The following is a 115,343-nucleotide window of genomic DNA, read 5'->3' as shown; positions in this document are numbered from 1 at the left end:
TTTTTGTACGACCTCGCGCCGTTTGAGCAAGCGCTGAGCGAGTACCGGCAGGAAGGGAACGAGGAGCTGTTTCGGGCGCTGGATGCGGTGCTGGCCGAATTGAACTCCCAGGGATAAGCAGGAACAGGTACTCGGGGCGCCGCCTCACTGGAACGATGGAGCAGAAGAAATTCCTCCATGGCAAAAGAATCTGGGCATTTCGCTGGGGGTACTGCTGTTTGGCGCGGTGCTCACCACTGCGGCGCTGACGCCGGCCGGCGGGTTTTGTTGGCGCCTTACGTGCTGCTGGCGAGCGTGGGAATATTCGGCTTGAGGGCGCTGATGATAGCGGTGAGCCGCGTGCTCCGGCGGCCGGTGAGCTACATTCTGATCTAAGGGGCGCCGGCCCGCGCGGCGCTACGGGGCTGGTTGTGGGGCGTTGGCATCGGTTATTTCGCGTGCGGCCGTATTCCGTGGTACACACGCACGGTACTGCCCAAACTGCGCCTGGGCGGTGGAGCTGATCTACCGTTTGCGGCACTAATGGGGCTGCCCGCGGCCGCTGTGCTTTATCTGTTAAATCGGTGGTAGGCGTCCTGTCGCAAATAGGGCTGCGGCACGCGAACAGGCGGAAGCCATTAGGATGAATGAGCGTGCCTATCCCGTGCCGTTTGCCTAATTTCCGGCTTGATGACGCCTCGCTCCGCCACCGCCCTTGCGGCCCTCGGCCTGCTGCTTGCGGCCTGCTCCACCGGCCGCACCCCGCAAGCTGCCGCCCCGCTCAACCAATTCGCCGCCGACAGCACCTTGCGCCGCATTGCTACGGCCCAGGACCAGCGCCAGACCCAGGCGCTGCGCCCCTTCCTGCACCACCCCAAAGCCCGCTACCGGCAGGCCGCGGCCCTGGCCTTTGCCTCGGTGCAAGACCGCGCCGCCCTGCCCGACCTGCTCGGCGCCCTGTCCGACGCCAACCTGGAGGTGCGCCAAGCCGCGGCCTTCGCCCTCGGCCAGACGGCCGACAGCGCCGCCGCCGCGCCCCTGGCCAGCCAACTCAGCACCGAAACCGACGCCCGCGCCCGCCGCTACGAGTTGGAAGCCCTGGGCCGCTGCGCGGGCCGGGGCGGGCTGCCGCTGCTGCTTCAGCTGCCTCGCACCGCCGCGCCTACCGATACGCTGCTCGCCATCGGACAAGCGTGGGGGCTGTATCGCGCCGGCCTGCGCGGCCTGACTTCGGAAGCGGCCGTACGTCGCACCGTGAGCTTGCTCAGCCGCCAGCAGCCGTTTTCGGCCCGGCTAGCCGCCGCGCACACCCTGGCCCGCACCCCGCGCCTCGATTTGACGGCCTACCAGGAACCCATTACCGCCGCGGCCCTAAACGACCCGAGCTACGCCGTACGCTCGGCTGCCACCAGCGCCTTGGGCAAGGTGAAGTCGCCGACGCTGGCGCCGGTGCTGGCCGGCATCCTGCGCCGCGACGCCGACTACCGCGTGCGCGTAGCCGCCCTGCGCGCCATGAACGCCCCGATGTACGCCCCGGTGAAAGAAGCCGCTTGGGCCGCCCTCGACGACCCGCAAAACCAAGTGGCCGTGACGGCCGCCGAGTTCTTCCTCACCCACGCCACCGGCGAAACCGGCCGACTCTTCCTCGACAAAGCTGGCCGCATGACGGCCTGGCGGCCCCGCGCCGTGGTACTGGCCGCCGCGCTGCACCACGCTTCGGCGGCTGAGAAGGAGGCCATCCGGCAGGCCGTTCAGCAGCGCTACGCCACGGCCACCGACGCCTACGAGCGGGCGTTTCTGCTCAAAGCCTTGGGCGAAGACCCGGCCGCGTTTGCCTTCGTCGAGCAGGCCACGTTTGCCCCGAACCAGCCCCCTGTGGTCAGCACCTACGGCATCGAGGCGCTGGTGGCCCTGCGCAGCCGCCCCGACTTTCCCGAGGGCCAGCAGCCGCTGTTTGTGCAGACGCTGGAGCGCGCCATCAGCAGCGACGACGTGGCGCTGATTGGCACGGCGGCAGGGGCGCTCAAGGAGGAAAAGCTGAACCTGCGCCGCGACTTCCGCAACCTGGCCCTGCTGCGCACCGCCCAGCAGCGCATCCGTCTGCCCCGCGACGTGGAAGCCTGGCAGGCCCTGCAGCAGGCGCTGGATTACCTCGAACAGAAGTCGACCCCGACGCCCACGCCCAGCGCCGCCGCCCAGCACCCCATCGACTGGACGCTGGTCGAGACGATTCCGGCCGGGCAGCGCGTGCGGGTGAGCACCGGCCGCGGCCCGGTGGTGCTGCGCCTGCTGGTGGAAGAGGCCCCCGGCTCGGTGGCCAGCTTCGTGCAGCTGATTCGCCAGGGCTTCTACGACGGCAAGAACTTCCACCGCGTGGTGCCCAACTTCGTGGCCCAGGGCGGCTGCCCCCGCGGCGACGGATGGGGCGGCACCGACTACACCCTGCGCTCCGAATTTGCCGACCGCGGCTACCTGCAGGGCGCCGTGGGCTTGGCATCGGCCGGCAAAGACACCGAGAGCTGCCAGTGGTTTATCACCCACAGCCCCACGCCCCACCTCGACGGCCGCTACACCATCTTCGCCGTTGTGGAAAGCGGCATGGACGTGGTGCACCGCCTCGATATCGGGGACCGGATCGAGAAGGTGGAACTGCTGCCTGCGGGCGGCGCCCGATAACGCAAGCCGCTGTAAACACGCAACGGCCCGCCGGATCTGCTCCGGCGGGCCGTTAGTTTAAGGGAAGAAACCAAGCTACTCGACTTGCAGCTGGCGGGCACTGGTCGGCAGGCCCTTGCCGCTCACGCGGACCACGTACAGGCCGGGCTTTACGTGGCCGGCCAGCTGCAGCTCCAGGCGCTGGCCCGTTACGGGGGCGGTAGTCGTCCACACCGTGCGGCCCACGGCGTCGAGCACCTGCACGGTGGCCTGGGTGGCCCCGGCTGCCGGCAGCTGAATGGTCAGCTCGTTGCGCGCCGGGTTCGGGTACAGGGCCAGCTGCCCCGCCTTGCCGGTCAACTGCACGGCCACCACCGACGAGTATTTCGCCTGCCCGTCGAAGTCGATCTGGCGCAGACGGTAGTACACCACTTCGCTCAGGCCCGAGGCGTCGAGGAAGCTGTACTGCTGGGTGCTGGTGCTGGTGCCGTGGCCGGCCACGAAGCCCACTCTCTGCCACTCGCGGCCGTTGAGGGCGCGCTCCACATCGAAGCCGCGGTTGTCCTTTTCCTGGGCCGTGGTCCAGTACAAACGGGCGCGGCCTTCGCCGGCGGCTTCCGCCCGGAAGGCGGTCAACTCCACCGGCAGCGGGTTGATGGGGGAGGTAGAGCCGAAGGTGAACGGCCCAAAGCCGCCCACTGCCGCGGCCGAGGCCACGGAGCCTGCGCCGGCGCTGCCGCTGGTGCCGCCGTTGCCCTCGCTAAGCCACTGGCTGCCGTCGAAGCGGGCTACGCGCAGCTCGGGCAGGGAGGTGATGCCGCTGCGGCCGCCGTCTTCCCAGAACAAGCGCACCGCCACCGCGCCGCTGCCGGCAGGGCGCTCCAGGTTCCAGTATTCCACCCGGCTGATGGTGGCCAGGCCCGGCTCGGCCGTCTGCGTTGCGTACGCCTGCGCGAAGTACTCGGCCGTAAAGGTGCTGCTGGCCGTGGGCGCCGAAATGCCCAAACGGGCCCACACGCCGTTGCGGCCCAGCGGAAATACGAAGGCGGTACCGCCTACTTTGCTCACTGGGCCCTGCACGTAGCTGCTGGCGTTGCCTTCGGTGCTGCTACTGCCGTCGGCCAGGGTCAGCAGGTTGGTGGCCGAGCTGTTGACGAAGCCCACCGTGAGCGTGAGGCTGCCGCTGAGCGTCAGCGGGGCGCCGAGCGTGAGGGCCTTGCCGCTGCCGTTCAGCGTCAGGTCGCGCAGGATGATGGAGGGGTTGGTTTGCAGCAGCGTCACGTTTTTGGTCACGGTCACCGACTCGTTGTAGGTGCCGCCTTCGGCTTCGATGGTACCGCCGTCGAGAATGGCCACGGCCGCTTCCTGCATGTTGCCGGCGGGCAGCGCGTCGGGCACGTTGGCGGCCACGCGCAGGTAGCTCAGGTCGGGCTGGAAGCCGAATTCGACGGAGACGTCCGTGGGGCTGTTGAGGAAGGGGCTGAACTGCAGCCGGCCCGTCGGGGCCGAGGACGACACTTCCGGGAAGCCAAACCCGGGGGTGAGCGTGCGCACCAGCCCGCCGGTGCCGCTGGCCCCGCGGATGTCGCTGATGACGTTGCTGCCGAGCCAGTTCAGGGCCACGTTGGCCGGGTTCGTCAGGTTGACGGCCCGGATGCTGGCCACGTCGCAGGTGTCCACCAGATTTTCCTGCACCATCACCCCACTCGACACCAGCAGTTGGTTGCGCGGAATGTCGAAGTAGGCCGTGGACTGCTCCTCGGTAGTGGCGGGGCGGTCCTGCACCTGGATGCCGAGCTGGCAGCGCGTCACCACGTTGTGGCGCACCTGGTGGTTGCTGCCCTCCAGCACGATGCCGAAGCCGTTGCGGTTGAAAAGGGCAAAAGCCGTGGAGCGGTAGCCGCGAATCACGTTGCCCTCAATCCAGAGGCCGCTGGTGGTCAAATCGTCGTTGAAGCTGGGGCGTCCGGCCACCAGCCGGTCCCGGTCGACCACGGCAATAGCCGCGTTGTCGGCCACCAGGTTGGTGGGCTGGGCGAGGCCGCGCGCAATGCGGTTGCGCCGCACCACGAAGCTGCCCGGGCCGCTTTCCAGGCCGTTGCCGGTGCACGACTTGAGTTCGAAGCCGTTGTCGGCATTGTCCTGGATGACGTTGTCCTCAATCAGGGCGCCGATGCTGGTGTAGGTGCCGCCGGCGTCGCGCTGCCCGGCCACCTTCAGCAGGGCCAGGGCCGGGCCCAGGTTGCCGTAGAAACGGTTGCGGCGCACCACCAGGTTGGAGGTGGCCCGCTCGTTCACGTCGATGCCGGCGCGGCGGTTTTGCTCGAAGGCCGAATCCTCAATGAGCAGGTTGCGCTTGTCGGCCCCGGCGTCGGCGCCGTTGAAGAAGAGGCCCCGGCCGTAGTTGTTGCCGCTCACGGAAGGCGCCCCGCCGCCGGCCGTAGCGCTCTGGATGCGCGTAAACCGGATGCTTACCCGGCGGAAGGTCAGGTCGCTCACGTTGCCGCCCAGTTCGATGCCCTGGCGGTAGCACTTGAACACGTCCAGGTCTTCGAACACCACGTAGCTGATCGAGCTGCCCGTCAGGTTGCCGTAAATGCCGTAGTCGTAGCGACGCAGGCTCATGCGGCTGATGCGCATGGGCTGGGCGGCGCTACCGCTGGCCGCCACCGTCAGGGCGGGCACGCCGGTATACACGTTGTCGGCTGTGCGCGGCCCGTCGCTGAAGATGGTAGCGCTGGCGGGGCTGCTGAGCGAGTCGCCCGCGCCCTGCAAGCTCACCGGCTTGTCGAGGAGGATGGCCTGCTGGTAGCGGCCCGCGTCGACGAAGATGGTAGCGCCGGGCGCCGCCGCGGCCACGGCCCGGCTGACGCTGGCAAACGGGGCCGCCGCCGAGCCGGTGCCCGTGGCGTCGCTGCCAGGAGCGGAGGTATAGATGTCGCCGGCGGTGGCCGCGTCGTTGACGTAGATGGACGTTTGGGCCACGGCGCTGGTCGAAGTCAGGCCCGCCAGCAGCGCCGTTCCCAGGGCAAGTAAGGTTGGTTTCATAGCGGGAAACATTCAGGTTTTGCCCTCCCAAAACGTAACTGCCTATTACCGGGTTGGTGCCCGGGCGGACCGCCGCCGCGGTCGGCGCGCCGATGTGGCCTCTGCGCGTAGCAGGAGGCGTTTTTACGCGGCCGAGCTTCAAAAATTTATTTCTAATAAATTGATATTAATATAGTTACAGATTTAAATAAACAAAGAAAAAGCTGCCTGTTTTTCGACAGGCAGCTTCTCGGTTTGGGGAGCAGGGCGGATTACTCGTCGCGCTGGTGGGCGTGGGCCGGGGGCGTGGTGGCTTCCACCGCGGTAAAGGCCTCGAGCACCCGGTAGCTGTGGCGGGCGCCCTTGGGCACCACCCAGGAGTTGCCGGGTTCCAGCAGCACCATCTGGCCTTCCAAGTGCAGCTCGGCCCGGCCGCTGATGACGAAGCCCACCGTCTCGTAGTCGCGGCTGACGGCTTCTTTCTGGTCGCTGGGTTGCTCGTTTTCCCAGAGGCGCATGGCCACGTGGGTGCCGGAGGCAAGGTATTTCTGCCCTTCCGGGCCGTGGGGCGAAAAGCGCGAGTCTACTTTGGTGATGGTCGTGTCGGCCATGGAGCGGGTGTTTTGGGATGTGAATGATGCGGACGTACCTTGCCCTAACGCAGCCGCCCCCGCGGCGGTTGTGCCCCGGACTGGCCAACATTTCGGCCCCGCCGCCGGTTGAATCCCGCTGACCGGGCGCCCCCGCCCCCTGCCGCCCGCCATGACCGACGCGTTTTTCCGTTCCCTGGCCAGTGCCCACCGCACGGCCCCGCCGCCCTTGCCCGGCCCCGCGCTCTGCCAGCTGGCCGAAGACCTGCTCGATTTGCTCTTCCCCGAGCGCACCGGGCAGCGCCTGCCCGAGCCCGCGGCCGTGGCCGCCCGCCTGCACGCCCAGCAGCAGCAGCTCGAGGCCCTGCTGACGGCCGTGGCGGGCCTGCCCGTACCGCCCGCGGCCCTGGCCGCCGACCTGTTTGAGCGTCTGCCCGTGCTCCACGAGCTGCTCTTGCTCGACGCCCGCGCCATCATGGCCGCCGACCCCGCCGCCCAGGACCTGGCCGAAGTCATCTGCAGCTACCCGGGCTTCTACGCCTTGGGGCTGCACCGCCTCGCCCATGCCCTCTACCAGCGCCAGGTGCCGCTGCTGCCGCGCCTGCTCAGCGAATACGCCCACCAGCGCACCGGCATCGACATTCACCCCGGCGCCCGCATCGGCCGCAGCTGCAGCATCGACCACGGCACGGGCATCGTCATTGGCGAAACGGCCGTGCTTGGCGACCATGTGCGCCTGTTCCAGGGCGTTACCCTCGGGGCGCTGAGCGTGGCCAAGGAGCTGGCCCACCAAAAGCGCCACCCCACCATCGAAGACCACGTCGTCATCTACGCCGGCGCTACTATCTTGGGCGGCAGCACCGTGGTGGGGCGCCACAGCATCATCGGCGGCAACGTGTGGCTCACCGAGAGCGTGCCCTCGCATTCCCGCGTGTACCACCGCGCCCAGATTCACGTCACGCGCGTGGAAGACCCCACCGCCGACCTCACGTTTTCCATTTAGTGAGCTGGTGAAATAGTGAATTGGCGGGTATCGTTCGAGCGGCCCGCACCAAAACAGCAACGCACTATTTCGCCACCTCCCCATTTCACCTGTTCCATGAAAGCCAATTCCATCCTCGACACCATCGGCAACACCCCGCTGGTGCGCATCAACCGCCTGTTTCAGTCCATCCGCCCCGACGTGGAGGTGTGGATGAAGCTGGAGCGCGCCAACCCCGGCGGCAGCATCAAAGACCGCATTGCCCTTTCGATGATTGAGCAGGCCGAGCAAGACGGACTGCTCTCGGCCGACAGCCTCATCGTGGAGCCGACTTCCGGCAACACCGGCGTGGGCCTGGCCATGGTGGCCGCTGTGAAGGGCTACAAGCTCACGCTGGTGATGCCCGAGTCCATGTCCATCGAGCGGCGGCGGCTCATGGCCGCGTACGGCGCCAACCTGGAGCTGACCCCGCGCGAGAAGGGCATGAAGGGCGCCATCGAGAAGGCCCACGAAATCGTGCAGAGCACGCCCGGCGCCTGGATGCCCATGCAGTTCGACAACCCGGCCAACATCCGCGTGCACGCCGAAACCACCGCCCGCGAAATTCTGCAGGACGTGCCCGAGGGCTTCGACTTCCTGATTACGGGCGTGGGCACCGGCGGCCACATCACCGGCGTGGCCGAGGTCATCAAGCCGCAGTTTCCGAAGCTGAAGGTCTTCGCCGTGGAGCCCGAACTCTCGCCGGTCATCAGCGGTGGGGCGCCCGGTCCGCACCCCATCCAGGGCATTGGCGCCGGCTTCATTCCCTCCAACCTGCACCAAGACGTGCTCGACGGCGTCGTTCAGGTCGGCCAGGCCGAAGCCTTCGACTACGCCCGCCGCGCTGCCAAGGAAGAAGGCATTTTCATCGGCGTGTCGTCGGGCGCCTCGCTGGCGGCCGTGGCCAAGAAGCTGGCCGAAGTGCCCCAAGGCGGCCGCGTGCTCACTTTCTGCTACGACACGGGCGAGCGGTACCTCTCCGTCGACGGCCTGTTCGTGTAAGGGCAGCCTAATTCGGTCCAACGGCCACAAAAAAGCCCGCGCTGTTGTAGCGCGGGCTTTTTTGTGGCCGTTGGACCACCGCTGGCTCAGATAAACTGGCTAATGCTGCAGTAATGCACCAAAAACAAAAAACCCGACCTTATGGGTCGGGCTTCTTGGGGCTAATCTAACTAAACAGGAGTGGAGAATATCGGAGTCGAACCGATGACCTCTTGCATGCCATGCAAGCGCTCTAGCCAGCTGAGCTAATCCCCCGTTTCGGTAGAACCATTCGCCGGTTGCGTTTGGTGATGCAAAAGTACAGCGCGTTTTTGATTCTGCAAGTACTCGGCGAAAAAAACTTGCGAAAAAAAGTAAAAAAAAGTGGGCTGGCAGCACGCCAGCCCACTTTTTAAGCAGCTAAGCCCTTGGCTTAGTTGAAGATGTAACGCAGGCCGAACTGCATGTAGTAGGTCGACGTGAGCGTGTTGTTGTTGCGGAACGTCGAGGTGATGGGGTTGCCACGGTCGGCGGCCAGACGGAAGGTCGGGCGCGTCGTGCCGCCCGGGGTCAGCGACGATACGTTCTGCGGCACCAGGATGGCCGAGTTGTTAATCGTCTTGAACACGCCCCAGTCGCTGTTCAGCAGGTTGCCCACGTTGAAGATGTCGAGCGTGAACTGCAGCGTGTTGCGCTTGTCACCCAGGTTGGTGAACAGGTCCTGCGCCAGCTTCACGTCGAACTGGTGACGCCAGGGGTACTTGGCGCCGTTACGCTCGGCGTACTTGCCGCGGCGGGTCTTCAGGTAGTCGTCCTGCTCGATGTACTGGAAGAACAGACGCTTCTGCTCTTCGGCGCTAACCGAAGCACCGCCGGTGGCCAGCGGGCCCGACACGAAGTCGATTTCGCTTTCGTTAGCCGGTACGTAGATCAGGTCGTTGGTTTGACCGTCGCGGTTGAAGTCGTTGCTGTAAGTGTACGAGAAACGACCCTGGGTCGAGCCTTCGTAGAACACCGACACCTGCGTGCCCAAGTGGCCGAAGTACTCCTTGCGGTAGGAGAGCGAACCAACCACGCGGTCCGGCACCACGAAGCTGGAGTAGCTCAGCTCGGGGTTGTTCGGGTCGTTCACGATTTGCGTGCCCGACCAGGTGTTGATCAGCTGGTCACCGCTGCCGTCGTACAGCACTTTCTGCTGGCTCTTCACGTAGGCAACCGAGGCGAACAGGCCGTTGGAGAAGCGCTTGTCCAGCTTAGCCGTTACCGACCAGTAGTAGCCTTTGTGGCCGTTGCTGAGGACGATGGGGTTGAAGGCGCTGTTGAACGGACCAGTGGCGGGCGTGCCGTTGGCGTTGGTGTTGCCGTTCGCCAGACCCGACGTGTTCAGCGGGTTCAGGAACTTGGCGCTGTTGGCTGCCGGGTAGATCGGACGGTTGTCGGGGTACACCACACCGTTGGTGGTGGTGTTCAGGGCCGCCGAGGGAGCCAGGTTGTAGTTCTTGCCGTAGGCCGTGATGAGGTCTTTGTTGTAGATACCTTCCAGGGTACCTACGATGCCCCAGGGCAGCTGCGCGTCAACGGCCAAGCTGCTCTTCCACGTCTGCGGGTTTTTGAAGTTCGGATCCGTGGCGCTGAGGGTCGACGGAATCACGGCACCCGGAGTCGGCTGCGTGGCCGGACGGTAGGCGTTCGGGTCGTCGCTGAAGGGCATGTTGGCGTAGGGCAGCGAACCACCGTTCAGGGTCGACCAGGTCTGCGTTACCTGCAGCAGGCCGGCGTCGCCCGACTGGGCCACGATCCACACGGTGGGTACTTTGCCGGCGAAGATGCCCGAGCCGCCGCGAATCTGCAGGGTACGGTCACCCTTCACGTCGTAGTTGAAGCCCAGACGCGGCGAGAGCAGCACGCGGTTCTTCGGCAGGATGCCCGTGTCGATTTTGCGGCCGCCTTCGAAGGTCAGCTCCGCTGCTTTCTGCAGGGTCTGAATTTCCTTCACGTCGCGGTAGGCGTTCAGTTCGGCGCGCAGACCCAGGGTCAGGCGGAACTTCTCGCTCAGGGTCAGCTCATCCTGGCCGTAGGCCGAGTACTGGGCGAACTTGAAGCGCGGGAAGGCTTGCTCGTAGCCCGGCAGCAGCGAGTAGGTGAGGGCGAAGTCGCGCGGGTTGCGGCCGTTCACGAAGTCGCTGTACGAGTTGAACGTGTAGTAGCTGGTGGCGAAGCGCTGGAAGCCGTTCTTGGTTTCCTGCAGGTCCACCTGGCCGCCGAGGGTAAAGTTGTGAATACCCGTGGTGTAGTTCACAAAGTCCACGATCGAGTAGGACTTCACGTCGCGCAGGTTGCCGAAGGTGAAGGGCTCGTAGCCGAACGAGGTAATCGGGGTGTTGCCGCCGGTGGTGCCGTCGAGGATGTCGACGAAGGGGAACACCTTCGAGTCGGAGCTGCGGGGGTCGTTCTGGTGCGTGAACGTGCCGCGCAGGGTGTTGAAGAACTTGCCGCCGAAGGTCGAGTTCAATTCTACGGCCAGGGAGTAGAAGTTAGCTTCCTGGTAGTAGTTCGAGTTCTTGAAGGGCAGGGCGAAGTTGCTGGTACGCGTCTGGGCGAAGTTGCCCAGCGGGCTGCGCGAGGTGCTCACGAAGCTCGGCGACTTGCTCTCCACTTGGCTGTAGCGCACGGCCAGGTGGTGGTTGTTGCTGATGTTCCAGTCGATGCGGCCCAGGATGTTGGTCCGGTCGCTCTTGAACGCGTAGTTCTGGTAGGGGCCGGTCTCGTAGCCGTAGCGGCTCTGCAGGTAGTTGCTTACCGAGTCGAGGAACGTCGCGCGCGGACGCACCACGTTCGAGGGCGTGCCCTGGGCGCCGTAGCGGGCCTCCGGCGTCGACGCCAGGTTCTGCTGGCCGGGGCGCTCGGTCTGCTGACGCTCGGCGTTCAGGAAGAAGAACAGCTTGTTCTTAATCACCGGACCGCCGATGCGGAAGCCGTACTGCTTGTCGTCGAGCTTCTGCTTGGTGAAGGTCTCGTTGCCAACCTCGTTGCCCTGCTGGTTTTGGTTGCGCCAGTAGGTGTATACCGAGCCCGAGAAGTCGTTGGTGCCCGAGCGGGTTACGGCGTTAACGGCGCTGCCGATGAAGCCCGACTGGCGCACGTCGTACGGGGTCAGGTTCACGCTGATTTCCTGCACGGCGTCCAGCGAGATGGGGTTGCCGTTGGCCGGCAGGTTGCCGCCGATACCGAAGTTGTTGTTGAAGTCAGCGCCGTCGATGGTGACGTTGTTCTGGCGGTAGTTACCGCCGCCGATGGCGCCCTGGTTGGTCGAGGAAGCCTGCGGGGTCAGACGGGTGAAGTCGTTCAGGTTGCGCGTGATGGTGGGCAGGCGCTGAATTTCCTCCGTGCTGATGTTGGTGGTGGCACCCGAACGCTCGGCGTTCAGCACCGAGCGCGAATCGCGGCCGGTTACCACTACGTCGGCCAGGGTCTGGGTTTGCTCGCTCAGGTTCACGTCCAGGCGCAGGGTCTGGCCCAGCGTCAGGTAGATGCCCTCACGGGTTACATCTTGGTAGCCCACAAAGGTGATACGCACCGTGTAGGGACCACCCACGCGCATGTTCTGCAGGTTGAAGCGACCTTCCGAGTTGGTCGGAGCTACGTACTGCGTACCGGTGGGCGTGTGCACGGCAATAACCGTGGCGCCCGGCAGGCCCGAGCCCGCCTTGTCGGTAATCACCCCGCTGATGGCGGAGGTGGTGATGCCTTGGCTCCAGCCCGGCGTTGCGGCAGCTACCAGCAGCGTCGGGGCTAGGAAATGGTGAATAAACTTGTGTTTCATGAGTGAGTGTGAGAAACGGTGAGCAAGCTATTTTTTCGTTCCAAGAGAGCAGGTATCCGGGCAAAGCCAGCGAGCGGGCCAGGCCACAAACGGCAACTGCGGGGGCAGGACCTCAGAAAGGAGGGCAATTCCGGCGGTGCTCAGCATTCAGCCAGCAACATCTTCAAGAGCACGACGGACGGAAGGAGTAAGCGGCAAAAAACGCGGCAAAATTACGGCTTCGGGGCGGCAAGTCGGTGTTACAGAATTATTACATTTTAGGAGAGAAGTTAATCCACCAGAAAGGGGGGATGCTTCCAACCAAAAACACCGCAAAGCTACGAGGGGATTTCACAACTTCGGCCGCACTGCCTTAATAAATCGGCTTAAGTAGTAATCACTTTCCAAAGCGTTTTCCACCACGCCCAGCGAGGTCGAGGAGTGAATGAATTGAACGCCTTCGGAACTCACGTCGGTGACGAGGCCGACGTGGGTGATGGTGCTACTGCCAGGCGAAGCTCCGAAAAATACCAAATCCCCGGTTTGCAGATCTTGCGGACGCACCGGGTCGCCCCAGGCTGCCTGCTCGTTCGAAGATCTTGGAATCTGAATGCCGGCGGCCCCAAACGACACGCTGAGCAGTCCCGAACAATCCATGCCCAGCCGCGAGGTGCCACCGAATTTGTAGGGGGTGCCCTGGTACGAGCGGGCTTCCTCGATGACAGTGGCAATCTGCCGGTTGGCCGTGGCCGGGCTGCTGGTGCGCTTGGGCCCACGCGCCACGATTTTGCGGCCGCCGGGGCTCATGCCGGCCGTTTTGGTCTTCACTTTGGTTTTGCTCGACCCCGCGCCGCGCCGCTCGGCGGCTTTCATGCGCGCTATTTCCGAGGCCGAGTAGTAGCGCCCGTTGCGGTAGTTCAGCTTTTTGGTGCCGCCACAACTGGCCAACAAGAGCAACCCGGCAAACAGCGAGGGCGCCCACCAGCGGGTGGGCCACATCGAATGCCGTACCTTTGGGAACGTTTTCCGCATCGGCTACAAAGATACGTGAATGAGTCATTTACTGGAAGAAACCCGTTTCGGGCAGCTTACCCCGGAGTTGATTGCTGCCTTTGAGGGCATTGTCGGCCCCGAGCACGTGCTTACGCCCGGCCGCCTCGACGACGACGAGTACGCCCGCTACGGGCAGGACCACACCGAGGACTTCGTGTTTCGGCCCGACGTGGTGCTGCGCCCCGCTAACGCCGAGCAGATCAGTGCTATTATGCGCCTCTGCCACGAGCACCGCCTGCCCGTCACGCCCCGCGGCGCGGGCACCGGCCTGAGCGGCGGCGCGCTGCCCATTCACCGCGGCGTGGTGCTGAGCACCGAGCGGCTGAATAAAATCCTGCACATCGATGAGCGCAACCTGCAGGCCACCGTCGAGCCGGGCGTGGTCAACGAGGTGTTTCAGAACGCGGTGAAGGAAGTGGGGCTGTTCTACCCGCCCGACCCGGCCAGCAAGGGCTCCTGCACGCTGGGCGGCAACCTGGCCCACAGCAGCGGCGGCCCCAAAGCCGTGAAATACGGCACCACCAAGGACTACGTGCTGAATCTGGAAGTGGTGCTGCCCAACGGCGACCTTATCTGGACGGCGGCCAACACGCTGAAGAATTCCACCGGCTACAACCTCACCCAGCTTATGGTGGGCTCGGAGGGCACGCTGGGCATAATTACCAAGGTGGTATTCCGCCTCTTGCCTTTTCCGCAGCACAATATTTTGATGCTGGTGCCCTTCCGGCAGGAGGAGCAGGCCGCCGAAGCCGTGTCGGCCGTGTTTCGGGCCGGGATTATTCCCTCGGGCATGGAGTTTATGGAGCGCGAGGCCATTGCCTGGTCCTCGGACTACCTGCAGATTCCGCTGACCTTGCCCGAGGACATCAAGGCTCACTTGCTGATCGAGCTGGACGGGCAGGACCTCGACCAGCTCTATAAGGAAGCTGAACAGGTGTACGGTGTGCTGGAAAGCTACGACGTGGGCGACATCCTGCTGGCCGACAACGCCACGCAGAAAGACGAGCTGTGGAAGATTCGGCGCAACATCGGCAATTCGGTGCGCTACAACTCCGTGTACAAAGAAGAAGATACCGTGGTGCCCCGCGCCGAACTGCCCACCCTGCTCAAAGGCGTCAAGGAAATCGGGGCCCGCTACGGCTTCAAGAGCGTGTGCTACGGCCACGCCGGCGACGGAAACCTGCACGTAAACATCATCCGCGGCGAGCTGTCGGACGAGCAGTGGAACGTGGGCCTGCGCCAGCCGATTACCGAAATCTTCGAACTGTGCGTGAAGCTCGGCGGCACCATCTCCGGGGAGCACGGCATCGGCCTGGTGCAGAAAGGCTACATCGGCATTGCGCTGAAAGAAGCCAACCTGCAGCTCATGCGCGGCATCAAGCAGGTGTTCGACCCGCACGGCATCCTTAACCCGGATAAAATCTTCTAGCCGCCGCGCCGCTACCGCGCCGAAGCATACGGGACTAACCCTAGCCGTCATTGCGAGCGAAGCGAATCGGAGGTCGACGTAGTCAAGCAATCCTTCCGCTCGCGGCACGACGGCCCGACTAGCAGAAACCCGAAAACAGCCCCGCCCGAAACCAGCGTCTGAGGTTTCGGGCGGGGCTGTTTTCGGTCTGTAGGTATTGCGGCGGAGCTACTGGAGTATTGCGTCAGCTACGCCTCGCAATGACTACTGGTGCTACCGTTGCTCGGTGCGGCCGGCTACTGCTGCGTTTTCAGCTGGTCCTCGCCGCCGTAGGGGGCGCCGGCGTTGATGTCGCCGCGCAGGCCGCCCATGGACTGGCCGCCTTCGTTTTCGTAGGGTGCTTTGGCCGTGCCGGGCGCGGGGGCTTCGTTGCCGGGCACTTGGCCGCCGCTGCCCACCTGCGAGCCGGTGGCAGGCTGCCCGATGCCGGTAATGGCCGTGGCGGCTTCGCCCACCGGGCCCGCCAGCTCGTTGACTTTTTCGATGTACTGGCGCTTGGCGTCGTCTTGGCTCACGCCCTTGAACTTGCTCCACGAGTCCCACTGCGCCTGCGACATGCCCTTGGGGCCGTTGGGGTTGTCGGGGGTGTCGTCGCCCACTTCGTCGCGCTTGGTGTCATGGTCGCCCTCGGTGGCTTGCTTGTAGAGGCCGTACAAGTCGTTCATGTGGGCGGCGGCTTTGTCGCCGGGCAGGCCGTCGACGCGCGACACGGCCGCTTCAAACTGTTGTTGCAGGCTGAGTTGATCTTGAAGGCTCATCGGAAGGGTAGGGGTTAGGAGGGAATCAGCCGCTTTGGTGGGGCCGGTAGGAACTCTACTGCTGCCGCCCGGCTTTGGTTGCGCGGGCTGCCCCGGCCACCGCGGTACTATTTTGTCGCCCGCAAGTCCTCAACCTTCGTACCTTTGCCCACCAATTATGTGTGGAATCACCGGACTCTTCGCCTTTTCTGATCCAGGACGTTCCTCGCTTGCGGGGCTGCAAGCGTCCACCGACGCCATTGTGAGCCGGGGACCCGACTCGCAGGGGCATTTCGTGTACGATTGCGTGGGCCTGGGCTTCCGCCGCCTCGCCATCCTCGACCTTTCGGCCGACGGCAACCAGCCGATGACCGACGAGTCGGGGCGTTACACCATCGTCTTCAACGGCGAAATCTTCAACTTCCGCGAGTTGCGCGCCAAGCTGCAGAAGAAGGGCTACACCTTTAAGTCGCACACCGACACGGAGGTTATCCTGAAGCTGTACATCACCGAAGGCCGCGGATTTCTGAAAAAGCTCAACGGCTTTTTTGGCCTGGCCATCTACGACAAGGAGGAAAACACCCTCTTCATTGCCCGCGACCGGATGGGCGTGAAGCCCCTGCTGGTGTACCGCGACGAGGACAAACTCATGTTTGCCTCCGAAATGAAGTCGCTGCTGGTTTTGGGCGTACCGCGCAAGCTCGACTACGCCGCGCTCAGCCATTACCTGCAGCTGAACTACATTCCGGGCCCGGCCACCATCTTCAAGGGCGTGAAGAAATTGCTGCCCGGCCATTACCTTTTCATTAAGGCCGACGGCAAGGTGGTGCGCAAGCGCTGGTACAAGATTCCGTACGACCCGAAGAAAGTTGCCAAGAACAAGCTCAGCTACGAGCAGCAGCAGGCCAAACTGGTGGAGCTGATGGACGGCGCCGTGGCGCGCCGTCTCGTGGCCGACGTACCGCTGGGGGCTTTCCTGAGCGGGGGCATCGACTCGTCGGTGGTGACGGCCCTGGCCGCCAAGCATACCCCGCACCTGAACACATTCAGCATCGGCTTCAAGGACGAGCCCTTCTTCGACGAGACGAAGTACGCCAACTTGGTGGCCAAGATGCACAAGACCAACCACACGGTCTTCTCGCTCACCAACAACGATATGTACCAGCACCTCTTCGACGTGCTGGACTACTTCGACGAGCCTTTTGCCGACTCGTCGGCGCTGGCCGTGTACATCCTCAGTAAGCACACCCGCGAGAAAGTCACCGTGGCCCTTTCGGGCGACGGGGCCGACGAAATGTTTGCGGGCTACAACAAGCACATGGGCGAGTGGCAGGTGCGCCACCCCGACTGGAAAGCCGAGGCCGTCACCGGCCTGAACCTGCTCTGGGACGCCTTGCCGAAGTCGCGCAATTCCTTCCTGGGCAACAAAGTGCGGCAGTTTCAGCGCTTCTCGCGCGGCATGCTCGCCGGCCCGAAAGACCGGTACTGGGACTGGGCCACGTTCGTCAACGAAAAGGACGCGCGCAACCTGCTCAGCCCCGACGCCCGGCGCAAGGTCAACAAGAAACTGGCCGACAAGCGCCGCAAGGACATCTTGGAGGACATCCACGCCGACGGCGACCTGAACGAGGTGCTGCTCACGGACATGCACTTGGTGCTGCCCTACGACATGAACGCCAAGGTGGACCTGATGAGCATGGCCAACTCCTTGGAGGTGCGCAGCCCGTTCCTGGATTACAACGTGGTGAATTTCGCCTTCTCGCTGCCGGAGGAGAGCAAAATCAACGGGCAGATCAAGAAACGCATCGTGCAGGATGCCTTCCGGCCCATGCTGCCCGAAGAACTGTACAAGCGCCCCAAGCACGGCTTTGAAGTGCCGTTGCTGAAGTGGTTCCGCAACGAGTTGCGCCCGCTCATCGAGGACGACCTGCTCTCCGACGGCTTCGTGGAAGCCCAGGGCATCTTCTCCGTCGACGCCGTGCGCGCGCTCAAGCAGCAGTTGTTCTCGCGCAACCCCGGCGACGTGCACGCCCGCATCTGGGCCCTCATCGTGTTCCAACACTGGTGGAAGCGCTATATGATGCCCGTCAAATCGACTCTTCACACATCTTCAGCGCAACATTCTTTTCCCCAATGACCGTAACCCCTACCGCCGACCTTCAGGCCGCTCCGGTACAATTTCCGCCGCGTAAGCTCAGCATCGTTATCCCGGCCTACAACGAAGGGCGGACCATTCACCTCATTCTGGACCAGGTGAAAGCCGTGCAATTGCTCGGCGAGATGGAAAAGGAAGTAATCATCGTGAATGACTGCTCGAAGGACAACACCGAGGAGGCCATTCAGCGCTATATATCCCAGAATCCGGAGCTGCCGATTCGCTACCTGAAGCACGAAGTCAACCAAGGGAAAGGGGCCGCTTTGCACACGGGCATCCGGCACGCCACCGGGGATTACGTCATCATCCAGGATGCTGACCTGGAGTACGACCCGGAAGAATACAATGTATTGCTGCGCCCGATTCTGCGCGGCATGGCCGATGTGGTGTATGGGTCGCGCTTTATGGGCGGCCGCCCGCACCGCATCCTGTTCTTCTGGCACAGCATCGGCAACAAGTGGCTGACCATGGCCTCGAACGCGTTTACCAATCTGAACCTGACGGATATGGAAACGTGCTACAAGCTGTTCCGCCGGGACATTATTCAAGGGCTGAAACTGGAGGAAAACCGGTTTGGCTTTGAGCCCGAGGTAACCGCCAAGGTGGCCAAAGTGCGGGATGTGCGCATTTACGAAGTGGGCATCAGCTACTACGGCCGCACCTACGCCGAGGGTAAGAAAATCGGCTGGCGCGACGGATTCCGCGCTATCTACTGCATTCTGAAATACGGTCTGTTCGCGTAAGGGAGCAACGGCTTTCATCCGCTTTGCGGGGTGAAAGCCGTTGCTTTTGTGCGTTCATAGCATTCTTCCGCTGTTCATGCCAACAATTATTGAAAATAGCCGGGGCCAAGGCTATTATGCGCGTCTGCTTGTCGTGGGCGTAATCGTGATAGTGCTGGCTCGTTTGTTCTTCGTGGGCAAAGGCACCATGGCTTTTCCTGACGAGACGCGTTACCAAAGCTCCCTGATGGCAACCAAAAGCTTGCTGGAAGGGGACTGGCAAACCTTCTCGGCTAAGGTTGCCAGCACCTCCGGGCGCCCCGGCGACGCTATTGTTCGGTTGGTTCCGGCTTTGCTGCAAAACGTAGCTTATTCCGTTTCTGGCCTGAATCTGCAAAGCCCCAAGTCCTTGCTGATTCCGGTAATTGTGAACTGGCTGGTGTTGGCCGCGTCTACTTTCCTGTTTTATAAAGTAGCCCGCCTCCTGCTGCGCGACGACATGCTGGGCCTGTTAGCCACGCTGATTTATGCCGGCCTGATTAATACCAACGTGTACATGCGGCACGTACTCCCGTACGATTTTGCCATGTGCTTAATGCTTTATGTACTGTACACGGTGCTCCGGCAAAAGCAGCAGGGCAAGAATTGGACGTATGGTTTCTTTGCCAAGGTTGGGTTTCTATCGGTATTTCTAATTACCGTTTACCCGGGCTTTTATATGGCACCGTTTATCGTGCTAGCAGTGCTGCTGGACAACCGAAATCCTTTTGTTCTACTCAAAAAGTATTTCGCCGGCATCGTGGTATACGGCCTGGCGGGGGCTAGCGTCCTGCTGCTATTTGAACTGATAGCGCGGCTTGGCGGCGCCTCGTATCTGATTTCCAGCTTTCATCTCGCGCATACCATCGACCAAGGCAGCTACGAGGAAGGCTTTAGCTTCATTTTCAAATACTTGTATCAAGTAGAAGGTGTCATTGGCGTTGCGCTTATTGCCTTGTTTGCGCTATACGTCGTGTACTTAATTCGCAATTTACTTAAGTCCTACAAGGACCACTCCGAATTAGCTGATTTGGATAAGCTAGTTCTTGTCGTGGCGGCTTTTTACTGCCTACATGGTTTTTGCACGTATTTCGTGCATAAAATGGTGTTTTACGGGCGGTTGATGCACCCGTTTATTCCCTTCGTGGTTATCGGGGCCGTGTCGGTAATTCCGCGTTTGGCCGCGCCTGTATTGCGCCGGACGCTGACGTACGCCTTGCCCATCATGGCAGTGGTATCATTCGGCCTCTTCTTCAAGGAGTACGTAGCGCTGAATTATCCTTTCGACATCCTGAGCGCCTACCACATCAACACCAACAGTGCCGACAAGGTCCGGTACGTGAACGAAATCGGCCAGTCGCCGGGGTTCAAGTATGACCTGCCGCAACCCGTTGACCGCAACGACGTGAGCCCCGTGCCGGCAACCGATTCTCTCACGTTGATTAACTTCGCCTTCCTATTTCCCATGAAGCACCTGGGGCCGGCCCCCGATGTGGCCAAGCTAGGTTCGCAGGTGCTCTTCGACGGCCTGCATTTTCTCAACTTCCGAGCTTACCAGTTCGAAGGCTTCACCATTGCCGAGCGAGAACTGCTTCGTACGTCGAAATTTCATTTTCAAATTCGCACCCGCGGACTCCCCGGCTCGACCCCGACTGGCGGTGAAACGCCTCTAAACTAACCACAGAAACGCACATGAAAATTGCAGTTGTAGGGACCGGCTACGTGGGCTTGGTTACCGGCACATGCTTCGCCGAGGTTGGCATCGACGTGACGTGCATCGACATCGACCAGCGCAAGATTGACAACCTCAAGCAGGGCATCCTGCCCATCTACGAGCCGGGCCTGGAAGAAATGGTGACGCGCAACGTGGAAGCGGGGCGTCTGCATTTCTCCACTTCGCTGGCCGATGGCATCAAAGGCGCCGACGTGGCGTTCATCGCCGTGGGTACGCCTCCCGGTGAAGATGGCTCGGCCGACCTGAAGTACGTGCTAGCCGTGGCCCGGGGCATCGGCGAGCATATGAACAGCTACGGCGTCATCGTGACGAAGAGCACGGTGCCGGTGGGCACGGCCGCCAAGGTGCGCAAGGAGCTGGCCGACGCGCTGGCCAAGCGCGGGGCCGACATCGAGTTCGACGTGGCTTCCAACCCCGAGTTCCTGAAGGAAGGCGCCGCCATCGACGACTTCCTGAAGCCCGACCGCATCGTGGTGGGCGTGGCTTCGGAGCGCGCAGAAGAGGTGATGCGCCGCCTCTACAAGCCCTTCTTGATGAACGGCCACCCGATCATCTTCATGGACATTCCGTCGGCTGAAATGACGAAATACGCCGCTAACTCCATGCTGGCGACCAAGATTTCGTTCATGAACGACATTGCCAACCTGTGCGAAATCATGGGTGCCGATGTGAACAAGGTGCGCCTGGGTATCGGCTCCGACGCCCGCATCGGCAACAAGTTCATCTACCCCGGCATCGGCTACGGCGGCTCCTGCTTCCCCAAGGACGTGAAGGCGCTCATCAAAACCGCGCAGGAAAACGGCTACGACATGCAGGTGCTCAAGGCCGTGGAAAGCGTGAACGAGGACCAGAAGTCGGTGCTCTTCAACAAGGTGCAACAGCACTTCGGCAGCGAGCTGAAAGGCAAGAAATTCGCCGTTTGGGGCCTGTCCTTCAAGCCCAAGACCGACGATATGCGCGAGGCGCCCTCGCTGGTGATTATCGACAAGCTGCTCGACGCGGGCTGCTCGGTGACGGCCTACGACCCGGTGGCCATGACCGAAGCCAAGCACACGCTCGGGGACCGGATTACCTACGCCAAGGACCAGTTCGAAGCCCTCATCGACGCCGACGCCCTGCTGATCGTGACCGAGTGGCCGCAGTTCCGCGCCCCCAACTTCGAAGTGGTAGCCCGCCTGCTCAAGCAGCGCGTGGTGTTCGACGGCCGCAACATCTACGACGCCAAGGAAATGGAAGCCGCCGGCTTCGCCTACCACTGCATCGGCATCCGCACGCGTCACCCCGAGCCGGCGGTGCAGTAGCGCCCGGTTCGTCCCTCACTCTACACTTTGCTGACCGTCAATGACCACCAGCTCCGATAAGAAACGCATCCTGATTACCGGCGGCGCCGGTTTCCTCGGCTCGCACTTGTGCGACCGGTTCCTGGCCGAAGGCTACCACGTCATTGCCATGGACAACCTGGTGACGGGCAACCTGGCCAACATCGAGCACCTGTTCGGCAAGAAGGACTTCGAGTTCTACCACCACGACGTGTCGAAGTTCGTGCACGTGCCCGGTGAGCTGGATTACATCCTGCACTTCGCCTCGCCCGCCTCGCCCATCGACTACCTCAAGATTCCGATTCAGACCCTGAAGGTGGGCGCCCTGGGCACCCACAACCTGCTGGGTTTGGCCCGGGTGAAGAAGGCCCGCGTGCTGATTGCCAGCACCTCGGAAGTGTACGGCGACCCGGACATTCACCCGCAGGTGGAGGAGTACCACGGCAACGTGAATCCCGTGGGCCCGCGCGGCTGCTACGACGAAGCCAAACGTTTCCAGGAAGCCATGACCATGGCTTACCACAACGTGCACGGCGTGGAGACGCGCATCATCCGCATCTTCAACACCTACGGCCCGCGCATGCGCCTCGACGACGGCCGCGTGCTGCCGGCGTTCCTGAGCCAAGCCCTGAAAGGCGAGTCGCTGACGGTATTCGGCGACGGGTCGCAGACGCGCTCGTTCTGCTACGTCGACGACCTGGTGGAAGGCATTTACCGCCTGCTGCTGTCGGACTACCACTTGCCGGTGAACATTGGCAACCCGGCGGAAATTACCATCCGCGAATTCGGGGAGGAAATTGCCCGCCTCACCGGCGTGGAGTTTAAGCCCTCGTACCACCCGCTGCCGGAAAACGACCCGATGAAGCGCCGCCCGGACATCACCAAGGCCCGCGAAATCCTGGGCTGGGAGCCCAAGGTAGACCGCGCCGAAGGTCTGCGCCGCACGCTGGAGTACTTCAAAGAGCACGTCGGCCGCAACGCGTAAGCATACGGCTGCCTGCCCCCGAGCCCGGCCCCGACACGCGCAGGCGTGCTGGAGCCGGGCTCTTGTACGTCGGCGCAGGGCCGTCTTGCCGGCCCTTGGGCCCGCTCCGAAGGCCGGCTCTGGCTGCGGCTTACTGCCCAAAAAGCCATAGATTTGCCCCGCCCCGTCCCGCGGTGGCCTGGTCCGGAGCCGCTCGCGGCAGCTTGAGTTGTTTGCGCTGGCTCGTCCTTCGTTTTTGCCTCTGGAATACGTAGTCGCCCGTGACGAATCCTTTTCTAATTGAATTTCCCAAGCTCGGTGCCCCGGGCATCGGTTACATTTCCGTATCGGAGCAGCAGAAGCTGGTGCCTTTCGAGGTGCAGCGCGTGTTCTGGACGTACTACACGCCGGAAAGCATCGTGCGCGGCCGCCATGCCCACCACCGCACCGAGCAAGTACTCATTGCCGCGGCCGGCCGTATCATCGTTACCACCGAGCTGGCCGACGGCACCATTCAGACGTTCCGCTTGGAAGACCCGCACCTGGGACTGTACGTGCCGCCCCACGCCTGGCACACCATGCAGTACTCGCACTCCGCCGTGCAACTGGTGCTGGCTTCGGCGCCCTACGACGAGCAGGATTACATCCGCGACTACGAGCAGTTTCGGCAGATATGGCAGGCCAAACCGTGAACGGCGCGGCTAACCCGGTCGATGCAGCGCTGGTAGCGGCCCGGGCCGAGGCGCTGGCGTGGCACTCGCCCTACCAGTTTCTGCGCGAGCTGCCGCAGGCGGCTCAGCAGGCGCAGTTCGGAACCGGGGCGGCCCTGCGTTTCGGCAGCGGGCCCCACGACGAGGTAGTGCCCATGGCCGGAGGCGTCGGGCAGTGGCTGTTGCAGCGCCTGTCCTGGGATTCGGACTACTTTGGCACCCCCACCTATCGGCTGTTTAGCGGCCTGTTTGGGGCCGAGGCCAGCCCGGCCAGCTTGCAGGCGGCGGCTACCGAATTGCGTGCCCAGTTGCACGCCCGCGGCCAGTATTATGCCTTCAGCGTGGTGCCGGCCGAGGACACGGCCCTGCTGCAGGCCCTGACGGGTGGCGGCTGGCAGCTCGTGGAAACGCGCCTGAACTTTTATTGCCCCGTGGCCGAGGCCCGCTTGCCGGAACCCGCGCCCGTACGCCTAGCCCGGCCCGACGAGGCCCAGCACATCGGGCGCATTTCGGCGGCGGCCCGCAACGTGTACGACCGGTTTCACGCCGACCCGTGGTTCGGTGACGCCAAAGCCGATGCTTTTCTGGCCCGTTATGCCGAAGCGGCCACGGCTGGCACCTACGCCGACGCCGTGCTGGTGCCCGACGCGCCCGAGTTGCCCGTCGACTCGTTCCTGGCCATCGGCGACACGGTGGCTACCGAGGCCCTGCCCGGGAGCGGCCACTCGCGGGTGCTGCTAACGGCTGTGGGGCCGGCCAACCGCGGCTGGCACCTGAAGCTGGTGGCCGAGACGGTGCGCCGCGCCGCGGGCTTATCTTTGCCTTATGTGCTAATGACTACCCAAGCTACCAACCGGGCCGTGTTTCGCACCTGCGAAAAGCTCGGGTTCCGCTTGGGCAGCACCACGCACGTGCTGGCGTGCCACAACCGGTGGTAGGCCGCAGGTCATATCTTCTTTCTTTCGCTTCAAGTATCTGAGTCCGCTCATGAGCAACCTCGTCGTTCCCTTCCTCTCGTTCCAACCCCAGCACGCGCCCATCCGCGAAGAAGTTCTGGGCGCCGTGGCCCGCGTGTACGATTCCTATTGGTACGTGCTGGGCGAGGAGGTAAAGCAGTTCGAGCAAGAGTACGCTGCCTTCAACCAAGTAGCGCACGTGGTGGGCGTGGCCAACGGGCTCGACGCCTTGGTGCTGGCCCTGCGCGCCCTGGGTATCGGCCCCGGCGACGAAGTCATCGTGCCCTCCAACACCTACATTGCCACCTGGCTGGCCGTCACGCAGGTGGGCGCCACGCCGGTGCCCGTGGAGCCCGACCCGGCTACCAGCAACATCGACCCGGCGCTGATTCCGGCGGCGCTGACGCCGCGCACCAAGGCCATCATGCCCGTGCACCTCTACGGGCAGGCCTGCCGCATGACGGAAATTATGGCCCTGGCCAAGCAGCACAACCTGTTCGTGGTGGAGGACAACGCCCAGTCGCAGGGCGCTACCTTCGACGGGCAGCAGACCGGCACCTTCGGCGACATTAACGGCACGAGCTTTTACCCCGGCAAAAACGTGGGGGCCCTCGGCGACGCCGGCGCGGTGACGACCAACAACGAGCCGCTGGCCCACAAGGTGCGCGTGCTGCGCAACTACGGCTCGCAGCAGAAATACTACAACGAAGTGGTGGGCTACAACTCCCGCCTCGACGAGTTGCAGGCCGCCGTGCTGCGCGCCAAACTGCCCTACCTGGCGCAGTGGACCCAGCAGCGCCAGCAGGTGGCCGCGTGGTACGACCAGCACCTAGCCGGCATTCCGGAGCTGCGCTTGCCGCACACCGCGCCCGGCGCTACTCACGTGTACCACCTCTACGTGGTGCAGCACCCGCGCCGCGACGCCCTGCAGCAGCACCTCACCGCCCAGGGCATCGGCACGCTAATTCACTACCCGGTGCCGCCGCACCGCCAGCAGGCCTACGCCGACCTGCAAATGCCGGTAGGCTCGTTCCCCATTGCCGAAGAACTGGCCACGACCTGCCTGAGCTTGCCCATGTGGCCCGGCATGACCGAAGAGCACGTGGCCACCGTGGCCGCCGCCATTCGGCGCTTCTAACCAGCGGCCCGGTCCGGGTCCCGGCCCGGTGCTCCGCGTATGTATTTTCTGGCTCTGCCCTAGTCGATGCCCAAGCTTTCCATCGTCATTCCCTGCTACTACAACGAGGACAACATCCCCGTTACGGTTCGTGAGCTGGTAGCCAACGAAGTGAACTTCCCACCGGAGGTCAGCTTCGAGTACGTGTTTGTCAACGACGGTTCCGGCGACGACACGCTCGGGGCCCTGCTGCGCGCCCAAGCTGCTTACCCCGACCGCGTGCGCGTGGTCGACCTGGCCGCCAACGTGGGTTCCTACAACGCCATCGTGGCGGGCATGGCCCACGCCACCGGCGAGTGTCTGTCCATCATCACGGCCGACATGCAGGACCCGCCGGAGCTGATGGTGAAAATGTACGAGTACTGGAAACAGGGCTTCAAGCTGGTCATCGGCAACCGCCAGGACCGCGAGGAAAAAGGCCTCTCGCAGGTATTCGCCAAGACCTTTCACTGGCTGATGAAGCACTTGGCGCTGAAAAACATCCCGGACGGAGGCTTCGACTTCGTGTTTTTCGACCGGCAGGTGAGCGAGCAAGTGGTGAGCATGGAAGAGCGCAACTCCAATGTGTTCTATCTGATGGTGTGGCTGGGCTTCCCGTACGTAAACATTCCTTACGTGCGCCGCAAGCGTGAAATCGGCACCTCGCGCTGGACACTGTCGAAGAAAATCAAGCTGCTGATCGACTCGCTGCTCTCGTTTTCTTACTTCCCGGTGCGCGCCATTTCGGCTGTGGGCCTGGGCTTGGGCATGATTGCGCTGCTCTATGGCCTCTACATCATTGCCCTGCGCCTGGTCAGCCCCGATGAGCCGCAGGGCTGGACGACCCTGATGGTGGTGCTGCTGTTTGTCTCGGCCTTTCAGATGGTGGCCCTCGGCGTCATCGGCGAGTACGTGTGGCGCGGGCTGGACGCGGCGCGGCAACGGCCGCTCTACGTCGTCCGGCAGGTATACGAATAAGGCGCCCCGGGCCGGCAGCGCGCAAGGGCCCATCCGTTTTTCCCGTCACTCCCCCACATGGCTTCGACTAGCACACGTACTGGCTCCCCGTCAGGTTCTTACTTTGAGTTGGTATACCGCAATCCGTTGTGGGTGTTCCTGGGCTTGTCCGTTACCCTCTCGCTGTGGTATATGGTCTTTCCCGACGTGGTGCCGCTGCACAACGGGTTTGCCTGGGAGGGCGACACGTATTATAAGCCGGTAGCTATTGATCTGCCGCGGCAGCTGCTGGTTACGCACATCAACAGCTACACCATTCAGCGGGTGCTGCCCTTTGCGCTGCTGCACGGGTTCTTCCGCCTGTTCAACATCCCGTTCCAGGACGACTACCTGATTCTGTGGATGCAGGTATTCAACCTGGGCCTGGGCGTGCTCATGATTGTGCTCTGGCACAAAATTGCCACGCTCATGCGCCTTTCCCTGGAAGCGGCCTGGGTAGGCTTCTTGGCCTTTTTTATCAATTTTTCCTTTCTCAAATACGACCTCTACATCCCGTTTACCACCGACCGCCTGGCCGCGGCCGCGGGCTTGACGAGCTTGTATTTTTACCTGCGCCGCAGCACGCTGGGGCTCTGGCTGACAGCTCTCGTGTCATTGGGCATCTGGCCGACAGCGCTGGCCTACAACCTGCTGCTGCTGCTGATTCCGGCCGACGAGCCGCTGCCCCAGACCAAGAACCGGCCGCTGAGCCTGCTGTGGGCCGCCGGCATTAGCTTGGTGGTGATGCTGCTGTTTGTCGGCGTGCTCTACGTGCGCGACGTGCCCTTGCCCCCGCGCATGGCCCCCGAAGTCCGGTCCCTGCTGCCGCTGGGCATTGTGCTGACCGGCGCGTACCTGTTTTACACCCAGTGGATGCTGGGGCAGCGGGTTATTCCGGGTTGGGCCGAGATGTGGTCGTTGGTGCTGCGCACCCTGCGCCCGAGCCTGAAGTGGCTGTACCTGCTGGGGCTGCTGGTGGCGTATTTCCTGCTGACCCGCTACGTGGGCGACCCGTCGCGGTCGTATCTGCCCTTCAAAACGTTTCTGATCAACACCACCTACGCCGTGCTGCAGCGTCCGCTGCAGTTCATCGTCGCGCACGGCGTATACTACGGCCTTGCGGCACTGGTGCCGCTGCTGTTCTGGCGCCGCGTGTTGAGCGTGCTCGACCGCCTGGGGCTGGGGCTGAGCCTGATGCTGATGGTGGTGCTGCTGCAGGCCATCAACAGCGAAACCCGGCAACTCGCCAACGTGCTGCCGCTGCTGGCCCTGGTCGCCGCCGCCGTGGCCGACACGCTGCCGCTCAACCGCACGGCCGTGTGGACAACGGCTGCGCTGCTGCTGCTCGTGTCCAAAATGTGGCTGCCCTTCAACTGGTTTGACCCTACGTTCGGGCAACCCGACGACCGTTTTCCGTCGTTTTCGTTCGTGCACACGGGTATCATGCTGGAGTGGCCGTTCCAGGTGTATTTCATGAACCAGGGCCCGTGGATCAGCACGACCTATCTGCTGTTGCAAGGTGCTATCCTCGCAGTGGTCGGCTTCGTCGTCTATAAGGCGTTTACGGCCCCCAAGGCCGCGGTGAGCCCGGCTGCTAACCGCGAAACGGAATAGTTTTCCGCATCCCTATCGGTTTGCGTAAGAAAAACCGGCCCCAAATACAGCGGCGCCCGCGTTGGCAGTTTAAACAAACTGGCCAGCGCGGGCGCCGCTGATTTATGATAGGAACGACGCCCCGGTAATTGTTTCGGGAACCCGCCGTGAGGCAGTTAGCCGCGTTGCGTCAGGCCGCGCTTGGTGTGGTAAAGCACGTCTTTGAGAAACTTGCGGTCAGCGGGTACTTTCAGCAAATAGGCCAAGGCCGCGCGGTAGGCGGGCCCGAAGCGGTTGGCGTTGAAGAAGGTAATGGCGTCCTGCTTCAAGCCGATTTCGGCATGTTCGCTCAGGTAAGTGGCAATGGCCTTCGGCAGCCGCTCGACCAGCTGCCGCACCACGGCCAGCTTGTCGGCGTAGGGCAGCGCCGCAAACCGGCCGTCAATGGCTTCGGTCAGCAGCGCATCGGCGGCCACTTTCTTGTCGCCTTCCCAGTAGTGGTACACGTAGTCGATAGCCGGCAGAATCTGGTCACGCGTCTGAAGCACCAGCGAGAAGGCAATCTGCTCGATGATGTGCCAGTGCGAGTTGGCGTACAGGTGGTCGATGAGCTGGTATACGTCGGGCAGGTAGGCCGCCACCGAGGGCGCTAGGCCCAGCACACCCGAGTTCCAGCACTGCTGAGTGCCCGAAAACCGTTCGGCGCCGCGCGTGGTCTGAAACGGCTCCTGCTCCATCATCCGCACAAAGTCGGCCACGGTTTTGTCGTGGGGCAGGGGCTGCGTGGCAATATCGTTGAAGGTAAACTCCACGGTGTGCATCACGTCGACACCGGGGCGGATGCTGGCCAGCAGCGGGCCGGGGTGCTTGACGAAGAACGTGTCGGAATCGAAGAACAGCAGGTTGTCCGCGGGGTGTTGCACCAGGGTGTCGCCCACCACCACGGCCTTGATGCGGTGGCGGTAACCCACGGTGCCCATCATGGCCGTCTGCTGCTCGGGCGTGAGAATGACGTACTGCACCGGCACGTCGCCCAGAAACTGCTCGAAGTAGTCGGAGCGGTCGGTGTAGATAATAACGTTGACCTCGGGCAACGGTGACTGGGCGTCGTAGAAGCTGAAGAAGCTGAGCACGGCCAGCACTGCGCGCCGGTACTCTTTCTGGCTGCCGTAGGAAAGCACTACGAGGTTCGTCATGGCAAGGCAAAGGCGCCGCCGCACCGGCGGCAACAGGAAAAGGTTGGTCCCGGCAAAAGTACCCGTCTTTCGGCAGACTGCCGGACGCCCGCAGCGCCGCTCCCGCCACAAGCGCCAGGGAGCCGCGCAACGCAATCGTTTGCATCAGAAAATCAGGGCTGAAGTCACTGACGAGTGGCCAGCTTACTTTGGCAAGCCATCGAAAAAGCGAGAACTTTGCCGATGCTTGTCCGACGCCTTTTAGGCCGGACAGCGCGGCCCACAGTAGCGAGAGGCAGTTGCTGCAGCCACCGCTGATGTGGACTTCTGATTCTCAAAGGCTCCCGCAACGGTGTAAAGCCGAGTTTGGGTGCTGTGAGTGCTTGGCCCGCCACTTGTGCCCGGAATTGCTGAATTCCCGTTTTTCGAGGCCGGATACCCACGCCGATGGTTCGCAAGGCCTAGTAGGCGAAACGGCAACAACTTCTACGCCGTATCTTTGCGGCTTCATTCAACTAGCTATATGGCTGGAACTACCAACTCACCGCTGCCTGCTGGCACCGCAAACCTGCCCACTGGCAACCCCATTAGCCTCTTCAGTACGTTTGTACACCCTTCCGCAACGCAGCGAGTGACCGATGTGCTGGCCACCACTATGCTCAGCGAAGGCCGATTGGTTAAAGAGTTTGAAAGTCGTTTGAGCTCCGATCTGGGCATGGTCAATCCGGCCGCTCTGAACAGCGGCACCAGCGCCCTGCACCTGGCCATGGAAGTGGCCGGCGTTGGCCCCGGTGACGAAGTAATTCTCTCGCCCCAAACCTTTATTGCCTCGGCCATCTGCGTGGTGCAGGTCGGCGCCAAGCCGGTCTTTGCCGATATTCACTACGAAAACGGCAACATCAACCCGGCCGACATCGAGCACCGGATTACGCCGCGCACCAAGGCTATTATGGCCGTGCACTGGGGCGGGTATCCCTGCGACATGGCTGAAATCAAAGCCATTGCCGAGCGCCACAACCTGCTGGTAATCGAGGACGCGGCCCACGCGCCGGGCGCCACTTACCAAGGCCAAGCCATTGGCTCCATCTCCGACTTCACCTGCTTCAGCTTCCAGGCCATCAAGCACCTGACCACCGGCGACGGCGGCGCCCTGTGCGCCCGTGACCCGGAGAAGGCCCGCGAAGTGTTCCGCCGCCGCTGGTTTGGCATCGACCGCGCCAATTCACCCGTGAACGAAGTAGGGGAGCGGGAGTACGACCTCTCCGACGTGGGCTACAAGTACCACCTGAGCGACTACGCCGCCGCTTTGGGCTTGGCCAACCTCGAAGGGTTCTGGGACCGGATGGACGTGCGTCGCGCCCGCGTGCAGCAGTACCGCGAAGGCCTGCAGAACGTGCCCGGCCTGACGCATTTCGTGCACCAGACGGACCGGGAAAGCGCCAATTGGCTGTTTGGCTTCCACGTCGAGAACCGCTTGGCATTTATTCGCGCCCTGAAATCCCGCGGCGTGGCCTCCTCGGTAGTACACGACGGCATTGACAAGAATACCCTGTTTGGCGGCAAGCGCCACGAGCTGGTTAACCAGCGCCGCTTCGACGAAACGCAGATTCACGTGCCGCTGCACGATGCGCTGACCGCGGAGCAAGTAGCTTACATCGTGGACGCCATCAAGCAAGGCTGGTAAGCATATGAAAGTAGTTCTTTTTGGCGCCAACGGGTTCGTTGGCCACAACATGGCACAGGTGCTGCGCGAAAACGGCGTAGAACCCATTGAAGCTTCGCTGAGCACCGGCCTGGACCTGCGCGACACCGCGCAAACCACGGCGTTTCTGCAAAAGCACCGCCCGGATTTTGTCATCAACTGCGCCGCTCACGTCGGGAGCCTCAATTACGTGACCGAGCAGGCCGCTACCGTGGTGGCCGACAACACGCGCATGATCCTGGGCATGTACGAGGCCGTGGCGCACGCCTGCCCGCGGGCCATTGTCATCAACCCCATTGCCAACTGCGCTTACCCGGCCAAAGCCGACCTGTTCCGCGAGGACGAGTGGTGGGACGGGCACCTGCACCGCTCGGTGCTGAGCTACGGCGCCACGCGTCGTTTGCTCTGGGCCACCGCCGAGTGCTTCCAGATGCAGTACGCAGTGCGCAGCATCAACCTGCTCACCCCGAACATGTACGGCCCTTTCGACTCGACCGACCCGAACAAGGCCCACGCCCTCAACGCGTTGATTTCGAAGTTCGTCAAGGCCGAGAAAATCAACCAGCCCGAGTTGCCCATCTGGGGCACCGGGGTGGCCATCCGCGAATGGCTTTACGCCAAGGATTTTGCCCGGCTGGTGTGGCAGGTATTGCTGCAGCCCGACCGCAAAGGCCTGGAGCAGGTGCTCAACGTGGCTCAGAACGACGGGCTGAGCGTGAAGGAATTGGTCGATATCATCCAAGCCAAATTCGACTACCAGGGCAAGGTGGTGTGGGACCACAGCAAGCCCGACGGGGCGCCCAAGAAAGTGATGGACGACACGCGCTTCCGGCAGGTGTTTCCGGACTTTAAGTTCACGGAATTCGAGGAGGGCATTGCCAAGACCATTGCCTACTACGAGTCGGTTTTTCCTTACTAGAATTGCGCGCTGCCGCGCGGACTTTTCACTTCCTCCCCTAAAAATTACCGACTCCTTATGAACCAATCTGGCGAAAAACTTCAATCAGCCCAGTACGACAAGTCGCTGCTGAAGAGCTGCGGCGACGACGTGTTCATCAGCGCCAACGTGGAAATCCGCCGGCCGCAGCTGGTCACCGTGGGCAGCCACGTGGCCATCGACTCGGGCTTCTACCTGACCACCGCCGCCGAAATCGGCGACTACATCCACATCGCCCCCTACATCACCGTCATCGGCGGGCCGCAAGGGCTGTTGAAAATGGGGCATTTCAGCACGATTGCTGCCGGTAGCCGCATTATCTGCGGTAGCGACGAGCACCTGGGACATGGTTTCATTGGGCCTACCATCCCGGAGAAATACCGTGACAACGTGCACATCGCACCGGTGATTTTTGAAAATTTTGCCAGCGTCGGGACCAATGTCATGGTAATGCCCGGGGTGACTTTGGCAGAAGGCAGTGTAATTGGCGCAGGCTCGTTGGTGAACAAAAGCACCGAGCCGTGGACCATCTACGTGGGCGTGCCGGCGCGGCCGGTGAAGGTGCGGCCGCGCGAAAAGATGCTGGAATACGCCAAGGAAATGGGGTACGACGTATAGGCCCCTGGTTGGTAGCTACTGACTCTAGTCACACTTACCGGCAATGACCAGCGACAAGTCCATTCAATCAGCCCAGTACGACAAGTCGCTGCTGAAGAGCTGCGGCGACGACGTGTTCATCAGCGCCAACGTGGAAATCCGCCGGCCGCAGCTGGTCACCGTGGGCAGCCACGTGGCCATCGACTCGGGCTTCTACCTGACCACCGCCGCCGAAATCGGCGACTACATCCACATCGCCCCCTACATCACCGTCATCGGAGGGGAGCAAAGTCGGGTGGTGGTAGAGCACTTCGTTAGCATTGCAGCTGGGAGCCGTCTGCTGTGCGGTTCAGATCGGTTTATGGGCGAGGGCTTCACCAGTGTCACGGTACCGGATGAGTACCGTGACACCGTCGATTTCAGCACCATCCGATGCGGCCGTTTTTCGGGCATTGGCACCAATGCCGTGGTGATGCCCAACGTGACTATTGGCGAAGGTTGTGTGATTGGGGCTTGTTCGCTAGTAACCAAGGACACCGAGCCGTGGACCATCTACGTGGGCGTGCCGGCGCGGCCGGTGAAGGTGCGGCCGCGGGAAAAGATGCTGGAATACGCCAAAAAACTGGGATACTAAATAAGGGCATGGCTGAGTACACGTTATCGTACGTTCTGACGACCTACAACAAATTGCCCTACCTGCAGCAGGTACTGGAGCGGCTGATTGCGGCCCGGCAGCCCGACGAGGAAATTGTGGTGGCCGACGGCGGCAGCAAAGACGGCACTCCGGAATACTTGCGCGGGCTCTACGAAGCTGGCAAGATTCAGCAGTTTGTTTCGGAGCGTGACAAAGGAGAAGCGCACGGCTTCAACAAATGCATGCTCATGGCGCGGGGGGAACTGATCAAGATTATTACCGACGACGACGCTTTCTGCTACCCCGCCATCCGAGAGGCCAAATCGTTCATGCTGGCCCACCCCGAGATTGACGTGCTATCGGGCAACACCGGCCTGATTCATTTGGAAGACTTGGGCAAAGCCACCATTTACGACGATGTGGCCGATAACTTCCAACGTTGGCTCAACAGCAAGGCCGTGGTTTGGATGATTGGCCTGCCACTGATTATCCGTCGTAAGTCATTAGCCTTGACCGGCCTGTTCCATACCGGCGTAGTGCAGGTCGACACCGAGTTTACCTACCGCATCACCAGCCTGAACGTCAACTTGGCTTGGAGCACTGCCATGCTCAGCGTGCGCATCGAGAATCCGCAGAGCAATTTTCGGGTGATGAACCAGGGCAAAGCCCAAAAGGCCAGTGCCTTGGAAGCTAACCGGATGCGCTTCTATTACGACAAAAGCATCAGCGACAGCGTTGGTGATTTTGTCAAACACAAATCTGGTTGGATGGACGCAATTAAAAAGCCCATCCGCCCGGCCAAGCGCGTCTTGTATTCGCTCTTGCGCCTGAAGCAGTACCAGGGTAACCAGGGACGCACTACCAGTTTTACTGGTGAGATGCCGACCGATAATATGGCTAAACTGGCTACGGCTTTCGACGTATGCGACCAGTTCATGGCCACTTATAATGCAGAGCACCCGACGGAATTTTACTACAAGTCGGATCAATTGACCAAAGTGCTCAGCTAGGTCAACTCGCTATTGCTGGCAAGCTCAACTACTTCAGCTAACGTTTGACGCGTTATCTTTGCAAGGTCATGGCCCGTGCTGAACCTGCGCACTAGCGCGGAGGAAATAACCGGGCATTTGAACTCTCACCGAATTGCTTGCGGCCGGACACAAGGCTGCCACCAACTTCTTTTATGAAAAAAGTAGCACTCATCACCGGTATTACGGGTCAAGATGGCGCTTACCTAGCAGAACTTCTGTTGGGAAAGGGTTACGAGGTACACGGCCTGAAGCGTCGTTCGTCCTTGTTCAATACCGACCGCATCGACCACCTGCTTACCGACGAAGAGGGCAATAAGAGCCCGAACTTCACCAACCACTACGGCGACCTGACGGACTCGACCAACTTGATTCGCGTCATTCAAGAAGTGCAGCCCGACGAGATTTACAACCTCGGCGCCATGTCGCACGTGAAGGTGTCGTTCGACACGCCCGAGTACGTGGCCAACGTGGACGGCATCGGCACGCTGCGCATCCTGGAGGCCGTGCGTTTGCTGGGGCTCACTAAAAAAACGAAGATCTACCAGGCTTCGACCTCGGAGCTGTACGGGCTGGTGCAGGAAGTGCCGCAGCGCGAAACCACGCCGTTTTACCCCCGCTCGCCCTACGCCGTGGCCAAGCTCTACGGCTACTGGATTACGGTCAACTACCGCGAAGCCTACGGCATGTTTGCGGTTAACGGCATCCTCTTCAACCACGAAAGCCCGCTGCGCGGCGAAACCTTCGTCACCCGCAAAATCACCCGCGGCGTAGCGCAGATTGTGCTGGGCATGCAAAAGCACATTGCCCTGGGTAACCTCTCCGCCAAGCGCGACTGGGGCCACGCCAAAGACTACGTGGAAGCTATGTGGCTTATTCTGCAACAGGATACGCCCGAGGACTTCGTCATTGCCACCGGTGTAACCACCACCGTGCGCGACTTTGTGCGCATGGCCTTTGCCGAAGTCGGCGTGGAGGTAGCCTTCCGAGGCGAGGGTGTAGACGAGAAAGGCGTGGTAGTGGCGTGCCACAACCCTGACTACCAGCTGCCCGAGGGGCAGGTGGTCATCGAGGTTGACCCCACCTACTTCCGCCCGACCGAGGTGGACCTGCTCATCGGCGACCCGACCAAGTGCAAGGAGAAGCTGAACTGGATGCCTAAGTACGACCTGCCTGCCCTGGTAAAAGACATGGTCCAGGCCGACGTGGAGCTGTTCAAGCGCGACGCCTATCTGCTGAAAGGCGGACACAAAGTGTTGTCGCAGCACGAGTAAGAGTTGGTTACAATTGATTGGAAGCCTTCCTGCTGCTCTGGCGGCGGGAAGGCTTTTTGAACTCACCAAACACGCGGGTTACGCCGTTGTCTTTTGATTAACCGAATACGTAGCACGGTGCGCACCAGCACCCAGGCCATCCGGCAGCGCGGGTCGTTTGCTCAAAACTTTGCCGTCACACTGTCGGGAACGACCATTGTAGCCGCTATTGGGTTCGTACTCACGCCGGTGATGTCGCGCATTTATGCGCCCGCCAGCTACGGGCAGTTTGCCGTATTCGGCTCGGTGGTGGGCAACTTGAACTTGCTTACCACGCTGGGCTACCCCGGCGCGATGCTGATGCCCAAGCTGCGTGAGCGGTTTCTGGCCTTGGTGCACCTCAGCTTGCTGCTCACCGTTGCTTCCATCGTGGTGCTGGGCGGGCTGCTGACTTTTGCGGCGGAGCCCTTGCGGCGGGTGCTGCACCTGGAGGGCGTGGGCGGCTGGCTGTACGCCGTGCCGCTGCTGCTGCTGCTCTTTAACCTGAACGCCATCATGTTCACGTGGTACACCCGGGACAAGGCGTTTACCAAGCGGGCGGGAGTTGATATTGCCACCACGCTTTCCGGCCGCGCGTTTACCATTGGGTTTGGTTGGGTGTTTGGCGGACCGGTTACGGGCCTGATTCTGGGCGAGTTATTTAACCGCATCACGGCCACCACTGGCTTGCTGTTTGGCGGCATCTGGCGGCAGTTGGGTGAATTATGGACTAGCTTTAACTGGCAGACAATCAAGAGTGTAGCCAAAGAATATAAAGATTTCCCCCTTTACATTCTGCCGGCGGGGTACGTAAACACGGTGTCCTCTCAGCTGCCCATCTTTGCGCTGACCACGGGGTTTGGCTCCACGGTGGTAGGGCTTTACTCGTTTTCTGTCAGTCTGCTGGAAATTCCCATCAACCTGATTGGCAACGCTATTTCGCCGGTTTTTGCCCAAAAGGCCATTGAAACCCACCAGAACCAGCCGGAGCGCCTGCCCGTCATCACCCTGGACCTGTACTACAAGCTGCTCTACCTCGGCATCCTGCCCTTCGGGTGCGTTACCGTGTTTGGCGACTGGATATTCAAGATTGTGTTTGGCGCCCGTTGGGAAGGCGCGGGCATGTTCACGGCTTTTCTAGGCTACTACTACGTATTCAAGCTCACGTCCCTAGCCACGTCGGGCATCTATACCGTCTACGAAAAGCAGCGCTACCAGCTCATAGCCAACGCCTGCATTCTGGCTGCTCGCGCCGTGGGCCTGGGCATCGGGCTGTACCTGCACGACGTCAAAATTGCCATGCTGCTCTTCGGCCTGGCCAGTATGCTCGGCAGCTTCCTTACCGACTTGCACATTCTCTCCCTGCTGCGCCTGCCTATTGGCCGCATTGCGCTGCGTTCCATTGCCCTCACGGCGGGCGTAACCGCGCTGCTGTTTGCGCTGCGCTTGGGTATAGAAAGCCTGCATTTGTCCTTCTTAGCGTAATGCGGGAATGTGAAACGGCTCTTGCCCGTTTTACGGCCCGCTAGTTTTCCCCACGTTTCATACGAGCCTCGGCTTGTAGCCAACCCTGCACTATGCCAACCATCCAAGGGGCGCGTTACCGCCTGTCGGAACTCCTCAGAAAGGCGGCTGATGTTACGTTCCGTCCGCCGGGCGGCGAAATCCACGGCATCGGGCAAGAGCGCCTGGGACCCAAGGCGAAACGCGCGTTTATCAAGTACTCCATTTACTCGATTCCCTATTACATCAAAGGGGACCCCATGCAGTGCCCGCAGATCAACGAGCACACGATGTACTGGGAATCGGCCGAGATGGTGCGCCAGCTCAACGAACGCGGGTACGTGGTCGACTACCACCACGTGCACAGCCGGGCCCCCATCAACTGGGAACTGTACGACCTGATCATCGACGAGGGGGGCAGCCTGATCAACATGCCGGAAAACCTCCGGGCGGGGCGCACCAAGATTTTTTACTCGTCCGGCAACTACTGGCTGTTTCAGAATACGGCCGAGCTGAAGCGCATCGGGGATTTTCATCGGCGCCACGGCATCTTCGTGTCGCCGGAACGGCAGGCGCCGCCCAACTACGCCAACGAGGTAGCCGATTACATGACCTACCTCGGCACCGACTTTCAGTTGCGGCTGTTCGACCGGCCCGCCCTCAAGCATCAGTTGAATATTTCGGCGGTATACGAGCCGGATTATCAGCGGCGCAACATGGCCGAGGCCCGCACGAAGTTTGTGTGGCTGGGCAGCGGCGGGCTGCTGCTGAAGGGACTGGACTTGGTGGTGGAAGCGTTTGCGCAAATGCCCGAGCTGACGCTCTACATCGGGGGGCACGCCGAACGGGAAACCCGGTTCTGGTCGTGGCTGCAGCCCATGCTGGCCAAGCACCCCAACCTGAAGTACATGGGGTGGGTGGACGTGGGCAGCCGCAAGTTTGCCGACCTGGCCCAGCAGTGCCTGGGCACCGTGTACCTAAGCGCCAGCGAAGGTGGGGGCGGGGCCGTGGTGCAGCTGGCTCATTTCGGGCTGATTCCCATCACCACGGAAACCAGCACCGTGCGCGAGGGCCTGGCCACGGTTATTCGCTCGCAGGAACCCAGCGAAATCATCGCGCAGACCATCAAAACCGTGCGCGAACTGGTGGCCCTGCCCGAGGCCGACTTGCACGCCCGCTCCGAGGCGGCCCACGCTTTTGCGCGGGAACACCACACCCGGGCTGCCTATGCCCGCTCGTTCGCTGCCTTGCTGGACCGCATCGAGCAGAAGCGGTAAAATGGGCTTCTGGGAGCCGGCGGTTTCCCGACTTCCGCGTTGGCAATCTGCAGCTCCGCGCTGGGCAAACGAGTGCTTGCAGGACGTCGGGCTCGTTGGCACGTCGCCGCGGCTCCGCCGGGCCCATAGCTGCCTGGCGCCCGCATTTTGCTAATTTCGCAGCCGCTTATGCCGGGGCTTTTGTCGCCGGTTTCACTGCTTAGCTGTCCTTTACGGCACTGGGCGCAAGTTTCTCGGCCTCCATGCCCACCAACGTTTCTATCCTGGTTAAGTCCTTTAACCGCCCGTACTACTTGGACCGCTGCTTGCGCAGCATCTACGACTATGTGACGGGTGATTACACCATCACGGTGCTCGACGACGGCACGCCGCCGGAGTACCTGGCTAAGATTCAGGCGCAGTACCCGCTGGTGCAACTGGTGCGCTCGGAGATATACGACGCGAAAGTAGCCCAGCTCCGGGCCCACGTGGCCAGCAAAGCCCCGTTCAGCCTGCGCATCATCCCCACCGAAATGTGGATGCAAGGGGTGCGCGGTGCCTCGGACATCTTCTGCATGATGGAGGACGATATGTGGATAACCCGGCGCTTCGATATCAGCGAGCTGGCTTCCTACATGGCGGAGCGGCAGATTGTGCTGACCAAAATGTACTGGGGAGGCGACTTGAGTGGTTTTGAGGGTAAAATGGCCGGGAGTGGCCACGGGCTGCAAGAATACGTGCCCGCCCTGCCCAAAGGCCCGGAGTGGTTTACGCGCATGCTGCTGCTGAACACGTTCAAGTCGCAGTCCATCCTGCACCGGCTGGGGCTGGTAAAAGAGGGCATCTACTTTCAGCTGCCGTTTTACGGCCTCTACTCGGTGGCCTCGGCCATGTTCAACAAGCAGTACTGGCTGCACCTGTGGCAGGCCAAGCAAAAGCAGGCCGACGAGGTCCATCAGCTGGCGCGGGCGCTGAACTGGACCAAGCGTCACCTTTCGCGCTTTGCCAAGTCGGAAGAAGAACTCACGCAGACTTCGTTTACCACTTCGGCCACCAACAACTTCAAGGACGTGGATTTCGACGTGATAGTGGCCAGCCATTACCTAAACGAAGCCTGGTACCACGGGCGTTTCGACGCCATGCAGAACTTCCCTAAGGATCTGGAGCCGGCTTACCTCAAACCGGTATTCGAGGAAGCCAACGACCCGCGCTGCACCTACGCCAATTGGCTTCTCTGGATTGAGCGCTTCAAGGGCCTGTACGCCAGCATGGGCGTAGTAGTGGACTAACCGCGGCGGCCGTGCTCCGTCCGCTTCCGCCCGGCCGGCGGCTCACCTAACCCTGCTTCTTTGTGGCTGTCTTTTTCAGCATTGTCATTCCGACTTACAACCGCGCCGGCTTTATCCGGGCCACGCTGCAGTCCGTGCTAGCCCAGCAGTTCGCCGACTGGGAAGTGCTGGTGGTGGACGACGGCAGCACCGATAACACGGCGGAAGTCGTGGCCTCGCTGCCCGACGCGCGCATACAGTACCTGCCCAAGGCCAACGGCGAGCGGGGCGCGGCCCGCAACTACGGCCTGGCCCGCGCCCAGGGCGAGTACGTGCTGTTTCTGGACTCCGACGACCTGTTTCACCCCAACCACTTGTCGGGGCTCTACGCCAAGATTCAGGAGCTGAACCGGCCCAATTTTATTGCCGCCAAGTACGACTTCGACCGCGACGGCGTGCGCGCCGACAGCGACATGGCCGGGCTGGCCGAGGGCTGGTACGGGCTCGACACCTTCGTCCGGGGCAACGCGCTGGCCTGCAACATCTGCGTGCGCCGCCAGAATCCCGGCCTGCATCCCTTCGAGGAGGACCGCCGCTACTCGGCCGTGGAAGACTGGATGTTCATGCTCGAAAACACCCAGCAGGACCGCGTCTACGTCGTCGACCAGGTGAGCATCACCATGAACGACCACGACACCCGCTCCATGCGCTCCGACAACTCGGCCCTGGTGCGCCGCCTGCAACTGGCCCTGGAGTGGATGCTGGCCCGCATTCAGCTCAGCCCCGAGCAGCGCCGGACGCTGACCGGACGGGTGTATTACCTTTGCGCCATTCACGCCTACGCCGACGACCACCGCCGCGAAGCCGTGCGCTTCGCCCGACTGGCGCAGCCGCACCTGCCCACGGCCCAGGGGCTGATTCTGCTGGTGCGCTGCCTGCTCGGCGTGCAGGTGGTGGACCGCCTCAAGAAAATCCGGAGTTAAGGCACCGCCCGGTCGCCTCTCGTTGTTATAGCCATCATGCGCATTCTGTTTCTGAGCTACTGGGGGCTGGACGACCCGCTGACCGTTTCGACCGTTTTCCCGCACTTGCAGCTGCTGCAGCAGCGCCCCGACGTGGAGAGCGTGCTGCTCGTGACCATCGAGCGCAACGGCAAGGCGCCCGCATTTCGTCTGCCCTTTGCGGCCGATAAAATCGAGTTTGCCCCGCTGATTTCCGAGCCCGGCCGCAACGTGCTCGTCACCAAAACCGACGACTTCCTGCGCTTCCCGAAGCAGCTGGTGCAGCTGGCCGCCGGCCACCGCAGCGACTTTCTGCTGGCCCGCGGCGCCCCGGCCGGCGCGCTGGCCTACCTCGTGTGGAAGCAAAACAAGCTGCCGTTCTACGTGGAGTCCTTTGAGCCGCACGCCGACTACATGCTCGAATCGGGCGTGTGGCGGCGCTACGACCCGCGCTACCTCTTTCAGCGCCACTGGGAGCGGAAGCAGAAGCAGCTGGCCCGCGGCCTGATGCCGGTGGCCGAAAACTACCGCCGCCAGCTCATCAGCGAAGGCGTGCCCGCGGATCAGATCGTGACGGTGCCCTGCTCGGTAAACCTGGCCGCCTTCGGCTACGACGCGGCCCGCGGCGCCGCCGTGCGCGCCCAGCTCGGCCTGCCCGCCGACGCCATTGTGGGCATCTACGTGGGCAAGTTCGGCGACATTTACTACGACCAGGAAGCCTACGACCTGTTTGCCGCCACCGCCCAGCACTTCGGCGAGAAATTCCGCCTGATCGTGCTGACTCCAAACGCCATTCCGGAAGTGCAGGCGCGCCTGGCCGCCGCGGGGCTGGGGCCGGAGCGCAGCTTCGTCACCCGGGCCCAGCACCACGAGGTGCCCGGTTACCTCTCGGCCGCCGATTTCGCCTTTGCGCCCATCAAGCCCGCCGATTGCCGGCAGTTCTGCTCGCCCATCAAGGTGGGCGAGTATTGGGCCAATGGCCTGCCCGTCATCCTCACCGAAGGCGTGGGCGACGACAGCGACATCATCAAGGCCGAGGGTGGGGGAGCGGTGTTCAACCTCGACCACCCCGAAACCGTGCCCGCCGCCGTGCGGCGCATTGCCGAACTGGTGCAGCAGCCCGATTACCGCCAGCAGACGCGCCAGCTGGCCGAGCGTTACCGCTCGCCCGAGCGCGCCCGCCAGGCCTACGCCACCTTCTTCGGCGCCTAATCCCTGCCTGATGGAGCCGCGCGTTATGCCCGTCGTCAACCGCCCACGCCCCGTCCATGCGGCCCATTGCTGAGTTCGGCGCACCGCTGCTGTCGGTGGTGAGCCCGGTGTACGGAGCCGCCGCGCTGGTGCCCGAGCTGGTACGGCGCATCGTGGCGGCCGTGGACGAACCAACCGGGGGGCGCTTCGAAATCATCCTCGTCGATGACCGCAGCCCTGATAACGCCTGGTCTCGCATCGAGGAAGCTAGCCGGGCCGATGCGCGGGTGCGTGGGGTGCGCCTTTCGCGCAATTTCGGGCAGCACCGGGCCCTGGCCGCCGGTTTGGCCCAGAGCCGCGGCACCTGGGTGGCAGTGCTCGACTGCGACCTGGAAGACGCGCCGGAAGCCATTCCGGCGCTGTGGGCCGCGGCACAGCAACCGCCGTTCGACTACGCTGTGGCCCGGCGCGAAGCCCGGCAACACGGCTGGGGCGTGCGGCTGACCTCGAAAGCGTTCTACCGCGTGCTGTCGACTCTCACCGGCGTGCCACAGGACGATACTGTGGCCAATTTCGGGGTGTACCACCGCCGCGTCATCGATGCGGTGGGGCAGCTGCCCGAGCGCGGGCGGTTTTTTCCGGTACTGGTGCGGTGGGTCGGCTTTGAGGGCACCGCGCTGGCGGTGCCCCACGGCACCCGGCCCGCGGGCGGCAGCAGCTACTCCTTCGGCCGGCGCCTGCAGCTGGCGCTGGATGTGCTGCTGGCCTGGTCCGACAAGCCCCTGCGGCTGGCTATTCTATTCGGCGCGTTCATCTCGGCTGGTGCCACCGCGCTGGGGCTGATTACGCTGGTGCGCTATTTTATCGGTAGCATCACCGTACCCGGCTACACCAGCTTGGTGTTGTTGATGTGCTTTTTTGCAGGCCTCGTCATTGCCCTGATTGGGCTCGTCGGCCTCTACGTGGGCCGCACCTTCGAGGAAGCCCGGCAGCGCCCGCTCTACCTCATCGACCAGCTCACGCCGGTCCCGCCGCCCCATGAGCAGTAAGGCCGCGCCAGACTTGGAGCCGCTGGGCTGGGACAGCCGCTTTTTCGGCCTGCCGATTGGGCGTTTGCGGGCGCCCGTACCCAATGCCGCCGCGCTCCGGGACCAGCTGCGCGCCGCCCGGCAGCAGGGCTATCGGTTGCTCTACTGGTTTGTCGAGCCCGCCGACGTGGCCGCCCTGCAAGCCGCCGCCGTGCTTGCCCTGCGCCCCATCGACCACCGCGTCAGCTTCGCCTTGGACCTGCCGGCGCCGCCCGCGGCGGTGGGGCCGCAGGTGCGGCCGGTATTCACGGCCACGCCGGCATTGCGGGAACTGGCTCAGGTCAGCAGCGGCTGGTCACGGTTTCGGCGCGATGTGCGCTTTGCCCCGGGCAGTTGGCAGCGCCTCTACAACCAGTGGTTGCGGGAGTCGTTGCGCGGGCGGCTGGCGCGGGAGGTGCTGGTGCACGAAGCCACAGCCGGGCAACCGCAGGGGCTCCTGACGCTGGCGCACCGGGACGCCGAGGCTTCTATCGGGCTGCTGGCGGTGGCCCCGACGGCGCGGCGGCGCGGCGTGGGTGGCAGCCTGCTTGATGCGGCTGCGCAACGGGCCCACGCCTGGGGCTGCCAGCGCCTGACGGTGGCGACGCAGCGCGCAAATCAGCCCGCAGTGGCCTTGTACCAGGCCCGCGGGTTCCGCATCGAGAGCGAGGCGCTGGTTTACCACCTGTGGCTGTGAGCCGGCGCTAAGCCAAGCTGCCGGCCGTCGGCTATCTTTGCGGCCGTGTTTTCCCTGATCGACGTCGCTTGATACCCTACAACAAGCCCTTCCTGGCCGGCTCCGAGCTTGCCTGCATCGAGCAGGCCATCCGGGCGGGGCATTTGTCTGGCGACGGGCAATTCACGCAGCGCTGCCACCGCTTTTTCGCCGACACCTTCGGCTTCGGCCACCCGTTGCTGACGACCTCGTGCACGGCGGCGCTGGAAATGGCGGCCTTGCTGCTCGACCTCGGGCCCGGCGACGAGGTTATCGTGCCCAGCTACACCTTCGTGTCGACGGCCAATGCCTTCGTGCTGCGCGGCGCCCGCGTGGTGTTTGCCGACAGCAACCCGCTCAACCCCAACCTCGACACCGAAGCGCTGGAGGCGCTGGTCACGTCCCGTACCCGGGCCGTCGTTCCCATTCATTACGCCGGTATTGCCTGCGACCTAGACCCGCTGCTGGCCACCGCCCGCCGGCATAACCTGACCGTGGTGGAGGACGCTGCCCCGGCCTTCGACAGCTACTACCGCGGCCGGGCGCTGGGTTCGTTTGGGCAGCTGGCCGCGTTTTCCTTTCACGAGACGAAGAACATTCAGGCCGGGGAGGGGGGCATGCTGGTCATCAACGACGAGCAGTACGCCCGCCGGGCCGAAATCATTCGCGAAAAGGGCACCAACCGCACTGCGTTCTTCCGCGGCGAAGTAGCCCGTTACAGCTGGGTCGACGTGGGCTCCTCATACCTACCTTCCGAGCTGACGGCGGCTTACCTTTGGGGGCAGCTGGAGCACTGGCAGCAGATTCAGCAGGTGCGCCGCCGCCTCTGGCACACTTATAATGATGCCTTGGCTGCACTAACTGCGCTAGGGGTAGGCCTGCCCGTGGTGCCCGAGTACGCTACCGTCAACGGCCATTTGTTCTACCTCGTCTGCCGCGACGAGGCCGAGCGCACCGCCCTCATTGCCCGGCTGCGGGAGCGGGGCATCATGGCCGTGTTTCACTACCTGCCCCTGCACGCCAGCCCCTACTACGCCCTGCAGCACGACGGCCGCGCGCTGCCCTGGGCCGAATATTACGGCGCCCGCCTCGTGCGCCTGCCGCTGTTTTGCGAGCTGACCGCCGCCCAGCAGCGCTACATCATCGACGAGGTCCTCACGTTTTACCAAAGCCGTTGAGCCGCCCTTGGGGCTGGCTTCTTTTTGTTGTGCGCATCCTCTTTATCATCCCGTATCCGCCTGGCAAGGCCCCCTCGCAGCGCTTCCGCTTCGAGCAGTACCTCGACCTGCTGACCGAGCACGGCCACCAGTACCAGCTCGCGCCCTTTCTCGACGACGCCACCTGGGCCATTCTCTACAAGCCCGGCCTGGCCGTGCAAAAGGCCGTGGGCATATTGCGCGGGTTTCTGCGCCGCCTGCTGCTGGTGCTGACGGCCGTGGGCAAGTACGACTTCGTGTTTATTCACCGCGAAGCGGCACCCATCGGGCCGCCGGTGTTCGAGTGGATGATTGCCAAGCTGTTGCGCAAGCCCATCATCTACGACTTCGACGACGCCATCTGGATTCCGAACACCTCGGAGGCCAACAAAATTGTGGCCGGCGTAAAGTGGCACCACAAGGTAGACAGCATCTGTCGCTGGGCCTACAAGGTGAGCTGCGGCAACAGCTACCTGCGCAACTACGCGGCGCAGTTCAACCCGCGCGCCGTGGTCAATCCCACCACCATCGACACCGAACACCTGCACAACCAGGTGCGCGACCAGGCCGTGCCGGGCCCGCTGGTCATTGGCTGGACGGGCACGCACTCCACCCTGAAGTACATCGAGCAGGTGGTGCCGGTGCTGGCCGAGCTGGAGCAGCGCTACGACTTCGAGTTCCGCGTTATTTCCAACCAGCCGCCCGAACTGCCGCTGCGCTCCTTGCGCTACCAAGCCTGGCGCAAGGACACCGAAATTGCCGACTTGCTGCAGTTTCACGTGGGCCTGATGCCCCTGGAAGATGACCCCTGGGCCAAGGGCAAGTGCGCTTTCAAAGCCCTGCAGTACATGGCCCTGGGCGAGCCGGCCTTGGTGTCGCCGGTGGGCATGAATACCGAGGTGGTCGAGGACGGCGTGAACGGCTACGTGTGCACCACGCCCGAGGAATGGCGCAGCGCCCTGGAGCGGCTGTTGCAAAACCCCGGCCTGCGCCAGACCCTCGGCAAGGCCGCCCGCGCCACCGTGGTCGACCGGTACTCGGTGGTGTCGAACACGCAAAACTTCCTGAACCTGTTCACGCGCTAACGAAGCGGGTGACGCAGCAAAAAGCCCCGACCTGTCACAAGCAGGTCGGGGCTTTTTGCTGCGGGCCAGCGAAGGTGCTCATCAAGTAGTCAGCACCGGCTTGCGGCCGGGTGCGGGACGCTTGAGCTTGTTGGCTTCGGCTTGCAGCACGTAGAGGCCGGCGGCGTAAAAGGGCATCAGCGGGATTTTGTAGCGCACCAGCGTGCCGAAGTTGCCGCTGTTGGTGCCCACCCCGATGGCGAAGATGATGCTGAAAATAAAACACAGCGTGACCAAGGGCTGGCCGGCAATAAGCCGCAGGGTCCGAAGCAGGCCCGTTCGTACAAAGATGCGGACGGTTACGATGGTAAACCACAGCGCTTCCAGGGCCGAAAGCAGCATCACCGGGTTGCGCGCCTCCCACAGAAACGGCCGGTACAGCGACACCACCACCGCCTGCGGGGCCACGCGCAGAATGCTGCCTACGCTGCCGTCGATGGTGCCGATGTTGTATCCCGAGCCTTTGTCGCGGGCCCGCTCGTAAAGGGCGCTTTGGTTGATCTTGGTCCGCTCGCCGATGTTGTTCACGTCGAACCGTTCGTCGCCGGCCGTCAGGTTGGTGGCGCCCACCACGCCCACCAGTATGCCGATGCCCAAAAACAGCGGCTTGAGCAGCAGGCGCAGGGTGGCGTTTTTGATGCGGCGGTTGTTCTCGTTGAACACCCACAGCAGCGCCGGCGCCATAAACGACATCAGGATGTACACCTTCACCATCACCAGCAGGTACATGCTCAGCCCGCCCATCACCACCGACAGCACGATGCGGCGCTTCTCAATGAAGAGGTGGTAAAAGCTGTAGAAAATCCAGCCCAGCGCGCCCATGCACAGCGAGTCTTTCATCAGCCCCGAGCCCCAGAAAAACACCGAGGGCAGGAAAAACACCGCAACAGCCAACTCCTTGTAAGCCGCCGGGTACAGGCGCGCAAAGGTGATGTACATGGCCCAGATGCCGCTAAAGCTGATTAGGGCGAAGGTCAGGGCTATAACGGAGTAGTTGTTGAAGCAGAACAGGCCAATAAACGCGGCAATGCGCACCACGAAATACTCCGTTTTGGCATAGAACCAGAACATGTACGCGATGTAGCGGGCAATGTCGGGCTCGTATTCGCTGGCGGTGAGCAGCTTCCAGCCCAGCGCCGGCGAATCGGAAAAGGCCTTGCTGATGACCTTCGTGTGCACGAAGTAGTTGAACGTGTCACCGCCGCCGTAGTAAAACTGGTAGATCAGGCCCAGGGCAATAGCGCCCACAAACTTCAGCGTGAGGGCCGGCAGGTAGTAGGGCTTGGTGTAAACGTTCGTGACCATCGGGCGCACCCACAGCGCCAGGCCGTAGAACAAGGCCAGGTACAGCGGCGCTAGAAGCAGGTCAGTTAATTCCATAAGAAGCGGGTTAGGAACACGGGCCGCCGGGCCCGCGCCGCCTTAACGAAAGGCTAAAATACGCCATTTAGGTCGGATATTGGGCCCGACACCTACCCGTACCCCATGCAGCTGCTACGCACCCTCTGCGAAATCCAGGCCCCGTCGGGCCACGAAGCCCCGCTCACCGAATTTCTGCTCAACTACATTCACCAGCACGCGCCGGGCTGGCGGGTGCAGCCCCAGGTGCTGGCCGGCGACGACCTGCAGGACTGCATCATGCTCGTGTTTGGGCAGCCGCGCACGGCCGTGTTTGCGCATATCGATTCCATTGGGTACACGGTGCGCTACGGCCGGCAGCTGGTGCGCATCGGCGGGCCGGCGGCCGAGCCCGGTGCCCGCCTCGTCGGCCGCGACGGGCAGGGCAGCATCGAGTGCACCCTCACCGTCGACGAGGAAACCGGCGCGCTGGGCTACGAGTTCACCCGCGACATCGAGCGGGGCACCGAGCTGACCTACCAGTGCGACTTCCGCGAGACAGAGGAGTCGGTACAGAGCTGCTACCTCGACAACCGCCTGGGCGTGTGGACGGCCCTGCGCCTGTGCGAAACGCTGGAGCACGGCATCGTGGCCTTCAGCTGCTGGGAAGAGCACGGCGGCGGCTCGGTGAAGTACCTGGCCAAGCGCATCTACGAGCAATACCAGGTGCGCCAGGCCCTCGTCTGCGACATTACCTGGGTCACGGAGGGCGTGCACGCCGGCCAGGGCTGCGTCATTTCCCTGCGCGACTCGCTCATCCCGCGCCGCAGCTACGTGGAGCGCATCCGGCGCATCGCCGCGGCCTCGGGCGTGCCCTACCAGCTGGAAGTGGAGGGCAGCGGCGGCTCCGACGGCAAGGAGCTGCAGCACGGCGCCCAGCCCTGGGACTGGTGCTTCGTGGGCGCCCCCGAAGACCACGTACACACGCCCGACGAGCTGGTGCATAAGGCCGACATCGACAGCATGTTGCGGCTCTACCAAGTGCTGATGCAGGAGTTGTAGGCGGCTGGGCGGAAGAGAATAGTCGGCAAGGCGAGTAAAAAGCTTGGCCCCGCGGGTAAAACCTCTATTTTACACGCACCAAACTGCGTCTACTCTCCCCAAATCTTTCCTCAACCTCCTAACACCGCTTTATGACCATCCTCTACCTCGCGCCCGGGCTGGGCGTGCTGGCCCTGTTGTACACGGCCTTGCGCGCTGGCTGGGTTTCCCGCCAGGACGCCGGTGACGACCGTATGCGCACCATCGCCGGCCACATCGCCGACGGGGCTATTGCCTTCCTCAAGGCTGAGTACCGCGTGCTGACCATTTTCGCCCTGATTGCCTGCGCCTTTTTGGGCTTTCTGAGCTACGGCAACGAGCGGTCCAGCCCCGTTATCATCGTGGCCTTCCTGATCGGCGCCGTTTTCTCGGCCGTGGCTGGGTTTATCGGGATGAAAATTGCAACCAAGGCCAACGTGCGCACCGCTCAGGCCGCCCGCACCAGCCTCTCCAACGCCCTGAACGTGTCCTTTGCCGGCGGATCGGTGATGGGCATGGGCGTGGCCGGCCTGGCCGTGCTCGGCCTCGGCGGCCTCTTTATTGTCTTCTACAACATGTTTGTGGGCGGCGCCTCGGCCAATGGCCCCGAAATGGAGCGCGCCCTGGAAGTCTTGACGGGCTTCTCGCTCGGCGCCGAAAGCATTGCCCTCTTTGCCCGCGTGGGCGGCGGCATCTACACCAAGGCCGCCGACGTGGGCGCCGACCTCGTGGGCAAAGTGGAAGCCGGCATCCCCGAGGACGATCCGCGCAACCCCGCCACCATTGCCGACAACGTGGGCGACAACGTAGGCGACGTGGCCGGCATGGGCGCCGACCTCTTTGGCTCCTACGTGGCCACTATTCTGGCCACCATGGTGCTCGGCCGCGAAGTCATTGCCGCCGGCGACAACTACAACGGCATGTCGCCCATCATCTTGCCCATGGTCATTGCCGGCCTGGGCATCGTGTTTTCGCTGATTGGCATCCTGTTCGTGCGGGTGAAGGAAGGCGGCAACGTGCAGGCGGCCCTGAACATCGGCAACTGGATTTCGGTAGCCCTGACGGCCGTGGCCGCCTGGTTTGTCATTCACTACATCCTGCCCTCGGGCACGCTGAGCATGGCTCGCCTGGGTTCGGCCCCGTTCACGGCTACCGACGTGTTCTGGGCCGTGGCCGTGGGCTTGGTGGTGGGCACGCTGATGAGCATCATCACCGAGTACTACACCGCCATGGGCAAGCGCCCGGTGCTCAGCATCGTGCGCCAGAGCAGCACCGGCCACGCCACCACCGTTATCGGCGGCCTGGCCGTGGGCATGGAGTCGACGGTAATGCCCATCATCGTGCTGGCTGCGGGCATCGTGCTCAGCTACGAGTTTGCGGGCCTCTACGGCGTGGCCATTGCCGCCGCTGGCATGATGGCCACCACCGCCATGCAGCTGGCCATTGACGCCTTCGGCCCCATTGCCGACAACGCCGGCGGCATTGCCGAAATGAGCGAGCTGCCCAAGGAAGTGCGCGAGCGGACCGACATCCTCGACGCCGTGGGCAACACCACCGCCGCCACCGGCAAGGGCTTCGCCATTGCCTCGGCCGCCCTCACCTCGCTGGCGCTGTTTGCCGCCTTCATGGGCACGGCCGGCATTTCGGCCATCGACATCAGCAACGCCCGGGTGCTGGCCGGCCTCTTCGTCGGGGCCATGATTCCGTTCATCTTCTCGGCGCTGGCCATTTCGGCCGTGGGCCGCGCGGCCATGGCCATGGTTCAGGAAGTGCGCCGGCAGTTCCGCGAAATTCCGGGTATCATGGAAGGCACCGGCCGCCCCGAGTACGAGAAGTGCGTGGCTATTTCGACCCAGGCCGCCATTCGCGAAATGCTGCTGCCCGGCGCCATTGCCCTGATTACGCCCATCATCATCGGCTACGCCTTCGGGCCCGAGGTGCTGGGCGGCACCCTGGCCGGCGTGACGGTATCGGGCGTGCTGATGGCCATGTTCCAGAGCAACGCCGGCGGCGCCTGGGACAACGCCAAGAAGTCGTTCGAGAAGGGCGTGATGGTCAACGGCAAGATGGAGTTCAAGGGCTCCGACGCGCACAAAGCCTCCGTCACCGGCGACACCGTGGGCGACCCGTTCAAGGATACCTCCGGCCCGTCGATGAACATCCTGATCAAGCTCATGAGCATCGTCTCGCTGGTTATTGCCCCGCACATTGCCCGCGAGGGCTCCGTCATCGACCGCGGCGTGGCCCCGCTGCCCCAGCGCCCCGCCGTCGAGCAGGTGGTACCGGCCCTGCAGCCCAAGGTGCACTACGCCGAACTGGGTACCGAAACCGCGCGCATCGTGCTGACAACCTTGCTGCAGCAGCTGGATTAGCGCCGCGTAATACTCGCCCTGCGCGGGAGCGGCACTACATTTAAACTGCAAACAATGGCATTTTAACGCGTTGCTAGTCAGCAAAACAGGCCGCGCTACGGCCGGCCGCTGCCGGCTAGCCACCACAAGCAGCCCTTCCGCCCGCCGGGAGGGCTGCTCTTTTTTGTCGTACCTTCGCCCCACTTTCGCCCCGGCCCACTTTTCCCCGGTATGTCTCAGGCCACTATCTCGCTGCACAACAAAGCGTTTACTCCCTACCTGACCGAAGCCGAGTTGGCCGCCGCCGTGCGCCGCGTGGCCCAGCAGCTGAGCGCCGACTACGCCGGCAAAACCCCGCTCTTCGTGGCCGTGCTCAACGGCTCCTTCATGTTCGCCGCCGACCTGATGAAGGAAGTCAGCATCGACTGCGAAATTAGCTTTATCCGGGTGGCCTCGTACCAGGGCACCAGCAGCTCCGGGCAGGTCAAGGAAATCCTCGGGCTGCAAGACGCCGTAGAAGGACGCCACGTGGTTATTCTGGAAGATATCGTCGACACGGGTCACACCATGCAGATGCTGCTCGAGCAGCTTGGCGCCCGCAACCCGGCTTCGCTGGAAGTGGCCACGTTTCTGATTAAACCCGACGCGCTGGAGGTGCCGCTCTCCATCAAATACCAGGGCATAGCCATTCCGAACAAGTTCGTGGTGGGCTACGGCCTCGATTACGACGGCCTCGGCCGTAATTACCGCGACCTGTACCAGGCCGTGTAAGAGCAGGATACGGCTTGTCCGATTCTTTCTTACCTTTCTACAGTTCCCCTGCTTCACTCACCTCCCCGCTTACCTCTCCTCATGCTGAATATCGTGTTGTTCGGCCCGCCCGGCGCCGGCAAAGGAACCCAAAGCCAAAAGCTCATCCAGCGTTACGGGCTGGTGCACCTGTCGACCGGCGACCTGCTCCGCTCGCAGATTGCCCAGGGCACCGAGCTGGGCCTGACGGCCAAAAAACTCATGGATGCCGGCGAGCTGGTGCCCGACGCTGTGGTCATCGGCATGATTGAGTCGCAACTGGCCGGCAACAAGGAAGCTGCTGGCTTCATCTTCGACGGTTTTCCGCGCACCATTCCCCAGGCCGAAGCCCTCGACGCCCTGATGCAGCGCTACGACACGGGCATCAACTGCATGATTGCCCTGGAAGTAACCGAGGACGAGTTGGTGACTCGCCTGCTCGAGCGCGGCAAAACCTCCGGCCGCCCCGACGACCAGAACGAAGAGAAAATCCGCAAGCGCGTGACAGTGTACAACACCGAAACCGCGCAGGTAGCCGGCTACTACGCCCAACAGGACAAGTTCCACTCCATCTACGGCATCGGCGCCATCGACGACATCTTCGCCCAGCTCTGCCGCATCATCGACCAGCACCAGCCCGCCACCGTTACCGACGGCTCCAAGGCCGCTGACGAAGTAAAAGCGTAACTTTGCAGGGCCAGCTGGAGCTGGCAACTGACCTCAAGTGTCATCCTGAGCAACGCGAAGGACCTTATCACGCTGGAACGATGTTATTCCAACTCGTCCCATCCTGACAAGGTCCTTCGCGTTGCTCAGGATGACGGCTTTTTTCTGAAGACGCCGACCGCGCGAATTCAGAATTCAACCTTCATAATTCAGAATTCCCAAGGTGGCCTCCAATAACTTCATCGACTACGTCAAAATCTGCTGCCGCTCGGGCCGGGGCGGGGCGGGCTCGCACCACATGTTCCGCGCCAAAGGCCGACCCATGGGCGGGCCCGACGGCGGCGACGGCGGCCGTGGCGGCCACATCATCCTGCGCGGCAACAAGCAGCTCTGGACCTTGCTGCACTTGCAGTACAAAAAGCACGTCATTGCCGGCCACGGCGAAAACGGCGGCGAAAACCTGCGCACCGGCGCCCAGGGCGAAGACATCATCCTCGACGTGCCGCTGGGCACCATCGCCCGCGACGCCGAAACCGGCGAAATCCGGGCGGAAATCACCGAGGACGGCCAGAAGATCATCCTGACCCGCGGCGGCCGCGGCGGCCTGGGCAACGACCACTTCAAGTCGAGCACCAACCAGGCGCCGACCTACGCCCAACCCGGCGAGCCGGGCCAAGAAGTGTGGAACGTGCTGGAACTAAAGCTGCTGGCCGACGTGGGCCTGGTGGGCTTCCCCAACGCGGGCAAGAGCACCCTGCTGTCGGTGGTGTCGGCGGCCACGCCCAAGATTGCCGACTACGCCTTCACCACCCTGGTGCCCAACCTGGGCGTGGTGGGCTACCGCGAGTACCAAAGCTTCGTGATGGCCGACATTCCGGGCATCATCGAGGGCGCAGCCGAGGGCAAGGGCCTGGGCCTGCGCTTCCTCAAGCACATCGAGCGCAACGCCACGCTGCTCTTCATGATTGCGGCCGACTCGCCCGACATTGCCGCCGAGTACCAGGTGTTGCTGAGCGAGCTGGAGCAGTTCAACCCCGACCTGCTGGACAAGCGCCGGGTGCTGGCCATTACCAAGTCGGACATGCTCGACGAGGAGCTGGAAGCTGAAATCACGGCGACGCTGCCGGCCGACGTGCCGCACGTGTTCATTTCCAGCATCACGCAGAAAAATATCCAGAAGCTGAAAGACCTGCTCTGGCAGCAGATTCAGGATGCCCGCCGCGACGACCCCAAGCCCCTGCGCCACAGCATCTGGGTGCAGAAAGGCAGCAGCGACGACGCAGACGAAGCCGAATTCGACGACGAAGACGAGCTGTCGGAAGACCAGTTCGATTAAGCGCTGCCGGCGGCCGGCAGGTGCTGGTAGAGCAACTGCCCGGCCGCTTCCAGCAGCGGCACGTCGGACGTGCGTTCTTGGCAGCGCTGCATATCGTAGTGGCACAGCGTACCGAAGGCCCGGCCCGCCGCGTCGCGGATGAGCACGCCGCAGTAAGACACGACCGGCGTTTCCACGACGCCCCGTACCCGCTCGTCGGTGGCGGCGTCGTTGATTTCCAGCGGCGCCTGCTGCCGGCCCACCAGGGAGCAGTACGTCACGCGCATGGGTACGTCGGCGCCCTTCGCCACGTTCGGGTCGAACCGGTCGTAGAGGGCTTCGCTGCGCAAGGTGTCGCCGTCGAAGCGAAAAATGCCGGTGTAGCGGTGCGGCGTGCGGTTGTTCAAGTACTTGAGCGCCGCCGCCACGCCTTGTTGGGTGAGGACGGCGCTAAACTCGTCGATTTCGCGCTGCATGGAGTGGGCAGAGGTATTCATGGCAAACGGGCGGCGCGGCCTTGGCAACGGGTAAAAAATGGAAAGTCCAGCGCAGACTCCGCAATATACCAGAAGCCGCGCCGGCAAATGCCAAACTGGTCGGTGGCGACGGGTGCTTCTGCCGGGGCGTCTGAACTAAACGGCCGCAGCCCGCGGTTTCTGTGCCACTATGTCACGCGGCGGGGCTTTGGCAGTACCTTTGAGTTGCCCGAGTTTCCGAAACTGAACTTCCATACCCTGAAATACTTACCGCTTAGGAATGGCTGACGCGACTTTCCCGAACCCCGACGAGCTGCAGGACCCGAACACTGCCGCCACCAGCAATAGCGCCGACCACGTAGCCGGCGAAATGTTTGACGAGCAAGGCTCTACCGGCTCCGCCCCCGACGGCGGCGCCCCCAAAGCCGAAGCCTCCCGCACCGACCAAGAAGTGGCCGATCTGAAAGACAAGTACCTGCGCCTCGCGGCCGAGTTCGAAAACTACAAGCGCCGCACTACCAAGGAGCGCGCCGATATGTTCAAAACGGCCAACCAGGAGTTGATGACCGTGCTGCTGCCGGTGCTCGACGACTTCGACCGCGCCCGCCAGCACACGCAGGGCACCGAAGACGCCAACGTGGTGCGCGAGAGCATCGACATCATCCACGGCAAGCTGACCAAGGCCCTGCAGCAGAAAGGCCTGCAAACCATGGACGCCAAGGGCGGCGCCTTCGACCCGGAATTGCACGAGGCCATTGCCCAGATTCCGGCCCCGTCGGAAGACCTGAAGGGCAAGGTGGTCGACGAAGTGGAAAAAGGCTACTACCTCGGCGACAAAGTAATTCGGCACGCCAAGGTGGTGCTCGGACAGTAGAGAAGAGAGAACAAAGCACGTCATGCTGCGGCTGGCGACGCATGACAGACGAATACGACTATGTCGACCAAGCGAGATTATTACGAAATTCTGGGCGTAGCCAAAAACGCGTCGGGCGACGAGATTAAGAAGGCCTACCGCAAGGTGGCCATCAAGTTTCACCCCGATAAAAACCCCGACGACCCCACGGCCGAGGACAAATTCAAGGAAGCCGCCGAGGCCTACGAAGTGTTGTCGGACGAGCAGAAGCGCGCCCGCTACGACCGGTTTGGCCACCAGGGTGTGGGCGGTGCGGCCGGCAACGGCCACGGCCCGAGCATGGAGGACATCTTCTCGCAGTTCGGCGACATCTTCGGCGGCGGGGGCGGCGGCTTCGAGAGCTTCTTCGGCGGCGGGGCCCGCAGCCAGGGCCGGCGCGTGCGCAAGGGCTCCAACCTGCGCATCAAGCTCAAGCTCGACCTGGAGGAAGTCGCTAACGGCGTCGAGAAGAAAATCAAGGTGAAGCGCTACACGGCCTGCAACACCTGCTCGGGCACCGGCGCCAAAAACGGCACCGAACAGCGCGACTGCGCCACCTGCCACGGCCAGGGCCAGGTGAAGCGCGTGGTGCAAACCATGCTCGGCCAAATGGTCAGCTCCTCGACCTGCCCCACCTGCCACGGCGAAGGCAAGGTGGTGACCAGCAAGTGCGACGTGTGCCACGGCGAAGGCCGGCAGCTGGCCGAGGAAATCATTCCGATCAACATCCCGGCGGGCGTGGCCGAGGGCATGCAGCTCTCCATGTCGGGCAAGGGCAACTACCCCGAGCGCGGCGGCGTGCCCGGCGACCTGCTCATTCAGATCGAGGAGGAGCCGCACGAACTGCTCAAGCGCGACGGCAACAACGTGGTGCTCGACCAGTACATTTCCATCGTCGACGCCGCCCTGGGCGCCTCGCTGGAAGTGCCTACCATCGAGGGCAAGGTGAAAGTGAAAATCGACCCGGGCACGCAGGCCGGCAAGATTCTGCGCCTACGCGGCAAGGGCATTCCGGACCTGAACGGCTACGGCAAGGGCGACCAGCTCATCCACATCAACGTGTGGACGCCGAAGAACGTGACGGCCGAGGAGCGCGCCGCGCTGGAGAAGCTGCGCACCTCGCCCAACTTCACCCCGAGCCCCGGCAAAAACGAAAAAGGCTTCTTCGAGAAAGTGAAGGAGTACTTCCAGTAAGCCAGCTGCTGATTTTGCAGCTGTGTGAAACGAAAGCCACCCCGATTGCCGGGGTGGCTTTTTCATTGGGGGGGCAGTAGGAGAGGGGGACAAACAGCGGCGCCGGGCTGGACGGTGGTGGGCCCGAGTACCGGGCAGTGCGGCGGGCCGAGCCAACGCGGTGCCCTGCCTAGCAGTTGGGGTAACAGGGCTAGTATATGGTTGCGCGTGCCCAGCAGTTGCGGATGAGCGGCTAGTAGCACGTTTGGCCTGCCTAGTAGTCGGTTGAGCGTGCCCAGTAATGCGGGTTGCTTGCCTAGCAGCTGGTTTGGCGCCGCTAGTAATGCAGGCGGCGCGGCTAGTAGCAAGTGAAACGGAATAGTAAGGCTTTCTGCGCCGGCAGGAGGGCGTTTGGCTCGTTTGCGCGGGGCAAACGGCCGGCGGCAATCTTTTTTTCGCTCGGGCTGTAATGCCGCGCCGGCTTCGGCGATTAATTGCCTGACTCCGCCACCATGAGCCCTGCCACCCCGCCCGTTTCCGCCGACTTTACCGCCCTCGTCGGCGCCAACCAGCCCCTGCTGCTGCGCGTGTGCCGCATGTACTGCGCCGACGCTGACGACCGGCAGGACCTCTACCAGGAAATCGTGCTGCAGCTGTGGCGGGCCTGGCCGCAGTACCGGCCCGGCGCGGCCAAGGTGAGCACCTGGCTGTACCGGGTGGCGCTGAACGTGGCCGTGTCGGACCTACGGCGGCGCAGCCGCCACCCCGCACCCGGCCCCCTCGACCCGGAGGCCCCCTACGCCGCCCCGCCGCCCGAGGGCCCCGACGCCGACGACCTAGCCCAGCTCTACCGGGCCATTGAGCGGCTGAGCAGCGTGGAAAAAGCCTTCGTGCTGCTCTACCTTGAAGACCGCAGCTATGAGGAAATGGCCGACATCCTCGGCCTCACCCCAAACCACGTGCGCGTGAAAATGCACCGCGTGCAAGACAAGCTTCGCCACCTGCTAACCCACCCCGCCTGATGGAACTCGACGACCTCCGCCGCCGCTGGCAGACGCAGCCCGTGGGCCCCGCCACTTCCCCCGAATCCACCGAACAAACCCTTCGCGCCATGCTTGCCCACACCCCCGATACCCCGCTCAGCCACATGAAGCACAACGTCCGCCGCAACCTGAGCGTGGCGGTATTGATTCTGGCCATCAACATGCGCACCGTGCTGGGGCAGGGCTCCGCCCACGGCGTGATGCACGAGCCGCTGATGCGCGGCCTGCTGCTGGCTGGCTTTCTGCTGCTGGTTGCGTCGCTGCTTTGGCAGCTGTGGCTGTTTCGGCAGATGGAGCGCGCCGACGACAACCTGCGCCAGCAGCTCGGCCGCCTCACCGGGCAGGTAAAGCAGGTGCTGCGGCTGCGCCAGGTGTACGGCGTGGGCTGGTACGGGCTGCTGCTGCTGGCCGCGCTCTACCTGAAGCGCCACGCGTTGCTCGGCTACCTGCAGGCCGAAGGGCAGCAGTTCGAGCACGCTCTGGTGGTGGGCGCGGGGCTGCTGGCCGCGGTGGGCATGGGCGCGTGGCTGTACCGCGCCGGCCAACAACAGCGCCAGCGCCGCTACGGGCAGTACCTCGACCAGCTGGAGGCTACGCTGCGCGAACTGGAGTAATCCGGGCGGGTCGGCCCCGCCGTTGGGGCCAGCTTTTCGCCGGTTCAGGCCCGCGGAACGACCGTTGGTCTAAGATTACCCGCGGGCCTGCGGCGGCGTGTGCCGGAACTCTCTACCTTGGCAACCACAATCAGCTCTTCGACAGCTATGACTCCAATCTTACAGGCCATCGACGTACGCAAGCAGTACGCCAACCATACCGCCCTCGACGGGGTGAGCCTGGAGGTGCCCGAAGGCTCCATCTTCGGGTTGCTCGGGCCCAACGGCGCCGGCAAAACCTCGCTCATCCGCATCATCACCCAGATTACCGGAGCTGATTCGGGCGAAATTCGCTTCCGCGGCGAAAAGCTGAACCCGAGCCACATCGGCCAGATCGGCTACCTGCCCGAGGAACGCGGCCTTTACAAAAAGATGAAGGTGGGCGAGCAACTCATGTACCTAGCCCAACTCAAGGGCATCGGCAAGGAGGAGGCCCGCCAGAAAATCAAGCACTGGCTGGAGCGCTTCGACATCAAGAGCTGGGCCGACAAGAACATCGAAGACCTCTCCAAGGGCATGCAGCAGAAGGTGCAGTTCATTGCCACCGTCGTGCACGACCCCAAGCTGGTCATCCTCGACGAGCCGTTCTCCGGCTTTGACCCCATCAACGCCAACCTGCTCAAGGACGAAATCCTGGCCATGCGCGACCGGGGCGCCAGCATCATCTTCTCCACCCACCGCATGGAATCGGTGGAGGAAATGTGCGACTACATTGCCCTGATCAACCGCTCCCGGAAAGTGCTCGACGGCCCCGTGCGCCAGGTGCGCGACGCTTACCGCACCCAGACCTACGAGGTGGAAGGCAAGGGCCACCTGATGATTACCCACCCCGATTTCGAGGAGCTGGAGCAATCGAAGCGGGAGAACGAGCACTTCCGCGTGCTGGTAAAGCTGCACGCCGGCGCCACGCCCAACGACCTGCTGCGCTACCTCATCGGGCCGGGCAACGTGGAGGTGCATGCCTTCCGCGAGCGGGTGCCGAGCATCAACGAAATCTTTATCCGGCGGGTGCAGGAAACCCAGCCCGACTACGTGCCCGACACGGACTCGGTGCTGGCCTAGCGGCGGGAAAGCGACTGATAACCGAGAACTGACAACTGTCAACCCAACCCATGTCTAAAATTTGGCTTATCGCGCAGCGCGAATACCTCACCCGCGTGCGCAAAAAGAGCTTCATCATCATGTCCTTGATCGGGCCGCTGCTGACGGTGGCCTTGTTCGCGGTGCCCGTGCTCATCGCCAAAATGTCGGACAACGACAAGGTGGTGGCCGTAGCCGACGCCGGGGGCCTCTTCGCCGACAAGCTGCCCGACCCCAAGGACGACATCAGCTTCACCCGCGTCTCGCCGGATCTGGCCACGGCCAAGGCGGAATTCAAGAAAAGCAAGTACGATGCGCTGCTCTTCATTCCGAAGCTCGACATCAGCAACCCGGCCGGCTTCCAGGTCTTTTCGCGCAAGGGCTTGGGCATGTCGCTGGAAAACGACATCAACCGGGCCGTCAACAACGCCATTGAAAGCCGGCGCCTGCAGCAGGCCGGCATCAACCGCGCGGTGCTCGACAACCTGAAGGTGAACGTGGACCTGCAGACGGTGAGCCTGAGCGACGACGGCGAGAAAAGCTCGAGCACTGGCATCAGCACGGTGGTGGCCTACACCTTCGGCTTCCTGATCTACATTTTCATCTTCATCTACGGCGTGCAGATCATGCGCGGGGTGATGGAGGAAAAAACCAACCGCATCGTGGAAGTGGTTATTTCCTCGGTGAAGCCTTTCCAGCTGATGATGGGCAAGGTGCTCGGCATTGCCGGCGTGGGCTTCACGCAGCTGGCGTTGTGGGTGATTCTTTCGATGGGCATCAGCTCGGTTATGGCCGGCTCCATCAGCCCCGATAAGATTGCCCAGGACCGCGCCGCCCGCACCACCGCCGTGATGCGCCCGACGACGAGCAAGGACGAAGCCGCCAAAAAGGAAAACGTGGCCGCCAAGTTCACCCAGGCCCTGAAAAGCGCCGACCTGAACGTGCCCCTGCTGGCGGGCTGCTTCCTGTTCTACTTCCTCGGCGGCTACCTGTTCTACGGCGCTCTGTTCGGGGCCATTGGCTCGGCCGTCGACAGCGAAACGGACACCCAGCAGTTTATGATGCCCGTCACGATGCCCTTGGTGCTCACGTTTGTGGTGTCGCAGGCCATTCTGACGACCAACCCCAACGGCACGGTGGCCTTCTGGATGTCGATGTTTCCGCTGACCTCGCCCATTGCCATGATGATGCGCCTGCCCTTCGGCGGGGTGCCGACCTGGCAGTTGTTGCTCTCGATGGCCCTGCTCATTGCCGGCTTCGTGGGCGCCATCTGGATTGCCGGCCGCATCTACCGCGTGGGCATTCTGATGTACGGCAAGAAAGTTACCTACGGCGAGCTGTCGAAGTGGCTGTTCTACAAAGGCTAAGCGTGGCTTGCTAAGCTGAAAAAGGCTGCACCTGAAGTCAGGTGCAGCCTTTTTTTGTATGCCGGGTAAGCTTCCGTAACACCTACCTTCGTCGGCATGAAATTCTCGTTTCGATTCCCGTTGCTGCTCCTGCTGGTGGTGGGCCTGTTGGCCGGCTGCAGCAAAGACGACGACCCGCTTAAGGGCAAGCTGCGCTACAAGGTGCAGGTGCGCGTCCGGGGCGAAAACCTCACCGGGCTGGGCGCCGAAATGAGCTACGCCACCGTGCGCAACACCCTCACCGACCCTAAGCCCGGCCCCAGCGGCCGCGACACCTACGCCGTGCGCGCCGACACGATCTACGAACTGGGCGAATACGGCGCCTACGACGCGCTGGAAGTGACCCTGGCCATGCGCAACGTGACCTGCCAGAACGCGGCCACCCAACTCGGGGCCAACAGTTACCTGAAAGCTGAAATCCTGGCCAACGGCCTCAAGATCGACGAAGTGGAGCTGAACCGCACCGCCGCGCGCACCATCAGCTGCTCGGCCACGCCCTACCTGGTGCTGGTGGGCGGCGTCGGCGGCTCCGGCGGCGACTGGGACGACTAAGCTGCTCGGCTGACCTGCTAATGCCGACGAGGCCGGAACCGGGGTTCGGCCTCGTCGGCGTTTGCGGCCGCCTGGGTCGGAGCCGGGCCCGGGGCCTATCTTTGGTTTATGCGTACCCTGCTTGCCGTCGTTTTCGCCCTGCTGACTTCCATGCCCGCCCTTGCCGCCCCGCCCGCGCTGCCCGCCGACGACGAGCGGCCCGCCTACCACCTCTTCACCGCCGACGGCAAACCCGTCAGCTTCGGCAAGATGGCCAAGGAGCTGGCGGCGGCCGAGGTGGTGCTCTTCGGCGAGCAGCACAACGACCCTATTGCGCACTGGCTCGAGCTGCAGGTGGCCCGGGAGCTGGCCCAGCGCAAGGCCGGGCAAGTGGTGCTGGGCCTGGAAATGTTTGAGCGCGACGTGCAGCCCTTGGTGGAGCAGTACAACGTGGGCGAGCTGGACGCCAAGGCCTTCGAGGAGCAGAGCCGCCCCTGGCCCAACTACGCCACCGACTACAAGCCCCTACTGGAGCTGGCCCGGCAGCAGAAACTGCGCGTGGTGGGCACCAACGTGCCGCGCCGCTACGCCCAGCAGGTGGCCAAAGGCTCCCTGACCGCCCTCGACGCCTTGCCCGCCGCCGAAAAAGCCTGGCTGGCCCCGCTGCCCATCCGCGTCAACTACGAGCTGCCCGGCTACAAGGGCATGGCCCAGATGTTCGGCGGCGACGCCAGCCACGCCGCCGGCGTGCAGAACATCATCCAGGCCCAGGCGCTGAAGGACGCCACCATGGCCCATTTCATCCGCCAGAGCCGGCAGCCCGGCCAGCTGCTGCTGCACGTCAACGGCAGCTACCACTCCGACAACCACGACGGCATCGTGTGGTACCTGCGCCAGGCCGAGCCCGGGCTGCGCATCCTCACCATCAGTACCGTCACGCAGGAGCAGCTCGGCAAGCTGGACAAAGAGAACCTGAAGAAGGCCGATTACGTGCTGGTGGTGCCCAGCGACATGACCAAGACCTACTAGTCAGCCGGTTCCTCTTATTTGAGGGGCCTTCCCAAGCAACGCTTAAGCAATTCACGTTGCGGCTGCATGCCAGCGCGGCGTTTGGGCACGCGGGATGACGTCACGGGGCCGAAACAGTTTTCTGGCCTTGGGCCACGAAATACCCGTGCGCCGCCCGCTAGTGCCAACCGACGGAATGCCGCCGGGAATGAGCGTATCTTCCCACTGACCTTAATTTGCCCATGATTTCAACCCAGAACTACGCCGCTCTGCCCGACGCCGCTGCCCTGCAGCAACTCTGCAAGGCCATGGCCGTGCTCGACGCCATCAACTCCCCCGACTGGGACTACCGCTACCACTCCTACGACCTGGCCTGGGGCGAGGACGAGGCCGTGTTTCAGCTCAACACCGGCGAGGGCGACGAAATGCTCATCCTGTTCCGCCCCGAGGGCTGCTGCATCAACGGCTACGTGGACACCTACGCCCAGCCCGACAAGGCGGCCGTCACGCGCGGGCTGCCCGCGGCCTTCGAAGAATTCGTGTTCGGAGAACCGGTGGCGTCCATCGGCACCACGTTCTGCCTGTGGTACACGCCCGAGCAGGGCTGGCAAACCGGCGTGGTCGACGAAAACGCCGACGACGGCTCGGAAGAAATGCTCTACCTGCTCGACGCCCGCCCCGAATCCTACGCCGAATGGGCCAACGAGTATTTTGTGGAAGACACCGGCCGCCCGCTCATCGATGTAGCCGACGTGGCCCGGGTGTACCGCGGCGAAACCCTGACCCGCGAGGTGGTGCAGCGCCTCAACGAAGAACTCGACGACTGGACGCAGCTGGAAACCGACCTGCAGGAAATCGGCTACCCCTACAACTTTAGCTAGAACCGCGGCCAACCCGTCGGCGCTCAACCTGGTTGCTGCTTCATATGCCTACTACCTTCCTGACCGCCGAATGGCGCAACCTGCTCATGGCCAACTACGCCGTGGACCCCGCCGCGCTTCGGCCGTTGTTGCCCTACGGCACCGAGCTGGACGACTGGTACGGCACCCACTACGCGAGCATGGTGGGCTTTATGTTTGAGCACACCCGGGTGCGGGGCTTCAGCGTGCCCTGGCACCGGCACTTCGAGGAAGTTAACCTACGCTTCTACGTGCGCCACCGCGACCCGCAGCACGGCTGGCGGCGCGGGGTGGTGTTCGTGAAGGAAATCGTGCCGCGGGCCATGATTGCGGCCGTGGCCAATACCTTCTACGGGGAGAAATACCTGGCCCTGCCCATGCGGCACCACTGGCGGCCGGTGGGGGAGGGACGGCTCGACGTGGACTATGGCTGGCAGGTGGGCGGCCGCTGGAACTACCTGCAGGCCACCGTGGAACAGGCCTCGGCGCCCATTGCCGCGGGCAGCGAGGCCGAATTCATCACCGAGCACTACTGGGGCTACACCCGCCTGGGCGAGCGGCGCACCGGGCAGTACGAGGTGGTGCACCCGCGCTGGAATGCCCACCACGTGCTCGAGTACCAGATGCACTGCAGCGTGGCGCAGCTCTACGGCGAAGCCTTCGTCGACGCGCTCAGCCAGGCGCCGAAATCGGTGTTCATGGCCGACGGCTCGGCCGTGAAGGTGATGGGCGGGGAGCGGATCGGTTAGGCCGGCTTAGCGCCCCGCCCGCTTACCCGTTGGAAACCACCCGGACGCAAAAAGCCCCGGTAACTTCGGAGTTACCGGGGCTTTTTTGTGGGGCCGAGGCCCGCGCGAAACTACGCCGAGAACGACGAGCCGCAGCCGCAGGTGCTCTTGGCTTGGGGGTTGTTGAAGATGAAGCCGCGGGCGTTCAGGCCGTCCTGGAAGTCGACTTCCATGCCCATCACGTACATCGCGTGCTTCTTGTCCATGATCAGCTTGACGCCGTCGAGGTCGAAGGTTTCGTCTTGCTCCTTGGCCTTGTCGAAGCCGAGCAGGTAGCTCAGGCCCGAGCAGCCGCCGCCCTGCACGCCCACGCGCAGGCCGTATTCGGCCGGGACGTTCTTCTCGCGCAGAATGTTTCTTACTTCCTCCAGGGCACGGGGCGTGAGTGCGATGGGGGCCAATTTGGTGGAAGCCGTGGCAGTTGCCATAGTTGAAAAAGAAGTTGCGTAGAGTCTCCGTTTGGAAGGGCTTGGCGGCCCGGACGACAAAGATACTGCCCGGTGGCCATTCGCCGTATCATTCCCGTAACAGTAGCTCCGCGCGTCCGGTTCACGTATATCTTTGCCGGCCGCACGGAGTTGGGGGTATTACCCGTTCGCGCGGCTTTTGTTTAATTCCCGCGTGGCCGCTCCCGCCGGCCCGCCTTACGTCTCCGCATGGATTCCGCTTTGCTCATCGACCTGCTCAAAATCACCCTGCCGGCCCTCATCGTGGCTGGCACCGTTTACTACCTCCTCCAGCAGTACCTCAACAAGGAGCAGCAGCGCCGCCTCATCGAACTGCGCCTGGAAAGCTCCAAAACCACTCTGCCGTTGCGTTTGCAGGCCTACGAGCGGGTCATTCTGCTGCTGGAGCGCATCACGCCCAACAACTTGCTGGTGCGCCTGAGCTCCGCCGGCCAAACGGCGCCCGAGTACCACCGCCTGCTCATTCAGGAAATCCGCGCCGAGTACGAGCACAACCTGTCTCAGCAGCTTTACATGAGCCCCGAAGCCTGGGCGCAGGTGCGCCAGGCCAAGGAAAGCATCGTCACGCTCATCAACAAAGCCTACCAAACCCTGCCCAACCAGCAACAGGCCCGCGGCACCGAGCTGGCCAAGCGCGTGCTCGAAAGCCTGCTCACCGACGAAGCCGACCCGACCACTGCGGCCATCGAAACCGTGAAGCGCGAGGCCGTAGGGTTGTTTTAGCCCTGACTTTAGCTTGCGGCAACGGCCGCGCTGGCCGTCAGTGCGAGAAGGCACGACATTCCGCGCATTAAGCGGCGTCAACCCTTCTTCTCGCGGCACGCCGCCACAGCTGGTAGAAACCAAAATTTGCTCAAAACGAAACGGCCCCGCCCGAAACCAAGTGACGCTGGTTAGGGCGGGGCCGTTTTCGGGTAGTAGGTGTTGTTGCGTTTCTACTGCTAGAGGAAAGATTGCCGCGCTTCGCTCGCACTGACGGCCAGCGCGGCTGGCGCTGGGCGTTGAGCTATTTACGCCTCGGCCATGACCGCGTCGATGGCGCGCTGGTAGCAGGCCTCGTAGCGCGGCACAATCTTGTCGACGGCAAACTCTTCGGCGCGGGCGCGGGCCGCGGCCTTGAAGCGCGGCAGATTCGCGTCGTCGAGCACGGTGAGGGCGTTTTTGACCATTTCGGCCACGTCGCCCACGTTGCTCACAAAGCCGGTGACGCCGTCCACGTTCAGCTCCGGGATGCCGCCCGCGTTGGTGCTGATGACGGGCACTTCGCAGGACATGGCCTCCAGGGCGGCCAAGCCGAAGCTTTCCTTTTCCGAGGGCATCAGAAACAGATCCGATACGCTCAATACTTCTTCCACCGCTTCCAGCTTGCCCAGGAAGCGCACGTCGTAGCTGCCTAGCCCCAGTTCCCGGCACAGCTTCTCGATGCGCGGGCGGTCGGGCCCGTCGCCGACGAGCAGCAGCTTGGCCGGCATCTGCTGGCGCACCCCGTCGAAGATGCGCACCACGTCCTCCACACGCTTGACGGAGCGGAAGTTGGAGGTGTGGATGAGCAGCTTCTCGCCGTCGGGGGCAATGGCGGCGCGGAAATGCTCCTTGGGCTGCTTTTTGAAGCGCTCTAGGTTGATGAAGTTCGGAATGACTTCGATGTCTTTCTCGACGGCGAAGTACTCGTAAGTTTCTTTTTTCAGATCCGCCGACACCGACGTGACGGCGTCCGACTGGTTGATGCTGAACGTGACGACCGGCTCAAACGAGGCGTCTTTGCCCACCAGCGTGATGTCGGTGCCGTGCAGGGTGGTGATGACCGGGATATTGATGCCCTTGGTGCGCAGAATCTGCTTGGCCATGTAGGCCGCCGAGGCGTGCGGAATGGCGTAGTGCACGTGGAGCACGTCCAGCTTCTCGTTCTGCACGATGTCGACCATCTTGGAGGCCAGCGCCAGCTCGTAGGGCGGGAACTGGAACAGCGGGTACGACGGCACGAATACCTCGTGGTAGAACAGGTTTTCGTTGACGAAGCTGAGCCGCACCGGCTGGCTGTAGGTGATGAAGTGGACGCGGTGCCCTTTTTCCGCCAGGGCTTTGCCTAGCTCGGTGGCCACGACGCCCGAGCCGCCGAAGGTGGGATAACAGACAATGCCAATGTTCATACGGGTGGGGCGGCTGGAGAGGAGGGAGGAGAATTTGCAGCTAAACCAGACAACGGGCAGCAAGTTGGCGAAACCGCGAAAAATCTGCCGGGCTTAATAGCTACGTAATCCGGCGGCGGGGTGGATAGGAATGGCTGGCGTTCGGGGTTAACGCGGGCTATTGCCTAAACAAGAACGCCCCGTCCTGGTCAGGGACGGGGCGTCGGTCAAGGGGTTGCTTGTTCCACACCACATAGAAAGGCTTCCCCTCAAGTCAACCAATGGCGGTTCGCGGTAGCTTAGTTCTTGGCCTGCGCAGCGTCGGTCTGGAGTGATTTGTAAATCACGTCGTGGATGCGCGTGCGGATGTTGTACTGGCGCAGCTTGTTGTTGCCCGCGTCGGGGTATACGCGGTTCGAGAGGAACACGTAGAGGATCTTGTTGTCCGGGTCCATCCACACGCAAGTGCCGGTGAAGCCGGTGTGGCCGAACGTAGCCGCCGGCGAAAGGTTGCTGGTCGGGCCCTCCGGCTTCGACGGGTCGCCGTGGTCCCAGCCGAGGCCGCGGCGGTTGGTAGCACTTTGCTGGCGGGCAAACTCGGCCACCACCGGCGTCGCGAAGAAGCGCCGTCCGCCGTAGCGGCCGTTCTGCAGGTTCATCTGCATCAGGATGGCCAGGTCGTTGGCGTTCGAGAACAGCCCGGCGTGGCCGGCAATGCCGCCCATCAGGGCCGCTGCTTGGTCGTGCACGGTGCCCTGCAGCTGCGCGTGGCGGAAATACGTGTCATTCTCGGTGGGCGCGATGCACGACTTCGGAAACCGCTGCAGCGGGTTATAGGTCATCGTGTTCAGGCCCAGCGGCGCGTAGAAATTCTGCTGCAGGAAAGCTTCCAGCGGCTGGTTCAGCGTCTTTTCCGCGAGGCGCTTCAGAATGATGAAGCTCAAATCGGAGTACTCGGTGGGGTAGCTGCCCTTGATCTTGGGCAACAAGGAGCTGCGCTTGATCCACGTCCACACCGAGTCTTCGGCGGTGCGGGCCACGTAGGTGCCGGGAATAACCTCGCGCTGGAAGTCGTCGGTCTGGGCGCTGGCGTAGAAGGTCGGCTTCAGTCCGCCGGTGCGCGTCACCGTCCGCTCCCAAGTCGGGATGCCCGCTTTCAGGCCGGCCTGGTGCAGCAGCACCTCGCGCACGGTCATGTCCTTCTTGTTGGTGCCCTTCAGGTCGGTCAGGTAGTCCGAGACCTTGTTGTCGAGGTTGAGCTTGCCCTCGTCCTTGAGCCACATGATGGCCTGCAGGGTGCCCGCTACCTTCGATACCGAGGCCAGGTCGTAAATCGTCTCGTCCGTTATCGGCTGCGACTTGTCGTAGGTGGCGTAGCCGTAGCTTTTGTCGAACACCACGGCGCCGTCCTTGGCCACGAGCACCTGGCAGCCGGGGGTGGCGGCGTAGGCAATGGCTTCGGTAGCAATGTTGTCGATTTGGGCCAGCACTTTGGAGTCCATGCCCACGGCTTCGGGCGAGGCGTAGCGCAGGCGGCGGAAGTCCGGCGTGGGCAGACCGGTGCCGGCCAGCAGCTTTTCGGTCACCGTCACGGGCAGGCGGCCTTTGGCCGGCAGCGCCCCGAAGAGCACCTGCGGCACCACCGCCTGCGACACGTAGTTGTCCTCGTAGCCGCACACCAGAGTGCGGGCGTCTTCCACGTACTTGAGGGCGTAGGAATTGCCCATCACCACCACCACGGTTTTCTGGTTCGGGTTGGCCTGCAACTGCTTGATAAACTTGAGCGCCCCGTCGCCCAACCCGTAATTGTGCGCAGGCGTGTTGTTCATGTTGTGCAGGCTCACCACCACCGTGTTGTAGCCGCCGAGCTTGCCGAGCAGCCGCGTAAACGTGGAATCCGGCGCGTAGCGGTTCGTCACGGCGTAGGTGGAGCAGGGCATGTAGCGCTGCATGGTGGCCGCAAACTCGTTGTCATTCGGCGCGCCGATGGTAATCGAGGCCAGCTTGAGCGTGTCGAGGTGGGCGAAGGGCAGCAAGTCGTCCTCGTTTCTGACGACGGTGGTGGCGTGCTCGTAGATGCCCTGCTGCACCACCCGGCTCAGCGGGCGGTTCAGGTTGGTCATCAGGTTGGGCACGTCCACTGGCTTGAGGCGATTCAGGCCCGCCCAGTACTTAGCACGCAGAATCTTGCGCACCCGGTAGTCGATGTCTTCCTGGGAAATCTTGTTGTCGGCAATCAGCTGCTTGATTTTCTGGATGGCCATGGGCACGTCCTCCGAAAACAGCAGCACGTCGTTGCCCGCCAGCAGGGCCAGCGCATCCAGCTCCCCGGGCTTGTAAAGGTTCGACACGCTCTTCATGTTGAGCGCGTCGGTGAACACGAGGCCGCGGTAGTCCATCTTTTCCTTCAGCAGCCCCGTCACAAGGTTGCGCGAAATAGTGGCCGACTGCGTGCGCACCGTGTCGAACAGCGGCATGTAGAGGTGGCCCACCATCACGCCCATTACCCCGGCCTCGAAGGACTTCTGGAAGGGATAGAGGTCCACGTTGGTGAGCCGGGCCATGTCGGTATTGATGACCGGCAGGGCAATGTGCGAGTCGATGTCGGTGTCGCCGTGGCCGGGGAAGTGCTTGGCAACGGCAATGACGCCGTGGTCCTGCAGACCGCGGATGTAGTTGAGACCGAACTTGGTGACTTGCTCCTTGTCTTCGCCGAAGGAGCGGTTGCCGATAACCGGGTTGTTCGGGTTGGAGTTGACGTCCATTACCGGCGAAAAGCTGACTTGCACGCCGAGGGTGCGCAGCTTCAGGGCAATTTCGCGGCCCATTTGGTACACCAGCTGCGGATCGTCCATGGCGCCCAGCGTCATCTGCTTGGCGAAGTGCATGCTGGAGTCGAGGCGCATGTTCAGGCCCCACTCCGCGTCCATGGCAATGAGCAGCGGGGTGCGGGCAGCAGCTTGGTAGCGGTTGGTCAGAATGGCCTGCCGGCGCGGGCCGCCCTGCAGGAACATCAGCCCGCCGATGTTGTACTCGCGGACCAGGAACTCGGTGTAGTTGACGTGCTTCGGCGTCTTATTCGAGTACGCGGCTACCATGAACAACTGCCCCAGCCGGTGGTCCGGCGAGAGGGAGTTGAACACCGAATCAACCCAGTGCTGCTCGGCTACAGTAGCCGGGCGCAGCCCGTCCCTCGATGGCGCCGAAGACGACACGATCAGACCCGTTATGGCCACTATCAGCAGTACCAGTCCAATCCGAATATCCTTGCCCATTGGCCTCTGAATCGTGTCGCGTATGGTGAAGTTGGTCAGGTCCGCTTTCTGCGCCGACGCCCTTCAGCGGGGCCGAAGCCACGGGGAAGGGCGCTAGCACGCGGGGCGGAAATAACCGGCCGAAGCCCGGAAGACGGCGGCCGGCTCTGCCACGGGCAAAAGCCCGCAAGCAGAAGCTGACCACAAACTTACGCATTATTTCCCGCGCGGGATTGGTGCAAAGCTCATTACCAGTACAGTCGGCGCCGTGTACGGGTTCCGCCCGCCGGCAGGTTCCGGAAATGTTCGAAGCTGGTTATAGGCAAAGTGCTATGTAGCGCTGGGTTGCATTCCGCCCGGCGAGACGAACGTACCAGCCCGTCATGTCGAGCTTGTCGAGACATCTCGCGTGCTGACGCCCAAGAGCAATTTCAAAGGAGAAATTACTATCCAGCGAGACGTCTCGGCTGCGCTCGACCTGACGTTCTTCTTGGCCTAGCTGCGCCCGCCATTCGTGCCTATATAGCAGCAAGGCCCGGCCGGCTGCCGTACCTTTGCTCCGCTTGAAAACAAACGCCGCCGCCCCGGCGGTTCGTGTGCTGCTATGTCCGATATCATTCAACTGCTACCCGAATACCTGGCCAACCAGATTGCCGCCGGCGAGGTCGTCCAACGCCCGGCGTCGGTGGTGAAGGAGCTACTGGAAAACGCCGTCGACGCGGGAGCTACTCAGATACAGCTCATTGTGAAAGATGCCGGCAAGCAATTGGTGCAGGTCGTCGACAACGGCTCGGGCATGTCGGCCACCGACGCGCGCATGAGCCTGGAGCGCCACGCCACCAGCAAAATTCGCACGACCGAGGACCTGTTTCAGATTCGCACCCTCGGCTTCCGCGGCGAGGCACTGGCCAGCATTGCCGCCGTGGCCCAGGTGGAAATCAAAACCAAGCTGCGCCAGCAAGACACTGGCACCCAGCTGCTGGTGGAAGGCTCGCAGGTGGTGCGCCAGCAGCCCACCGCCGCCCCCGACGGCACCAGCATCAGCGTCAAGAACCTGTTCTACAACGTACCCGCCCGCCGCAACTTCCTCAAGAGCAACGCGGTGGAAATGCGCCACATCCTCGACGAGTTTCAGCACGTGGCCCTGTCGAAGTCCGGTGTGAGCTTTTCGCTGTACCAGAACGATTTGGAAGTCTTCAACCTGCCCGCCGGCAAGCTCAGCCAGCGCGTGGTGCAGCTGCTCGGCAATTCCTACAAGGAGCAGCTGGCGTTGGTGGAGGAAGTCACGCCGTTCATTTCCGTGAAAGGCTACATCGGCAAGCCGGCCTCGGCCAAGAAAAGCCGCGGCGACCAGTTTTTCTTCGTCAACGGCCGCTTTATCCGCTCGGCCTACCTCAACCACGCCGTGCTGGCCGCCTACGAGGGCCTGCTGCCCAAGGAAACGCACCCGTTCTACGTGCTTTTTCTTGAACTGGACCCCAAGGCCATCGACATCAACGTGCACCCCACGAAGACGGAAATCAAGTTCGAAGACGAGAAAACCGTGTACGCCATCGTGCGCGCCGCCGTGAAGCAGGCGCTGGGGCTGCACAACATGGCGCCCTCGCTCGACTTTGAAAGCGACGTGAACTTTGCCCCGCTGGCTGGCCTGCGCACCAGCGCCCGTTCCGACTTCGACGACAACCCCGGCACCGACCGCGCCGACCTGCTCGACCGCGGCCGCGAGGGCGGCGCGCTGGCCGCGGCTATGGCGGCGGCCGCCACGCCGGTCCGCCCCGCCCGCGGGGAAGGCTCCAGCCGCCCGGCCGCCGACGAAAAGCCGCTCACCCCGCGCCCCACCGAGCAGGCCCGGCGCGCCCTCGAAGACTTCTACCGCTCCCTGAGTCAGCCTGGTGCCCTCGACGACCTCGAAGCCGAAGCGCCCGACGCCAAGCCCGAGCCGCTGCCCGCCCTCCCCATCATGCCCGCTGCCACGGCCGGCTTCGAAATCGACCTGGGGGCCGCCGCTACGGTGCCGGCCCTGCCCACGGCGCCCCCGGTAGCCGCGGCCCCGGCGCCCGCGCCGGAGCTGCCGCTCACCCACGCCGGCTCCGCTGCTTCGGCCGGCGCCGAGGCCGCCGTGCCGGGGCGGCGCGCCGTGCAGGTGCAGCAGTACGTATTGGTGCCGGTCAAGTCGGGCCTGATGCTCATCGACCACGTGGCGGCGCGGGAGCGGATTCTCTACGAGCAGTACCAGCGCAACAGCAGCCAGGAAACCAGCACCGCGCAGACCCTGCTGTTTCCGCGCACCGTGTCCTTCACGCCCGCCGATTTTGCTGTGCTGCGCGAAGTCACCGCCGAGCTGCACGCGCTGGGCTTCCACTTCGAGGAATTCGGTCCGAACACCATCGTGGTGCAGGGCCTGCCCGCCGACGTGCCGCACCGTAGCAACGAAAAAGAGCTGCTAGAGGGCCTGCTGGAGCAGTTTCGCGTGCCCGGCGGCCGCGCCCGCCTCGACCGCCGCGAGCAGCTGGCCCGGGCCCTGGCGCGGCGCGTGGCCGCCGGAGTGCCCGCCCGCCTCAGCGAGCTGGAAATGACGGCCCTGGTCGACCGGCTCTTCGCCTGCGAAACCCCCGGCTACACCCCCGACGGCCAACGCACGCTGGTGATGCTGGAGCTGGATCAGCTGCAGGCCTTCTTCGCCCGCTAAGCGCCGCGCAACCGAGCCGGCACGCTTGTTCCTCGGCGGGGAAGCAGCGGCCCGGACCCGGGCCGCGACAATAGCTGGCAGCGGGCAGCCGGCGGGGCCGCAACCGGCCAAACCCGCGGCGGCGCTTGGGCCGTAAGGCTTACCTTCGTCGTTGGGGCCGCTGCCCCGGCCGGCCCCGGTGCCGGCCGGGCTGCCGCGGAGCATCCGCGGCTTTTTCCCTGAACCCAGCTTTACTCAGCGGCTTATGTTCCAATTCACGCCCATGGTGCGCAACCTCATTCTCGTCAACGTGGGGATGATGTTTTTGGTCGGGGTTATGCCGCAACTGCTGGAGATGCTGGCGCTGTTTCCGTTCATCTCGGAGCGCTACCGGCCCTACCAGCACGTCACGTACATGTTCCTGCACAGCGGGCTGGGGCACATTTTCTCCAACATGCTGGCCCTGGTGGTGTTCGGGCCGATGCTGGAGAAGCATTGGGGCGCGCAGCGCTTCCTCGCTTTTTGGCTGATTTGCGGGGTGGGAGCGGGGTTCCTGTACGCGAGCGTGCGGCACTACGAGCTCAACCGCATGCACCAGGACGTGGAAGCCTTTGTGGCTGCCCCCTCGGGCGTGGGCTACGCCGATTTCTACGAGCACAACCTGCCCGGCGCCCAGGGCTACACCACGGTAGCCCGCGCCATCCAGCAGCACCCCGACGACCAGCGCCTGATTGAGTCGGCCAAGGCCCAGCTGCGGGCCATGTACGACGACAGCGTCAACTCCCCGTACGCGGGCATGGTGGGGGCGTCCGGAGCCGTATTCGCCATTCTGTTTGCTTTTGGCTACCTTTTCCCCAATACCGAGCTGGTCCTCTTCCCGTTGCCGGTGCCCATCAAGGCCAAATACCTCGTATTCCTGTACGGGGCGCTGGAATTGTACAAAGGCACCCACCCGGTTCCCGGCGACAACGTGGCCCACTTCGCCCACCTCGGCGGAATGTTGTTCGGTTTCCTGCTGTTGAAATACTGGGAACGGAACAGCACGCGCCCCTACTAATCCCACCCCGCCCCTCATGAGCATTCTTGCCGATATCCGGTCCACTTTCAGCCGCCGCGACAACGCCCTCAACCAGCTGTTGGTTATCAACGTGCTGGTGTTCGTGGCGCTGAACCTGTTGCGGGCGGTCTTTTACCTGGCCACCGGCAATTCCTTTGGGCACATGCTGGTGCTGGAGTGGCTGGCGGTGCCTTCCGCGCCGCTGACCTTCCTGGTGCGCCCCTGGACGCTGCTGACGTATAGCTTCACGCAGTTTTCCTTTTTTCACATCCTCTTCAACCTGCTGAACCTGTACTGGTTCGGCACGCTCGTGCGCGAGTACCTCGGCGACCGACGCCTGATCAGCCTCTACGTGCTGGGGGCCGTTGCCGGCGCGGCCTGCTACCTGGCCTGCTACAATCTGCTGCCCGCCATGCGGCACCAGTCGGCCATGCTCTACGGGGCGTCGGCCAGCGTCACGGCCATCATCGTGGCCGCCGCCACCTTGCTGCCCGATTACACCTTCAACCTGATTTTTATCGGGCCGGTCCGCATCAAGTACATTGCCGCTGTGGTGGTGGTCGTTTCCATTGCCGGCATCAGCGGCGACAACACCGGTGGGCAGCTGGCCCACCTGGGCGGGGCGTTGCTCGGCTTCGTGTACATCCGGCAGCTGCAGCGCGGCCGCGACCTGGGCCGGCCCATCATTGCCATGGGCGAGTGGGTGAATGCGCTGCTGCACGGCCGGCCGCGCCTGCGCGTGTCGCACCGCAGCGCCCAGGCCGCCCCAAACGGCAAGCGCGGCCCGCTGGCCCAGCCCGCCCAGGAGGAAATCGACCGGATTCTGGAAAAGATTTCGCGTTCGGGCTACGAAAGCCTCTCGAAAGAGGAAAAGCAGAAGCTCTTCAAAGCCAGCCAGCAGTAACCCCAACGCAACTGCACCAACCGGCCCGCCAGACTAGTCTGGCGGGCCGGTGTTATTTCTGCAGGTAGGCTTGGCGCTGGGCCGGGGCAAACCGCTCGATGGCGTAGCGCAGGGTGGTGCGCGGCAGCTGCCGGGCATGGTCGGCCAAGAACTCTTCCAGGGCGGCTTCGTTGCGCTTGCCCACTTCGCGCAGCATCCAGCCTACGGCTTTGTGGATCAGGTCGTGGCGGTGGGAGAGCAGCTGTTCGGTCAGGGCGAAGGTGTCGGCAAATTGCCCCTTGCGGATGAAGGCCAGCGTGCTCACGATGCTCATGCGCTGGCTCCAGAGGTGGTCTTCGGCCGCCAGCGCGTAGAGCGGCGCCCGGTCGCGCTGCAGCAGAGACCCGCCCACAATAGTCGGGCAGCTGATGTCGACCAGGTCCCAATTGTTGACGAAGCGCCGGTTGGCCAGGTACCGCTCGTAGAGTTCCTGCCGCCCGGCGGGCCCAGCTTTGGCGAATTGCAGCGTCCAGATGATCAGGCCGATGGAGCGGCAGTCGTGCCAAGGGCTGCGCACCAGTTGCTGCTCTACCTCGTCGGGCGGCAGCGCGCGGAATTCGCGGGCCAACTGCCGCTGCAAGGGCATGGGCAGGCCCAGAAACTGGTCACCCTCGCCATACTGGCCGGGACCGGTTTTGAAGAAGCGCGCCACCAGCACGGCCCGCGCGGGGTCGGCCAGGGCGTGGATTCGGGCCAGCAGGTCGGCGGCCGAGGAAGCAGCGGCGGGCATGGTTAGGGAATGTCGTAGGTGATGTGCTTGGGGTCGTGGGTGTAGAAGTAGGCGTAGTTGGAGCGTAGCTCTTCCCAACCCTGCTTGGTGGCGTACTGCTCCCGCGTCACGTCTTCCCAGGCCAGGCGCATCTGCCGGGCGCACACCAGCGGCGGCACCTGCCCCACGCCGGTGCCCAGGCCCGGAATGGCCACCGTCTGCACCTTCTCGGCTACCGGTTCGCCCGGGCTCAAACGACCGTGGCGCAACAGCACCAAGATGGCCTTCATGGCCAGGTACACATTCGGCCCGCGCGTAATGGTCATGGGCGTGCGCATGGTGGGGGCCGAAATCAGGTAGGGAAACCCGGCGTGGCCGGTTTCGATGATGGCGGCCTGGCCCACCAGCAGCTCGCCGTAATACTGCTCGCGGATCAGGCGCTGCAGGTCTTTTTCCAGGTGCCAGCCCAAGTGCTTGGAAATGGCGAAGTCGATGCCGCCGTTCATGAAGCCGAAGCTGTTGGCGGGGCTGACGAGGGCGTCGGCCGGGTGGTCGAAAATGGAGGCGTGGCGGACGGTGACCTGCGGCACATCGGCAAACACGCGTTGCCAGGCGGCCACCACCTCGGGGTTGGTGTCGATTAAGTTAAGGTGCATGAAAGGGGCTTCTGCGGCAAGGTACTGCGCAACAGCCAGCTGCCAAACGCGCAACGGGCCGCCCCGCGCAGTGCGGAGCGGCCCGAAGGTCTGTGCGTCGGCTAGGCCGAATTAGGCGCTGGCGGGCTGGCCCATCTTGTCCAGCGCGTCCATTACCTCTTTCACGTGGCCGCGCGAGGTTTCCAGCAGTGCCTTTTCCTCGTCGTTGAGCTGCAGCTCGATGATGCGCTCAATGCCGTTTTTGCCGAGGATAACCGGGGCGCCCAGGTACACGCCGTCGATGCCGTACTCGCCTTTCAGCTCCACGCACACCGGGAACACGCGGCGCTGGTCGCGCACAATGGCTTCCACCATCTGGGCCGCGGCGGCGCCGGGGGCGTACCAGGCCGAGGTGCCCATCAGCTTCACCAGCTCGCCGCCGCCCACGGCGGTGCGCTGCACGATGGCGTCCAGCTCAGCCTTGCCGATCAGCTCGGTGACGGGGATGCCACCCACCGTGGTGTAGCGCGGCAGCGGCACCATGGTGTCGCCGTGGCCGCCCATCAGCACCGCTTGAATGTCTTTGGGGCTCACGTTCAGGGCCTCGGCCAGGAAGGCGCGGTAGCGGGCCGTGTCCAGAATGCCGGCCATGCCAAACACCTTGGTGCGGTCCAGGCCCGAGGTCAGGTGCGCCTGGTAGGTCATCACGTCGAGCGGGTTCGACACGACGATGATGATGGCGTTGGGCGAATATTTCACCACTTGCTCGGTCACCGATTTCACGATGCCGGCGTTGGTGGCGATAAGGTCGTCGCGGCTCATGCCGGGCTTGCGGGGCAGGCCCGAGGTGATGACCACCACGTCGGAGCCAGCGGTGCGGGAGTAGTCACCCGTCACGCCCACCGTGCGCGTGTCGTAGCCGATGATGGGGGCTTTCTGCCAGATGTCGAGGGCTTTGCCTTCAGCAATGCCTTCCTTGATGTCAACCAGAACTACTTCGTTGGCAATTTCGCGGGTGGCGAGTACGTCGGCGCAAGTGGCGCCCACGTTACCGGCCCCTACAACGGTTACTTTCATGGGGTGGTCGTTGGGAATTGATGATGGGGTTCTGGCCCGCAAGGTAAGCACCAGTGCTTAGAGGGTGGTGCTTGCCGCGTAGTTTTTAGCACCAAGCCCGTTCAGCCCTGGAAAGCCACTTGCCCGCCGAGCTGCCCGGTTGACCACGGAGAAAGTCGGTTGAGCGCAGCGGCCGTCGGTTGGGCGTGCCGAAGCCCTGTTGAGCGGGGCGCGAATCGGTTGGGCCGGGAGGCAGTCGGTTACCCCTGGAAACGCGCCGCGCACGCGTGGAAACCGGTCGCGCACCACTAGAAACGTCAGCCGAACAGATAGAAACGCGCCGGCCACGGCTGGAAACGTCGCCCACATCAATGGACACGCGCCGGCCACGACCGGAAAGCCGGCGGATCGGCCTGGAAAGGCGGCGGCCACGGGGGCCAACCCCTCTGTTATGCGCGTTGCCGCTTTCGGCGGGGCACCTTAACCGTAGCGGCGCCACGACTTCAGGAGCCGGGGCACTACGGGGCTATTTCTGCCGGCGCAGCTCCAGCACCCGCTGCGTTTCCTCGGTCACCTTAAATCGGTCGTCGGGGCGCATGCCCACCACCCACACCACCTTGCCGTCGGCCGAGGTGAGCAGCAATACTTGGTCCTTGAGGTTGAGGGGCACTTTCTGGTCGATGAGGAAGTCGCTGATTTTCTTTTTGCCCTTCAGGCCGATGGGCATAAACCAGTCGCCCTCGCGCCAGCGCCGCAGCGTGAGCGGAAACTTGAGCTTGTCGAGGTCCAGCGCCGCCACGTCCTTGGCTTTGGGCACGGCGTAGCCGTCCACCGCGCGTTCCTGGGCCGTCAAGCGCAGCCCCTCCACCTGCAGCTCGGCCTGGCCCTCCGGCCACTGGTGGGTGCCGAAGCCGCTGAGGTTTTTGGGCGTGATGACCAGCTGGTCGCGGTCCTTCACCAGCCGGTGCGTGGGCGAGTCGAACTGCTTGCCCGACACGGCGCGGAACGACTCCACGATGTCCTTGGTGACCGGCCAGGAAAAGTGGAAGGGGCGCAGCAGCTCGTGCAGCATCACGGCCGTGGCGGGCGTGGCTTGGAGCACGGCGATGTTGATGTAGGTGGCTTCGGCCTCGTCGCGGCGGGCCTGCTGGGCGGTCTGGTCCACCAGGTGCTGCACCAGCAGCTCGGCCCCGCGCACCCGCTCGGCGGTGTGCTGCAGGGTTTGGTCGAGGGCCGGGTTCAGCTCGCGCAGCACGGGCAGCACGTCGTGGCGCAGGCGGTTGCGCTGGTAGAGGGTGCTGTCGTTGGAGGAGTCTTCGCGCCAGACGAGGTGCTTTTCCACCACGTAGTCGAACAAATCGTCCTTGGCCGCGCCCAGCAGCGGGCGCACCACCCGGCCCTGGCGCGCGGGAATGCCGTGCAGGCCCGAGAGGCCGGTGCCGTGGGTGAGGTTGAGCAGCATGGTTTCGGCCGCGTCGCGCTGGTGGTGGGCGGTGGCCACGTAGTCGAGGCCCTGGGTGCGCAGGAGCTGCTCAAACCACTGGTAGCGCAGCACGCGGGCAGCCATCTGCGTCGAGAGGCCTTCCTGCTGGGCAAAGCCCTTGGTGTCGAAAAACTCGGCGAAGTAGGGCGCGTTGTACTTCTTGGCCAGCTTGCGCACGAATTCCTCGTCGGCATCGGCCTCCTCGCCGCGCAGGCCGAAGTGGCAGTGCGTCACGGCCACCGATACGCCCAGCTGGTGCAGCACGTCGAGCAGCACCACCGAATCGAGGCCGCCGCTGACGGCGACGAGCACCTGGTCGGTGGCCGGATCAAAAAGCTGGTGGTCGAGGATAAAGCGGCGGACGAGGTCGGGGAGCATAACGGGAAGGCACAAAAAGCTCTCGCAAAGGTAGGAGGGAAGCGCCGGCCACGGTGGCGCCGGGCAGGCGCGGCGTTGTGGCCCGCCGGAGCCGCTTTCTCGTCGGAAACCCCGTTGGGCAAACCCCCGGCGGCCGCGGGCAGTATTACAGCGGAGAGCAGCGGCTACCGCCGCCGTTGAGGGCCTTTTAACGCAGTGGGGGCGATGCACAAACGGATACTTCGGGCCTGTTACCTGCTGGGGCTGCTGAGCCTGGCCGCCTGCGCGCGCTCCGGCCCGGCGCGGGTCGACACCGGCTTCGGGCGCGGGCCGCAGGTGCTGGGCCACGCCGGCTCGGGCTTTTTCACGCCCATCAGCCCCTTCAACGCCCTGCCGCCGAGCAGCCTGGGCGGCATCCGCCACGCCCTCGACCGCGGCGCCGACGGCGTCGAAATCGACCTGCAGCTCAGCCAGGACAGCGTGCCCATGCTCTTTCACGACGAGGACCTGACCAACCGCACCGCCGCCCAGGGCTATGTCAGCCAGCACCCGGCCGCCGAGCTGACGCGGCTGCGCTACACCGGCGGCTGGCCCTATGACTGGCTGCAGCACGAGCGCGTGGCCACCCTCGACGAACTGCTGACCGAGCTGGCCACGCGCCCCACGTTCCCGTACCTGCACCTTGACCTGCACGAGCACGACGACGCCAACTTTGCCCAGCCCTACGTCCGCTCCCCGGCCTTGATTCGCGCCATAGCCCGGGTGCTGCGCCGTCACCACGTACCGCCCGCCCGCCTGCTCATCCTGACGCAGTACGAGCCCAGCCTGCGCCAGCTGCGCCGGGAAATTCCCGGCGCAGCCTTGGGGCTGGAAATCACCGACCAATTTGAGGAGCGGCTGGCGCAGGCCGCGGCGGCGCAGGTGGAGGCCGTGGTGCTGTCGAAGTACGTCATCACGCCGGAGCGGGTGGCCCAGGCCCACGCCAAGGGCTTGCAGGTCGTGGTGTTCGGCGGGCGCTCCAGAAAAGCCATTCAGCGCCTGCTCAATTGCCGCCCCGACGGCATCGAGGTCGACAACGTGCCCCAGCTGCTGAGTTTGCTGGGCCGCCGCGGGCGCCCGGCCGAGGCCGCGCCCCAGGCGCACGCGGGCGCACCAAAAGCTGGACCGCTGCGTTAGGGCTGCGGGTTCCGTACTTTTGCGCCGCATGCGCCTCCGAATACTCTTCTGTTTCTTCTTTTTGCTGCTGACCGCGCCGCTGGCGTGGGCCCAGCGCCCGGGTGCCCAGCCCGCTCCGCGCCCCGCCGCCAAAGGCCAGCCCGCGCCCAAAGCCTCGAAGGTGGAGCTGCTGCCCGGCGCGCGGGAGCTGGTGGGCGGCTCGTTCAACGGCCAGCAGATCCGCAAGGTCATCGGCAACGTGAGCTTCCGGCAGGACGACGCGCTGCTGTTCTGCGACTCGGCCTACCAGTACGTCGACCGCAACGCCATCGAGGCGTTCAGCAACGTGCGCGTGGTGCAGAACGACACCATCACCATCACCGGCGACCGGGGCGCCTACAACGGCGACACCCGCACGGCGCGCATGACCGGCAACGTGGTGATGCGCGACCCGCGCATGACGCTGACTACCCAGACGCTGGACTACGACCTGAACCGCAAAACGGCCTTTTACAGCACCGGCGGCCACCTCACCGACCCCGAAAACACGCTGGACTCGCAGCGCGGCTACTACAACACGGAGACGCAGGTGTTCAGCTTCCGCACCAACGTGAAGCTGGTGACCAAGGACTACACCATCACCAACGACACGCTGCAGTACAACACGCAGTCGAAGGTGGCCTACTTCTTCGGCCCGACGCGCATCGTGGGCAAGCAGGGCAACATCTACGCCGAGAAGGGCACCTACAACACCCGCACCCGGGTGTCGGACTTCCAGCGCAACGCCAAGATCGAGACGCCCAACTACCTGCTTGGCGGCGACAAGCTGGTGTACGACGAGACGCGGCAGTACGGCGTGGCCACTGGCAATGTGTCGATGACGGCCAAGAAGGACAACGTGGTCATCCGCGGCGACGTGGGCCGCTACTGGCGCGGGCTGGGCCGGGCCAAGGTGTACGGCTCGCCGGTGATGCGCAACATCTCGGACCGCGACACCATGTACCTGGCCGCCGATACGCTGGTGAACGTGGAAAGCAAGTCGGAAACCGACCCGGGCATCGTCTACGCCTACCGCAAGGTGCGCATCTGGCGCGGCGACCTGCAGGGCCGCTGCGATTCGCTGACCTACAACCGGCGCGACTCGGTGATTTACCTGAACCGCAACCCGGTGCTGTGGAGCCAGAAAAACCAGCTCACCGCCGACTCGATGGAAGTGCGCCTGCGCCGGCAGAAGATTGACCAGATGCGGCTTTATGCCAACTCGTTCATCATCGGGCAGGATACCCTGCTGAACTTCAACCAGGTGAAGGGCCGCAACATGGTGGCGTACTTTGTCGACAGCAAGCTGCGCAAGGTGAACGTACTCGGCAACGCCGAAAGCCTCTACTACGCCCTCGACAACGACACGGCCACCACCGGCCTGAACAAGGCCGTGTCGGCCAACATGGTCATGCGCTTCGCCGACAACAAGCTGCAGACCATCAGCTTCCTCACCGAACCTGACGCCAGCTTTATTCCGCCCCACGAGTTCAAGCCCGAAGACCAGAAGCTCAAGGGCTTTCAGTGGCTGATCGAGCAGAAGCCCACCCGCCGACAGGTGCTCGGCAAGCACTTCGCCCCGGTGAAGAAAGCCAAGCCCAAGGCCAAAAAACCGGTGAAGAAAACCACCAAGCCCGCGCCCAAACCAGTTGCCAAGCCAGTGGCCGGAGCGGCGAAGAAGTAGCCGATTTTCCGGCTGAACAGAAGCTGCTGCGCGTGCAACTGACTTACCGAATAGCTTGGAGTCGCTGCTTCTGATTAGTCTTCAGGTACGTAGCCGCGGGCGTTACCTGATAGGCCGGGTTGGCGGCCAGTAGCTCCTGCAGCACGCCCACGTGGGCCACACCGAATATCACCAGCACCCGTTTGGCCTGGGTTTGCTGCTGCGCCCGCAGGATGTTGGAGTAGATTTTCAGGTTGCGGTTGTAGTGCAGGGTGATATAGTGCGCCCCGATATACGCCGCATCCACCGCGCCCAGGTCGACGGTGTTGGTGGCAGTGGGCGAGAAGGCGCCCTCGGTCACCAGAGCCGGCGTGTTGAAGATGGCGCGGTGCACCAGGTTGATCATAGCCGGCTGATTGGCCAGGGCTATGTAGTCGTACACCGACAGGCTGTCGTGCTGCACCAGCGCCCGCAGCGGCCGGGAGGTCGTCTGCAGCAGGCGCAGGTCCCGGGTGAAGGCGTCGATGTTGGCACCCGACTGCAGCAAGGACTGCGAAGTGGCCGCGTAATAATCCACGGCCCTGACGCCGGGTAGCTGCAGTTCCTTGGCCAGCGCAAAGCCAATTTGGTACAGTTCGCGGCGGCCATCGGGCAACGCCGCCAACTCCAGCTGCCCGGCCTGGTAGCGGGCGTACAGGCTGTCGAGGCGCCCCTGCTCCGGCCGCTCCGCTTCCACCAAGATGGCGTCGGGGCGGAAGCGGCGCAGCTGTTGCCGCAGCTTGGCTAGCTCGGCCTGCTTTTTGGCACCGAGCACGTCGGATTGCGGCTGCTTGTTGTAGAGTTGGTTTAAGTGGTCGAAGCCCACCACCATGACGGCGGTGCGGCCACTACTGGACTGGGCCAGGCTGCAGTAGGCGCTGCCCACGAACAGCAACGCGAGGAATAAGCGGCGGCAAAAAGTGGCGCGGGAATCGGGGGACATGAATTGTAGAGCGTAAGATGGTTGTCCGGCTGCGGACAGTGTGGGGTGGTGGGCACCCGGCAAGGTTCAAGGGCCGTGCCAGGCAGGCGGCGTGTTGATTTATAGTTCGTTAGGCATGATCTGGGCTGTTGACGTTGCTGTAAAAGCGTCCGGTAATGTACAGGTGTCCGGTTTTGGTTGACCAAGTGCGGGCACTTGCCCGCGGCAGCAAGGCTGTAGCGTCTTCCCAAATGCAATGCTAACGGTAAGTTTGCCGTTGGCTAACGCGACACCGCGCCAACGGGCCCCGCCCGCGCAAAAAGCGGTGCACTAAACCGCGGCTCGCCGTGTTAAGAGCGCAACCTTTCCGGCTACCTCGGCCTCCTGACGTTGAGCGGCTTTGCGCCGCCCGCGCCAAATCCTTACCTTTGCCCCCCTTATGCCCGCATTCCGTCTCCGCATCGTTGCCCTGCTGATCTGCACTCTCTCGTTGGGTGCTTGCAGCTCTTACCAGAAGCTGCTCAAGAGCACCGATGTGACCAAGAAGTATAACGCGGCCATCGACTACTACGAGAACAAGCACGACTACTACCGGGCCGGCACCCTGCTGGAACCGCTGATTCCGTTGCTGAAAGGCCGCCCGGAGGCAGAAAAGGCCGAATTCTACTTCGCCCACACCAACTTCCGCCAGCGCAACTACACCCTCGCGGCGTACTACTTCGACCAGTTTGCCACGACCTACGGCGCCTCGCCGTTCGTGGAAGAGGCCGAGTTCATGCACGCCAAGTCGCTGTTCAAAGACTCGCCCGAGTACGAGCTGGACCAAACCAACACCGTGCAGGCCGTGGCCGCCATTCAGGATTTTCTGAACCGCCACCCCGAAAGCAAGTTCCGCTCGGAGGCCGAGAGCATGTCGAATGAGCTGCAGAAGAAGATGGAGGTGAAAGCGTTTGAAGGCGCTAAGCTCTACTACTCGCTGCGCTACTACCAATCGGCCGTGGTGGCCCTGCAGACGTTTCAGCAGCAGTACCCGTCTTCGGTGTACGGCGAAGAAGCGGCGTACCTGCGCATCGTGTCGCAGTACGAGCTGGCCCGCGAGTCGGTGGAGGAAAAGCAGCGCGACCGGTACCTGGAAGCCGTGGCTTTTTACCAGAACTTCGTTGACACTTTTCCGCAGAGCAAGAACCTGAAGCAGGCCGAAACGTACTACGACGCTGCCCAGAAATTCCTGAAAGACCACCCGGCCGCAACCGGGGCGCCTAACGCCGCCGCGGCTACGAACTAGTTTTTGAAAATGGCTACCTTGGCGAGCCGCTGATGCGTGGAATCCCACTCCCGGCACGCTCCCCAGGCCGCCCTCAGCCTTTGATAATCCTCATCCCATGAAAGTACCGAGCAACGTTCCTGCTTCCATCGTTACGCGCAACCTGTCGGATTTCGTGAAGGAAACCGGCAACGTGTACGAGTCGATTGCCATCATCTCGAAGCGCGCCAACCAGATTTCGGTGAAGCTCAAGGAAGAGCTCAACGGCAAGCTGTCGGAGTTTGCCACCACGGTCGACAACCTCGAAGAGGTGTTTGAAAACCGCGAGCAAATCGAAATCAGCAAGCACTACGAGCGCCTGCCCAAGCCCACGAACTTGGCCATCGAGGAGTTTCTGGAAGGCAAAGTGACCTTCCACACCCCCGAGTTGGAGGAGCCCACGGCCGACAAAGCCGAGTAATTACCGTTAGCCCGACGCTGCTATGCTGGCCGGACGCCGCATTGTGCTGGGCGTAAGCGGCAGCATCGCCGCCTACAAGTCGGCCGCCCTGGTGCGGCTGCTCATCAAAGCCGAAGCCGAGGTGCAGGTTATCCTGACGCCCTCGGCTTCGGCTTTTGTGACGCCCCTAACCCTGGCCACGCTCTCGAAACGAGCGGTGCTGCAGGGCTTCATCAAAGACGAAGTCGGCGGCGTGTGGCACAACCACGTCGACCTCGGCCTCTGGGCCGATGCCCTGCTCATTGCCCCGGCCAGCGCCAACACCCTGGCCAATCTGGCCCAGGGCCTGTGCCCCAACCTGCTCATGGCCGTGTACCTCTCGGCCCGCTGCCCCACGTTGGTAGCGCCGGCCATGGACCTGGATATGTACCAGCACCCGGCCACCCAGCGCAACCTGGAGCGCCTGCGCCAGGATGGCGTGCGGGTGCTCGACTCGCCTGCCGGCGAGCTGGCCAGCGGCCTCTCTGGCCCCGGCCGCATGCTGGAGCCGGAAGATATTGTGCGGGTGCTGGAGCAGTTTTTCGCTGATAAGCAGTAGCCTCGTCGAACGGCCTGTCGAGCTTGTCGAGACATGACGTTCTTGCGGCTTCCTTAGTCATTCCTCCTTCTTCCCGCCACCATGCACGTTCTGCTCACCGCCGGCCCCACCTACGAGCCCATCGACCCGGTGCGCTTCATCGGCAACCACTCCACCGGCAAGATGGGCTACGCCCTGGCCGCCGAGTTTGCCGCCCAGGGCTGGCAGGTGACGCTGATTAGCGGCCCCACGAGCCAGACCATCAGCCACCCGCGGGTGACGGTGTTGCCCGTGCAAACGGCCCAGCAGATGTACGAGGCCGCCGCCGCCGTGGCGCCCCAGGCCGACGTGTGGGTGTTTGCCGCTGCCGTGGCCGACTACCGCCCGCGCACCGTAGCCGCCGAGAAAATCAAGAAGCGCGACGACGGCACGGACGAGACGCTCACCATCGAGCTGGTGAAGAACGTGGACATTGCCGCCACGCTGGGGCAAACCAAGCGCCCTGAACAATTTTCGGTGGGTTTTGCGTTGGAAACGCAGGACGAACTCCAGAACGCCCAAGGCAAACTGCGGCGCAAGGGCTTCGACCTGGTGGTGCTGAATTCCCTGCGCGACGCGGGAGCCGGCTTCCGCCACGACACCAACAAGATTACCCTCGTGGAAGCCTCCGGCGTGACTACCTTTGAGTTGAAGCCCAAAACTGACGTGGCCCGCGACATTGTTTCTGCCATCCTTGCCCGCCTCCAGCCCCATGTTGCGTAACTACCCCGCTATCTGTCTGAGCCTGTTGCTCACCGCGCTGCTGGCCTTGCCGGCCCGCCGCGCTGCGGCCCAGGAGCTGCTGGCCGAGGTGACGGTGAAGGCCGAAAACGTGACCATCACCGACCCGCAGCTGCTGAACTCGATGAAAAACGACGTGTCGCAGTTCCTCAACAACCGGCGCTGGACCAACGACGTGTACAAGCCCGAGGAGCGCATCAAGTGCAGCGTGTACATCGGCATTACCAGCATTCCTACCAACGGCCAGTACATTGCCACGGCCCGCGTGTTTAGCCGCCGCCCGGTGTACGGCACCAGCTACGAAACCACGCTGATGAGCTACGCCGAGTCGTGGAAGTTTACCTACCTGCCCGGCCAGCCCCTCGACTTTTCCGAGAACAGCTACGTCAATAACCTCTCGTCCATCCTGAGCTTCTACGCGCTGACCATCATCGGCATGGACCAGGACAGCTTCGCTCCCCTGGGCGGCTCGCGTACTTTCGACCGTGCCCGCAACATCATGCAGGCCGCCGCGGCCCAAAACCAGGACGGTGACGAAGGCTGGAAGGACAACGGCAAGCGCGACCAGCGCAGCCGCTACTGGCTGCTCTCGGGCCTGCAGGATCCGCAGTTGCAGGCTTTGCGCTCGGCCTCATATTCTTACTACCGGCAGGGGCTGGACGTCTTTATTCAGAAGCCCGAAGACGCCCGCACGTCTATTTTCATTGCCTTGCAGGGCGTGAAGGAATCAGCCGAGCGGCGCCCCGGCTCCACGCTGATCAAAGCGTTTTTCGAAACCAAGGCCGACGAAATTGCCAACCTCTACCGCAGCAGCACCTCGGCCGAGCTCAAGCAGAGCGTGGTGGCCCTGCTGCAGGAAGTGGACCCAACCAGTTCGGCCAAGTACCAAGTGATTTTGCAGCCCAAATAACCGGCGGTTGCGGCGCTGATTGCCCGCTTCCACTCCTGATCAAGGCCCGCGCGCTCGTGCGGGCCTTTTGTTTTGCCGCCGCCCCTGCCTAGCTTGCCGGCCCGATGCCGCACCCATTGGCAGCCACAAAATTTATTATCGCGGCGGAAAGCAATAGGAATGCGGTTTTGATTAGCAATGTGCTAAGGTGGTTGGGGTGAGGGCTTGCGTGGCTGCTAAATGATTTAGTAGGTTTGTAGACGGCGCACCCGCGGCTGCTCGGCAGTGCGGGCGTTTGGCCGTCTTCACCTGTCTCACGCAACCACCGCGTATTATGCTGGTTGACCTTCGTATCCAAAACTACGCCTTGATCGAGGCCCTGGAGCTGCGGCCCTCGGGGCAGCTCAACATCATCACGGGCGAAACCGGCGCTGGCAAGTCCATTATGCTCGGCGCCATCGGCCTGCTGCTCGGCAACCGCGCCGATTCCAAGCTGCTCTTCAACACCACCAAAAAGTGCGTGATTGAGGGGCAGTTCGACATTTCGGGCTACCAGCTCCAGGACATCTTCGAAGCCGAGGACCTGGATTACGACGCGCAGTGCATTCTGCGCCGCGAAATTGCGCCCACCGGCAAGTCGCGCGCCTTCGTCAACGACACGCCGGTGACGGTGGAGACGCTGCGCAAAATCGGGGCGAACCTGATGGACATCCACTCCCAGCACGACACGCTGCTGCTCGGGGACCCGGTGTTTCAGCTCAACCTCATCGACCTCTACGCCGGCCTGGTGCCCACGCGCACGCAGTACGGCACGGCTTTCCGCCAGTACCGCAAGCTCGCCGCCGACCTCAAGGCGCTGGAAGACCAGGTGGTGCAGGCCAACAAAGAGTTAGACTACCACAGCTTTTTGCTCAACGAGCTGGAAGATGCCCGCCTCGACGGCGAAGACCAGGAGGCCCTGGAGCAGGAGCTGAAGGAGCTGGAGCACGCCGAGGAAATCAAGCTCAAGCTCGGCTACGCCCTGCAGAGCCTCTCGGAAGGCGAGTACTGCGCCACCGCCTCGCTCAAGGAAACCAGCATCGTGCTCGGGCAGATTGCCGCTTACTCGGAAGGCGCCCGGCAGCTCAAGGAGCGCGTCGACAGCTGCCTGATCGAGCTGCGCGACGTGGCCGACGAGGCCGAGCAGGCCCAGCAGCGCACCGAGGCCGAGCCGCTGCGCCTTGACGAGCTGCAGCAGCGCCTGACGGTGCTCTACAACCTGCAGCGCAAGCACCAGGTACGCGACCTGCCGGCCCTGCTGCTGGTGCGCGAGGACCTGCGCCAGAAAGTGGGCTCGGTGCTCAACCTTGACAAGGAAATCAGCCGCCTGCGCCGCGACGCCGACGGGGCCCTGGCCACCGTGAACAAGCGCGCCGCCCACCTCTCGGAGCAGCGCCGCAAGGCCTTCCCGCAGTTTGAGAAGGAGCTGGCCAATCTGCTGTTCGACCTGGGCATGCCCAACGCCCGCCTGCTGGTGCAGCACAGCACCGGTCAGCCCTCCGCCTCCGGCACCGACGTCATCAGCCTGCTCTTCACGGCCAACAAGGGCGCCCAGCCGCAGACGCTGAGCAAGGCCGCCTCGGGCGGGGAATTCTCGCGCCTGATGCTGTGCGTGAAGTACCTGCTGGCCGACAAAACCGCCCTGCCCACCATCGTTTTCGACGAAATCGACACGGGCATCAGCGGGGAAATTGCGGTGAAGGTGGGCCGCATGATGCAGCAAATGGCCAAAAAGCACCAGTTGGTAGCCATTTCGCACCTGCCGCAGATGGCCGCCGCCGGCGACGCGCACTTCTACGTGTACAAAGAAGACCGCGCCGACCGCACCGTGAGCCGCATCCGCCGCCTCTCGGAGGAGGAACGCATCCGCGAAATTGCCCAGATGATTTCGGGCGCCCGCGTGAGCGAAAACGCCGTGCAAAGTGCCCGGGAGCTGCTGGCGCTGCGCGGGGAAAGCGACTTGGTGGCGGCGTAGTTAGGGCGGTCGGGGAAAAAATAATTACGTCGTTCCGAGCTGGTCGAGGAATCTCGCGTGCTGACGTCCACAGGTAATGTCTTCGTTTGACGGTGATTTTACTATCGGACATCAGCACGCGAGATTCCTCGCCCAGCTCGGAACGACGTTCTGTTAATTTCGGCTGCACTTCGGGCCGAACCCCTATTTTTGCCCGTTCCTTTTCCCAGACTTCGACTCAACTCGCTTTTTATGGCCAACAACCTTCTCGCCGGCAAGCGCGGCATCATCTTCGGCGCGCTCAACGAACAATCCATTGCCTGGAAAGTGGCGCAACGCTGCCACGAAGAAGGCGCCACGTTCGTGCTCAGCAACGCGCCGCTGGCCATGCGCATGGGCGAAATCAACAAGCTGGCCGAAGAATGCGGCGCGCCCATCATTCCGGCCGACGCCACGGTGGTGGAGGACTTGGAGAAAGTGTTCAGCGGCGCAGTGGAGCAACTCGGCGGCAAGATTGACTTCGTGCTGCACAGCATCGGCATGAGCCCGAACATCCGCAAGGGCAAGCACTACGGCGAGCTGAACTACGACTGGTTTCAGAAGACGCTGGACATCTCGGCTCTCTCGTTCCACAAGATGCTGCACGTGGCCGAGAAGCAGGATGCGCTGGCCGAGTGGGGCTCGGTGGTGGCCCTCTCGTACATCGCCGCCCAGCGCGCCTTCCTCGACTACACCGACATGTCGCAGGCCAAGGCCGTGCTCGAAAGCATTGCCCGCAGCTACGGGCAGCGCCTGGGCACCCAGAAGAAGGTGCGCGTTAACACCGTGTCGCAGTCGCCGACCAAAACCACGGCCGGCACCGGCATCAGCGGCTTCGACGCCTTCTACGAGTACGCCGACCGCCTTTCGCCGCTGGGCAACGCCCCGGCTGAAGCCTGCGCCGACTACTGCGTAAGCTTGTTCTCGGACCTGACGCGCTACGTGACCATGCAAAACCTGATGCACGACGGCGGCTTCAGCACCACCGGCATTTCGGAGGCCATGGTAGAGGCCATCACGCAGGCAACCAGCAAGGAGGCCTAAGCTTCAGCACCCGCCTTAACGTACCGAGCCCGGCCACTTTAGCCGGGCTCGGTTGTTTTTGGTGAAGGGCGGTTTGCTAATACCCCCGCCGCAGCTCCACTAGGTTCTCGGGCGCCTCGCCGCGGCGCACCCGCTCGAGGTTGCCGAGGAAGATGTCGATTTTGCCTTCGTCTTCGCGGGGCTGGCCGCCGGCGCTGTGCTGGGTGAGCAGCACCCGGGGCATGGTCCAGAGCGGATGCCCGGGCGGCAGCGGCTCCTGGGCCGTCACGTCGAGTACGGCGCCGCCGAGGTGGCCGGCCTGCAGGGCGCGGATGAGGGCGGGCTCGTCGGTGGTGGTGCCGCGGCCCACGCTGGCGTACACGCTGCCGGGGCGCATGGCCTCGATGAGGTCGGCCGAAAAGAAGCCGCGGGCGCTGCCGGGCAGGCAGTTGATGACCAAGTCCGTATCGGGCAGGGCGGCGCGCAGCTGGTCTTTGGAATGCAACTGGGCGCGGGCGTCGGTGCGGGCCAATAGACGCACCTGGCAGCGGAAGCCGCGGAGCTGCTCCTGCACGGCCAGGCCGATGGCGCCGGCGCCGAGGATGATAACGCGCTGCCCGCGCAGCAGCCGCAGCCGCTTGCGGATAGGAGGGCCTACCCATTCCTGGCGGCTCTGCAACACGGCCAGCTCGTCGAGGTGGCGGTACTGGGCCAGGATGCCGGCCACGATGGTTTCGGCGCAGGGCCAGGCAAAATAGTCGCCGACGTTGGCCACCGGGCACGGCAGCACAAGGCCCGCGTACTGGTCGAAGCCCGCCGAATCGATTTGCCAGAACCGCAGGCCGGGCGGCTGGTGCTCACTTAGCCAGGCCGGCGGTGGGTTGCCCAGCAGCAGCTCGGCCGCCTGAAAAGCGGCCAGGTGCTCGGGTGCCGGCTGTTCGGTGCGAAAAACAACCGCGAAGCCCGGCGGCAGCTGCCGGCGCAAGTAGGAACGGGCGGAGTCGGTGAGGGCGGAATAAACGAAGAGGCGCATGGCGAAAAGCGGGAAATAAACCGGGCGGCGCGGGGCGGCCGGGCGGTGGGCCCGGCGCACCGGCGCTAGGCGTTGCCTGCTTACGGCTAGAGCCGGCTGGGCGGCCGGACAACGCACGAAGAAACGGCGCGGCCGGCCGGCTGCGCCCCGCGTCTGGGCGGGAGGCGCACGGAATGCTTGGTATTAGCTAATTTTCACGCATGAAGTCATGCCGCGCGTTGTTGTCCGGGTTGCTGTTGGTGCTCGGGCTGAGCGTGCCTGGGCGCGCCCAAAGCCCGCAAACGGCAGTGCTGCGGCGGGCCTTGGCCCGCGCCACGGCCGATACCACCCGCGCGCTGCTGCTGGCCGACCTGAGCGCCACCTTCCGCTACTCGCGCTTTGATTCGGTGCAGTACTACGCCCGCGAGGGGCTGGCCCTCTCGCGCCGCATCGGGTACACCAAGGGCGAAGGGCGCAGCCTTTCGCGGCTGGCGCTGCTGCAGGCCGAGCGCGGCAACCTGCCCCAGGCCCTGCGCACCGACCTGCGGGCCCTGGCGCTTCACCAGGCGGCCCACGACGCGGCGGGGGCGGCCCGTACCCTCAACCAAACCGGCTTGCTCTACCAAGCCCTCGACGATTACCGGCCGGCGTTGGCTTACTACTACCGCGCCAAGCGCCTGTACGAGGGCATCAGCGAATCCGACGACTCGCGCGTGGTGAGCGTGCTCACCAATCTGGGCTCCACCTACGTAGGCCGGGGGCAGCTGGACTCCGCCACTTACTTCCTCAATCAGGCCTACGAGCTGACCAACAACTCGCGTAACCTCCACAAAAGCCCTTGGGGCAACCCTATGCCCTACGTGCTGCGCGAACTGGGGCTGCTGGCCGTGGCGCAAGGGCGCACCAGTGCCGCCATCGATTATTACCGCCGCAGCGTGCAGGCAGCCCGGCCCGAAAACGACCAGCGCAGTGCCTGCCGGGCCTACCAATACCTAGCCGAGCTGTACCGCGACCGGGGCCAGACCGACTCCTGCATCTTCTATGCCCGCCGCGCCCTGCAAACCGGCCAGACGCTGCCCTACGTGGTGGGCGTGGTGCGCACTAGTCGCCTGCTGGCCGACGCGTTTGGGGCCCGGCAGCAGCGCGACAGCACGCTGAAATACTTCCTGATTCAGCAGACGGCCGAGGACAGCCTCTACAACCCGCAGCGCATCAAGCAGCTCGACGCCATCGGCTTTGCCGAGCAGCAGCGCCTGCAGCAGCTGGAGGACGAGCGGGCCGAGTACGCCGCCCGCCTGCGCAGCTACGCGCTGTGGGGCGGATTGGGCGCGCTGGCGTTGCTGGTGCTCGGTTTGGGCTACTACAACCGCCGGCAGCGCTTGGCCAATGCCGAGCTGCAGCGCCTCAATGCCCAGGTTACGCACCAGAGCCAGGAGCTGACCAACCAGCGCGACCGGCTGGCCGAAATGCTGCAGGAACTGCGCACGGCCCAGCAACAGCTGGTGCTGCGCGAAAAAATGGCGTCGTTGGGCGAGCTGATGGCGGGCGTGGCCCACGAGATTCAGCAGCCCGCGCAGGCCATCCGCAACCTCGCCGGCGTGAGCGAGCAGCTGTGCCAGGAATTGCGGCAGGAGTTGGTGAAAGGCCCGGAGCTGCAGCCCGCCGACCTCGAACTGCTAGACGAAATGCTGCTGACCCTGGCCCGGCACCAGGCCAAAATCAACCAGCACAGCCAGCGGGCGGGCGGCATCGTGCGCGGCATGCTGGAGTACGGCGGCTCGCAGCCCGCCGCCAAGCAGCCCACCGACCTCAACGCCCTGGCCGAGGATTACCTGCGCCTGACGTACCACGACATGCGCGCCAAGCAGCGCAACTTCCACGCCGCCCTGCTGCCCCGCCTTGATCCGGCCGTAGGCACCGTAGACGTGGTGCGCCACGACCTGGGGCGCGTGCTCATCAGCCTGTTTGCCAACGCGTTTTACGCCGTGCAGGAGCGTCGTCAGCACATCAATGCGGCGGCCGACGACGCCGCGGAGTACGTGCCGCAAGTGGTGCTGACGACGGAGCGTACGGGGCCGCAGCAGGTGCGCATCGTGGTGCGCGACAACGGCTTGGGCATTCCGGCCGAGGCGCAGCCGCTCGTGTTCGAGCGGTTTTTCAGCACCAAGCCCGCCGACGAAGGCCCGGGCCTGGGCTTGGCCCTGAGCCGCGACATCGTGCGCAGCCTCGGCGGCACGCTCACGCTGCACACCGAGCCCGGCGTCTTCACCGAGCTGGTGGTGACGCTGCCTGTACCCGCCGTGGCCCCGGTGCTGATGTAGCGGGCGGTGCAGCAGCCTCCGGTTACGGCAGCCGCTCGGCCAAGTACTGGTAGGGCTGGAACAAGTGGTGGGTAAACACCTTGTCCGGGGTATCGGGGTGGCGCTGGTAATACGCCGCGTCGGGCAGCAGCACCACGGTGGGGCCGATGCGGGCGTAGTTGTTGCTGGGAAAGTACGGGCCGGGCTGGTATTCCGGCAGGTACTTGCGCACCTGGCCGGCTAGCAGCGTGCCTAGGTAGCGCTGGTACACGCGCTGGGCTTTGCGCGTGGGCTTATCGAGGCGGCCGAAGGCGTAGCCCAGGGCCAGGCGTTTGCCCAGCGGCTGCCCGCGCAGCAGCTTGCGCGCCCCCACAAAGGGGGTGGTTTGGTTGAAGTCCCGCAGCGTCTGGATGGAAACCGGGGTTTCGGGCACCCAGTCGGCAGCATTGACCACGTTGACGCTCCAACTGCCCTGCGGCGTGTGGCTGCCGGCTTCGTATTCGTAGGCGAAATACTGGTTGCCGGGCTTGGGCGCGGCGCTGCAGTAGGTTTTCAGGCGCAGGTCGGCGGGGAGCTGGCCTTGGCGCTGCAGCTGCCGCAGGTGGGCCGTGAGCAAAAAGGCAATGGCGCCGCCCTGGCTATGACCCATGAGCAGCACGTCGCGGGTGCCGCGGCGGTAGCAGGAGTCGAGGCGGGCGAGGATGTCGGGGGCCAGGGCAGCGGTGCCCACGAGCCAGCCGGCGTGCACGGCCGCCCGCGGGTTGTCGGCCAGGGCGTAGCGGAAGGTTTGGGTGCTGCTCAGGCGCAACTCGCCCCGGGCCGGCAGCATGGCTGCGTAGAAATTAGCCAGCCAGCTTTCCGCCTTGATGGTGGTGCCGCGGATGCTGACCACGGCCACCCCGCGGCCGTTGTGCCACAGCTCCCAGCGGTTGTCGAGCCCCACGACGGGGGAGCGGTAAACCCGCCGAAACTGCTGCGGCGGGGCAATGCCGGCGTAAAACGAGCTGTCGTCGGCCAGGCGCGCGTGCAGGCGCAGCAGCTCCAGGTACTCGGCTCTGTCGAAGCCCGGCTGCAGGCGCTGGGCGCGGGCGGGTGCCAGGCACACAAGCAGCAGCAGGCAGCAGAAAGCGAAACGGGGCATCTTGAACAGGCGCAGGACGGAAGAAAGCCGATTATCCTGGAAAGGACGGCAGCTACCTAAGCGACAGGGCCAGCAAATGTTTGAGCATCCCGGCCACAAAGCCGCGGCAAGCTCATGCCTGGAATCCGCCCGTTTCCTGGGGCCAGTGCGCCAGGGCTTGGTCCAGCCGGCTGCGCAAGGCTCGCAGCGAAGCCTCATCACCTGCTTCGGTCCGCTGCAGCCCCGCGTAGGCGTCCCGCAGAGAAGTCAGGGCTAAATAATCGGTGGCAAATTCGTCCGGAGCGGCGGCGCCGGCGGCTTGGGTTACCTCTTCTAGATCATCCAGCAAGACCGTAAAATCGGCCACCACCGCCCGGTAGTGGGCGGCGGCCTCGGCGGGGCGGTTCAGCTTTTCCAGCACCTGGCCCATGCTGATCATCACCGGCCCGACCATGTGGTGGTAGTGCGCCATGATGGCCATGGTTAGTTGGCCGCAGGCATGCCAGGCACGGTGCTCGTTCGCAGCATCGTGCTGCCGCGCGTAATACCGGCCCAATTCGCCGGCCCAGGCCTGCAAAACCGCCCCGTCCATCCAGATTTTGCCGTTGATGCCGTTGCGCGGGTAGTCACCGGCATTGCGTTGGATGTGGGCTGCGCCGGCCTTCAGCCAGTCGCGCAGGGCAGCGGCCAGCGGGGCAAGCACCGATGGCGCGGCATTGCTATATTCCAGCACCCGGATTGCCCGGCCGAGCTCTGCCACATCGGCGGTGTATTCAGCTTGGAGCGGCAACGCCAGCTCCGGAATAGCATTGCCCACCAACCCTTCGCGCAACACCCGTAGGAAAAGCGGTGCAACGGGCGTCTTTCCGGGCTTTACGCGGGACCATAACCGCCCCAAGCCAGTAAGCGCGGCCGCGGGCAATCGGGCCTCAATCAGCGCAAGGGCCTGCTGGGTTTGTCCGTGCGCCAAAGCCGTCAGAAGGTCCTGATGTTCACTGTAGCTAATGAGGGTTTGTATGTCGGGGCTCATGAAGTAGGTGATTTATGCAGCGTTAGGTCACCGCTCCGGCGGCGGCCCGCCCCGCCGCCCGGCCCGAGAAGATGCAGCCGCCCAGAAACGTGCCCTCCAGCGCCCGGTAGCCGTGCATGCCGCCCCCGCCGAAGCCCGCCACCTCGCCCGCGGCGTAGAGACCCGGTACCGGCTGCCCGTCGGGGCCGAGCACGCGGCTGCTCAGGTCGGTTTGCAGGCCGCCGAGGGTTTTGCGCGTCAGAATGTGCAGGCGCACGGCGATGAGCGGGCCCGCCCCGGGGTCGAGCAGGCGGTGGGGCGGGGCCGTGCGAATGAGCCGGTCGCCGAGGTAGGCCCGGGCCCCGCGGATAGCGGTAATCTGTCCGTCCTTGCCGAAGGCGTTGGTCAGCTGCGAGTCGCGGGCCCGGATTTCCCGCTCCAGCGCGGCCAGCTCAATCAGCGGCTCGCCGCCCACCAGCGCGTTCATGCCCTCGACCAATTCGGGCAAGGTGTCGCGCACCACGAAGTCGGCGCCGTGCTGCATAAACGGGGCCACCGGTCCGGGCACGCCGCCGCGCACCCGCCCGAAGGTTTGCAGCACGCTTTTGTTGGTCAGGTCGGGGTTTTGCTCCGAGCCCGACAGCGCAAATTCCTTGCGGATGATCTTGCGGGTGAGGACAAACCAGGAATAGTCGTGGCCGGTCTGCCGCAGGTGCTGCAGGGTACCCAGGGTGTCGAAGCCGGGGTACAGCGGCCCGGGCAGGCGCCGGCCCCGCGCGTCCAGCCAGAGCGACGAAGGCCCGGGCAGAATGCGGATGCCGTGCTGTGGCCAGATCGGGGCCCAGTTCTCAATGCCCTCGGTGTAGTGCCACATGCGGTCGGGGTTGATGATGCGGCCGCCGGCCCGGGCCGTGATGCCGAGCATGCGTCCGTCGACGTGTGCGGGCACGCCCGAGAGCAAGTGACGTGGCGGCTCGCCGAGGCGGGCGGGCCAGTTCTGGCGCACCAGGTCGTGGTTGGCCCCGATGCCCCCGGCCGTGACGATGACCGCCTGCGCCCGGAACGTGAAGCTGCCCACGGCCTCGCGCGAGGAGGGCTGTCCGCGCTCGGCCTGGCTCGGGGCCAGCACTTCGCCGCTGGCGCCCACCACCGCCCCGCCCTGCACCAGCAGCTCGCTTACGCGGTGTCGAAACTTGAAGGTGAGCAGGCCGCGCCGGGCGGCCTCGCGCGCGCGCTCGGCGAAGGGCGCCACCACGGCCGGGCCGGTACCCCAGGTCACGTGGAAGCGCGGCACGGAATTGCCGGGGCCCTGGGCGCCGTAGCCGCCGCGCTCGGCCCAGCCCACCACCGGAAAGAAGCTGATGCCGCGCTGCCGCAGCCAGCTGCGCTTTTCGCCGGCCGCAAACTGCACGTAGGCCTCGGCCCAGCGGCGGGGCCAGTGGTCCTCTTCGCGGTCGAAGCCGGCGGTGCCCAGCCAATCCTGCCAAGCCAGCTCGTAGGAGTCGCGGATGCCGAGGCGGCGCTGCTCGGGCGAATCGACCAGCAGCAGGCCGCCAAACGACCAGAAGGCCTGCCCGCCGAGGTTTTGCTCGGGTTCCTGGTCGAGCAGCAGCACGCGGCGGCCGGCTTCGGTCAGCTCGCAGGCGGCCACCAGCCCGGCCAGCCCGGCCCCGATGATGAGCACGTCGGCTTCGGCGGTGGAAGTGGGGGAAGTCATAAGGGAATGCGCGGTAGGAGTGGAGCCGCCAACTTACGCACTTCCCGCTTCGGGGGGGAAAGAGCACGGCGAGCCGCCAGGGCAGCCGCTCGGCGGTACGACGCCGGCGCTGGCGGCTCGCCTGCGGGCTGGGGCACGTGGGGTGCCGTTCGGCCCCGAGGACAGCCTAGAACGTCACCGTGTAGCGCCGCCGCGTGCCGTGAGGAATGTAGAGCGTATCGGCGGAAGTGGTGCGGATGCCGTTGCGGTTTCGGACGTGGTTGACCACAATGGGCTGGTCGCCGGGCACGGGCACGGCCGCGTCGAGCAATTCCGAGGCCCACCCGATAGCGGGGCCGCCGCCGTAGGGGCCGATAACGGTGTGCGAACCGTAGAGCGAGGCAAAATTGCTCCAGTACGAGTCGTTCGGGCCGATGGCCTGGCGGTTGGTAATGGCCAGCTCCACAAAGGCTTTGCGCGGCACCAGGTAATTGCCGATGGTCACGGCGGTGTCGCGCACCAAATCGGGCAAGCTGATTCGGCTGTCGTCGAGTTGGTAGTAGTCGTCGGCTTTGACGGCGTATTGGAGCTGAAAATAACCGGCGGCCAGCTCATCGTCGCGGAGCAGGAAGCTGAGCTCAAAGTTGCCGTTGCCGTCGGTAGTGGCGGCGGCTTTTTGCCGCACGTAGTAGCGGCCGCCGACCCACTGCGCCGTCAGCGGAATACCCGCCAGGGCCTCGGTGCCGCCCGCCGTGACCAGCCGGCCCCGCACGACGGTGCAGTTGCCCGGGCAAGTGCCCAGGTCCGCATCGTTTTCGACGCAGCCAGCCGCGCCGAGCAGCAGGCCCGCGCCGATAAGAAACCATTGATGCTTCATAATAAGGGATGCTAGCAACCAAAGTCTTTGATGCGTTGGGCATCTTTGGGGTTGGAACCGGGCTGCCATACGCACCGAATATCCGCAATCCCAGGTGCCAATTGCTCGCCGCGGCATTCTGGCGCGACCCTGCCAGCGCCTCATTCGGCTCGATGACCTCTTGCCCAATGCTGCAAACGCCTTCAGCACTTGGTGGCTCCGCAGTGTGAGCAGACGCGCAAGCTTCGCGAAACGCAACAACGGCCCGCGAATACCCGCGGGCCGTTGTCCTAGGAGGATACCCCGACATACTGCCTAGGCGGCCGTAGCGTCGGCCAGGGGCTGGCCCGCGGGGAGGCTGTAGTTGCGGCCCGGCGCGAAATCGAAAAAGCGGTACACGGCGGCCGGCTCGTCGAAGTGCAGCTCGAGCTGGGCCTTCACGCGGCGCAGGGCGCGGGCCAGCCGCTGCCAGTCGCCCGCCGCCGACACGCGGGCCGCGTCGAGAATAGCTTCGGTGATGGTACGCGCGTTGTCGGCTTGGGTCAGCTGCTGGAACACGGCACGGGCGTCGGCGGGCAATGCCGGGTACTGCAGCGCCGCGTGGTGAACGTCGTAGAGGGCCAGCAGCTGCTTGGACTGCCGCAGCAGGCTGGCGTGGTCGAGCTGGGCCAGGCGACTCTTGCGGTGACGCATGAAATCGGCGTACGCCGGCTGCTTGCGCAGGTGCGGCGTCACGTAATCCTTCATCGTGTCGTCGACGAACGTGAGCCAATCCCGGCGGGCGGCGCGGTAGGCCGCGGAGTTGCCCGCCGGCGCGGGGCCGGCTTCGGCTAGGTCAACGTCAAAGGCGTTGAGGGCGGCTTGCAATTCCGCGAGGTGAGGGTCAAACGCAGCCGGTAGCTCGGCGGCCCCAAGGGCCGTGAGCACGGCGGTGCCTAGCGCATGAAAGCGGACGCGGGAGACGGGCAGCGTCGTAAAGAAATTAGCAAAATAGGCTGAGTAGGTAGACATCTGTACTAACGCTAACCGGTGGACAAAAAGCCCGGCCGAGGCCGGGCCCAACCGGGCGCAAGGTACCAGCCAGGTCAACGCGGGGGTATTCGTGCCAGCCCGGGAACTGTACCCGTGCTAGCCCGGATATTGGGCACGTTTGGAGCGCAGCGTCTACTGAATGGGCGCCCCGTCCGCCGCCAGTTGCTTGCGCAGCTTCAGGGGCAGCTTTTCCACCACCAGGCGGTACGATTCGCGGATGAGCTGTTGCCAGCGCTGCGGGCTCAGGCGGCCGATGTCGTCGAGGTGCAGCCAGTGGTAGCGGGCCAGGTGCGAGGCGGGCGCAAAGCCGGGCTGCTCCAGCAACTCCGTGAACTGCGCGGGCGTGGCCTTGAACGAGGCCGTGGGCGGCACCTCATCGGGCGAGGTGATAAGAAACATCTTGCCGCCCACGTTGAAGCACAGGTGGTGGTCCCACTTGATGTCTTCGGTGACGCCGGGCAGCTGGCGGCAAAGCGTTTGCAGGTCTTCGATGGTCATGGCGCGGGGCGGGGAAAGCCCCGAAGCTACTGCCCGCGCGCGACTTTCAGTAGCCGCTGCCGCCTGGGTTATCTTACCGCCGGGGCGGACGGATCGACGGGCCGTGCGAGTACCGTCGCCGATGGGTTGAAGTTGCCCACGCCGGCCGGGGCGCTTGGCTGCGCACGCAGGGGCTTGTTGATGGCGGGCATGTGTGGAATAGGCAGCCGGCAAAGAGAGAAAATGCGCCCTGCCTCTTAGCGGCCCTGCACGCCCGGGTACAGCTCGGGCACCGGGTCGCTCTGCACGTAGGCTTTGGTGCGCACGTTGAGCAGGGTCAGCCGCCCGCCGAAGCCGGCGCCCTGGTCCACATTCCACACGTTTTGACGCTGCTCGGGCGCGGGGTGGCCGGGCCAGGTGGGCGTGTGGCCGATAAAGCATTCGTGGTAGGCGGCGGCCCGTTGGTGCTGTTGCCACAGCTCGCGCGTCCAGAACAGGTCGAACGGATCCTGCTCGTCAATTGGCAGGGCGGGGGCGTAGCCGGCGTGCACGTACAGGTTGCCCAGCTCGTCCTCGTGGTACGTTTCCTGCTTGCCGAAAAACTCGTTGAAGTGCCGGTAGAGGCGCTCAGGCGGGCCGGTGCGGTAGGCGTCGTAGGTGGCGCGGCCGCCCTGGCTCAGCCAGCTCGGGCTGACTTGGTCGGCGGCGGGCTTGGTGGCCAGCCACGCGGCCGTCCACCAGTCGTGGTTGCCAACCAGCCAGATGCTATTCGGAATGGCCAGCAGCATTTCCACGCAGCGAGGAGTTTCGGGCCAGCCGTCCGACACGTCGCCAAGCTGAATGAGCCGGTCGATGCCGGGGCGGAAGTCGCTGCGCTCCAGCACCTGCGCCAGGGCGCGGGCCGCGCCGTGAATGTCGCCGAGCACGTAGGTTTCCATGGGCGGAGGACTAGTTGAGCAGCTTTACGGTAGAGAGGAGGTACACCAAAAAAGCGCACAGCAGCGCGCCGGCCAGCAGGCTCGTACGCGTCGGCCACCGGGCCGGTACCACGGGCCATACGCGGCGCCGGAAATAGACGTTGAGCCAACGCCTCACGAAATGGAACCGCAGCTGCGGCAGATACGCCACGGCCACCAGCAAGGGGAAGATAAAAGGCGCGGCCAGCATGCCTTGGAGCAGAATCATGGGAAAGAACGGTAGGCGGGGCAGGCTTGCCAACCCATGAAGCGCACCAGCCTCTGGAAACCCTTTGCGCCGGCCTCACATCATCATGCGAGGGGTGCAACCCGCCCCGGCAACGCGTGTCTACATGAAGTAGCTTATCTTGGAGCTACGTTGCGCCCCTGTGGCCCAACCCGAAGACGGGTGGCCGGCCCACTATTGCGGCCCTCCGTTTTCCGCTCGTATCCTCGTTTCTGCTTTTCCTGCCCACCGTATGGCGCCTTTTCGCTCTTCCCTCGGTTTCTTCTCGGTGCTGCTGCCGGGCTTTTTGCTGGCCATTCCCAGTTCCTTTACCCCGCACGCGGCGGCCCCGGCCGACGGCGTGCCGCTGCAGAAAAAGCAAGTGCTGCTCGGCACCGTGGCCCAGGGCATGACGGTGGCCCACGTGCAGCCCGAGCAGCTCGACGACGCCTTCTCGCGTCGCGTGTACGCGCTCTACCTCAAGCGGCTGGATGCGGGCAAGCGGTTTCTGCTGCAGAGCGACATCAAGCAGCTGCAGCGTTACGAAACCGGCATCGACAACGAGGTGAAGCAAGGCAAAACGGAGTTTCTGGACCTGAGCACCAAGCTCATCAACCAGCGCCAGCGCGAGGCCCAGGCCATTTACCGCGAGCTGCTCGGCAAGCCCTTCGATTTCACCGCGCAGGAAACCATCGAAACCGACGTCGACAAGCTCGCTTACCCCGCCGACGAGGCCGCCCGCCGCGAGGCCTGGCGCCGCCTGCTCAAGTACCAGACGCTAACGCGCCTGGCCGAGCTGCTGGACGAGCAGGAGCGGCAGCAGACCAAGGCCCTGGCCGCCGCCGGCGCCAAGCCCTCCGAGGCCACCATGTCGGCCCCGGTGCGCACCACCGCCCAGCTGGAGGCCGACGCCCGAAAGCAAGTGCTCAAGTACTACGACGAGTATTTCAACGACCTGATGCAAACCGACGAGGCCGACCGCCTGGCCGAGTTTGCCAACACCATTGCCAACACCTTCGACCCGCACTCGGAGTATTTCGCGCCCAAAAAGAAAACCGACTTCGACCTGGCCGTGACCGGCCGCCTCGAAGGCACCGGCGCCCAGATGGGGGAGAAGGACGGCCAGATTGTCGTCACTTACATTGTGCCAGGCTCAGCCTCGCACCGGCAGGGCGAGCTGAAAGCCGGCGACGTGGTGCAGCGCGTGGCCCAGGGCGCCGCCGAGCCGGTGGCCGTGGAGGGCATGCGCCTGGATAAGGTGGTACAACTGATCCGGGGCAAAAAGGGCACGGAAGTGCGCCTGACGGTGAAAAAGCCCGACGGCAGCGTCAAAGTCATTCCGATCATCCGCGACATCGTGGTCATCGAGGAAACTTACGCGCAGTCGGCCGTCATCAACGAGGGCGGCAAGAAAATCGGCTACATTCTGCTGCCCAGCTTCTACGCCGATTTCAACCGCAACGGCGGCCGCAGCTCGGCCCAGGACGTGCGCCAGGAGTTGGAAAAGCTCAAGGCCCAGAACGTGCAAGGCGTGGTGCTCGACTTGCGCTTCAACGGCGGCGGCTCGCTCTACGACGCGGCCGAAATGGCGGGCCTCTTCGTGCCCGAGGGCCCGATGGTGCAGGTGAAAAGCCGGCAGCGCGCCGCCGAGCTGGTCAGCGACCCCGACAGCAAAACCCAGTACGAGGGGCCGTTGGTGGTGCTGGTCAACCGCTACAGCGCCTCGGCGTCCGAAATTCTGGCCGGCGCCATTCAGGATTACCAGCGCGGCGTCATCATGGGCAACACCACCTACGGCAAGGCCACGGTGCAGCGCGTGTTCGAGCTCGACGACATGATGAACCCCGAAGTGGCGGCCTACAAGCCCTTCGGCTCGCTGAAAATGACCATTCAGAAGTACTACCGCGTGACGGGGTCCAGCCCGCAGTTCAAGGGCGTCACGCCCGACATCATGGTGCCGGATGCCTACAGCTCCCTGGCCGACGGCGAGCAGGATACCGATTACCCACTGCCCTGGGACGAAATCACGCCGGCTAAGTTCCAGCCCTGGGCCGCCGCCCCGCCCGTGGCCAAGCTCAAGGCCGCCAGCGCCGCCCGCGTAGCTGCCAACCCCTCCTTCGGCCTGCTCACCGACGCCGTGCAGGGCATGGCCAAGCGCCGCCAGGAAACCCGCGAGTCCTTGAACCTGGCCAGCTACCGCGCCGAGCAGAAGGAAGCCCGCGCCCTGAACGAGAAGTTCAAGGCCATTCAGCAGCAAACCGCGGCCCTGAACGTGACGCCCCTGGCCGCCGCGGCCCCTTCGGCCGACAGCGTGCAAACCAGCCGTGCCCAGCGCTTCATCGCCCCGCTGCGCAAGGACCTGACCCTGCGCGAGGCCGTGGCCGTGCTTCAAGACGAGCTGTAAGCAAGCCCTGCCCCCGGAAGCGCCAAACGCACCAGGCCCGCTACTGCTCATCAGTAGCGGGCCTGGTTGTTACTGGCCGGCTTGGGTCATCAGAAACCTGCGTCCACCGCTGTACGGGACCAGTCGGTTTCAGCACCCAGACCCGGACGTAGCCGCCGGGCCCTTCGCCGTTGCACTACACCACGGTAAGTGGTGCCGACTTGCTAGGCCTGAAACGCCGCCGAACTGTTGTACCGATTCTGGTATAGGAAAGCCGGAATGCTCACGGACCAGTCTGCCACTGCAACCTGTAGCCGGGCCGCTTCCGTGCGCGGCCGCGTGCCATCGATGTAGTCCACCCAGCCGACGGTTGCGGAGCGGTAGCGCCGATGCGGGGCTTTCGGCGGAAGGGCACGAGCACCGGCTTGTACACCCGTTCCGGGGGCAGTTGGGCAAGCGGGACACCGGACGATGCGGTTGCGGTGCGGGTAGCCTTGGGGGAAGCTACCCGCGGCAAGCCGACTGTGCGGCACGTTCACGCTAACCCATTCCCGTAGCTAGGGGTAGACTTCGGTATTGTACAGGAAAACTTTGCCCGCACTTGCCCGCCCAGCCGTGTGGTTGGGTCTGCGCGTTGGAGTAACCGTCCGCGTCTTGGGTAATGGGGGCTTCGCAGGAAAACGCCCTGGCTACGGACGGGCGTTAGGCTGGGCATGGCTAGCAGCGGCAGTAATTAGGGGGCAACGGGCATAACCCAATAGGGGGTTGGCTGGCTGCAAGACGCCTCCCAGGCACCCGGCTACGCTTCCTGCTCCACCCGCGGGCGTTCGGCCGCGCGCTGGGGCTGCTCGGTGGCGGGCTGCTGGTTGTCGCGGGTGTTTTTCTGCACGGCAATGGCAGCAAACAAACTCAGGGCGAAGGACATGGCGTAGAAGCCCTTTTCGCTGAGCGTGAGCGTGGCATTCCATAGGCCCACCACCAGCAGCACCACGCACAGCACCGTGGAAAACCAGCTGATGGCGTAGTACAGGTTGGTAACGGGAATGCCTTCCAGCCGGTCGCGCACGCTCTTTTGCACCGAAATGGCCGCGAATAGCCCGTACATGAGCACGGCAAAGTAATAGCCCTTTTCGTTCAGGGCCATCTGGGCATTCCAGAGCCCGACGATGTAAGCCAGCATGCCGATGAGCAAAGCGGCCCAGGAGGCCCCGACGAATGCGGAAGAGGGTTGACGGTTCATGGGATTGGGATGAGCAAGTGGGATGAGAGGATGAGGGCGTTACGGCTCCAGCGGGTTGGCCGCTGCCGCCTGACAAAGATTACGGCTCTTGAATTTTTATCGACTCACATAAACGGGTAGGGTCTGACTTTACAAAATGAGCAGTAAACTCTTAAAATGTGCCTGTAAGAGCTACAGGCTAATTTTATTGAGGCAGCTAACTGATCTTGAAAATAACTCTGCGAAGTATGTTTTACTGGTGAACCGGGATTAAGCAGCCAGCCTGCAAGGCCGCAGGCGAGGCCAAACCACGTCCCGAAAGGCAGTACCATCAGCCACGAGGCCTTGCAGATGTTTGTTGTACAATTAACAGCCATGTTGTAATTAAAATATGTAGTAAGGTATTCATATAGTTGGCTTTACTGATACTTTTGACCTGCCTTGGGCCGATGCCACCATCACGGCCGGGACAGCTGCCTATGTACATGTCTACTCTTTGCCGACGGCCGGGGCCGTGGGTCTTCATGCTGTTGTGGTTATGTGCCGCTTCGGGTTTGGCGCAGATTCCGCGAAGCGGGTATTTAAAAGAGGGTTTCGAAGGCGGCACTTTCCCGCCGGCCGGGTGGCAGCAGCTCAATGTCACGGGCGCGCAAACGTGGGTGCGCAGCACGGCCCAAACCAAAACGGGCAGCGCCTCGGCGTTTATCCGCTACCAGAACGCGGGGGCTGGTGAAGATTGGTTGGTGCTGCCGCGCTTCCGCGTGGCGGCTAGCGACTCGCTGACATTCTGGTTGCGGCTGGCTTTCAAAGGCTATTCTCCCGACGAACTAAACATCCGCCTCTCTACTACCGACTCGGCTACGGCCTCGTTTACCACCGAGCTGCTGCGGCTGCAGGAGGGCGTCAACTACCCCGGCAATGCCACCAGCTGGTCGCGTTACGCCATTTCGTTGAGCGCCTACGCCGGGCAGAAGGTGTACGTAGCGTTTCGTCATACCAATAACGACGGCGACGGGCTTTACCTCGATGACGTCACGCTGGGCACCAAACCTGACGCCGACGTGGTGGTAAGCAGCCTGGTGCTGCCGGGGGGCTTGGTAGTGGGCCGGAGTTACGTTCCCCAGGCCACCATCACCAACATAGGGGGGCAAGCGCAAAGCTTCCCCGTTGCCCTGACCATCGGTGCCTACGCCTCCACGCGCACCGTGACGGCCCTCGCCCCAAACGCCAGCACGACCCTGAGCTTCGATGCGTGGACGCCAACCGCCACTGGGCCTGTCACGGCCACCGTGGTGGCCCAGCTGGCCGGCGACGCCACCCCCGGCGACAATCAACTCAGCCGGACGGCGGCAGTATATGGCAGTGTGGCCACCGCTTCGGGCGCCAAGTGGCGGGCCGGGGTAAATCTGCCCGCCGGACGCTGGGCCCACGGCCTGGCCGGTAGCGACAAACCCGCCATGTTCTCGCCCGACCCTACCGTGCTCTACGCCGTGAGTGGGGGCAACAGCTCGTTCGCCAACGAAGCCAGCGTAGTGCGTTACGAGCCCGCCACCAGCAGCTGGACCACCCGCGCCGCTATTCCGCTGGCGCGCACGCAGGTGGCAGCGAACTGGCTGGGCGGCAAGCTGTACGTGGCGGGCGGCTACAGCGGCTCGTTTTCGCCCACCAACCGTCTCGACATCTACAACCCGGCCACCGACACGTGGGCCCAGGGCGCCAACCTGCCCACGGCCGTGGGCGACTACGCCAGCGTCGTGTACCAAGACTCGCTGCTGTACCTGATTGGCGGATACAACGGCGGCAGCGACGTGACGACGGTGCAGGTATACAACCCCCGCACCAATACCTGGGCGACGGGGACGCCTTTTGGCGGCACTGCCGCCGCGGGGCTGCGCGCGGGCGTTGTCGACAACAAGCTAGTGGTGGTGGGGGGCTACAGCCAGTCGGCCAGCAGTTCGCTCAGCCAAGCTTGGTTGGGCACCATCGACGCGGCCACGCCCACTACCATCAGCTGGACCGCACTGCCGGCCTATCCTGGCGGCACCATCGGCCGCCTGGCTGTCGGGGCCCTGACGAGCGGGCAAGTTGCCCGGGTATTCTTCGCCGGCGGCGACCCCAGCGGCTCCGGCGCCCAAACCTCCACCAGCACCTGGGCCTACGACCTGGCTAGCAGCCAGTGGCTGGTGGGCCCCGACCTGCTCGAAGGCGTCAGCAACGTGCTGCAGCTGGCGCCGCTGGTGCAGCAAGACAGCGTGTACCTGGTGTGCGCCGGTGGCTACACCGGCGCGGCCGTAAGCACCACCACGCAGCGCCTGAACCTGGGCCACCGCAACGACGTGCTAGGCGGCGGCGACTTAGTGGTGAGCTCCACGCGTACGGTGCCGGGCGGGGCTTACCGCAACGTGACCGTGACGAGCACCGGCGACGCCACCGTGACGGCCCCGCTCAACGCTTACGGCGCCGTGCGCGTGGAAAGCGGCGGCAAGCTGCGCCTGAACGCCCCGCTTACCGGCACGGGCACTTTTGAACTACAGGACGATGCCACCTTGGCCGTGCAAGACGCGGCGGGCCTGGCCAACGGCGCCGTGGGCGCCATCCGCCTGAGCGGCAACCGAAGTTTAGCCACCGGCGCCACCTACGTGTACGCGGGCACGACGGCGCAGCAAACCGGCGCGGCCCTGCCCGCTACCGTGCGCAACCTCACCATTGCCAACCCCGCCGGCGTCGCGCTCAGCCAAGCCACTGCCGTGGAGCGCGTGGTGCGCTGCGAAAGCGGCACACTGGCCACCGATGCTGCCAGCGGCCACACCCTTACCCTGCTCAGCAATGCCACCACCACCGCTACGGCACTGGTGGCGGCGCTGGGCGGCAGGGTAGGCGGCGATGGGGGCGTGCTCCAACGCGCCCTGGACCCGGGCAACAACACGGCCGGTCAAGGGTACCGCCACTACGCCTCCCCGGTAGCCGCTCTGACGGTGGCCGCTTTGGCTCAGCCGGGCTTCGCGCCAGTGGTCAACCCGGCCTACAACACGGCCGCGCAACCCGGCCTGACGGTGCCATTCCCCACGCTCTTTACCTACGACGAGACACGCGTCGGGCCCGCCGACCCTAGCTTTGAGGCGGGTTACCGCTCACCGGCGGCCAGCAGCACCCTGCCCGCGGGGCAGGGCTTCAGCCTGAACGTGCCCAACTGGCTGCGCGTCGACTTCAAAGGCAGCTTCAACACCGGCACCCTGTCCCTGACCGGGCTGAGCCGGGGCAGCGGCAGCAACAGCGGCTGGCAGCTGCTCGGCAATCCGTACCCGGCCCCGCTCGACTGGAGCCTGGTAACGGCCGCCGACCGCCCGGGGCTGGAAGCGGCCCTGTACGTGGTGCAGAGCACCGGGGCCTACAGCGGGCAATACCGCGCCTACGTCAACGGCGTGCCGGCCGGCAATTCCCCGCTGATTCCGGCCGGGCAGGGCTTTTTCGTGCGAACGGCCACGGCGGGCAGCGCCGGCTCCCTGACCTTCCGCGACGCCCAGCGCGTCACCACCTGGGGGGCACAGCCCGCGTTTCAGCGCACCGCCACCGCCCGGCCCGTTGCCCGCCTGACCCTGCGCGCAGCCGGCAGCACCACCCCGCTCGACGAAGCCCACGTGTACTGTGAAGCCGGCGCCACCGCGGCCTTCGACCGGGAGTTCGACGCGTGGAAGCTGCCCAAAGCCGGCCCGACGCTGGCCTTGGTGGCCCCCGGAGCGGCCGAGCTTCTGAGCATCAGTGGTTTGCCGGCCCTGCTGCCAGGCGGCCCCGAGCAAGTGGTGCCCCTGAGCGTGAATGCAACCTCCGCGGGCGCCCTCAGCCTCACCGCCGACCTAAGCGACTTTCCGGCCGGCACGGCTGTGCTGCTGCGCGACCGGGTGCGGGGCGTGCTGCAGAACCTGAGCACCGCGCCCGTGTACGCGCTGAGCACTGCTCCGGTCCCTGGCCAACTGGAATTGGTGTTGCGACCGGCCACCGTCACCGGAACGGCCACCGCCCAAGCCGCCCCACGCCTGCAGGCGTGGCCCAACCCGGCCCGGGGCAACTGCCGCCTGAGCGGTCCGGCCGGGGCTGAGGTGGCAGTGTTGGATGCCCTGGGCCGCTGCGTGCGCACCCAGCGCCTAAGCGCCGCCGGGCTGGCCAGCTTGGAGCTGGGTGGCCTCGGCGCCGGGGTGTACGTGCTGCGTGCCGGCGAGCAGGCCCTGCGCCTGGTCATCGAATAGGCACCGGCTGGGTGGTTTCTTTTCTTTTTCCTTCGACTTCTTCGCAATGCGTTTGACTCGTTCTTGTACTTACCGCGGCCCTGCTGCAGCCTTGCTGCTGGGGCTGCTGAGCTTGGCGCCCGCTGCCGTGCGCGCCCAGTCGGGGCCGGGCGCTCCGGGTCCTTCGCCGGGGACGCCGGCCGGGGTCACCAACGTGGGCATCGGCACCACTACCCCCGACCCGTCGGCGGCGCTGGACGTGCAGTCGGCCAGCCAGGGCGTGCTGATTCCGCGGCTGACGCGCACGCAGCGCCGGGCCATTGCCAACCCCAAGCCGGGGCTGATGGTGTACCAAACCGGTTCACCGGCCGCGGCCGATTCGGCGGGTTTTTGGCTGCGCGGCCCCCTGGGCTGGCAGTTTCTCTCGCCCAACCAGCCCGTTACGCTTAGCAAAACCGGCCAGCAGATCAGCCTGGGCGGGGGCGGCAGCGGTTCGGTCACGGACTCCGATAACCAACAGCTCAGCAAAGCCGGCAGCACCATCAGCCTAACCGATGGCGGCTCCGTCACCGATTCGGACAGCCAGACGTTGGCGGCCACCACGGCGGCCGGCAGCACCACCGTCACGATTTCGGGCGTTACGGGCGCGGGCGCCAGCGTGGTTATTCCGTCCTCGGCCGACAACCTGGGCAGCCACGTGGCCAGCCAGAATGTGCAGCTGAGCAACAACTGGCTTTCCAACGACGGCGGCAGCGAAGGGCTGCGCGTCGACAACGCGGGCAACGTAGCGGTGGGCAGCACCAGCACCCTGGAACTGGGCTACGGCGTCGGCGGCAAAGAAGTCAACGCCGGCAAAATCGGGTACCAGACCTTCACTGCCGATGCCCTCGATGTGGTGGGGGCCGGCACCAGCGGCAGCAACCGCAAGGTGAAGCTCTGGGCCGAGGGCGGCACGGAGCTGGCCGGCGGCCTGCGCGTCAACGGCTTGGCCGGCAGCGGCAGCCGCCCCGTGCTGGCCGACGCCAGCGGCAACCTCGCCGCCACCTCCGGCCTGCTCAGCCGCCTGGCCAACGGGCAGGCTGGCACCGCCACGCTGAGCTCCTGCCCGGGCTGCGGCTCCGCCCCCGCCGTGTACACGGTGACGTTTCCCACAGCCTTCGGGGCCGCGCCCGGGCAGGTGCTGGTGACGGTGCGCACCCAAAACGGCCAAACGGCCACGGATACCTTCGCTGCCACGGTGAAAAGCATCGGTACCGCGAGCTTTCAGGTCAACATCAAACGCGTAGACGCCAACAACTGGAACCAAGTGCTGCTGCTCGACTGGCTGGCCATTCCGTAAGCGTCCGCCTTCCGTTTCCCGGTCAAGCAACGGCCCCGCACCAATACGTTGGTGCGGGGCCGTTGCTTGACCGGGGCTGCTTAGGTCCGTGAGGCGCCGACAGGGAGGTTGTGCCACCTCCGTGTGGCGGCCGGGGCTATTGCTTCTGCAGGTAGAGCAGCGTCGATTGGTTGGAGGGGCCGTATTTGTCGTTGATCAGGAAGTAGCCGCCGCGGTAGGCCGCAAGGCCCTCCAGGTTGTAGGGCATGTACTCGGCGGGCAGCTCAAAGGTGGGCTTCCAGCTCAGCTGGCCTTTTTTGTACTCCAAGCTGATTAGCCGGCAATAGTTTTTGTAGCCGGAGCCGTCCTGCACCAGCTTGGCGTTGGCGTCCCCGGCGGCGGGGCGGTACACGGCATCCTCGTCGCCCTTGTAGAAGAAGTTGATGGCCGTGTAGCGGTTCTTGCCCTCGTACACCATATCGGTCACGCGGAAGGGCAGCGGGGCCAGCGGCACCGGGCGCAGAATGTCGTTCGGGAGCAGCGGGCCGCTGGGCAGGCGCAGCCCCTGGTTGTCGTGGCCGAAGCTGTTGAATTCAAACAGCAGCAACAGGCCTTTTTCATCGGCGACCATGGCCTCGAAGCCCGCGTTGTGAATGTGCGTGTTGCTGGTCAGGGCCGGCTTGGGCAGCGGCACCAGGTACGCCGGATCGAGCACAATAGCCGCCCGGCCCTCGTCCAACGTGCCTTTGATGAGGTAGCAGTACGTGGAGGGCGTGGTGGTTTCGATGGTGAAGTACACCTCGTTGCCCACCAGCGTCATGGCCTCCAGACCTTCGTACACCTGGCAGGCGCTGTCGATGCGGGCCTTGATGCGGTCCAGCCGCTCGATGGGGTATTTCCGGTAGCTCAGTTCGCCCGGTTTTTTGGCCATCTGCGCGTCGATGGCGGGTAGGTCGAGGGCGTACACTTTGGCCTCGGCGCGCTCTTGCAAGCGGCTTTCCGACAGCAGTAGCAACTGATTGTCGCGGCGGAACAGGCCCGAAAACTGGTTGTTTTTATCGGCTAGCTCCCGGGGCAGCGTCACCGGCACCACGGAGTAAGCGGATTTTTGAGCCGAGGCCAGGGTGGCCTGCAGCAGCAAGGCAGCGAGGAAAAAGCGTTTCATGGAGCCCGGTAAGAGCAGTAGGTAAGGGGAGAAGCGAAGCTGAACGCAAAGATGGGCACCCGGCGCGGCACGGCGGCGCGTTTTGGCCGATTGCGCCCCGGGGGCGGATGAATAGACGCTGCGCGTGGCCCAACGTCCGGGCCCGGGCTTGCGAAGATGTACCTAGTAGACTACCTGGATCCGGGTGCGGCGCACCACCAGCACACGTGCAAGCCGAGGCTCTTAAGGCCAGCAGCCAACGACGGCGCGGCGGACGTCGCATTGCCGTAAATCGAATGCGGCCATGGGTTTTGACGCCGTGCATTGCTGCCGCTTTCGTTACCCGCTGCTTCGGGTGGTCGACGCTGGTAAGGTGACAAGGCCTAGCTGGTGTCGCCGAAATATACTTGGTGGTGTGAGGATAACTAGGCGGAAGATCAGGCAAGTACAATGCGCTTGGGCGCCATTTCTACCCCGTAATCCTGAATTACCTGCCGCAGAATCTGCATGTCGCGCGGGCAGTGTTGGGCAAATTCCTCCCAGTTGGTGAGGGTGAGTTGCTCCGGCATTTCCACGATGGCCACGATAGAATCCCAGAAAGCATCCCAGCTCGCCCCGTACCAGTCCTCAAAACCCAATTTCTCCTTGAACAGCTGGTGTAGGGCGGCTTTGGTGGTGATGCCGGTGAGGTCAAGGGTCATGGATGATGGTTTGGATGTGCTGCTGCTGGCGCGAACCTGCCGCAGTCGCTCGGCACAACCGAGCGACGATTACGCTGGAGCAACTGTGCTGCGGGAGCCCCGGGCCGGCTGCGCAAGCGAATTTGGGACGTAGCCCCTCAGGCGTAAGGCTTACTCGGCACAGCCGAGCGAGTGCGAAAATTGGCAAAGCAGCCGGTTTATGCCCTCAGCGCACGTTATCAGACCGATTATGACTTTTGGCAATCCAAGACGGATCCACCATCAGGCTTATAGGAAGGTCAATTCTTTCGTTGGAGTGAACAAGCCAGACATTAGAGGATATTAGGTGTTGTACCTCATTTACGCCCTTTATTTTTAGATGAGAATAGAATAAATCATAAAATGTATCCGAGTCCCAATCAACTCCTATATCACCTGGGCCACCACCAAAATTCCTGATTTCCGTCTCTAACAGGATTTTTGTGCCAGCTATTTCCAGCGCTACCTCATAGAATGCGAAAATTGGAGCCACTTGCTCATAGTCTACTGGTCCGCCTATTATTGTTTCCATGTAAGGAGGCTTGTCCAACTTCGCAATACTGTGCAAGATGATTTCCATGTGATAGATTTGAAAGGCGGACTGCCGTGGACACAAACGTACTACGCCGCCGTATCCTCCACCTCATCCCCGTCATCCACCAGCACCCGGGCCAGCTTCTCAATATTGAGGCTGCGGGCCGAGGCGTCGAATATTTCGCGGTAGGTGCCGCGCAGGTCGTAGAGCTGCTCGTGGGTGCCGCTTTCCACCATGCGGCCCTGCTTCATCACGTAGATGACGTCGGAGTCGACGATCTGGGCCAGGGAGTGGGAGATGATAACCACGGTGCGGCCCTTCTTGATGGCGTCGAGCGAGTTTTTAATTTGTTCGGTGGCAATAGCGTCGAGCGAGGCGGTGGGCTCGTCGAGGAAGATGATGGGCGGGTTTTTCAGGAACAGCCGGGCAATGGCAATGCGCTGCTGCTGTCCGCCCGAGAGCTGCTGGGCGTCAGACTGGTAACCCTTGGGCAAGTCCATGATCTGCTCGTGCAGGTAAGCCTGCTTGGCCGCGTGCTGAATCTGCTCCAGCGTGGCGTCCATCAGCCCGTAGCGGATGTTTTCCTCGATGGTGCCCTTGAAAATGTGGTTTTTCTGCAGCACCAGCCCGATTTGCTGGCGCAGGGCGTGGGTGTCGTAATCGGCCAGTGGCTTGCCGTCGAGCAACATGCGGCCGCGCTGGGGCTCGTAGAACTTGCAGAGCAGGTTGATGATGGTGCTCTTGCCGGCCCCGCTCAGGCCCACCAGCGCGGTGGTTTTGCCCGCTTCGATGCGCAGGCACACGTCGTGCAGGGCCTGGGTGCCGCTGGGGTAGGTGAAGTCCACGTTGCAGATATCGAAGGTGCCCTGCAGGTGCTCGGGCTTTAGCGGGCCGGTGGGCTCCCGGGCATCCTTGGCGTCGAGAATGTCGAAGAAGCCCTCGGAGTAAGTCAGCGCGTCGTTCATCTCGTCGTAGATGCGGTGCAGCTGCCGGATCGGGGCCGACACGTTGTTAAACAGCAGGATGTGGAACATAATGGCCCCGATGCTGATCTGCCGGTCCAAGACCAAGTAGGCCGTCAGGATGATGATGAGCACCACCCCGATCTGCTCGGTGAAGGTTTTGAGGCCGTCGTAGAGAAAGTTGGTTTTGCGCGTCTGCAGCTGGGCTTCCTGCAAGGCGTCCTGCTGCTGGTTTTGCTTTTGCTCCTCGTAGTCCTCGCGCACGAAGCTCTTGATGACCACGGCCGAGTCGATGAGGTTCACCAGGCCCTGGCTGCGGGCTTCGCGCAGGCCGCGCAGGGCCCGGCGGGTACCGTTGAGCTTATCGGCCTGCCGGTAGCTCAGCCAGAAGTAGACGGGCAGCACCGCCACGGCCACCAAGCCCACGTACACGTTGGCCGTAAACATGACCACCAGCGCCACGATGGAATTGGCAAACAGGGGCAGAATGTCGATAAAAAAGTTCTGCACCAGCTTCATCAGGCTTTCCACGCCCCGGTCGATGCGCGTCTGCAGCTTGCCGGTCTGGTTGCCCGTGTCGGCATAGAAGCCGAGCTGGTAGCTGACCACCTTGTGCACCGCGTCGTGCATGAGGGTACTCGACACGTTGATGCGGATTTTCTCGCCGTAGAACTTCTGCCCGAACTGAATGAAAGTGTTGATGATTTCCTTGCCTAGTAGCAGCCCGCTCACCAGTAGCAGCATGGGCATGCCCTCGGCCAGGGTGGCGTTGCGGTTCAGCAGGGCCTGCACCGTGTCCACCGTGTAGCGCAGCACGAAGGGGTTGACCTGCGCCGCCAACGAGCCCACCAGCGTGAGCAGCAAGGTGGCAATAATCAGCCCGCGGTAGGGGCGGACGTAGGGGAACAGACGCTGAATAATTTCCCAAAGGCTCATAGAACGGCTACGCGGTAGGTGGTAGTCGGTTTAGACGAGCGGAAGGGGGCATGGGGTTGTGCGGAATGTTAGTGCCGCCTCCTGTTCAACGCCCGGCGGCGTTGCCGCCGCCAGTGCCACAAACGATGCAACAGCCCCGCAAGCCATTTTTCCAAGGCTTGTTGTGCAACTACGGCCTGCCCGGGATTACCTAGCCTGAATGCTATGGGAATAGCCCACTTGGCGTCCGGTCGTTCAAAGTCTAGTAGCTCTTCTGCCACTGGGTCGTAACCAATGCGATGGTGTTGATAAAACCCGGTTTCCCAGTTGCGGATGACGGTCCTTAGCAGGCGGAAAATGTCTTCCTCGTCAGCGGCTTCCTGTTCGGATTCAAACTGAGTGTAGAAATCAGGCTGGGCCCGCCAAAAAATCAGTAGCGCGGTTCCATAGTCGCACCTTGGGCTGCTGATTATCCAGTCGAGCACGGATACTCCGTCGTCCCAATTGTAAGTGTCCGCCAGATAATGGAGTTCTGCGGCTGAGTGGAGCTGTTGAAAGCGGGCAAAATCGGGTATGAGTCCTTTCGCAGCGGTGTCGATAAAATGCACCTGAATGAATTCGGTCTTGCTCTTCGATAGAAAATACATAGCCAGTGAGTTACTCCACCACCGCGTAGTGCTGCATCTCCTCAATGCCTACGTAAAACGGCTTTACCAGCTGAAAAAACGCCCAGAATTCCGGGCTCTTGCGGAAGCCCTGCAGGTGGCGCTCCACCGAGGTCCACTCGATGCGCCATACAAAGCGGGTGGGGTCTTCCGCGCAGTGCGTCAGCTCGTAGCGCAGGCAGTCGGGGGAGGCGGCCAGTAGGTTGTTGGCGGCTCGAATGGCCTCGATAAATGCCGACTGCTGCTCGGCGCTGATGCGGTAGCGGATGTATTCGACAATCATGGCCGTGAGGACTGCGGTGAGCGGGCAAGGTAGCTTTTCGGCGCCTTCCGGCCGCGGCCTGCAGTGCGCACCGGACAGACGTGCGGGCGCGGCCCGCTGCAGCTAAGCAGCGGGCCGCGCGGCCAACTAACCATAAGAAGATTAAGAATCTAGCACGCGGGTATCCAGAATGATTAACCCAACACCAGCCGCACGGCCAGGTGGAGCAGGTAGCCCAGCCAGAAGGACAGCTTGGGGGCGATGAGCAGCAAAAGCAGCAGCGTCATAAAGGAGCATGGCCGGCGGGCTTAGCGGTATTCCACCACCGTGGCGTCGATGCCGATGCCCACGCCGCGGGTTCGCGCCCAGCCGTTGAGGTGGTTTTCGGTGGTGTAGATGGGGCCGTCGAGCAGGCTGGCGCTGAGCTGCAGGGTGCCGGGGCCCAGCTCTTTCACCATTTCCAGCGCCACCACGATGTCGCCTTCAGCGCGCACGTGGTAGGGGCGCAAATCGACCACCAGGCGGTCCTTGATCTGACCCTTGCATACCCGCACGTACACCGGTTCGGGCAGCAGGCTGCGGGTGGGCTGGCCCCGCTCCACCTGGTACACGTTCACGCGGTAAAACAGGCTGTCGTAGGTGCATTTGGCTACGTGAAAGGATATCTGCTCCACCGCCGAGAGCCGCCGCAGGTGCATGCCCTGCCCGATCTGGTTGCCCAGGCGGTTGACCCCGAACATGCCCGTAACCGAGGTCGAGTTGCTGGAGTTGCCCAGCACGCGCTCCTTGGCGCGTGCTGGCCGCACGACCACTTCGGCCAGCTGAACGCGCTCGGGGCGCAGCTGCAGCTGCCCGTCGGGCTGGCTGAGCTGCCGCCGAAACTCGGCTCCCGACAGCGTCAGCGGGGCGTAGCCGAGCAGCGCGATGCGCACCGAGTCGTGGTCCAGCGTCGCGGTAGCGGCCAGGCTGAAGCGGCCCTGCGCATCGGCCACGGTGCCGGCGGGGCGGTGCAGCACCCCGATGCTGGCGTAGCTCAGCGGCTCGTGGGTGCGCTCATCGATAATCTGGCCGCGCAGGGTGGTGGGCTGGGGCTGGGCGGTGGCGCCCAGGGCGCAAAACAAGGTCAGCAGGGCGGAGGCGAAACGGTTTTTCATGGGCTTGGGAGCGTTTATGGCGGTTTGATGCTCCAAAGGTGCAGGCTCCCAGCCGGCCTCGTTTTGGGGAATGACCAACGCTGCCGAAGCCGTGACCAACGCCCCGGCGACGCGGACCAACCCCGCTCGTCATTCCGGTTTGACGGCGCACGTCCCGGCCGGTAGCTTTGGCCTTATGATGACTTCCTTGTTTGGCCCCCGCCTCGCGCGCCACCTGGGCGTGTGGCTGCTGCTGGTCGGTGGTCTGGCCTGGGCCAGTTGGGCCGATTCGACCAACGCTGCTGAGCTGCTTGGGTACCTGACCTACACCCTCGGCACGCTGGCCCTGGCGGTGTATGCCCACTACTGGGTGCTGACGCGGCTGTTTGACCAACGCCGCTACGCCTGGTACCTGCTGGGCGCCGCTGCGGTGCTGCTGGGCGGGGCTGGCCTGCTCTACGGGGCCGAGCACAACATCGGCTTCAGCGTTACGGGGGCGGGCAAGACGGAGCCCGAGGCGCTGGGCACCTACGCCCAGGATGTGCTGAACGTGGGGCTGGTGTTGCTGGCCGCTACCGTGGCCCGCTACGTGCGCCGCGGCATCGTGAGCCACTACCAGGTACAGCAGCTGCGCGCCTTGCAGCTCGAAACGGAGCTCAGCTTGCTCAAAGCCCAGGTCAACCAGCACTTTCTCTTCAACACGCTCAACAACCTTTACGGCCTGAGCCTGGCCGCGCCCGAGCAAATGCCCGAGGCGCTGATGCAGCTG

General features: G+C 63.8%; 96 protein-coding genes and 1 tRNA gene (2 of these 97 running past the window's edge). 63 read left to right on the top strand and 34 right to left on the bottom strand.

All coding sequences use genetic code 11. The features are described from left to right. Positions 1–117, top strand: partial view of an MJ1255/VC2487 family glycosyltransferase gene (locus tag LJ737_RS16370; protein WP_227767649.1) — the final stretch only. Its footprint begins 951 nt before the window's first position; only the last 117 of its 1,068 coding nucleotides appear in the window; its start codon lies off the left edge, out of view; the stop codon is at positions 115–117. Between the two features lie 552 nt (positions 118–669). Further along, positions 670–2,655: a peptidylprolyl isomerase gene (locus tag LJ737_RS16365; RefSeq protein WP_227767647.1), complete on the top strand. Its 1,986-nt coding sequence runs from the start codon at positions 670–672 to the stop codon at positions 2,653–2,655. A gap of 75 nt (positions 2,656–2,730) precedes the next feature. Here the strand turns inward: LJ737_RS16365 and LJ737_RS16360 are convergent, their stop codons facing one another. Continuing rightward, positions 2,731–5,682, bottom strand: coding sequence for a T9SS type A sorting domain-containing protein (locus tag LJ737_RS16360; protein WP_227767644.1), 2,952 nt, complete (start codon positions 5,680–5,682; stop codon positions 2,731–2,733). Positions 5,683–5,933: 251 nt separating this feature from the next. Then, positions 5,934–6,272 (bottom strand): cupin domain-containing protein, encoded by a 339-nt coding sequence (locus LJ737_RS16355; protein ID WP_227767642.1) that lies wholly within the window; start codon positions 6,270–6,272, stop codon positions 5,934–5,936. Positions 6,273–6,423: 151 nt separating this feature from the next. On the opposite strand from LJ737_RS16355, the gene epsC reads away from it, so the two are divergent. Both epsC and cysK read left to right on the top strand, forming a co-directional pair. After that, positions 6,424–7,254, top strand: coding sequence for a serine O-acetyltransferase EpsC (epsC, locus tag LJ737_RS16350; protein WP_227767640.1), 831 nt, complete (start codon positions 6,424–6,426; stop codon positions 7,252–7,254). Between the two features lie 96 nt (positions 7,255–7,350). Next, complete coding sequence (gene cysK, locus LJ737_RS16345; RefSeq protein WP_227767638.1) at positions 7,351–8,274, top strand: cysteine synthase A; 924 nt, start codon at positions 7,351–7,353, stop codon at positions 8,272–8,274. A gap of 181 nt (positions 8,275–8,455) precedes the next feature. Here the strand turns inward: cysK and LJ737_RS16340 are convergent. The 3 genes from LJ737_RS16340 to LJ737_RS16330 form a co-directional block, all read right to left on the bottom strand. Then, positions 8,456–8,529, bottom strand: a tRNA-Ala gene (locus LJ737_RS16340). 157 nt (positions 8,530–8,686) lie between these two features. Beyond that, entirely contained in the window at positions 8,687–12,076 is a 3,390-nt protein-coding gene (locus tag LJ737_RS16335) for a TonB-dependent receptor (protein ID WP_227767636.1), read from the bottom strand. A 330-nt stretch (positions 12,077–12,406) separates the two neighbouring features. Further along, entirely contained in the window at positions 12,407–13,054 is a 648-nt protein-coding gene (locus LJ737_RS16330; RefSeq protein WP_227767634.1) for a C40 family peptidase, read from the bottom strand. A gap of 52 nt (positions 13,055–13,106) precedes the next feature. Between LJ737_RS16330 and LJ737_RS16325 the strand changes: the two genes are divergently transcribed. Then, positions 13,107–14,537, top strand: coding sequence for an FAD-binding oxidoreductase (locus tag LJ737_RS16325; protein WP_227767632.1), 1,431 nt, complete (start codon positions 13,107–13,109; stop codon positions 14,535–14,537). A 275-nt stretch (positions 14,538–14,812) separates the two neighbouring features. Here the strand turns inward: LJ737_RS16325 and LJ737_RS16320 are convergent, their stop codons facing one another. Beyond that, on the bottom strand, positions 14,813–15,334 hold the full coding sequence (locus LJ737_RS16320) for an acyl-CoA-binding protein (protein WP_227767631.1): 522 nt from the start codon (positions 15,332–15,334) through the stop codon (positions 14,813–14,815). Positions 15,335–15,491: 157 nt separating this feature from the next. On the opposite strand from LJ737_RS16320, the gene asnB reads away from it, so the two are divergent. From asnB to LJ737_RS16270, 10 genes are all read left to right on the top strand, one after another. After that, on the top strand, positions 15,492–17,450 hold the full coding sequence (gene asnB / locus LJ737_RS16315; protein WP_227767628.1) for an asparagine synthase (glutamine-hydrolyzing): 1,959 nt from the start codon (positions 15,492–15,494) through the stop codon (positions 17,448–17,450). Then, positions 17,447–18,211 carry a glycosyltransferase family 2 protein gene (locus LJ737_RS16310; protein WP_227767626.1) on the top strand — a complete coding sequence of 255 codons (765 nt, stop codon included), beginning with the start codon at positions 17,447–17,449 and terminating at the stop codon, positions 18,209–18,211. The genes asnB and LJ737_RS16310 overlap by 4 nt, the downstream gene beginning before the upstream one ends. A 76-nt stretch (positions 18,212–18,287) precedes the next feature. Then, positions 18,288–19,907: a glycosyltransferase family protein gene (locus LJ737_RS16305; protein WP_227767625.1), complete on the top strand. Its 1,620-nt coding sequence runs from the start codon at positions 18,288–18,290 to the stop codon at positions 19,905–19,907. A gap of 14 nt (positions 19,908–19,921) precedes the next feature. Next, entirely contained in the window at positions 19,922–21,265 is a 1,344-nt protein-coding gene (locus tag LJ737_RS16300; protein WP_227767623.1) for a UDP-glucose dehydrogenase family protein, read from the top strand. A gap of 40 nt (positions 21,266–21,305) precedes the next feature. After that, positions 21,306–22,268, top strand: a complete 963-nt coding sequence (locus tag LJ737_RS16295) for a UDP-glucuronic acid decarboxylase family protein (protein ID WP_227767621.1) — start codon at positions 21,306–21,308, stop codon at positions 22,266–22,268. Positions 22,269–22,528: 260 nt separating this feature from the next. Next, the gene (locus LJ737_RS16290) at positions 22,529–22,939 is read left to right on the top strand and encodes a sugar 3,4-ketoisomerase (protein ID WP_227767620.1); all 411 of its coding nucleotides are present in this window, start codon (positions 22,529–22,531) and stop codon (positions 22,937–22,939) included. Further along, a complete protein-coding gene (locus tag LJ737_RS16285) occupies positions 22,921–23,895 on the top strand; it encodes a GNAT family protein (RefSeq protein ID WP_227767618.1) in 975 nt (324 codons plus the stop codon). Before LJ737_RS16290 ends, LJ737_RS16285 begins: the two co-directional genes overlap by 19 nt. Positions 23,896–23,944: 49 nt before the next feature. Further along, positions 23,945–25,051: a DegT/DnrJ/EryC1/StrS family aminotransferase gene (locus LJ737_RS16280; RefSeq protein ID WP_227767616.1), complete on the top strand. Its 1,107-nt coding sequence runs from the start codon at positions 23,945–23,947 to the stop codon at positions 25,049–25,051. Between the two features lie 66 nt (positions 25,052–25,117). After that, entirely contained in the window at positions 25,118–26,047 is a 930-nt protein-coding gene (locus LJ737_RS16275) for a glycosyltransferase family 2 protein (RefSeq protein ID WP_227767614.1), read from the top strand. A 57-nt stretch (positions 26,048–26,104) separates the two neighbouring features. Continuing rightward, a complete protein-coding gene (locus LJ737_RS16270; protein ID WP_227767612.1) occupies positions 26,105–27,679 on the top strand; it encodes a hypothetical protein in 1,575 nt (524 codons plus the stop codon). 155 nt (positions 27,680–27,834) lie between these two features. Here LJ737_RS16270 and LJ737_RS16265 read toward each other — a convergent pair whose 3' ends face one another. Next, positions 27,835–28,854, bottom strand: coding sequence for a hypothetical protein (locus tag LJ737_RS16265; protein ID WP_227767610.1), 1,020 nt, complete (start codon positions 28,852–28,854; stop codon positions 27,835–27,837). Between the two features lie 502 nt (positions 28,855–29,356). Between LJ737_RS16265 and LJ737_RS16260 the strand changes: the two genes are divergently transcribed. The 15 genes from LJ737_RS16260 to LJ737_RS16190 all read left to right on the top strand — a co-directional run bounded on the left by LJ737_RS16260 (position 29,357) and on the right by LJ737_RS16190 (position 45,305). Next, the gene (locus tag LJ737_RS16260; RefSeq protein WP_227767609.1) at positions 29,357–30,517 is read left to right on the top strand and encodes a DegT/DnrJ/EryC1/StrS family aminotransferase; all 1,161 of its coding nucleotides are present in this window, start codon (positions 29,357–29,359) and stop codon (positions 30,515–30,517) included. 4 nt (positions 30,518–30,521) lie between these two features. Further along, a complete protein-coding gene (locus LJ737_RS16255) occupies positions 30,522–31,454 on the top strand; it encodes an NAD-dependent epimerase/dehydratase family protein (RefSeq protein ID WP_227767607.1) in 933 nt (310 codons plus the stop codon). A gap of 57 nt (positions 31,455–31,511) precedes the next feature. Next, the gene (locus tag LJ737_RS16250) at positions 31,512–32,090 is read left to right on the top strand and encodes an acyltransferase (RefSeq protein ID WP_227767606.1); all 579 of its coding nucleotides are present in this window, start codon (positions 31,512–31,514) and stop codon (positions 32,088–32,090) included. Between the two features lie 43 nt (positions 32,091–32,133). Further along, positions 32,134–32,703, top strand: coding sequence for an acyltransferase (locus LJ737_RS16245; RefSeq protein ID WP_227767604.1), 570 nt, complete (start codon positions 32,134–32,136; stop codon positions 32,701–32,703). Between the two features lie 8 nt (positions 32,704–32,711). Continuing rightward, positions 32,712–33,713 carry a glycosyltransferase family A protein gene (locus tag LJ737_RS16240; RefSeq protein WP_227767602.1) on the top strand — a complete coding sequence of 334 codons (1,002 nt, stop codon included), beginning with the start codon at positions 32,712–32,714 and terminating at the stop codon, positions 33,711–33,713. Between the two features lie 173 nt (positions 33,714–33,886). Continuing rightward, positions 33,887–35,005, top strand: a complete 1,119-nt coding sequence (gene gmd, locus LJ737_RS16235; protein WP_227767600.1) for a GDP-mannose 4,6-dehydratase — start codon at positions 33,887–33,889, stop codon at positions 35,003–35,005. A gap of 93 nt (positions 35,006–35,098) precedes the next feature. Then, entirely contained in the window at positions 35,099–36,508 is a 1,410-nt protein-coding gene (locus LJ737_RS16230; RefSeq protein ID WP_227767598.1) for a lipopolysaccharide biosynthesis protein, read from the top strand. Positions 36,509–36,600: 92 nt separating this feature from the next. Further along, complete coding sequence (locus LJ737_RS16225; protein WP_227767596.1) at positions 36,601–37,803, top strand: glycosyltransferase; 1,203 nt, start codon at positions 36,601–36,603, stop codon at positions 37,801–37,803. Between the two features lie 242 nt (positions 37,804–38,045). Next, positions 38,046–39,071 (top strand): glycosyltransferase family 2 protein, encoded by a 1,026-nt coding sequence (locus LJ737_RS16220; RefSeq protein WP_227767594.1) that lies wholly within the window; start codon positions 38,046–38,048, stop codon positions 39,069–39,071. Positions 39,072–39,133: 62 nt separating this feature from the next. After that, positions 39,134–40,033 carry a glycosyltransferase family 2 protein gene (locus tag LJ737_RS16215; RefSeq protein ID WP_227767592.1) on the top strand — a complete coding sequence of 300 codons (900 nt, stop codon included), beginning with the start codon at positions 39,134–39,136 and terminating at the stop codon, positions 40,031–40,033. A gap of 36 nt (positions 40,034–40,069) precedes the next feature. Then, on the top strand, positions 40,070–41,263 hold the full coding sequence (locus LJ737_RS16210; protein ID WP_227767590.1) for a glycosyltransferase: 1,194 nt from the start codon (positions 40,070–40,072) through the stop codon (positions 41,261–41,263). Between the two features lie 56 nt (positions 41,264–41,319). Next, a complete protein-coding gene (locus LJ737_RS16205) occupies positions 41,320–42,291 on the top strand; it encodes a glycosyltransferase family 2 protein (RefSeq protein ID WP_227767589.1) in 972 nt (323 codons plus the stop codon). Then, the gene (locus LJ737_RS16200) at positions 42,281–43,006 is read left to right on the top strand and encodes a GNAT family N-acetyltransferase (RefSeq protein WP_227767587.1); all 726 of its coding nucleotides are present in this window, start codon (positions 42,281–42,283) and stop codon (positions 43,004–43,006) included. The genes LJ737_RS16205 and LJ737_RS16200 overlap by 11 nt, the downstream gene beginning before the upstream one ends. 68 nt (positions 43,007–43,074) lie before the next feature. Then, the gene (gene rffA / locus LJ737_RS16195; protein WP_227767586.1) at positions 43,075–44,202 is read left to right on the top strand and encodes a dTDP-4-amino-4,6-dideoxygalactose transaminase; all 1,128 of its coding nucleotides are present in this window, start codon (positions 43,075–43,077) and stop codon (positions 44,200–44,202) included. Positions 44,203–44,231: 29 nt separating this feature from the next. Beyond that, positions 44,232–45,305, top strand: a complete 1,074-nt coding sequence (locus LJ737_RS16190; protein WP_227767585.1) for a glycosyltransferase family 4 protein — start codon at positions 44,232–44,234, stop codon at positions 45,303–45,305. 81 nt (positions 45,306–45,386) lie between these two features. Here LJ737_RS16190 and LJ737_RS16185 read toward each other — a convergent pair whose 3' ends face one another. Beyond that, positions 45,387–46,724 carry a hypothetical protein gene (locus tag LJ737_RS16185; protein ID WP_227767584.1) on the bottom strand — a complete coding sequence of 446 codons (1,338 nt, stop codon included), beginning with the start codon at positions 46,722–46,724 and terminating at the stop codon, positions 45,387–45,389. Between the two features lie 105 nt (positions 46,725–46,829). On the opposite strand from LJ737_RS16185, the gene LJ737_RS16180 reads away from it, so the two are divergent. From LJ737_RS16180 to obgE, 5 genes are all read left to right on the top strand, one after another. Further along, positions 46,830–47,744, top strand: a complete 915-nt coding sequence (locus LJ737_RS16180) for a M20/M25/M40 family metallo-hydrolase (protein WP_227767581.1) — start codon at positions 46,830–46,832, stop codon at positions 47,742–47,744. Positions 47,745–47,875: 131 nt separating this feature from the next. Beyond that, positions 47,876–50,134: a sodium-translocating pyrophosphatase gene (locus LJ737_RS16175; RefSeq protein WP_227767579.1), complete on the top strand. Its 2,259-nt coding sequence runs from the start codon at positions 47,876–47,878 to the stop codon at positions 50,132–50,134. A gap of 210 nt (positions 50,135–50,344) precedes the next feature. Further along, positions 50,345–50,884 carry a hypoxanthine phosphoribosyltransferase gene (gene hpt, locus LJ737_RS16170; protein ID WP_227767577.1) on the top strand — a complete coding sequence of 180 codons (540 nt, stop codon included), beginning with the start codon at positions 50,345–50,347 and terminating at the stop codon, positions 50,882–50,884. Between the two features lie 81 nt (positions 50,885–50,965). Further along, positions 50,966–51,589: an adenylate kinase gene (locus LJ737_RS16165; RefSeq protein ID WP_227767573.1), complete on the top strand. Its 624-nt coding sequence runs from the start codon at positions 50,966–50,968 to the stop codon at positions 51,587–51,589. Positions 51,590–51,791: 202 nt separating this feature from the next. Next, positions 51,792–52,904, top strand: a complete 1,113-nt coding sequence (gene obgE, locus LJ737_RS16160) for a GTPase ObgE (protein WP_227767570.1) — start codon at positions 51,792–51,794, stop codon at positions 52,902–52,904. Here obgE and LJ737_RS16155 read toward each other — a convergent pair. Continuing rightward, positions 52,901–53,380, bottom strand: coding sequence for a type 2 periplasmic-binding domain-containing protein (locus tag LJ737_RS16155; RefSeq protein WP_227767569.1), 480 nt, complete (start codon positions 53,378–53,380; stop codon positions 52,901–52,903). The genes obgE and LJ737_RS16155 overlap by 4 nt on opposite strands. A gap of 259 nt (positions 53,381–53,639) precedes the next feature. Here LJ737_RS16155 and LJ737_RS16150 point away from each other — a divergent pair, with 259 nt between their 5' ends. The 10 genes from LJ737_RS16150 (at position 53,640) to LJ737_RS16105 (ending at position 62,793) form a co-directional block, all read left to right on the top strand. Further along, positions 53,640–54,233, top strand: a complete 594-nt coding sequence (locus tag LJ737_RS16150) for a nucleotide exchange factor GrpE (protein ID WP_227767567.1) — start codon at positions 53,640–53,642, stop codon at positions 54,231–54,233. A 60-nt stretch (positions 54,234–54,293) separates the two neighbouring features. Continuing rightward, positions 54,294–55,445 carry a molecular chaperone DnaJ gene (gene dnaJ, locus LJ737_RS16145; protein ID WP_227767566.1) on the top strand — a complete coding sequence of 384 codons (1,152 nt, stop codon included), beginning with the start codon at positions 54,294–54,296 and terminating at the stop codon, positions 55,443–55,445. Positions 55,446–55,936: 491 nt separating this feature from the next. Further along, on the top strand, positions 55,937–56,446 hold the full coding sequence (locus LJ737_RS16140; protein WP_227767564.1) for an RNA polymerase sigma factor: 510 nt from the start codon (positions 55,937–55,939) through the stop codon (positions 56,444–56,446). Beyond that, positions 56,446–57,081, top strand: coding sequence for a hypothetical protein (locus LJ737_RS16135; protein ID WP_227767561.1), 636 nt, complete (start codon positions 56,446–56,448; stop codon positions 57,079–57,081). The genes LJ737_RS16140 and LJ737_RS16135 overlap by 1 nt, the downstream gene beginning before the upstream one ends. Positions 57,082–57,228: 147 nt before the next feature. Beyond that, positions 57,229–58,182 (top strand): ABC transporter ATP-binding protein, encoded by a 954-nt coding sequence (locus LJ737_RS16130; RefSeq protein ID WP_227767560.1) that lies wholly within the window; start codon positions 57,229–57,231, stop codon positions 58,180–58,182. 50 nt (positions 58,183–58,232) lie between these two features. Then, positions 58,233–59,567, top strand: a complete 1,335-nt coding sequence (locus tag LJ737_RS16125) for an ABC transporter permease (protein WP_227767557.1) — start codon at positions 58,233–58,235, stop codon at positions 59,565–59,567. A gap of 96 nt (positions 59,568–59,663) precedes the next feature. After that, entirely contained in the window at positions 59,664–60,158 is a 495-nt protein-coding gene (locus LJ737_RS16120; protein WP_227767555.1) for a hypothetical protein, read from the top strand. A 108-nt stretch (positions 60,159–60,266) separates the two neighbouring features. Further along, a complete protein-coding gene (locus tag LJ737_RS16115; RefSeq protein ID WP_227767553.1) occupies positions 60,267–61,166 on the top strand; it encodes a ChaN family lipoprotein in 900 nt (299 codons plus the stop codon). Positions 61,167–61,387: 221 nt separating this feature from the next. Beyond that, entirely contained in the window at positions 61,388–62,026 is a 639-nt protein-coding gene (locus LJ737_RS16110) for a hypothetical protein (protein WP_227767552.1), read from the top strand. A gap of 44 nt (positions 62,027–62,070) precedes the next feature. Next, a complete protein-coding gene (locus LJ737_RS16105; RefSeq protein WP_227767549.1) occupies positions 62,071–62,793 on the top strand; it encodes a YqjF family protein in 723 nt (240 codons plus the stop codon). 110 nt (positions 62,794–62,903) lie between these two features. Here LJ737_RS16105 and LJ737_RS16100 read toward each other — a convergent pair whose 3' ends face one another. Beyond that, positions 62,904–63,260 (bottom strand): HesB/IscA family protein, encoded by a 357-nt coding sequence (locus LJ737_RS16100; protein WP_227767548.1) that lies wholly within the window; start codon positions 63,258–63,260, stop codon positions 62,904–62,906. 228 nt (positions 63,261–63,488) lie between these two features. Between LJ737_RS16100 and LJ737_RS16095 the strand changes: the two genes are divergently transcribed. Then, a complete protein-coding gene (locus LJ737_RS16095) occupies positions 63,489–64,022 on the top strand; it encodes a DUF7935 family protein (RefSeq protein ID WP_227767545.1) in 534 nt (177 codons plus the stop codon). Positions 64,023–64,309: 287 nt separating this feature from the next. Here LJ737_RS16095 and bshA read toward each other — a convergent pair whose 3' ends face one another. Both bshA and LJ737_RS16085 read right to left on the bottom strand, forming a co-directional pair. Then, complete coding sequence (gene bshA, locus LJ737_RS16090; RefSeq protein ID WP_227767543.1) at positions 64,310–65,449, bottom strand: N-acetyl-alpha-D-glucosaminyl L-malate synthase BshA; 1,140 nt, start codon at positions 65,447–65,449, stop codon at positions 64,310–64,312. A 278-nt stretch (positions 65,450–65,727) separates the two neighbouring features. Continuing rightward, on the bottom strand, positions 65,728–68,703 hold the full coding sequence (locus LJ737_RS16085) for a serine hydrolase domain-containing protein (protein WP_227767541.1): 2,976 nt from the start codon (positions 68,701–68,703) through the stop codon (positions 65,728–65,730). A gap of 583 nt (positions 68,704–69,286) precedes the next feature. Here LJ737_RS16085 and mutL point away from each other — a divergent pair. The 3 genes from mutL (at position 69,287) to LJ737_RS16070 (ending at position 73,311) form a co-directional block, all read left to right on the top strand. Further along, on the top strand, positions 69,287–71,371 hold the full coding sequence (mutL, locus tag LJ737_RS16080; RefSeq protein ID WP_227767539.1) for a DNA mismatch repair endonuclease MutL: 2,085 nt from the start codon (positions 69,287–69,289) through the stop codon (positions 71,369–71,371). A 244-nt stretch (positions 71,372–71,615) separates the two neighbouring features. After that, complete coding sequence (locus tag LJ737_RS16075; protein WP_227767537.1) at positions 71,616–72,407, top strand: rhomboid family intramembrane serine protease; 792 nt, start codon at positions 71,616–71,618, stop codon at positions 72,405–72,407. Positions 72,408–72,423: 16 nt separating this feature from the next. After that, the gene (locus tag LJ737_RS16070; RefSeq protein WP_227767535.1) at positions 72,424–73,311 is read left to right on the top strand and encodes a rhomboid family intramembrane serine protease; all 888 of its coding nucleotides are present in this window, start codon (positions 72,424–72,426) and stop codon (positions 73,309–73,311) included. 52 nt (positions 73,312–73,363) lie between these two features. Here the strand turns inward: LJ737_RS16070 and LJ737_RS16065 are convergent, their stop codons facing one another. From LJ737_RS16065 to tilS, 4 genes are all read right to left on the bottom strand, one after another. Further along, positions 73,364–74,080 (bottom strand): DNA alkylation repair protein, encoded by a 717-nt coding sequence (locus tag LJ737_RS16065; protein WP_227767533.1) that lies wholly within the window; start codon positions 74,078–74,080, stop codon positions 73,364–73,366. A gap of 2 nt (positions 74,081–74,082) precedes the next feature. Then, the gene (locus tag LJ737_RS16060; protein ID WP_227767531.1) at positions 74,083–74,715 is read right to left on the bottom strand and encodes a macro domain-containing protein; all 633 of its coding nucleotides are present in this window, start codon (positions 74,713–74,715) and stop codon (positions 74,083–74,085) included. Positions 74,716–74,826: 111 nt separating this feature from the next. After that, positions 74,827–75,771 (bottom strand): malate dehydrogenase, encoded by a 945-nt coding sequence (gene mdh, locus LJ737_RS16055; RefSeq protein ID WP_227767529.1) that lies wholly within the window; start codon positions 75,769–75,771, stop codon positions 74,827–74,829. 505 nt (positions 75,772–76,276) lie between these two features. Further along, positions 76,277–77,611 carry a tRNA lysidine(34) synthetase TilS gene (gene tilS / locus LJ737_RS16050; protein WP_227767527.1) on the bottom strand — a complete coding sequence of 445 codons (1,335 nt, stop codon included), beginning with the start codon at positions 77,609–77,611 and terminating at the stop codon, positions 76,277–76,279. Positions 77,612–77,815: 204 nt separating this feature from the next. Here tilS and LJ737_RS16045 point away from each other — a divergent pair, with 204 nt between their 5' ends. After that, complete coding sequence (locus tag LJ737_RS16045; RefSeq protein WP_227767524.1) at positions 77,816–78,766, top strand: glycerophosphodiester phosphodiesterase; 951 nt, start codon at positions 77,816–77,818, stop codon at positions 78,764–78,766. 28 nt (positions 78,767–78,794) lie between these two features. Continuing rightward, entirely contained in the window at positions 78,795–80,468 is a 1,674-nt protein-coding gene (locus tag LJ737_RS16040) for an OstA-like protein (protein WP_227767522.1), read from the top strand. A 43-nt stretch (positions 80,469–80,511) separates the two neighbouring features. On the opposite strand, the gene LJ737_RS16035 is transcribed toward LJ737_RS16040, so the two are convergent. Then, a complete protein-coding gene (locus tag LJ737_RS16035) occupies positions 80,512–81,429 on the bottom strand; it encodes a DUF5694 domain-containing protein (protein ID WP_227767521.1) in 918 nt (305 codons plus the stop codon). 418 nt (positions 81,430–81,847) lie between these two features. Here LJ737_RS16035 and LJ737_RS16030 point away from each other — a divergent pair, with 418 nt between their 5' ends. From LJ737_RS16030 to LJ737_RS16005, 7 genes are all read left to right on the top strand, one after another. Then, positions 81,848–82,693 (top strand): outer membrane protein assembly factor BamD, encoded by an 846-nt coding sequence (locus LJ737_RS16030; RefSeq protein ID WP_227767519.1) that lies wholly within the window; start codon positions 81,848–81,850, stop codon positions 82,691–82,693. A 97-nt stretch (positions 82,694–82,790) separates the two neighbouring features. Then, a complete protein-coding gene (locus tag LJ737_RS16025; protein WP_227767517.1) occupies positions 82,791–83,132 on the top strand; it encodes a DNA-directed RNA polymerase subunit omega in 342 nt (113 codons plus the stop codon). 22 nt (positions 83,133–83,154) lie between these two features. After that, entirely contained in the window at positions 83,155–83,709 is a 555-nt protein-coding gene (locus LJ737_RS27165) for a flavoprotein (protein WP_317206658.1), read from the top strand. An 81-nt stretch (positions 83,710–83,790) separates the two neighbouring features. Further along, entirely contained in the window at positions 83,791–84,450 is a 660-nt protein-coding gene (locus LJ737_RS27160) for a phosphopantothenoylcysteine decarboxylase domain-containing protein (RefSeq protein ID WP_317206657.1), read from the top strand. Beyond that, positions 84,440–85,378, top strand: a complete 939-nt coding sequence (gene porD, locus LJ737_RS16015) for a type IX secretion system protein PorD (protein ID WP_227767515.1) — start codon at positions 84,440–84,442, stop codon at positions 85,376–85,378. Before LJ737_RS27160 ends, porD begins: the two co-directional genes overlap by 11 nt. Positions 85,379–85,691: 313 nt before the next feature. Further along, positions 85,692–87,371 carry a DNA repair protein RecN gene (gene recN / locus LJ737_RS16010; RefSeq protein ID WP_227767513.1) on the top strand — a complete coding sequence of 560 codons (1,680 nt, stop codon included), beginning with the start codon at positions 85,692–85,694 and terminating at the stop codon, positions 87,369–87,371. Positions 87,372–87,602: 231 nt separating this feature from the next. After that, positions 87,603–88,433: an enoyl-ACP reductase FabI gene (locus tag LJ737_RS16005; RefSeq protein ID WP_227767511.1), complete on the top strand. Its 831-nt coding sequence runs from the start codon at positions 87,603–87,605 to the stop codon at positions 88,431–88,433. Between the two features lie 76 nt (positions 88,434–88,509). Here LJ737_RS16005 and LJ737_RS16000 read toward each other — a convergent pair whose 3' ends face one another. Then, entirely contained in the window at positions 88,510–89,445 is a 936-nt protein-coding gene (locus LJ737_RS16000) for a D-2-hydroxyacid dehydrogenase (RefSeq protein WP_227767510.1), read from the bottom strand. Between the two features lie 200 nt (positions 89,446–89,645). Between LJ737_RS16000 and LJ737_RS15995 the strand changes: the two genes are divergently transcribed. Further along, on the top strand, positions 89,646–91,745 hold the full coding sequence (locus tag LJ737_RS15995; protein WP_227767508.1) for an ATP-binding protein: 2,100 nt from the start codon (positions 89,646–89,648) through the stop codon (positions 91,743–91,745). A 22-nt stretch (positions 91,746–91,767) separates the two neighbouring features. Here LJ737_RS15995 and LJ737_RS15990 read toward each other — a convergent pair whose 3' ends face one another. The 8 genes from LJ737_RS15990 to LJ737_RS15955 form a co-directional block, all read right to left on the bottom strand. Continuing rightward, a complete protein-coding gene (locus LJ737_RS15990; RefSeq protein WP_227767507.1) occupies positions 91,768–92,865 on the bottom strand; it encodes a lipase family protein in 1,098 nt (365 codons plus the stop codon). A 112-nt stretch (positions 92,866–92,977) separates the two neighbouring features. Continuing rightward, positions 92,978–93,874, bottom strand: a complete 897-nt coding sequence (locus LJ737_RS15985) for a hypothetical protein (RefSeq protein WP_227767505.1) — start codon at positions 93,872–93,874, stop codon at positions 92,978–92,980. 22 nt (positions 93,875–93,896) lie between these two features. Then, positions 93,897–95,570 carry an FAD-binding dehydrogenase gene (locus LJ737_RS15980; RefSeq protein ID WP_227767503.1) on the bottom strand — a complete coding sequence of 558 codons (1,674 nt, stop codon included), beginning with the start codon at positions 95,568–95,570 and terminating at the stop codon, positions 93,897–93,899. A 166-nt stretch (positions 95,571–95,736) separates the two neighbouring features. After that, complete coding sequence (locus tag LJ737_RS15975; protein ID WP_227767501.1) at positions 95,737–96,426, bottom strand: hypothetical protein; 690 nt, start codon at positions 96,424–96,426, stop codon at positions 95,737–95,739. Positions 96,427–96,720: 294 nt separating this feature from the next. Continuing rightward, the gene (locus LJ737_RS15970; protein WP_227767498.1) at positions 96,721–97,416 is read right to left on the bottom strand and encodes a hypothetical protein; all 696 of its coding nucleotides are present in this window, start codon (positions 97,414–97,416) and stop codon (positions 96,721–96,723) included. 153 nt (positions 97,417–97,569) lie between these two features. Then, a complete protein-coding gene (locus LJ737_RS15965; protein ID WP_227767496.1) occupies positions 97,570–97,935 on the bottom strand; it encodes an MmcQ/YjbR family DNA-binding protein in 366 nt (121 codons plus the stop codon). Positions 97,936–98,171: 236 nt separating this feature from the next. Then, positions 98,172–98,852: a metallophosphoesterase gene (locus LJ737_RS15960; RefSeq protein WP_227767494.1), complete on the bottom strand. Its 681-nt coding sequence runs from the start codon at positions 98,850–98,852 to the stop codon at positions 98,172–98,174. Positions 98,853–98,862: 10 nt separating this feature from the next. Beyond that, positions 98,863–99,099: a hypothetical protein gene (locus LJ737_RS15955; protein ID WP_227767491.1), complete on the bottom strand. Its 237-nt coding sequence runs from the start codon at positions 99,097–99,099 to the stop codon at positions 98,863–98,865. 250 nt (positions 99,100–99,349) lie between these two features. Between LJ737_RS15955 and LJ737_RS15950 the strand changes: the two genes are divergently transcribed. Continuing rightward, positions 99,350–101,500, top strand: coding sequence for a carboxy terminal-processing peptidase (locus tag LJ737_RS15950; protein WP_227767489.1), 2,151 nt, complete (start codon positions 99,350–99,352; stop codon positions 101,498–101,500). A 778-nt stretch (positions 101,501–102,278) separates the two neighbouring features. Here the strand turns inward: LJ737_RS15950 and yiaA are convergent. Beyond that, positions 102,279–102,719, bottom strand: coding sequence for an inner membrane protein YiaA (gene yiaA, locus LJ737_RS15945; RefSeq protein WP_227767488.1), 441 nt, complete (start codon positions 102,717–102,719; stop codon positions 102,279–102,281). 503 nt (positions 102,720–103,222) lie between these two features. On the opposite strand from yiaA, the gene LJ737_RS15940 reads away from it, so the two are divergent. Together LJ737_RS15940 and LJ737_RS15935 are read left to right on the top strand one after the other, a co-directional pair. Beyond that, the gene (locus LJ737_RS15940; protein WP_227767486.1) at positions 103,223–106,942 is read left to right on the top strand and encodes a choice-of-anchor J domain-containing protein; all 3,720 of its coding nucleotides are present in this window, start codon (positions 103,223–103,225) and stop codon (positions 106,940–106,942) included. 46 nt (positions 106,943–106,988) lie between these two features. Then, the gene (locus tag LJ737_RS15935; protein WP_227767484.1) at positions 106,989–108,260 is read left to right on the top strand and encodes a phage tail-like protein; all 1,272 of its coding nucleotides are present in this window, start codon (positions 106,989–106,991) and stop codon (positions 108,258–108,260) included. Positions 108,261–108,396: 136 nt separating this feature from the next. Here the strand turns inward: LJ737_RS15935 and LJ737_RS15930 are convergent, their stop codons facing one another. The 7 genes from LJ737_RS15930 to LJ737_RS15900 all read right to left on the bottom strand — a co-directional run bounded on the left by LJ737_RS15930 (position 108,397) and on the right by LJ737_RS15900 (position 114,595). Further along, the gene (locus LJ737_RS15930; protein WP_227767482.1) at positions 108,397–109,404 is read right to left on the bottom strand and encodes a hypothetical protein; all 1,008 of its coding nucleotides are present in this window, start codon (positions 109,402–109,404) and stop codon (positions 108,397–108,399) included. Positions 109,405–109,820: 416 nt separating this feature from the next. Further along, positions 109,821–110,084 carry a barstar family protein gene (locus tag LJ737_RS15925; RefSeq protein WP_227767480.1) on the bottom strand — a complete coding sequence of 88 codons (264 nt, stop codon included), beginning with the start codon at positions 110,082–110,084 and terminating at the stop codon, positions 109,821–109,823. Positions 110,085–110,289: 205 nt separating this feature from the next. Then, positions 110,290–110,682 (bottom strand): hypothetical protein, encoded by a 393-nt coding sequence (locus tag LJ737_RS15920; protein WP_227767478.1) that lies wholly within the window; start codon positions 110,680–110,682, stop codon positions 110,290–110,292. Positions 110,683–110,723: 41 nt separating this feature from the next. Further along, a complete protein-coding gene (locus LJ737_RS15915; RefSeq protein WP_227767477.1) occupies positions 110,724–112,535 on the bottom strand; it encodes an ABC transporter ATP-binding protein in 1,812 nt (603 codons plus the stop codon). Positions 112,536–112,603: 68 nt separating this feature from the next. Next, on the bottom strand, positions 112,604–113,161 hold the full coding sequence (locus LJ737_RS15910) for a DUF4274 domain-containing protein (protein ID WP_227767475.1): 558 nt from the start codon (positions 113,159–113,161) through the stop codon (positions 112,604–112,606). A gap of 10 nt (positions 113,162–113,171) precedes the next feature. Then, positions 113,172–113,462 (bottom strand): putative quinol monooxygenase, encoded by a 291-nt coding sequence (locus LJ737_RS15905; protein WP_227767472.1) that lies wholly within the window; start codon positions 113,460–113,462, stop codon positions 113,172–113,174. Positions 113,463–113,749: 287 nt separating this feature from the next. Further along, complete coding sequence (locus tag LJ737_RS15900; RefSeq protein WP_227767470.1) at positions 113,750–114,595, bottom strand: carboxypeptidase-like regulatory domain-containing protein; 846 nt, start codon at positions 114,593–114,595, stop codon at positions 113,750–113,752. A 175-nt stretch (positions 114,596–114,770) separates the two neighbouring features. Between LJ737_RS15900 and LJ737_RS15895 the strand changes: the two genes are divergently transcribed. Further along, positions 114,771–115,343, top strand: partial view of a sensor histidine kinase gene (locus LJ737_RS15895; protein ID WP_227767468.1) — the 5' portion only. 444 nt of this gene lie beyond the right edge of the window; 573 of the gene's 1,017 nt are visible here — the first part of the coding sequence; its start codon is at positions 114,771–114,773; the stop codon falls past the right edge of the window.

This window comes from Hymenobacter sp. 15J16-1T3B (genome assembly GCF_020711235.1).
GTDB lineage: Bacteria > Bacteroidota > Bacteroidia > Cytophagales > Hymenobacteraceae > Solirubrum.
This window is presented reverse-complemented; position numbering and strand designations above follow the sequence as displayed.

Excerpts from the sequence above, each read along its gene's own strand:
- LJ737_RS16365 (WP_227767647.1), top strand. The coding sequence starts at position 670 with ATGACGCCTCGCTCCGCCACCGCCCTTGCGGCCCTCGGCCTGCTGCTT.
- LJ737_RS16360 (WP_227767644.1), bottom strand. The coding sequence starts at position 5,682 with ATGAAACCAACCTTACTTGCCCTGGGAACGGCGCTGCTGGCGGGCCTG.
- LJ737_RS16355 (WP_227767642.1), bottom strand. The coding sequence starts at position 6,272 with ATGGCCGACACGACCATCACCAAAGTAGACTCGCGCTTTTCGCCCCAC.
- epsC (WP_227767640.1), top strand. The coding sequence starts at position 6,424 with ATGACCGACGCGTTTTTCCGTTCCCTGGCCAGTGCCCACCGCACGGCC.
- cysK (WP_227767638.1), top strand. The coding sequence starts at position 7,351 with ATGAAAGCCAATTCCATCCTCGACACCATCGGCAACACCCCGCTGGTG.
- LJ737_RS16335 (WP_227767636.1), bottom strand. The coding sequence starts at position 12,076 with ATGAAACACAAGTTTATTCACCATTTCCTAGCCCCGACGCTGCTGGTA.
- LJ737_RS16330 (WP_227767634.1), bottom strand. The coding sequence starts at position 13,054 with ATGTGGCCCACCCGCTGGTGGGCGCCCTCGCTGTTTGCCGGGTTGCTC.
- LJ737_RS16325 (WP_227767632.1), top strand. The coding sequence starts at position 13,107 with ATGAGTCATTTACTGGAAGAAACCCGTTTCGGGCAGCTTACCCCGGAG.
- LJ737_RS16320 (WP_227767631.1), bottom strand. The coding sequence starts at position 15,334 with ATGAGCCTTCAAGATCAACTCAGCCTGCAACAACAGTTTGAAGCGGCC.
- asnB (WP_227767628.1), top strand. The coding sequence starts at position 15,492 with ATGTGTGGAATCACCGGACTCTTCGCCTTTTCTGATCCAGGACGTTCC.
- LJ737_RS16310 (WP_227767626.1), top strand. The coding sequence starts at position 17,447 with ATGACCGTAACCCCTACCGCCGACCTTCAGGCCGCTCCGGTACAATTT.
- LJ737_RS16305 (WP_227767625.1), top strand. The coding sequence starts at position 18,288 with ATGCCAACAATTATTGAAAATAGCCGGGGCCAAGGCTATTATGCGCGT.
- LJ737_RS16300 (WP_227767623.1), top strand. The coding sequence starts at position 19,922 with ATGAAAATTGCAGTTGTAGGGACCGGCTACGTGGGCTTGGTTACCGGC.
- LJ737_RS16295 (WP_227767621.1), top strand. The coding sequence starts at position 21,306 with ATGACCACCAGCTCCGATAAGAAACGCATCCTGATTACCGGCGGCGCC.
- LJ737_RS16285 (WP_227767618.1), top strand. The coding sequence starts at position 22,921 with ATGGCAGGCCAAACCGTGAACGGCGCGGCTAACCCGGTCGATGCAGCG.
- LJ737_RS16280 (WP_227767616.1), top strand. The coding sequence starts at position 23,945 with ATGAGCAACCTCGTCGTTCCCTTCCTCTCGTTCCAACCCCAGCACGCG.
- LJ737_RS16275 (WP_227767614.1), top strand. The coding sequence starts at position 25,118 with ATGCCCAAGCTTTCCATCGTCATTCCCTGCTACTACAACGAGGACAAC.
- LJ737_RS16270 (WP_227767612.1), top strand. The coding sequence starts at position 26,105 with ATGGCTTCGACTAGCACACGTACTGGCTCCCCGTCAGGTTCTTACTTT.
- LJ737_RS16265 (WP_227767610.1), bottom strand. The coding sequence starts at position 28,854 with ATGACGAACCTCGTAGTGCTTTCCTACGGCAGCCAGAAAGAGTACCGG.
- LJ737_RS16260 (WP_227767609.1), top strand. The coding sequence starts at position 29,357 with ATGGCTGGAACTACCAACTCACCGCTGCCTGCTGGCACCGCAAACCTG.
- LJ737_RS16255 (WP_227767607.1), top strand. The coding sequence starts at position 30,522 with ATGAAAGTAGTTCTTTTTGGCGCCAACGGGTTCGTTGGCCACAACATG.
- LJ737_RS16250 (WP_227767606.1), top strand. The coding sequence starts at position 31,512 with ATGAACCAATCTGGCGAAAAACTTCAATCAGCCCAGTACGACAAGTCG.
- LJ737_RS16245 (WP_227767604.1), top strand. The coding sequence starts at position 32,134 with ATGACCAGCGACAAGTCCATTCAATCAGCCCAGTACGACAAGTCGCTG.
- LJ737_RS16240 (WP_227767602.1), top strand. The coding sequence starts at position 32,712 with ATGGCTGAGTACACGTTATCGTACGTTCTGACGACCTACAACAAATTG.
- gmd (WP_227767600.1), top strand. The coding sequence starts at position 33,887 with ATGAAAAAAGTAGCACTCATCACCGGTATTACGGGTCAAGATGGCGCT.
- LJ737_RS16225 (WP_227767596.1), top strand. The coding sequence starts at position 36,601 with ATGCCAACCATCCAAGGGGCGCGTTACCGCCTGTCGGAACTCCTCAGA.
- LJ737_RS16220 (WP_227767594.1), top strand. The coding sequence starts at position 38,046 with ATGCCCACCAACGTTTCTATCCTGGTTAAGTCCTTTAACCGCCCGTAC.
- LJ737_RS16210 (WP_227767590.1), top strand. The coding sequence starts at position 40,070 with ATGCGCATTCTGTTTCTGAGCTACTGGGGGCTGGACGACCCGCTGACC.
- LJ737_RS16205 (WP_227767589.1), top strand. The coding sequence starts at position 41,320 with ATGCGGCCCATTGCTGAGTTCGGCGCACCGCTGCTGTCGGTGGTGAGC.
- LJ737_RS16200 (WP_227767587.1), top strand. The coding sequence starts at position 42,281 with ATGAGCAGTAAGGCCGCGCCAGACTTGGAGCCGCTGGGCTGGGACAGC.
- LJ737_RS16185 (WP_227767584.1), bottom strand. The coding sequence starts at position 46,724 with ATGGAATTAACTGACCTGCTTCTAGCGCCGCTGTACCTGGCCTTGTTC.
- LJ737_RS16180 (WP_227767581.1), top strand. The coding sequence starts at position 46,830 with ATGCAGCTGCTACGCACCCTCTGCGAAATCCAGGCCCCGTCGGGCCAC.
- LJ737_RS16175 (WP_227767579.1), top strand. The coding sequence starts at position 47,876 with ATGACCATCCTCTACCTCGCGCCCGGGCTGGGCGTGCTGGCCCTGTTG.
- hpt (WP_227767577.1), top strand. The coding sequence starts at position 50,345 with ATGTCTCAGGCCACTATCTCGCTGCACAACAAAGCGTTTACTCCCTAC.
- LJ737_RS16165 (WP_227767573.1), top strand. The coding sequence starts at position 50,966 with ATGCTGAATATCGTGTTGTTCGGCCCGCCCGGCGCCGGCAAAGGAACC.
- LJ737_RS16155 (WP_227767569.1), bottom strand. The coding sequence starts at position 53,380 with ATGAATACCTCTGCCCACTCCATGCAGCGCGAAATCGACGAGTTTAGC.
- LJ737_RS16150 (WP_227767567.1), top strand. The coding sequence starts at position 53,640 with ATGGCTGACGCGACTTTCCCGAACCCCGACGAGCTGCAGGACCCGAAC.
- dnaJ (WP_227767566.1), top strand. The coding sequence starts at position 54,294 with ATGTCGACCAAGCGAGATTATTACGAAATTCTGGGCGTAGCCAAAAAC.
- LJ737_RS16140 (WP_227767564.1), top strand. The coding sequence starts at position 55,937 with ATGAGCCCTGCCACCCCGCCCGTTTCCGCCGACTTTACCGCCCTCGTC.
- LJ737_RS16135 (WP_227767561.1), top strand. The coding sequence starts at position 56,446 with ATGGAACTCGACGACCTCCGCCGCCGCTGGCAGACGCAGCCCGTGGGC.
- LJ737_RS16130 (WP_227767560.1), top strand. The coding sequence starts at position 57,229 with ATGACTCCAATCTTACAGGCCATCGACGTACGCAAGCAGTACGCCAAC.
- LJ737_RS16125 (WP_227767557.1), top strand. The coding sequence starts at position 58,233 with ATGTCTAAAATTTGGCTTATCGCGCAGCGCGAATACCTCACCCGCGTG.
- LJ737_RS16120 (WP_227767555.1), top strand. The coding sequence starts at position 59,664 with ATGAAATTCTCGTTTCGATTCCCGTTGCTGCTCCTGCTGGTGGTGGGC.
- LJ737_RS16115 (WP_227767553.1), top strand. The coding sequence starts at position 60,267 with ATGCGTACCCTGCTTGCCGTCGTTTTCGCCCTGCTGACTTCCATGCCC.
- LJ737_RS16110 (WP_227767552.1), top strand. The coding sequence starts at position 61,388 with ATGATTTCAACCCAGAACTACGCCGCTCTGCCCGACGCCGCTGCCCTG.
- LJ737_RS16105 (WP_227767549.1), top strand. The coding sequence starts at position 62,071 with ATGCCTACTACCTTCCTGACCGCCGAATGGCGCAACCTGCTCATGGCC.
- LJ737_RS16100 (WP_227767548.1), bottom strand. The coding sequence starts at position 63,260 with ATGGCAACTGCCACGGCTTCCACCAAATTGGCCCCCATCGCACTCACG.
- LJ737_RS16095 (WP_227767545.1), top strand. The coding sequence starts at position 63,489 with ATGGATTCCGCTTTGCTCATCGACCTGCTCAAAATCACCCTGCCGGCC.
- bshA (WP_227767543.1), bottom strand. The coding sequence starts at position 65,449 with ATGAACATTGGCATTGTCTGTTATCCCACCTTCGGCGGCTCGGGCGTC.
- LJ737_RS16085 (WP_227767541.1), bottom strand. The coding sequence starts at position 68,703 with ATGGGCAAGGATATTCGGATTGGACTGGTACTGCTGATAGTGGCCATA.
- mutL (WP_227767539.1), top strand. The coding sequence starts at position 69,287 with ATGTCCGATATCATTCAACTGCTACCCGAATACCTGGCCAACCAGATT.
- LJ737_RS16075 (WP_227767537.1), top strand. The coding sequence starts at position 71,616 with ATGTTCCAATTCACGCCCATGGTGCGCAACCTCATTCTCGTCAACGTG.
- LJ737_RS16070 (WP_227767535.1), top strand. The coding sequence starts at position 72,424 with ATGAGCATTCTTGCCGATATCCGGTCCACTTTCAGCCGCCGCGACAAC.
- LJ737_RS16065 (WP_227767533.1), bottom strand. The coding sequence starts at position 74,080 with ATGCCCGCCGCTGCTTCCTCGGCCGCCGACCTGCTGGCCCGAATCCAC.
- LJ737_RS16060 (WP_227767531.1), bottom strand. The coding sequence starts at position 74,715 with ATGCACCTTAACTTAATCGACACCAACCCCGAGGTGGTGGCCGCCTGG.
- mdh (WP_227767529.1), bottom strand. The coding sequence starts at position 75,771 with ATGAAAGTAACCGTTGTAGGGGCCGGTAACGTGGGCGCCACTTGCGCC.
- tilS (WP_227767527.1), bottom strand. The coding sequence starts at position 77,611 with ATGCTCCCCGACCTCGTCCGCCGCTTTATCCTCGACCACCAGCTTTTT.
- LJ737_RS16045 (WP_227767524.1), top strand. The coding sequence starts at position 77,816 with ATGCACAAACGGATACTTCGGGCCTGTTACCTGCTGGGGCTGCTGAGC.
- LJ737_RS16040 (WP_227767522.1), top strand. The coding sequence starts at position 78,795 with ATGCGCCTCCGAATACTCTTCTGTTTCTTCTTTTTGCTGCTGACCGCG.
- LJ737_RS16035 (WP_227767521.1), bottom strand. The coding sequence starts at position 81,429 with ATGTCCCCCGATTCCCGCGCCACTTTTTGCCGCCGCTTATTCCTCGCG.
- LJ737_RS16030 (WP_227767519.1), top strand. The coding sequence starts at position 81,848 with ATGCCCGCATTCCGTCTCCGCATCGTTGCCCTGCTGATCTGCACTCTC.
- LJ737_RS16025 (WP_227767517.1), top strand. The coding sequence starts at position 82,791 with ATGAAAGTACCGAGCAACGTTCCTGCTTCCATCGTTACGCGCAACCTG.
- LJ737_RS27165 (WP_317206658.1), top strand. The coding sequence starts at position 83,155 with ATGCTGGCCGGACGCCGCATTGTGCTGGGCGTAAGCGGCAGCATCGCC.
- LJ737_RS27160 (WP_317206657.1), top strand. The coding sequence starts at position 83,791 with ATGCACGTTCTGCTCACCGCCGGCCCCACCTACGAGCCCATCGACCCG.
- porD (WP_227767515.1), top strand. The coding sequence starts at position 84,440 with ATGTTGCGTAACTACCCCGCTATCTGTCTGAGCCTGTTGCTCACCGCG.
- recN (WP_227767513.1), top strand. The coding sequence starts at position 85,692 with ATGCTGGTTGACCTTCGTATCCAAAACTACGCCTTGATCGAGGCCCTG.
- LJ737_RS16005 (WP_227767511.1), top strand. The coding sequence starts at position 87,603 with ATGGCCAACAACCTTCTCGCCGGCAAGCGCGGCATCATCTTCGGCGCG.
- LJ737_RS16000 (WP_227767510.1), bottom strand. The coding sequence starts at position 89,445 with ATGCGCCTCTTCGTTTATTCCGCCCTCACCGACTCCGCCCGTTCCTAC.
- LJ737_RS15995 (WP_227767508.1), top strand. The coding sequence starts at position 89,646 with ATGAAGTCATGCCGCGCGTTGTTGTCCGGGTTGCTGTTGGTGCTCGGG.
- LJ737_RS15990 (WP_227767507.1), bottom strand. The coding sequence starts at position 92,865 with ATGCCCCGTTTCGCTTTCTGCTGCCTGCTGCTGCTTGTGTGCCTGGCA.
- LJ737_RS15985 (WP_227767505.1), bottom strand. The coding sequence starts at position 93,874 with ATGAGCCCCGACATACAAACCCTCATTAGCTACAGTGAACATCAGGAC.
- LJ737_RS15980 (WP_227767503.1), bottom strand. The coding sequence starts at position 95,570 with ATGACTTCCCCCACTTCCACCGCCGAAGCCGACGTGCTCATCATCGGG.
- LJ737_RS15975 (WP_227767501.1), bottom strand. The coding sequence starts at position 96,426 with ATGAAGCATCAATGGTTTCTTATCGGCGCGGGCCTGCTGCTCGGCGCG.
- LJ737_RS15970 (WP_227767498.1), bottom strand. The coding sequence starts at position 97,416 with ATGTCTACCTACTCAGCCTATTTTGCTAATTTCTTTACGACGCTGCCC.
- LJ737_RS15965 (WP_227767496.1), bottom strand. The coding sequence starts at position 97,935 with ATGACCATCGAAGACCTGCAAACGCTTTGCCGCCAGCTGCCCGGCGTC.
- LJ737_RS15960 (WP_227767494.1), bottom strand. The coding sequence starts at position 98,852 with ATGGAAACCTACGTGCTCGGCGACATTCACGGCGCGGCCCGCGCCCTG.
- LJ737_RS15955 (WP_227767491.1), bottom strand. The coding sequence starts at position 99,099 with ATGATTCTGCTCCAAGGCATGCTGGCCGCGCCTTTTATCTTCCCCTTG.
- LJ737_RS15950 (WP_227767489.1), top strand. The coding sequence starts at position 99,350 with ATGGCGCCTTTTCGCTCTTCCCTCGGTTTCTTCTCGGTGCTGCTGCCG.
- yiaA (WP_227767488.1), bottom strand. The coding sequence starts at position 102,719 with ATGAACCGTCAACCCTCTTCCGCATTCGTCGGGGCCTCCTGGGCCGCT.
- LJ737_RS15940 (WP_227767486.1), top strand. The coding sequence starts at position 103,223 with ATGCTGTTGTGGTTATGTGCCGCTTCGGGTTTGGCGCAGATTCCGCGA.
- LJ737_RS15935 (WP_227767484.1), top strand. The coding sequence starts at position 106,989 with ATGCGTTTGACTCGTTCTTGTACTTACCGCGGCCCTGCTGCAGCCTTG.
- LJ737_RS15930 (WP_227767482.1), bottom strand. The coding sequence starts at position 109,404 with ATGAAACGCTTTTTCCTCGCTGCCTTGCTGCTGCAGGCCACCCTGGCC.
- LJ737_RS15925 (WP_227767480.1), bottom strand. The coding sequence starts at position 110,084 with ATGACCCTTGACCTCACCGGCATCACCACCAAAGCCGCCCTACACCAG.
- LJ737_RS15920 (WP_227767478.1), bottom strand. The coding sequence starts at position 110,682 with ATGGAAATCATCTTGCACAGTATTGCGAAGTTGGACAAGCCTCCTTAC.
- LJ737_RS15915 (WP_227767477.1), bottom strand. The coding sequence starts at position 112,535 with ATGAGCCTTTGGGAAATTATTCAGCGTCTGTTCCCCTACGTCCGCCCC.
- LJ737_RS15910 (WP_227767475.1), bottom strand. The coding sequence starts at position 113,161 with ATGTATTTTCTATCGAAGAGCAAGACCGAATTCATTCAGGTGCATTTT.
- LJ737_RS15905 (WP_227767472.1), bottom strand. The coding sequence starts at position 113,462 with ATGATTGTCGAATACATCCGCTACCGCATCAGCGCCGAGCAGCAGTCG.
- LJ737_RS15900 (WP_227767470.1), bottom strand. The coding sequence starts at position 114,595 with ATGAAAAACCGTTTCGCCTCCGCCCTGCTGACCTTGTTTTGCGCCCTG.